Genomic DNA, 83,346 nt, shown 5'->3' with positions numbered 1-83,346 from the left:
AAGGTAGCTGGTGACACGAGTGTTGAGCCCACCCAACTAGGGTGACGGAAATTTCTGGGGTTCCGGCTTACATCCCCTGACAAGGGTTTGCGGGCGTTTTTGTGGCTTGTCAGGTTACCACCTGCGCCGGGGGCTTGAATTAAATTAGATAAATCTCTTATTGATAGACAAACACACTACACTTAATACCCATTATGTTAAGTTAATCAAAATTCTTAATGCACCAAAACCTAAAAATTTAAATGGAGTAAAAATGACTTTAAAGGGGTTAGATATTCAAGAAGATTGTATCAAAGCTATTTCTAATGAATCTTTAATATTTGATATTAAGAATAAAGAGTTTTTAGAGGATATAGAAAATCTTTTATTACAGTATTTTCAAAATTTTAGTAATGATTTAAATGGAATTGAGTTTGATAATTTTTCTGTGGAGTTTTGGTTCGATGCAGGACAATTGATTATTTATCCTGAAAAAGATTTATTAGATCGTAAACCCTTTGAATCTGAATATGATTTAGATAGATTAGACCCTTATTTTTATCTAGTTTGTGAAGAATATAGGATATATTTTGATGACTTAATATCTCGAAAAGTAAGCGATCAAGTATCTGAAAAAGAAGCTATTTCTAAAACTAATGACGTAATTGATTGTGTAAGCAAAGCTATAAAAAATATAAATGATGAAAACAATCTTTTAAAGATGTTAGGCAGGCCTAAATTAGAAATAAGATATTTCGGTGTAACGAAAGAAGAACTTTTAGCAAAAGAAATTCTCGTGAAATGAAGTAGATATTTTTGTCGTATTAAGGAAAACTAAAATTAACATAATGGGCGTTATACGAATTCCCAAGGCATGGCTTTTAGTCATGCTTTTTTTATCAAAAGACTATACCTGAATGATAGCGAGCCAAATCGCATACAATATCTATCATTAGACTTAATGCAATAATTAAATGATAGTATTATCATTAATCTAATAGAATTAAGATTAAATGATAGAAATGAATACACGTATTTATCTACGAGCTTCAACTAAAGATCAAGATGCAGAAAGGGCTTTGCAGATTCTTCAGGATCTAAACCAAAACTTGAATTTGGGTGAAACCATTGTGTACGTGGAAAACTATAGTGGTACGAAGTTAGACCGACCTGAATTGAATAAGCTACTGTCAGAAGCAAATCAAGGTGACACATTGTTAGTTGAAAGTATTGACCGCTTATCACGCCTAACCCAACGAGATTTTCAAGAGCTGAAGCGCAGGATCCAGGAGAAGGGACTTCGTTTAGTCGTAGCAGATCTTCCTACTACCTACCAAATGATTCAAACCAGTGACAGCATTACTCATTCAATCTTGGAACTCATCAACAATATGTTGATTGATCTTCTGGCAACAATGGCCCGCCTAGACAATGAGAAACGTATAGAACGTATTAAGCAGGGCCTGGCACGTTCGGGTTACAAACCAACAGGCAAGAAGGCAAATGAGGCTAAACATAAACGAATAAAAGAATTGCTAGTAGTTGGCAATATGACTAAGGAAGAAATTGCCAAAGCAGTGAATTGTGGAGTTGCAACTGTCTATCGAGTTGCTAAAGTTATCTAAAAGAGGCTTATCTCAACGCGCCCCCAATGGGGCACCGCTGCATTCAGGTTACTTCACATAAGAAATTTTATGTTAAATGATTGTTAGAAATGCCCCTTGATCGAGGCATTTTCTATAAAGAATACTAAAAACTAATTAAAGCCAACCAAGTTTCAAAACAAGGCAGTTCTCAGCAATCATATTTTTAAATTATATAACTCCCAACTGAGCTTTTGCTCCAACGATAAGGCTTTCATTTTGAGTTTCTAAGGCAAATAAACCATACATCAAAGGAGAGGCCGCTGCTCTTTCTAAAGTCTGTTCATATAGTTTATTCCAAACTTTACCCCCTAGTTTTTCATACTCGATGATTAGAGTTTTGAGGCTTTCTTCTCCAAACAAAGTTACATGCCCAGCAAAATCAATCGCTGGGTCATCTATATGGGCTGTTGACCAATCAATAACGCCTGAAACAGCTCCATCCTTTGAAGCTAGTACATGCCCAGCATATAAATCGCCATGTATAAATTGGGTGAAATCTGCCCATAGAACATCATTATCCAACCATTTTCTGTAGCGGGTTTCCAATTGCTCACTTATACCAATTTCAGATTTTACTAACTGCAAATTGTTTGCTATTTCAGGTCTTAAATCTGAAGGTTTCATAATTTTCAAATCATTTTCCCGAACTTCTTTTTCAGGAATACTATGGATTTCAAATAAGGTTTTTGCCAAAGATGTTATGTATTTCGGGCTATCTTTGTCCATATTCCAAATTATTTCATAGGTTTCAGCATCCAAATTTAAAACAGGATTATCTTTAAGTATGGGATAAGCCACTAATTCTGTAGATGAAATTCTCCAATCAGGAACCTCTACAGAAAGATGTTTTTTTACCAATTCTAAAATGCGTTTTTCTTTCTTGATTTGTTCCCTCATGCCATCACGACGAGGAATACGCAGCAACCATTGTTGCCCCTTTGTATCAAGAGCAAAAACGACCTTAAAATCAATGCCCATTTCATTGAAATTCATTTTGTCCGTAAGCAACAAGCCGTGTGCTTCAGCAAGTGATTGAATATCTTGAATTGTCATTTTTAATTTCCTTTAAAGAGTTCAATAATTAATGTTCGGATTAGATTGGCTATCATTAACAATCTCTCTCAAAAGTCTTGATGATTTTGTGGTCTTTGATCTCGTAGATAATGTCAGCAATATTATCGACCAATTGCTTGTCATGAGATACGAAGATAATAGTTCCTGCATAGGACTTCATCATTGTTTCTAATGCGGCAATACTTTTTAGGTCAAGATAGTTTCCTGGTTCATCCATAAGCAAAATATTATATTTTCCTAAAAGCATTTTGGATAAAAGCAGTTTGATGATTTCACCTCCCGATAAGTCGGATAAGTTTTTTTGAATATCATTCGCTCCGATCCCCATTGAAGCCAATACTGCACGAATTTCCGCAACTGTGTACTCGCACTCTTCCTGCATAAAGGAGAGCACAGATTTATGCGTGTTAAATTTATATCCTGTTTGTGTAAAGTAGCCAATTTCAGCTTTTGGAGATATGGTTAATCCATCAGCACGTTCTGATATCATTTTTAACAAGGACGTTTTCCCTGTTCCATTCGATCCAGTTATAGCGACTTTAGCGCCAAGCGGTATTATAAAGTTAGCGTCATCAAAGATAGTACGGCTACCAAATTTTAAGCTCAGACCATCTGCCGTAATCGGGAACTTATTGTGCAGTTCTAGGGCTGAACTTTGACGAAAACGAATAGAACGCAAATGCTCTGGTGCTTGAATATCTTCTAATGCAGCCAAACGCTTTTCCATACTCTTAGCTGCCTGATACAGTTTTCTTTGCTTGGTGCCAGTCATTTTTGCATGCCCAAGTCGTCCAGCACTTTCGGTAGAGTTTTTGGATTTTTCTCCTTTTTTCTTATTGTCTAATCGATTAGCTTGCTGGCGTTTTTCTTGCACAGCAGATTCTAATCGCTCCCGTTCCTTCATCATCAGCTCATATTCTACGGCTTGGTGTTGTCGCTCTTCTTCTTTTTGACGCAAGTAATCCGAGTAACCACCCCAATATTCCGTAATTTTACCGTCTTTTAACTCCCATATCTTGTCTACAACCATATCAAGAAAATATCGGTCATGACTGATAACAAGTAATGCTCCATCAAATGCTTTAAGTTGACCAATAAGTAGATCTATTCCATTGAGATCAAGGTGGCTGGTTGGTTCATCCGCTAGAATGCCATGTACTTGTTGGGAAAATGCGGCAGCAATTTTTGCACGAGTTTCCTCTCCGCCACTCATTGTGTCGTTTTGTACATTGGAAACACCAAGGCGAGATAACATTGCCCGGTCTTCGACCGTTTCTATTTCGATTCCGCCCAGTTGGCTGATATGTGCAAAATCACCAAAACGCTGTAATGTCGCTTCGGCTAAAACAATTTCGCCATTAAGTACTTTGAGTAAACTACTCTTTCCTGCTCCGTTATCACCCACAAGACCAATACGGTCATAAGAGTGAATTTCCAATTCATCAATATCCAAAACATCACGCCCAGCATAATCCAAGCGTATGTTTCTCGCTTTAATAATTAAACTCATTTTTATTTACTCCTGTTTAGCTCTTGAAATTTTTTATGCAGCAAACAGGATTTAGGTGAAAACAAAAGCTAGCATCACAGTGTCCTCCCAAAAAAAAAGCTATTCATCCACAGGGTGGACAAATAGGGGTCGTCTCAGAAAACGGAAAATAAAGCACGCTAAGGCGTAACTACCCTCGGCTACACCGCGTCGGCACCACGCGGCTCTTTCTCCCCTTGCAGCGAAGCAATCAGCGGGCAAGAAACGTTCCCTTGCCGCGCATGGCAGGCGAACACAAGTTCGGATAGCACGGTTTCCATGCGCGCCAGGTCGGTCATTTTTTCGCGCACGTCCTGAAGCTTGTGCTCGGCCAGGCTGCTGGCTTCCTCGCAGTGGGTGCCGTCATCCAGCCTCAGCAGCTCTGCGATCTCGTCGAGGCTGAATCCGAGCCGCTGGGCTGATTTCACGAAGCGCACCCGCGTCACATCCGCCTCGCCATAGCGGCGGATGCTGCCATAGGGCTTGTCCGGCTCCGGCAACAAGCCCTTGCGCTGATAGAACCGGATTGTTTCCACGTTGACCCCGGCCGCCTTGGCGAAAACGCCAATAGTCAGATTCTCCAAATTTTTTTCCATATCGCTTGACTCCGTACATTGGTACGGAAGTAAGCTTAAGCTATCCAATCCAGATTTGAAAGGACAAGCGTATGTCTGAACCTCAAAACGGGCGCGGGGCGCTCTTCACTGGCGGGCTAGCCGCCATCCTCGCCTCGGCTTGCTGCCTGGGGCCGCTGGTTCTGATCGCCCTGGGGTTCAGCGGCGCTTGGATCGGCAACTTGACGGTGTTGGAACCTTATCGCCCGATCTTCATCGGCGCGGCGTTGGTGGCGCTGTTTTTCGCCTGGCGGCGCATCTACCGACCGGCGCAAGCCTGCAAACCAGGGGATGTGTGTGCGATTCCCCAAGTGCGCGCTACTTACAAGCTCATTTTCTGGGTCGTGGCCGCGCTGGTTCTGGTCGCGCTCGGATTTCCCTACGTCATGCCATTTTTCTATTAATCACAGGAGTTCATCATGAAAAAACTGTTTGCCTCTCTCGCCATCGCTGCCGTTGTTGCCCCCGTGTGGGCCGCCACCCAGACCGTCACGCTGTCCGTACCGGGCATGACCTGCTCCGCTTGTCCGATCACCGTCAAGAAGGCGATTTCCAAGGTCGAAGGCGTCAGCAAAGTTAACGTGACCTTCGAGACACGCGAAGCGGTTGTCACCTTCGATGATGCCAAGACCAGCGTGCAGAAGCTGACCAAGGCCACCGAAGACGCAGGCTATCCGTCCAGCGTCAAGAAGTGAGGCACTGAAAACGGCAGCGCAGCACATCTGACGCCCTTGTCTGCTACCACAAACGAAAAAGGATCTGTCGCATGACCCATCTAAAAATCACCGGCATGACCTGCGACTCGTGCGCGGCGCACGTCAAGGAAGCGCTGGAAAAAGTACCCGGCGTCCAATCTGCCATAGTGTCCTATGCCAAGGGCGCGGCCCAGCTCGCCCTTGATCCAGGCACAGCGCCGGACGCACTGACCGCCGCCGTGGCTGGCCTGGGCTACAAAGCGATGCTCGCCGATGCCCCGCCGACCGACAACCGCACTGGGCTGTTCGACAAGGTGCGCGGCTGGATGGGTGCCGCCGACAAGGGCAGCGGCGGCGAGCGCCCGTTGCAAGTCGCCGTGATCGGCAGCGGTGGAGCCGCGATGGCGGCAGCACTGAAGGCCGTCGAGCAAGGCGCGCAGGTCACGCTGATTGAGCGCGGCACCATCGGCGGCACCTGCGTCAACGTCGGTTGTGTGCCGTCCAAGATCATGATCCGCGCCGCCCACATCGCCCATCTGCGCCGGGAAAGCCCATTCGACGGCGGCATGCCACCCACACCGCCGACGATCTTGCGCGAGCGGCTGCTGGCCCAGCAGCAGGCCCGTGTCGAAGAACTCCGTCATGCCAAGTACGAAGGCATCCTGGACGGCAATTCAGCCATCACCGTTCTGCACGGTGAAGCGCGTTTCAAGGACGACCAGAGCCTTATCGTTAGTTTGAACGAGGGTGGTGAGCGCGTCGTGATGTTCGACCGCTGCCTGGTCGCCACGGGTGCCAGTCCGGCCATGCCGCCGATTCCGGGCCTGAAAGAGTCACCCTACTGGACTTCGACCGAGGCCTTGGTCAGCGACACCATTCCCGAACGCCTGGCCGTCATCGGCTCGTCGGTGGTGGCGCTGGAACTGGCGCAAGCCTTCGCCCGGCTGGGTAGCCAGGTCACGATCCTTGCGCGCAGCACGCTGTTCTTCCGCGAAGACCCTGCCATCGGCGAGGCCGTCACAGCCGCCTTCCGTGCCGAAGGAATCAAGGTACTGGAACATACGCAAGCCAGCCAAGTCGCCCATGTGGACGGCGAATTCGTGCTGACCACTGGACAGGGCGAAGTGCGCGCCGACAAGCTGCTGGTCGCCACCGGCCGGACACCGAACACGCGCAGCCTGGCATTGGAAGCGGCGGGGGTAGCCGTCAATGCGCAGGGGGCCATCGTCATCGACAAGGGCATGCGCACCAGTAGCCCGAACATCTACGCGGCCGGCGACTGCACCGACCAGCCGCAGTTCGTCTATGTGGCGGCAGCGGCCGGCACTCGTGCGGCCATTAACATGACCGGCGGCGACGCCGCCATCAATCTGACCGCGATGCCGGCCGTGGTGTTCACCGACCCGCAAGTGGCGACCGTGGGCTACAGCGAGGCGGAAGCGCACCACGATGGCATCGAAACCGACAGCCGCACGCTGACGCTCGACAACGTGCCGCGTGCGCTCGCCAACTTCGATACCCGCGGCTTCATCAAGCTGGTCATCGAGGAAGGCAGCGGACGGCTGATTGGCGTACAGGTGGTGGCCCCGGAAGCGGGCGAACTGATCCAGACGGCTGTTCTCGCCATTCGCAACCGCATGACGGTGCAGGAACTAGCCGACCAGTTGTTCCCCTACCTAACGATGGTCGAGGGCTTGAAGCTCGCGGCGCAGACCTTCAGCAAGGACGTGAAGCAACTGTCCTGCTGCGCCGGATAAGGAAAAGGAGGTGTTCGATGAACGCCTACACAGTGTCCCGACTGGCCCTTGAGGCCGGGGTGAGCGTGCATATCGTGCGCGACTACCTGCTGCGCGGATTGCTGCGGCCAGTCGCCTGCACCACGGGCGGCTACGGCTTGTTCGATGACGCCGCCTTGCAGCGGCTGTGCTTTGTGCGGGCCGCTTTTGAGGCGGGCATCGGCCTGGACGCATTGGCGCGGTTGTGCCGGGCGCTGGATGCGGCGGACTGCGATGAAACAGCCGCACAGCTTGCCGTGCTGAGTCAGTTCGTCGAACGCCGACGCGAAGCGTTGGCCGATCTGGAAGTGCAGTTGGCCGCGATGCCGACCGCGCCGGCCCAGCAAGCGGAGAGTCTGCCATGAACAGCCCCGAGCGCTTGCCGACCGAGACACACAAGCCGTTCACCGGCTACCTGTGGGGTGCGCTGGCGGTGCTCACCTGTCCCTGTCATTTGCCGATTCTCGCCATTGTGCTGGCCGGCACGACGGCCGGCGCGTTCATCGGCGAGCACTGGGGTATTGCAGCCCTCACGCTGACCGGCTTGTTTGTCCTGTCTGTGACGCGGCTGCTGCGGGCCTTCAGAGGTCGATCATGAGCGCTTCCCATTGAGACAAACCACGCTGTCGCTACGTTGCCTCATGCCGGCATCAAATTCGGCTGAGTAGCTTCTCGCCATCTGGACGTAGCTCACCCTTGGGTGAAACATGCCGATACAGGGTCTGCCGCGTGACGCCAAGTTCCTGGCACAGGTCGCCGACCTTGGTCTCTGGCTGACCCATTGCCGCCATCGCCAGCCGCAGCTTGGCGGCGGTCATCTTGAACGGCCGGCCGCCTTTCCGCCCGCGCGCGCGGGCCGAGGCTAGGCCGGCAATCGTGCGCTCCGCGATCAACTCGCGCTCGAACTCGGCCAGGGCGGCGAAGATGCCAAAGACCAGCTTGCCGGCGGCGGTCGTGGTGTCGATGGCCGCGCCGTGCCCGGTTAATACCTTCAAGCCGATGCCGCGCCCAGTCAGGTCGTGCACGGTGTTGATGAGATGTCGCAGGTCGCGTCCGAGCCGATCCAGTTTCCACACGACCAGTGTGTCGCCAGTTCGCAACGCCTTCAGGCAGCTCGTCAAGCCGGGCCGATCCTCGCGCATGCCGGATGCCTGGTCCTCGTAAAGATGTACTGGATCGACCCCGGCGGCAATCAGCGCGTCGCGCTGCAAATCGGTAGCCTGGGAGCCGTCCGCCTTCGATACCCGCATGTAGCCTATCAGCATGTCGTACCTGTCACATATACGTTCGTTTTGTCGAACCATTGCATCGCCCTTTGTGATTGGCGTATAAACACACAAACACCTATTAGCGGAGAACGCTATGAATACCATTCGCTGGAATGTCGCCGTCTCGGCCGACACCGACCAGTCGCTTCGGATGTTTCTGGCCAGCCAGGGCGGCGGCCGTAAGGGCGACCTGTCGCGCTTCATCGAAGAAGCGGTACGGGCACACATCCTGGAGCTGAGCGCTGAGCAGGCCAAGGCCGCTAACGCCCATCTGAGTGAGGCAGAATTGACCAACGCGGTTGACGAAGCGCTCGACTGGGCACGTAAGCGCTGATGCGGGTCGTGTTGGATACCAACATCCTGTTCAGCGCCCTGATCTCGCCACATGGCGCGCCCGATGCGATCTACCGTGCCTGGCGGGCGGCGCGTTTCGAGGTGGTGACCTCGCGGATGCAACTCGATGAAATTCGTCGAGCCAGCCGCTATCCCAAGCTTCAGGCCATCCTACAGCCCGCCAAGGTGGGCGCCATGATCAATAACCTGCAACGGGCTGTGGTACTGGAGCGCCTGACCATCGAGGTCGAAGCCGATGATCCGGATGACTCGTTTTTGCTGGCCATGGCCTTGGCGGGCGATGCGGACTACCTGATAACCGGTGATCGCCGCGCCGGCCTGCTGCAACGCGGGCACATCGAACGCACGCGGATCGTCACGCCCGCCGTGTTCTGCGTCGAGGTGCTGTGATCAATGCCGGTCGGTTTTCTGACTCAAGAGCAACGCGACGGTTTTGGCCGCTATGTTGATTCGCCCAGCCGTGAAGAGCTGGAACGTTACTTCCACCTGAGCGATGAAGACCGTGAAGCCATCCAGGTGCTGCGGGGTAACCATAACCGTCTGGGTTATGCCGTTCTGCTGACCACCGTCCGCTTCGTTGGCGTTCTGCCGGACAAGCCCGCCGCCGTGCCGGTGGAAGTCCTGCAGGTGCTTTGCCGACAACTGGCGATTCCAGACCCCGACTGCCTCCAGCGCTATAGCGATCATCGCCGCTGGATACATGCCACCGATATTCAGAACCGCTTTGGCTATCGTCATTTCACCGATCCGGGCATCGGCTTTCGCTTGAGCCGCTGGCTGTATGCCCTCTGCTGGACGGGCACCGACCGGCCGGGAGTGCTGTTTGAGCGAGCCACCTCGTGGCTGTTCACACAGAAAGTCCTCCTGCCTGGTGTGTCTCAACTAGAGCGCTTTATCGCCCAGTTGCGCAGTCGGGTCGAAGAACGCCTCTGGTTTACGCTGGGCCGCAGCGTGACTGAGGAACAGCGATTGCAACTGCAAGACTTGCTGACGGTGGCCGAAGGCAACCACAGCTCCCGGCTGGATCAATTGCGCTCCGGCCCGGTCATGGTCAGTGGCCCCGCGTTGATTCGGGCACTGCGCCGGCTCGATGACGTGCGCGGCATCGGCATCACCTTGCCGGCGGCGGCGCACATCCCTCCCAGCCGTATCGCCGCCCTGGCCCGCTTCGCCAACACGGCCAAGGTCACCGCGATTAATCGGCTGCCGGCGTCGCGGCGGATGGCGACACTGGTGGCCTTCGCACTCTGCCTGGAGGCGACTGCGCACGACGACGCACTGGAAGTCCTGGAGGCCTTGCTGCGCGACCTGTTCAGCAACGCGGAGAAGGCCGACAAGAAAGCCCGCATGCGCAGCCTGAAAGACCTGGATCGGTCGGCCGCGACGCTCGCCGCCGCGTGCAAGGTCGTGCTGGACAGCTCGATCAGCGATGACAACGTGCGCGCCCGGCTGTTCAACGACCTGCCGAGGACCACCCTGGAAAAGGCCCTGGAAGAGGTCAACGCGCTGATCCGCCCGGTAGATGACGTCTATTTTCTTGCATTGGAAGCGCGCTACCGCAGCGTGCGCCGCTTCCTGCCCGACCTGCTCAAGCACATCCGCTTCGGCTTCAGCCCGGCCGGCAAGGGCGTGGCGGCTAGTCTGGAGTGGCTGCAACTGAACCTGCCGCGCCGGAAGCCAGAGGATGACGCGCCGCAGGAGATCGTGGCCAAGGCTTGGCAGAAGCACATCACCCGCGAAGATGGCTCCCTCGACATGGGTGCCTATGTGTTCTGCACGCTCGATGCGCTGCGCACGGCCCTGCGCCGCCGCGATGTCTTCGTCTCGCCCAGTTGGCGCTATGCCGACCCGCGCCTTGGCCTGCTCGACGGTGCCGAATGGCTGGCGGCGCGACCGATCATCTGCCGGTCACTGGGCCTGACCATCGACGCCAAAACCACCCTGGACGCCTTGTCCGTCGAGCTGGATGCAACCTGGCTGGCAGTAGCCGCGCGCCTGCCCGACAACCCGGCGATTCAACTGAGCGAGAACACCGAGGGCAAGACCGAACTGTCGCTCGGGGCGCTGGACAAGCTGGACGAGCCCTGCTCGTTGCTGCAACTGCGGGCGGCCGTGTCTGACCTGATGCCGCGTGTCGATCTGCCGGAAATCCTCTTGGAAATCGCCGCCCGCACTGGCTTTTCCGAGGCCTTCACCCATGTCTCCGAACGCAATGCACGCGCCGACAACCTGGTCACCAGCCTCTGCGCGGTGCTGTTGGGCGGGGCCTGCAACACCGGCCTGGAGCCCTTGATCCGCACCGACAACCCGGCGCTGCGCCGTGACCGGCTGTCCTGGGTCAGCCAGAATTATATCCGCGACGACACCCTGTCAGCGGCTAACGCCATCCTGGTCGGAGCGCAAAGCCAACTGGAACTGGCCCAAGTCTGGGGTGGCGGCGAGGTCGCCTCCGCCGATGGCATGCGCTTCGTCATACCGGTGCGCACCGTGCATGCCGGCCCCAATCCGAAGTATTTCGGCACCGGCCGGGGTGTCACCTGGTACAACCTGATTTCCGACCAATTCTCCGGCCTCAACGCCATCACCGTGCCCGGCACGCTGCGCGACAGCCTGGTGTTGCTGGCGGTCGTGCTGGAACAGCAGACCGAGTTGCAGCCGACGCAAATCATGACCGACACCGGGGCCTACAGCGATGTGGTGTTCGGGCTCTTCCGCCTACTTGGCTACCACTTCAGTCCGCGGCTGGCCGATGTCGGCGGTACCCGCTTCTGGCGCACGCGCCCGGACGCGGACTACGGCAAGCTCAACGGGCTGGCCCGCCAGTCGGTCAAACTCGACCTGATCGCCGAGCACTGGGACGACCTGCTGCGCCTGGCCGGCTCGCTCAAACTCGGCCGGGTGCCGGCGACTGGCATCATGCGCACGCTGCAAACGGGAGATAGACCCACCCGGCTGGCCCAGGCGCTGGCCGAATTCGGGCGGATCGAAAAGACTCTGCACACGTTGACCTATATCGACGACGAGTCCAAGCGCCGCGCCACCCTGACCCAGTTGAACCGAGGCGAAGGCCGGCACAGCCTGGCCCGCGCCGTGTTCCACGGCAAACGCGGCGAGCTCCGCCAGCGCTACCGCGAAGGCCAGGAAGACCAGCTCGGTGCTCTGGGCCTGGTGGTGAACATCATCGTGCTGTGGAACACCCTCTACATGACGGCGGCCGTGGAACGGCTCAAGCAGCACGGCTATCCAGTGCTGGAAGAGGATTTGGCCCGGCTATCGCCGCTGATCTACGAGCACATCAACATGCTCGGGCGGTATTCCTTTGCGGTACCGGAAGAAGTTGCGCGCGGCGAGCTGCGGCCACTGCGTAATCCAGACGACGACCTGTGATCCCCCTAAACGCTATGAGCAACACCCAAGCTGCTGCTGGATCGGCGGGCACTTCACCGAGCCGAACGAACAGAAAACGCAGCAATCCCCTGGGTTGGGGCGCAGCAGCGCCTTGCAGTTGCTGCACTCGTAATAGAACTGGCAGGCGTCCGTGGGCATGGTTTCCGGCTTGGCGAAGCCGCAGCGCGGGCAAGTCAGCACGGACTCAAGGACAATGGCGCTCATCGTGACCTCACTTCTGCACTGTGGAGGGGTATCCCGCGTTCGCGGTCGCCTCAGTCAGTGCCTCGGGCTGGGCCTTATCGGGATCGTAGGTGACGGTCGCCGTCTTCTGGTCGAAATTGACCTGGACGTCACTCACGCCGGACACCTTCTCCAGCGACTTCTTGACCGTGATCGGACAGAGTCCGCACGTCATGTTCTGCACGTCGAGCGTGACGGTTTTCGGGGGAGCCGCCAGCGCCACGAAGGGCAAGGCGAAAAGCACGGCGATCAGCAGTTTGCGCATGGTTAATCTCCTTCAGTAGAACAGCGGGGCGAGCCACGGCACGGCCAATAGGCCGAGCAGCAGCACGCTGACGATCCAGAACACGAGTCGCTGTCGCACGAGCGTGCGCGGATCGGCGCAGGGTGTACCTGGCGTACAAACCTGTGGCACCAGGTAGAGCTTGCGGAATGCCAATCCCAGGAACAGTAGAGTCAACCCGATGAAGAGGGGGCGTAGTGGCTCCATCATGGTCAGAGCGCCCACCCACGTACCGCCGACACCGAGTGCCAACAGCACCAGTGGCCCGACACAGCACACCGACGCACCGATGGCGGTCAGCGAACTCGCGACCAGCGAGCCTTTCCCGGTGAGTTGCATCCCCATTCCCATCTCCTGAGCCTGATTGCCTAGGTGCTATTCTAAACTCCGTACCAAAGTACGGAATCAAGGAGAAAGTGATGGCCACAGAGCTGACCATTGGCAAGCTGGCAGACGCCGCCGGGGTGAACGTCGAGACGATCCGCTACTACCAGCGACGCGGGCTGCTGGATGAACCAGCCAAACCCTTGGGTGGCCATCGGCGCTATCCGGTGGACATGGTGAAGCGACTGCGTTTCATCAAGCGGGCTCAGGCGCTGGGTTTCACGCTCTCGGAAGTCGGTGGACTGCTGACGCTGGATGAGTCGTGCGCCTGTGCCGAAACGCGAGCACGGGCTGCACGCAAGCTCGCGTTGATCGAGCAGAAGATGGCCGACTTGGTCGTCATGCAGCAACTGTTAGGCGAACTGGTGCAGCAATGTGATGCGGGAGACGGCGGAACGATCTGCCCGATCATCGAGGCACTGATCAGAGAGTAATGCCTGGCGGGTGAGCTGGAGATCGGAAAGCCCCTTTACGGTGGGATTCAGAGCTTACGTTGGTTTTTGGTTCCATTGCTCCCCAAACCCCAATTTTCGGCGGTTTGGGCTTACACCCCCCAATTACACGCAGGCCTTCACCCTGACCGTCCGTTACGGTGAGCACGACCGACTTTTGGCCAATGCCAACTGCCAGCCCCACGGTAGCGAGGGTATGACTGATCTACCTATGCGGTAGTTTCGACATGATCACCAATGCAATAGCATTCAGGAGACGGCTAATAGGTTTTTATCCTATTACAGTCTTTCTGCCGCAATGGCCTTCGCTTTCCATGGAGGACATCAGCGGATCGACGACAAATCGACCTCTATCCGCCTAAATCCAATGTTGTTTGCGGTGTTGGCCGCCGCGTCGATGCTCTTGAACACACGCCAGCCACCGCGTTGTCGTTCCAGGACAACGGTTTCGCTCTGTTTGCCGAACTGAACCAGGTGCAGGTGGTAGCCCTGACCCATCGGCGTCGGCACGATCATCGCCTTTGAGAACCCACCCTGCTCAAAGATCCATTTCGCTTTCAGCTCTTCCATGTCATATCTCACATTTGATGAATCAATTTGCGAATATGATAGCCTGTTGCGGTGTCCTTGGGTAGCGCCTCGGTACCGGTGCGCCTCCCCTACCCCATCAGCTGAGCCTCGGGGGCGTGAACTGGCCCAGTGAGAGAGAGACGAAGAGAGCGAAAAGAAGCGAAAGAGAATGATGCAGTGGGAAATAAACCCTCAGATGGTCGGGGTTGCAGCAGGAGGTGACAGTGAAGACCCCCGCAGGGTGACTCAAGCAAGATGGCATATTATTTCGATGTCCTTCGAGGACAACCGGGCTCGCTGTCCCTGATGAACGTTAAGCCGTTCTCAGTTTGCGAAGCCACCGATATTGCGCTGGATCAATCCGCAGCAGCTCCGCAACGACCGAATCGCGCCTCTCGGCAGTCATGCGGGTCAGCAGTGACCGGACATCGGCCTCTATGCTGTCACGGCTAGCGCCTCTGACTTCTGCCTTGCCGTACCACTCATGGCCTTCAACGATCATGCCCAGCTCCATACAGACCGCGCCAAGGAGTGTGCATGGCCTGAAATTCTTGGGTTGAAGGCGGTGTGCTTCCTCTCCCATGGCCATGGCATCAGTCCTATTGCCTTGGTCACGCAATGCGCCACCATGGGTAGTCAGAATGGCGGACTTGAGTTTGGGCTGTTCCTGGCGCTTGGCCGGGATGGCAGCGAGCAGAGTGATCGCCTCACCAGATGCAGCGCATTTGCGTAAATGGCCGCTGGCATTGACCGCACTCCAAGGGTTTTTGCTGTTACGGTATTCGGCAAGCCAATGGTCGGCTTCCAGCCGGTTGTGGGCGTGAACGACCGCCTTGGTCTCATACTTGCGCCCCGTACTCTTGAGCCAGATCGTCTCGGCCTCAAGTAACCTGGTGCCAGCATCCAGTTTGTCCAGGATGGCCATGAGTGGTTTGAAGTGGTCAGGTTCGACAAAGGCAAGGACGGCGTATTTCTCCCTGAGCGCCTGGTTCTTCACCCTAGCGATCTGCTCGGGGTCGTTCACACGCTTGACCCGCTCAACGTTCAGTCGCGCTTCAATGGCTTTCAGCGCCCCCTGAATACCCTTCTTAGCTGCGACGTTATGCGCTGGGAGCTTCCGCTGTTGTTCATGCAACAGCATCATCCTCTTCACCTGCTCCGACTCTCGCTGGGGCGCTGGAGGCATCGAGGTTGTTGGTCGGTAGGAATGCACAATCTTCCGCCCCTTATAAAAGCCTGTCGCTAAACTGCGCTGCGCCCGCTCCTCACCTGACATGCGTCTGAACTCAGTGAGAGTCATATTGCCTTCGGTAAAGCCTCTCAAGGCGCTGAGGCCGTGGCTGGCGAGAATGCCATAGCTGCTGGCAGACAGCGGCTCGTTCCTGAAAATGGCCTCAAGCAGACTATGGAGCGGATCGCCAATCGAGATCGCAGCGGGTATATCATCAACAAGGTAATGCTGAGCAAGATCCATGGGAGACAACGACATCAAGAACACTCCTTGTTCAAGGCAAAACGCCACGATACTCAATTTTCAATAGAGCCACAAAAGGTGACTGCTCCCCGCCCTAACGGCGAGGCTTCCCACTTCTTAGGCCGCTACCGTCGCTGTGACGGATTTACGCTGGCCTCCATGGGCTGAAACGACGAGTCCCGCCGCTTTTAATTCCAGAATGCCTTTCTGTCTGATGTTGAGCGCGGCATTGAGGTCGCGGTCATTGATAACCAGACAGGAAGGACACTGCCAACTCCGTTCACTGAGTTTCAACTCAGTCAGCTTGTGGCCGCAACAATGGCATGTTTTAGAGCTGGCGAACCACTGGTCAACTTTGACCAGATGCACTCCTGCTGCTGTGGCTTTGTATTCCAGCTTCATGATGAAACCATGCCAGCCTGCATCACCGATGGCGCGGGCCAGCTTATGGTTTTTCATCATGTTGGCTGATTTTAGGGTCTCCACGATGATCGCTTGGCTATCGCCAATCAAGGTGCGAGAGAGTTTGTGCTGAAAATCGGCGCGGGCATTGGCTACCCGCTCGTGCAGGGCTGCCAGTTGCCGCCTTGCTTTACTGCGGTTGGCACTACCCCATTTCTTGCGAGCCAACGCCTTTTGTTTGCGCCGCAAGTTCCGGCTGGCATTGAGCAGGTGGCGCGGGTTGGCAATCTTCTTGCCGCTGGACTGGATGAGGTAGTGGGATAGTCCCATATCGCAGCCGGTCACATTCGTGATGAACGTAGGCTTGGTCGGTGCCTCGCAGCCATCCTCGCAGAGGATGGAAGCATAATATTTGCCTGTCGGGCCGCGACTGACCGTAATGCTGGACACTACGCCAACAATGTCACGATGAATGACTGCCTTGATAGGCGTCATCTTCGGCAATTGGATGGCCTCAGCCAGCACTTTCCCGTTGGGGTGATAGCTTGATTGTCTGCCCCGCTTGCTCTTGAAGGTGGGCATTTGAGCCTTGAGCTTGGGATTGAAGAAGTTGGCGAATGCCTTATCCAGATTGATCACCGCCTGCTGCAAGGCTTGCGAATCGTACTCTTTCAGCCAGCCGTATTTGCGCGACCTTTTCGCTACTGCAAGCAGGGGTTTCAGGTCACGCTTTGGCGAAAGCGATACGCCATGACGTTGATACATGTGGCGTTTGAGTTGAAGGGCCTTGTTGTACGCGAACCGCACTGCGCCGAACTGGGCATTGAGGAATGCCGCTTGTTCGTCGGTGGGGTAGATGCGTACCTTAGGTGGAACCCATGATGAACAACATACTGATCATGTTCAGCTTCTTCAAAGATACCTTGTTCTTGTCACCTTGATAGCCAAAGCGGAGGATCAGGCCGTTCAACCCTTCCAGCGTCCCCAGGTAGTGGCCGAAGAAGGACTTGAAGATGGCAACCAGCGCAATAATGGACGCCGCATACTCCAGCGTGGTGGCAAACGCAGACTTGCTGCCAGTCATCGAGGAGAAGTGGTTGGCCAGATAGGAGAGCACAGGAATATTCTGGGCCTTGGCTTCCGCCATATTTTGCGGCGACAGGGTAAACAGACAGCTGAAGGCGAAAAACATCACCACGGCAACCATCAGCATGCTGGCACCAGAGATAATTTTGGAGCAGCGCTTCTCGGTAAAATCGCGACCAAACTCGTGCTCATACTCTTCCCGCTTGGAGACAATGAAAGAGGAGACAATTGGCGAGAAGTTGAAGGAGAAGACCATGATGGAGATGCCAAGCCAGACGGTAACCAGAATACCATCGTGACCGAACATGGATATTTCACTCAGGTTGACCTGATCAAATACTGCGCTGTTCCAGTAGGGCACCAGCGACAGGGAGATAACGATCAGGCTGGCGATAAAGGGAAACACCAGATAGCTCATCACCTTGACCATCAGATCCTTACCGAAGTAGATCACAAAGGCCATCAACAGCAGAAGTCCAAGAGCAACAACACCCCGATTGAGCGGAACCAGTTGCAGTTGATGTTCCCAGAACGCCATAAAGGTATTGGTAATGGTGACCCCATATATCCAGAGCAGGGGGCAGATGGCAAAGAAGTAGAGGAAGGTAATCACCACACCGCCCATCTTGCCGAAATGCTCTTCGACAGTTTCGGTGATATTGGCGGAAGGATTACTGCCGGAGAGGCATAATCTGGCAAGAGCCCGGTGACAATAAAATGCGATGGGATAGGCCAATATCATCATAATCAATATCGGGATCAGACCACCATATCCGGCCCGGATCGGGAAAAATAGTACTCCGGCACCAATTGCCGTACCGAACAGACCCAACCCCCAAGTGGTATCAGATTTACGCCAGGCACGCGTATTCTCTTTACTATTACTGGTCGCAACACTGTCTAATATCATGACTGCATTCCTTACAGGCTAAATTGACGAATATTGTTCTGTTCGATAATTTCAGCAATTCGGGTCAGATCGATGTTGCCACCAGAAATAATGCTGACGGTTTTTTTACCTGCTACGTAATGTTTCAGCTTGCCGCTGAGCAGCGCGGCAGAGGCAAGTGCGCCCGCCCCTTCCGTAATGATTTTATTGCGCTGGATCATGTCGACCATGCTGTGACGAATATCGTCCTCGGTAACCAGCACAATATCGTCCACCAATTGCTTGACGATTTCGAAGGTCAGCGAACCGGGTCTTGCCACATCACAACCATCTGCCAACGTGCTGCTGGTTCTGTGATTGGTCATGGTACCGGCATAGAAAGAGGCCGCCATGCCGTGCACATTCTCGGATTGCACACCGATGACCTTGATGGTCGGATTGATGGATTTGATAGCCATGGCAACACCAGCAATCAAACCACCGCCACCAATCGGTACTATGATGTTATCGACATCATATAAATCTTCGATAATTTCCAGACCAATCGTTCCCTGGCCAGCAATCACTTTTTCGTCATCGAAGGGAGGAATAAATACCCGACCTTCCATTTCAACTATTTCACTGACTTTAGCGATGGTATCGTTGAAGCTATTACCGTGGAGGATCACTTCCGCTGAATAATCGCTGGTTGCGGCAATTTTAGATTTGGGAGCGCAGCAGGGCATGACCACCTTGGCATCGATGCCAAGCATGGCACTGGAGAGCGATACACCTTGGGCATGGTTGCCAGCCGAGCAGGCGACAACACCTTTTTGCCGGTCTTCAAGACTTAATGAACTGAGTTTGTTGAAGGCACCACGGATTTTAAACGATCCGGTACGTTGCATGTTTTCCAGCTTGAGGTAAACCTCGCCATGACAACGTTCACTGATGTAATTTGAGGGTAGTTGCGCGGTCTTGTATATATGATTGGTCAGTCTTTTTTTGGCTTCAGTAATATCATGAAGACCAATGGGCAGATTGCTATACATCTTCATCGCAAATCTCTTTTTATTTATTAATTTGTAGGGTTTTATTTCACTAAGCGCAGCGATACTAGGTTTTATCATCTGCAATTAATGTGAGCATCAACACAAAAAAACATGCAAAGAGACTAGCTCATTGTGAAATTATCAAAAAATGTGACAACGGCAACACTCGAATCCCAATGGATTAGAAAATATAATCAATAATACTGAAATTATATAATTAACAACTACCAAACAAAGCATTAAAGGTTAGATTTATTAATGCAAAAACTGCTCTGTCATTCCGTCCCTATGAGCACAGATATCCTGCTCGCGATGTTTGCACCGATCGGGTAGCTGGCAAATAAAAAAGGGAGCCGCAATGGCTCCCTTTTCAGTGATGTGAACACCCGCTTATTCTGCGGCGGCGTCATCCTGCTTGTACTTGGCGGCAGTTTCCTTGATCAGGGTCTGCAACTCGCCAGCCTGGAACATCTCGATCATGATGTCACAGCCGCCGACCAGCTCACCCTCAACCCACAGCTGGGGGAAGGTCGGCCAGTTGGCGAATTTTGGCAATTCGGCGCGGATATCCGGATTTTGCAGGATATCAACGTATGCAAACGGCTCGCCGCAGGACATCAGAGCCTGGGAGGCCTGGGCAGAGAAGCCACAGCTGGGTAGCTTGGGGGAGCCCTTCATGTAGATGATGATGGGGTTATCAGCCAGCTGCTGCTTAATCTTTTCAATAGTTTCCATAGGTGCCTCACTAGAGCGATTTCGGCGGCCATTCTACTGCAATCTTGCCCGAGCACAAACTGACAAAGGGGTGACCCGGTTAGAATTGCGCAAAGAACCCACTCAGGCTTGATCACGATCATGGCGCCAATCAAGAGTTGTTAGGCCATCTTTGATACTGCTACAATCCCTTGGCTTTGGGCTACCCAGCCCCATCATTTTAAAAACAACTCTTTTCACATATAGAAAAGAGTACGCAATGTCTTGCAACCGTCGCCTTCGCACGGTCCAGCCAATGGAGAGTAGAAAATGGCATTCGAACTTCCCGCTCTGCCCTATGCAATCAACGCTCTGGAACCGCACATCTCCCAGGAAACTCTGGAATATCACCACGGCAAGCACCACAACACCTACGTGGTCAACCTGAACAATCTGGTGCCGGGTACCGAGTTTGAAGGCAAGTCTCTGGAAGAGATCATCAAGACCTCCAGCGGCGGCATCTTCAACAACGCCGCCCAGATCTGGAACCACACTTTCTACTGGCACTGCCTCTCCCCGAATGGCGGTGGCGAGCCGACTGGCGCACTGGCTGATGCCATCAACAAGGCATTCGGCTCCTTCGCCGAGTTCAAAGATGCCTTCACCAAATCTGCCATCGGCAACTTCGGTTCCAGCTGGACTTGGCTGGTGAAGAAAGCTGACGGCTCTCTGGCCATCGTCAACACCTCCAACGCCGGTTGCCCGCTGACTGAAGCCGGTACCACCCCGCTGCTGACCGTTGACCTGTGGGAGCATGCCTACTATATCGATTTCCGCAACCTGCGTCCGAAGTACATGGAAACCTTCTGGACCCTGGTGAACTGGGAATTCGTGGCCAAGAACCTGGCTGCCTAATCAGCCTCGCTTGCCAAAACGCCCCGCACTGCGGGGCGTTTTTTTATATCTGGATGGCTGCGGAAAGGAACAAGGCGCCCGCAGGCGCCTTGTCACATATCGGGATGGCCGCTTACTGGTCCAACTCGTCCATATATTCATCCAGATTGGCATCGTCGGCCTGCTCTTGCTGAGACGCTTTTAGCTCGGTCTGCTTGCCCGTCACCTTGCCCTGGCTGTACTGCAGATAAAAGTCCTTGGTCAGCGCATAGGGGTCGAGGGAGTTGTCGATGATCCGCTCCTGATCGATCAGCTTGGCGCGTGTGCCCAGTCCATCCAGCGCCCAGTGTGCGACCTTCATAGGGAAGGTCAACAAGGCATAGGGAAAGTAGAAGCTGTCAATCGCATCGCCAACCAGCTCACGGGTGGTGGTCGGGCCGTAAACAGGCACCATGATGTAGGCACCGTCACCGATATCGGCCCTGCCCAGTACGGTATCCATCTCCAGCTTGTTGCGATCGAGGCCAGCATGTTTGGCCACATCGAAGATACCCAGCAGACCGACCGTGCTGTTGAGGGTAAAGCGTCCCAGGTTGGTGCCTGCCCCTTTCAAATCACCGGTGATCAGATGGTTCACCATGCTGCTCGGTTCATCAAAGTTGGCAACAAAGTTGGCAATGCCATCCTTCACCCCCAGCGGAATGTAACGGGCATAAGCATGTACCACAGGACGTGCCACATAGGGCTCCAGCACATCATAGTTGACCGCCCACATGGCCCGGTTGGCCCCCTGGAAGGGGTCGCGCGGATCGGCCGCCGTACTGGTGGCACCCGGATTATTCATGCCGGGATTGAGATCCAGACTCTCTGGGCCAGGCTTGGGCGGGCCACCGGCACAGCCAGCCAGCAAGAGGGCTGCCAGTATGGCCCCTGAACGAAGATACATATGATTGTCCTGACGTTTTATTTTGATTTATCAGAAGTATAGATAACCCGGCCCCCATCCAGGGGCCGGGTTATCCAAAGGCATATTAGAGGGCGTGATCGATGCGGATGTCAATCGGAGCAGCAGGGATCTCGGCCGTCTTGACCGGCACGGATACTCCTTCGAAGGCTCCTTCCTTGTTCATCACATTGCCACCGCGCGAGAGACGCGCCTTGAACTGCAGCTCCGGATAGGCCGCCAGCTTGCTGCCTTCCATCATGGCATCGCCATCCCCGAGTGACAGGGTAACAGGCAGGGTTGGCCCGGCGATACGCTTCACGGCGATGGGCATGGGCGGCCCGTTGGGCACCACGGCAAAGACAAAGAGATGGGCATCTTCCGGCAGCTGAATGCCCGCCGCCAGCGTGACGTGGATGGGGAATTCCCCCTCCTTCACCGCGAGCGGTTGTCCCTCAACTGCGCCCGCTTTGGCTGCGCCTGAATTCGTCACCTCGATGCCGCGCTGCTTGAGCTGTGCACGGGCATACTCCATGGAGCGCTCGACCATCACGTAACGGGGGGTACCTTTCTCCATCAGGGGCAACATCGCCTGCCAGCGAGCCAGCGCGGTCTGGAAATCCTCTTTTTGCAGCGCCATAAAGGCGTAGACGGAGCGCGCTTCGATATTGTCCGGATCCTGAGCGATAGCCGCCTGCAACAGGGCATCCGCCTGCGCCTCATCCCCCGTCATCATCAGCGCCTGCGCGTAGGGCACCGCCACCAGCGATTTCTGGGGAGCAAGCGTGTAGGCCCGCTCCAGCGCCTCGCTGGCCATCTCGGGGTCATTGCCATCCAGCGCCAAACGTCCCAGAAGCAACCAGCCGCGGTAGTCGTTCGGTTCATCCTTTAGGCGGGTACGCAGTGCCAGCGTGAAGTCCAGCAGATCCTGCTCGGTCACCTGGGCGTCGCGTTCCACCAAAATGCGGTTGCTCAGCTCGCCAAGACGGCTGCTGGCATCTTGCCAGCGACTCACCTCTTGCCAAGAGCCCAACTTGTAGTAGAGCCCCAGACTCACCACCAACAGCACCAGCACACCCGGGATCCAGATCAGACTCTTGCCACTGCGGGCGGTCTGCTCCACATCAGGAATATCATCCAGCAGGCTTCGTTGTAGCTCGACCAGCGAATCGGACTCTTCGGCCAAGACACCCTGATCACGCTCTTCACCAATTTCCAGCAGCCGCTGGCGATAGAGCTGTTTGTTGAGCGCCGAGCGACTGATGCTCTGTTTGCCTTCACCACGCCACAGCGGCACGACGAGCGCCAGACTCACCAGCACCAGCAAGCCCGCAATCACTATCCAAAAAGCGGTCATTGTTTCTCTTCCTCTTTGAGCAGCTCGGCCAGTCGGCGCTGCTCCTCCTCGCTCAGGGCGTTATCCAGTTGTTTTTTCACCGCAGGAGTCCGGCGACTGCGCAGCACGACCACGGCGCCACCGATCAGGATCACCAGCAGCGGGCCGAGCCAGAGGATCAGGGTGGAGGCCATCAGGGGCGGGTTATAGAGGATAAAGTTGCCGTAGCGGGCCACCATGTAATCCACGATCTCCTCTTTATCCTTGCCCTCGCGCACCATCTGGTAGGTCTTGTCGCGCAAGTCCTTGGCCAACCCCGCATTGGAGTCGGCGATATCCTGATTCTGGCACTTGGGGCAGCGCAGCTCCTTGGTCAGTTCGCGAAAGACCTGCTCCTGATTGTCGTTGTCGAAGGTGTAGACATCGATAGCGGCCATGGCCGGCGCTTGCACCACCCATCCCAGCAACAGCAGCAGGGAAGCAATAAATACTCTCATCAGGACTCCCCTCACTTCATGGCATCAAAGATGGGTTTGAGGGTCGACGCCCAGTTCTCGGGGTTGATATCCCCCACATGGCGATAGCGGATGATCCCCTTGCTGTCGATAAAGAAGGTCTCCGGCGCGCCATATACCCCGAGATCCAGCCCCAGCATGCCGTCCGGATCATAGAGGTTGACCTGATAGGGGTTGCCCAGCTCCGCCAGCCACTTGATCGCCTTGTCGCGCTCATCCTTGTAGTTCATGCCGATGATGGGAATGCCCTGCCCCGCCAGCTGTTTGAGGTAGGTGTGCTCGCCATAGCAGGTCGGGCACCAGGTGGCCCAGACGTTGAGCAGCATGGGGCGACCGGTCAGGATGGTGCGATCATGCTGTTTGCCCAGATCATAAATGTCCTGCAGGGTGAACACCGGTACCTCTTTGCCCACCATCACGGATTCAAGTTTGGTGGGATCGGAGTAGAGCCCTTTGAACAGGAACACCGCCCCCAGCAAAAAGACGATAAAGGGGATTAAAAACAACCATGTCTTTTTGTTCATGCCTTGGCCTCCTCCTCACGACGGCCGAAACGGTAACGCTTGTCGAGCATCGCCAGCACGCCACCGATGGCCATAAAGACGCCGCCGAACCAGATCCAGCGCACGAACGGCTTGTAGTAAATCCGTACCGCCCAGGCTCCGTTGTCGAGCTGCTCCCCCAGCGCCGCATAGAGATCACGAGTGATACCGGCATCGATAGCCGCTTCGGTCATCGGCATCCGGGTCACCTTGTACATCCGCTTCTCGGGCTTGAGCAGGGCGACCTGCTTGCCATTCTTGTGCACTTCCAGCACGCCCTTGAAGCCATCATAGTTGGGGCCGTTCTTCTCTTTGATCCCGGCAAAGACGAACTCATAATCGGCAAAGTGCACCCGATCCCCCGCCTGCATCCGCAGATCCTTCTCGATGCTGTAGTTCTGGGTGCAGGCGATACCGATGATGCTGACAGCCAGACCCACATGGCCGAGGATCATGGCCCAGTGGCTATTACCCAGCTTGCGCACACCGACTGCAAAACTGTGCTTGTGGGTCGCTCGCGCCCAGGTCTCCTGCACACTGGTGACGATGATCCAGGCCCCCAGACCTATCCCTACCGCCGCCCACGGCTTGAAGGTTTCGGCAAAGGCCAGCGGCAACAGCACGGCAGCGGCCAGACTCAGCACCAGCGCCACGACCACCTTGCCTCTGAGTTCCCCCAGCTCCTGACGACGCCAGCGAAACAGCGGGCCAACTCCCAGCAGCAGGGCAAACGGGATGATCAGCCAGCTATAGATGTGGTTGAAGAAGGGAGTACCGATAGAGATGCTCCCCAGCCCCAGCTCCTTGTGCACCAGCGGCAGCAAGGTACCAAGCAGCACGGTCAGCAGGCCCGCAACCAGCATGATGTTGTTGCAAAGCAGCAGGGTCTCGCGACTCCACAGCTCGTGTTTGCCGTGGCTCTTCACCTGCGAGCCTTTAAAGGCAAACAGCAGCAAGGATGAACCGATCACCGCCAGCAGGAAGCCGAGAATAAACAGGCCGCGGGTCGGGTCGGAGGCAAACGCATGCACCGACACCAGCACGCCGGAGCGCACCAGGAAGGTACCGAGCAGGCTCAGCGAGAAGGCAGAGAGGGCCAGCAGCACGGTCCACGCCTTGAAGGTGGCGCGCTTCTCGCTCACCGCCAGTGAGTGCAGCAGAGCCGTACCCGCCAGCCAGGGCATAAAGGAGGCATTTTCTACCGGATCCCAGAACCACCAGCCGCCCCAACCGAGCTCGTAGTAGGCCCACCAGGAGCCGAGCACGATGCCGAGTGTCAGGAATACCCAGGCCGCCATGGTCCAGGGGCGCGACCAGCGGGCCCAAGTCGCATCGAGCCGACCGGTCATCAGCGAGGCAATGGCAAAGGCAAACGCCACCGAGAAGCCCACATAACCCATGTAGAGCATCGGCGGATGGAAGATGAGACCCGGATCCTGCAGTAGCGGATTGAGGTCACGGCCATCGACCGGAAAATAGGGCAAGGTGCGGGTGAAGGGATCGGAGGTAAACAGCACGAACGCGGTGAAGCCGACCGAGATCAGCCCCAGCACGCCGAGTACCCGCGCCACCGCATCGAGCGGCAGACGGCGGCTGAACATGGCCACCGCTGCAGTCCAGCCACCCAGGGTCAGTACCCACAGCAGCAGGGAACCTTCATGGGCCCCCCACACCGCCGAGATGCGATAGGCGAGCGGCAGCAGGCTGTTGGAGTTAGTGGCCACATACTGCACGGTGAAGTCGTTGTCGATAAAAGCCCAGGTCAGGCAGAGAAACGACAACAGCAGAAGCAAGAACTGGGCATAGGCGAGCGGACGGGCCGCCGACATCATGCCAAGGCGCCCCCAACTGGCGCCAAGCAGCGGGTAGCTACCCAGCAGCAGGGCGGTGGCAAAGGCCAGGATCAGCGCAAACTGACCTAATTCCGGGATCATGAAGGCATTCCTTTCAATTGAACGGTGACAACAGCCGCATCACGCACGGCAGGCAAAGCGAAAAAGGCAACCACCACAGGGATCACTGCTTGGCTCCCTTCAACTGCGCCTCGGAGTACTCCGGCTTGAAGTGCATGCCGTTGGTGGCATCGGCCACTTCCGGCGGCATGTAGTTCTCATCGTGCTTGGCCAGCACCTCGAACGCCTCTACGGTCGTGGCATCCTTGAGGGTGCCCTGGGCAACAATCCCCTGCCCTTCACGGAACAGGTCCGGCAGGATGCCGTCAAACTCGACCGTCACCAGATGGCCGCCGTTATCCACCAGCTTGAAGGCCACCTTGAGGCTCTGGGGATCCCGCTGCACCGATCCCGGCACCACCAATCCACCGATGCGCAGGCGCTGCCCCTCTTCCGGCTTGATCTTGTCCGGCCCCTTCCCTTCCACCAGCTCGCTCGGGGTATAGAAGAGGTCGATATTCTGACTGAGGGCGTAGAGCACCAGCCCGCTGACGGTCGCCAGACCCAGGGTGATGGCCAGAATGATGGTGAGGCGTTTTTTTCGTCTCGGGTTCATAGGGTGTTCTCCATCTGCCGGGCCGCCTTGCGACGGGCCTCACGCGCCTGTTTGCTGCGCAACTCACCGAGCAGGCTGCGGGTTTTCATGCGGGTAGAAATGATGATGCCGACCAGACACACCAGCGTCAGGCCAAATGAGAGCCAGACATAGAAGGCGTAACCGCCCATCGCCATAAAATCACTGAAAGAGGCAAAGTGCATGCTTACTTCTCCTGCTCTGCAATCTCTTTGACCCAGGGGCGATGCCACTCCCGCATCAGGAGTTCATTGCGAAAACGCATCAGGGTCAGGGCCCCGAGAAACGCGGCAAACGCCAGGATCATGATCAACAGCGGCCAGAGCATCTCGGGTGAAATGGACGGTTTGTCAAATTTGGTGATAGTGGCCCCCTGATGCAGGGTGTTCCACCACTCTACCGAGTAGTGAATGATGGGCAGATTGATCACCCCCACCAGCGCCAGAATGCCCGCAGCACGGCCAGCAACCACCTTGTCGCTGAAGGCGTTGTAGAGGGCAATCACGCCAAGGTAGAGAAACAGCAGGATCAGCTCGGAGGTGAGCCGCGCATCCCACACCCACCAGGTTCCCCACATGGGCTTGCCCCAGGCGGCACCAGTAAAGAGGGCGATAAAGGTAAAAACGGCGCCGACCGGTGCAATGGCTGCAACCGTCATGTCCGCCATCCGCAGTTGCCACACCAGGCCGATAAAGGCGGCTACCGCCATGGTGGAGTAGGCCCCCATGGAGAGAATGGCGGAAGGCACATGGATATAGATGATCCGGAACGAATCCCCCTGCTGGTAATCCGCCGGCGCAAACGCGAGGCCCCAGACAGTACCAATCACAAACGAGATCAGACTAATCACCGCAAACCAGGGCAACAAGGTGCCTGCCAGCTGATAGGCCCGCTCCGGTTTGGCATAAGGGTGCAACCATTTCCACATAGCTCACAAAACCTTTTTGTTATTAATCGTTTGGCGAGGCCTACCATACCGACCACGGGGCAGCATCAAATACCCCGAAAGCAATAAGCGGCGCTCTCCTTGATCCATCGCAACATTATTTTTTGCAAAAAGACTCCGTTCGGAGCCAAATCCGGTTCAGCACACAGCCATCAGTTGAGGCTGACCCGCAACGCCGCCGACACAGCCAGCGGCGTCAGCGTCAAAGCCCCCACCAGCATGGCGGCCAGAATCGCAAGCTGCCCGCCATAGGGCAAGCTCATCCCCGCGGCATCGATGGCTGAGGTGGCAAAAATCAGTACCGGAATATAGAGCGGCAGGATCAGCAGACTGAGCAATACCCCGCCTTTGCGCAGCCCCACCGTCAACGCGACCCCGACCGCGCCGAGCAGGCTCAATACAGGAGTGCCAAGTGCCAGCGTCGCGACGACGGCCAGATAGGTGTTCATATCCAGCGACAGCAAAATCGCCAGCAAGGGAGAGATCAGCAGCAGCGGCAAGCCGGTCAGCAGCCAGTGAGCGACCACTTTCGCCAGCGCCAGCAAACCCAGCGGGTGCGGCATCAGCATCATCTGCTCCAGCGCGCCATCGGCAAAATCGTCGCGAAACAGTCGCTCCAGCGACAGCATGGCTGCCAATAGCGCCGCCACCCAGATAATCCCCGGGGCAATACGGGCCAGCAGCTTGGGCTCCGGGCCAATCCCTAACGGAAACAGGGTGATGACAATGAGGAAAAACCAGAGCGGATTGAGAATATCGGAACGCTGGCGCAGGGCCATCAGCAGTTCACGGTGAATAAGGTGCATAACAGCGCGCAACATGGCGTTACTCCTGCAATGTCGAGGCTAAGGGGGTCAACGAGATACTCTTCAGCCGTCCCTGCATCAGGGTCAGATCCTGATGAGTGGTGAGGATCACCATGCCGCCCCGATCGGCGTGGGCCAGAAAGAGCTGCTCGAGCACCTTGACCCCCTGCTTGTCGATGGCCGTAAAGGGTTCATCGAGGATCCAGAGCGCCGGTTTCTGTGACAGCCAGAGTCTGGCCAGGGCCACGCGGCGTTGCTGGCCGGCAGAGAGTTGCCCGGTCGGGTTCTCTTCAAAACCGGCCAGCCCTACCCGGGCCAATATCTGCCACAAGTCAGTCTCTGTTTGCTGCGGGTGATGCAACTGCTGGTAGAACTTCAGGTTTTCAAAAGGGGTCAGCGCCGCTTTGACACCGGGCTGATGACCGAGATAGAGCAGATTGGCATGATACTCATCACGACAGTGACGAATATTCTCCCCATTCCAGCACACCTCACCGGCAAACGGCTGCGACAGTCCGGTCAACAATCGCAACAGACTGGTTTTGCCAACACCGTTGGGGCCTTCAATTTGCACCAGATCGCCGGGCGCAACAGAGAAAGAGAGGTGTTCAAACAGAGTGCGATCTTCGCGCACGCAGCTCAGATTGTTAACTTGAAGCAGCATGGGGATTTTTTCAGAGAAAATGAAGCGGTCTGCATCTTAACACAGTATTGGAATACGTCTTTTCAAAGATGCAACAATTGAACTGACTGGCGACCGGGATCACAAAGAAAATGCGGTAGAAACGACCCGTTCACCGCAGTTGGGGGACAAGCGGCTGCACGCCATAAAATTCAGGAAGGCAGTTGCCTTCCTGAATCATCAAGAACGACCTTTTCGCAACGATATCAAGAGCTCGGCCTCTGCCTTTGGCAACTCGCACTCACTCATGACTTCATCAAGATCGGCGCCCAGTTCGACCATCTTGGCCGCTCGGCTGTAGAGCCTGCGCTCGGGATCCTGCAGGGTTAGCTCTTGCTGGCGATCATTGACCTGCTGCATCGCCCCTTCCACCGACTGCAGACGCTGCCCCATGCCAATGGCACCGGTATGCAGCTCCATCATCTGCTTGCGCAAGCTTTCCAGCTGACCTTGCAGCGTTGCCACACTGGCCTCGGACTCCTGCTTGCTGCGCTTGCTCTTGAACCAGATATAAGAGGCAAACACCAAGGCAATCAGGGACAACCCCAAGGCAACCATCTCGATTATCAAAACATCACCTTACTTATCAGAGGGAACCGATATCTTCCCACTCTTCATCAGAGAGCAGCTTGTTCAAGTCAACCAGGATCAGCAGTTGACCATCACGGTTGCTCACCCCCTGAATAAACTTGGCGCTCTCTTCAGTGCCGACCGCTGGTGCTGCATCGATTTCGGAAGAACGCAGGTAAACCACTTCTGCCACGCTGTCGACCATGATGCCGATCACCTGCTTCTCGGCCTCGATGATCACAATGCGGGAGTTTTCACTCACATCACCGGAGGGCAGACCAAAACGGGAACGGGTATCGATGACAGTCACCACATTGCCGCGCAGGTTGATGATCCCCAGCACGTACTCAGGCGCACCCGGCACCGGCGCAATTTCGGTGTAGCGCAACACCTCCTGAACCTGCATCACATTGATGCCGTAGGTTTCGTTTTCCAGTTGGAAGGTTACCCATTGCAGCACTTCATCTTCGGCCAGATTCTGTGCAATATTGCGCTTTTCTGTCATGTTTTTATTCCTTTTATGAAAACGTCTACTGCTAAAACTAGCAATAAAACAGCTCGATTGCAGAAGTTATCAGCGACCTTCTATGTTCACCCCACGCTCCAGCAACAGGAGCAGTTCGCGAACATGTAACAGGGCACACATTTTTTCTTTGACCATGCCAGCCAACCAGGGGCGCTTGCCCTCCTGATGACGCCACTTCACCTGATCACGGTGTAACAATTCGGTCCCTTTCAGGTGATGACACGCCAGTCCCCAAGGGGATTCACCCAGCATAATCAGATACTTGTAATCATCCATCTCGAGATGCTGACCCGGCATGACCCATTGGGCCGTATCGACCACATTCATCTTCTGCTCGCGGGAGGTCATGATCCCCTTGTACCAGCCAGGCTGGCCAAACAGGGAGGTGATCTCGCCCAACTGGTGAATCCCGCCAAGCTCGGTCAACGGCACCGCAAACGTCACGCCCGCGACTTCAAAAAAGAGGGCCTGAAACTCTTTGCCGGTATCGATATTTTCCCAAGCGACGGGTGCACTGGCCTCTACCGGAGCAACCTCCAACGCCGTCTCGGTCAGGATAGTGGTATGAGGCTCTGCAACCTCGGGAGCAAGTACTTCAGCCGGCCATTCCGGCTCAACCGGCAACAGTGACTCTTCCGCGACAATCTCCAGCGGTGCGGTGAGTGTTGCTTCATGGGTGAAGGCGTCATTCTCGAACTGGACTTGTCCCACCTGCGCCAGCAACTCACCGAGCTGGGCAAGCCGTGGATCACTTTCGAGGTAAGGTGCAGCCACCACATCAGGAACGCTCTGGGGTTGACGTTGCAATTGCAGAACCGGGGCAGATTGAACCTCTTCCACCTCATCCAGCACCAGCGGCTCATCGAGCAGCAGGGAGTGGAAATAGTCATCCATCGCCCGGACTTGAATGGTATCTCTCATGGCGTCACCTCATGAACCCGTTGCCGCTCAAGGGCATCAAGATGGTTGAGCAGCGTTTCGTATGCATAGGTTCCGCGACTCCCGGGAGAATAGATAGACGGGGGGATATGCAGCAAGCTGGCATCCCGAAACTTGGTATCAATCGGGATCACTGCATTCCACACCGAATCACCGTATTGATCCTTGATCGATTTCAAGGTCATCAGAGAGGCACGGGTGCGCTTGTCGAACATGGTCGGGATCACGGTATAACGGAACTTGTCACGCTTGGAACGCTGCATGATCTCGAATGTTTTCATCATCCGCTCCAACCCCTTGAGGGCCAGAAACTCGGTCTGGACAGGCACCAGAATGCGATCGCAGGCAGCCAGCGCGTTGACCATCATCACCCCCAGCACCGGCGGGCAATCGATCAGCACGTAATCATATTGATCCTGAATGCGCAGCAGTGCCCGCTTCAGTACCAATCCCATTCCCTCACGATTACCCATTACCCGATCAAGGGTCGCAAGGGTAATTGAGGCAGGCAGCAAATGGATATTTTCAAACTTGGTTCTGAGCGTCAGTTTATTGACAAGCTCGGCGGTCGGTTTGACAGCCTGAAACAGCTCGTAGAGAGTGCCATCCAGGCGATCGGAATCAAAATCAAGATATGCAGTCAGCGAGGCATGGGGATCGGTGTCAATCAACAGCACCCGCTGGCCACGCTGGGCCAGGATCCCGGCAAGCGAGACCACTGTGGTGGTTTTACCCACTCCACCTTTCTGGTTGGCAACCGTCCAAACAATCACTGTATCAATCCTGCCTTGTTGTTATGCGTATGCCACCACCGGGCAAGGTGATCACCTTTATCTCTCCTGCATCCACCGCTTGCTGTACCGCTGGAACCGGCTCGGCAACCACAGTGGGCGTTGCAACCACAGGTGCCGGCGGCACCCAGGCAAATTTGGAGATAGCGACCACAACCTTGCGATTCTGCAGTCTGCCCTGCTCGCTGCCGTTGTCAGCAAAGGGGGAAAACTCGCCATATGCCTCGAACGCCAGACGCTGGGGCGCAATACCATCGGCGATCAAACCATTGAGTACCGCCTCGGCCCGAGCGGCAGAAAGCGCCCAGTTAGAACGATAAATTTCATTATTTATCTGCTGGTTATCGGTATAACCCCGAACTCTTACATAGTTATCGACCGGTTTGAGAATACTTGAAAGAGTATTAATGACCGGTGCTGCATTTGGCCCCATAAAGGCGCTGCCGCTGCCAAACAACAACCCGGAGCTGAGTTCAACCGTCAGCCAGTTCTCATCTTGTGTCAGTTTGACGATACCGGCATCCACCAGCGAGCCCATGCTCTGTTGCAACTGCATATCGAGTTGCGCAAGTGTCGTGCCATCTTGCAGCACTGGCACACCAGAAATGGGAGCAAGTGAAGGAGAAGGGGACGCAGGGCTTTCCAGCAACGAGGGGGATGCAGAGACCGCATTATCCAGCAGGGAATTGCCCTGCCCCTCAAGCAAACCATGGCTCCCGGGTTGCATGACACTGAACGCCTGACTCATGCCGTCGATCACCGCGCGGTACTTGTCCTTGTTCACTAGCGCAACGGAGTAGAGCACCACGAACAGAGCAAAGATCAGCGTCATATAATCGGCATAGGAGACCAGCCAACGGTCAAGATGCTCGCGACCCTGCAAGTGCAACCGATAGCGCTTGCGCATGGCTACTCTCCTTTCAAATAGGCCCTGAGCCGACGCTCAACCTGCACACCATTTTCACCATGGGCAATAGCCAGTAGCCCTTCCAGGGTCATCTCCTGAAAAAGTGCGTAATGATAGTGAAATGCACGCAACCGGTTGGCGATCGGCAGATAAATCAGGTTGGCAAAACCCACTCCATAGATGGTTGCCACAAATGCGACTGCGATACCCGCCCCCAGCGCTGACGGATCTTCGAGATGAAACATGGCCTGGATAAGGCCCAGCACGGCACCGATGATCCCGATGGTCGGACTGTATCCCCCCATGGCTTCAAAGACCCTGGCGGCATGTTCATTGCGCTCCTGCTCGATATCGATGTCCGCTTCCAGCAGCATACGGATATCCTCTGTGGATACCCCATCGACAATCATGCCAAGCCCTTGGCGGGTAAAGTTGTCCTCCTCCTGCTCGGCCTGATTTTCAAGGGCCAGCAGCCCTTGCTGGCGTGCAAAGACGGCCCACGACTGCAACCGTTCAGCCTGCGTCGAGAGATCTTGCCTGGGAGGGGTAAAAATCCATAACAGCTGGCGCAACGCCAGCAGAATGTACTTGGCAGGAGTCTGCAATGTAACGGCACCGATAGTACCGCCCAGCACGATCAGAAAAGCAGGCCCGTCCACCAGCGTCAACAGGGAGCCACCATGCCACAACTGGGCAATAGCAATAGCCCCCAATGCCAGGAGCAGACCGAGCAAGCCCATGATTAGCGCCCCAACTCAACCAGAATGCGCTGGGCCACCTTGTCCAGAGGAAGTGATTCGCTGGCAATCCCTGCTTTGGCAACCGCTTGGGGCATCCCATATACCACGCAGGAAGCTTCATCCTGAGCCCAGATGGTAGAGCCTTGCTCTTTCAGCAGTCTGGCACCATCACGCCCATCGGCGCCCATACCGGTCAACACAATTGCCAACACCTTGTCGGCATAGGTTTTGGCCGCCGAGGCGAAGGTAATATCTACGCAAGGCTTATAGTTCACCTTGTCGTTGCCATCAATGATACGGATGCGAGCACCTGCACCACGCCCTTCCAGCAGCATCTGTTTACCACCAGGCGCCAGATAGGCATGGCCCGGTTTGAGCACATCGCCATCCTCGGCCTCCTTGACGCCAATCTGGCACAAACCATTGAGACGGGCGGCAAATGCGGCGGTGAAGGTGGCAGGCATATGCTGAATAAGCAGGATGGGATGGGGAAAATCCCCCGGCAACTTGGTCAGCACGTTTTGCAGCGCAACCGGCCCACCGGTAGAAGTACCGATCGCCACCAACTGATAAGTCTTGCCACTGCGCTTGAATGAGGCGCTTGGCACAGTGCGTTGCAGGTCCGACTGACGCTCAAGCGTTCTGGGCGCAGTGCTGCCCAGTGGCGCACGAGCAACCGGTTCAGGTGATTTGGGGCGGGCTGCAGATGTCATCAGGAAGCGCTTGCGGGAGATCTCCTTCACCCGCTGTTGCAACAGCCTGACCGCTTCGTCCTTGTCTCTGGCAATGTCCTCAAACTTCTTGGGCAAAAAGTCGAGGGCTCCGGCGTCCAGTGCATCCAGCGTCGCCTTGGCCCCTTCATGGGTCAGGGAGGAGAACATCAGAATGGGAGTCGGACACTTGGCCATGATCTCGCGCACCGCACTGATGCCATCCATCACGGGCATCTCGATGTCCATGGTGATCACATCAGGGCGCAGCGACATCGCCTTGTCCACCGCTTCACGTCCATTCTGGGCCGTGTCGATCACCGTCAGCATGGGATCCTGATTGATGATTTCACTCACCCGACGGCGAAAGAAGCTCGAATCGTCGACAACTAATACCTTGACTGCCATTGTTATTTTTCTAACTCCTTGGGCCTGAGCTATTAATGTCTACGCGCATATGCTTTGAGCAGACTCGGCACATCCAAAATAAGAGCAATCCCGCCATCGCTGGTAATCGTCGCTCCGGCCATCCCCGGCGTACCTTGCAGCAGGTTATCGAGTGGCTTGATCACCACCTCTTCCTGACCAATCAGGCTGTCTACCACAAATCCGATTTGCTGAGTGCCAATCTGCACGATCACCACATGCCCGGTATCCTGACGCGAACGCTTGTTTGAACCACGGATCAACCATTTGTGCAGATAGAAGAGCGGTATCGCCTTCTCACGCACAATGATGGTGAGCTGGCCATCAACCATGTTGGCCTTTTTCAGATCCAGATGGAAAATCTCGTTCACGCAACCAAGGGGCAACGCGAAGGTCTGCTCACCCACTTCCACCATCAGGGTCGGCAGGATCGCCAGCGTCAACGGAACCTTGATTTCGAGACGGGTACCTTTCCCCCAGGTGGAGTCGATGTGCACCGAGCCATTAAGACTGACAATGCTGGTTTTAACCACGTCCATCCCGACGCCACGACCTGAGATGTCCGAGATCTCGGCCTTGGTCGAAAAGCCTGGGGCAAAGATCAGGTTATAGGCATCGTTGTCGCTCATGCGAGCGGCAGTATCTGCATCCAGAACACCGCGACTGATTGCGATGGACTTGAGCTTCTCAGGATCCATTCCTGCGCCATCGTCCTCGATGCAAAGCAGGATATGGTCACCTTGCTGGGAAGCGCTAAGGGTAATCGTCCCTTGCCGCGGTTTACCCGCTTTCTCCCGCACATCCGGCATTTCTACCCCGTGATCGCAGGAGTTGCGAACAAGGTGGACAAGAGGATCGGCAAGCGCCTCCACCAGGTTTTTATCAAGATCGGTCTCCTCCCCCACCATCACCAGCTCAATATCTTTCTTGAGGGTCCTGGCCAGGTCACGCACAACGCGAGGGAAACGACCAAACACTTTCTTGATGGGCTGCATGCGGGTTTTCATCACCGCACCTTGCAGGTCAGCCGTTACCACATCCAGATTGGCAACAGCCTTTGACATCTCTTCATCATTGCTGGCGATACCAAGGCTAACCAAGCGGTTACGTACCAGTACCAGCTCACCCACCATATTCATGATGACATCGAGGGTCTTGGTATCCACCCGAACGGTGGTATCGCTCTGTACCGCACTGCTTTCAGCTGGCGCTGGTGCGGCCTTGGCTGCGGGAGCGGGTGCCTTGGCTGCTTCTGCGGGTTTTGCCGGTGCTGCCGGTGCGGGTTTCGCTACAGGGGCTGCCGGTTTGGGCGGCGTCACTGCGGCAGGTGCGGCAGGTGCGGCAGGTGCGGCAGGTGCGGCAGGTGCCATCGTACTCTGCGGCCCCTGGCCGCGACCATGCAATTCATCAAGCAGACGCTCAAACTCATCATCATCGATAAGCTCGTCCACCTCTTTTTGCACGGACTTCAAGGGGTTAACCTCTGGCGCCCCCATGTGCTGGCCCTGACCATGAAGCTGATCCAGCAAGGCCTCAAACTCATCATCGGTAATATCACCAGAGCCGCCAATAACAGGAGGGGCTGTTGTCGTTTTGGTGGGTGTACCACCCACGCCATGAAGTTCATCCAGCAGACGCTCGAATTCATCCGCAGAAATCTCGTCGATCGATCCACCACCATTGACAGGTGCTGGCTCACTGCTGACGATGACGGGCTCGACAATTTCGGGGGCAACCTCGACGATCGGTGCAACAGGTTCCGGCTCGGCAGCACCAACAGAGCTGGTAGCAGTACGCAACTGCTCTTCACCTTCAGGCTTGCACAGCTCATGGAGGTCATGAAGCAAATCATCCGACGCAGGGCTAGGCGCTTCGCGATTTTGAACTTGGGTGAACATGACATTAATGGCATCCAGCGCTTGCAGGATCACATCCATCAGTTCGGCGGTCACGGTTCGCTTGCCATTGCGCAAGATGTCGAACACGTTTTCCGCACCGTGACATACATCAACCAGTTCACCGAGCGACAGGAAGCCGGCCCCCCCTTTCACGGTATGGAAACCACGAAAGATGGCATTCAACAGGTTCTTGTCATCGGGCCGCTTTTCCAAGTCGACCAGTTGTTCAGACAACTGTTCCAATATTTCGGATGCTTCGACCAGAAAGTCTTGCAGTATGTCTTCATCAACTTCGAAGGCCATGCGTCACTCCATTAAAATCCCAGGCTAGACAGCAGATCGTCCACATCATCCTGACCATTAACCACATCGGCGCGAGCCTCTGGGTTCATGATGGGGCCTTCTGCTTCAATCCCGTTAACAGGAAGAGTACGGGTTGAATGCTCAGCAGATGCCTCACCAAACATGGTCAGCATTTCTATTAATTTTGTTTCAACTTCCTGAACAAGCTTGATGACCTTGCGGATCATCTGCCCTGTCAAATCCTGAAAATCTTGCGCCATCAGGATTTCTGTCAGCAGCTGTCGTAATTTATCGGCGTCTAACTCTGAAGCCTTAATAAAATCATCAAGTTGGTGACACAAAGCTTTGAACTGTCCCACGCTCATGTCACGGGACATCAAGGCATTCCAGTTCGGCATCACCAGCTGGATATTGTCATTCAGGCGATCCGCTATCGGCAAACTGGCTTCCACTGCATCCATAGTGCGATTGGCCGCCTTGTCGGTCATATCGATAACGTAACTCAAGCGCTCCCGTGCATCGGGAATGTCATGAGTGGCCAAATCAGGAATGCGCGGGTCAAGACGAAATTCTTGCAGTGAATTATGCAGTTGCCGAGTCAGCTGACCTACTTTATCAAACAGATCGGCTGCGTTGGGGGCACATACTTCGGCAAGCAGTTCATCGGCCAGTTCAAATTCGCCCTGCTCCAGATGAGCTACAAGCATCCTTGCCTGGTCGAGCGAAATCATTGCTCTCGTTTTGGCCATCATCCCAGCAGCTCCTTAGCCAATTCGTTCGAAAATTTTATCGAGTTTTTCTTTAAGTGTTGCTGCGGTGAAAGGCTTGACGATGTAACCGTTGACGCCAGCTTGCGCGGCCTCGATGATCTGCTCACGCTTGGCTTCAGCCGTTACCATCAGTACCGGCAGATGCTTGAGCTTGTCATCGACGCGAATAGCTTTAAGCAGGTCGATACCTTGCATGCCAGGCATGTTCCAGTCGGTAACCACAAACTGAAAATCACCATTTTTCAGCATCGGCAGCGCTGTATTGCCGTCATCCGCCTCATGGGTATTGTTGAATCCCAAGTCGCGCAGCAAGTTCTTGATAATCCGGCGCATCGTTGAAAAATCGTCAACAATGAGGATTTTCATGTTCTTGTCCAAAATTCCCTCCTAAATAGCCACCAGAGTGGCTCACTTACATGATGCTAAAAACGGGTTGTGTCGTGCGAATTATGCCTTAGAGTTTCATCTCAGTGTAGCCAGTACAAACACTTATAGATGCCAATCTCTCAAACGAGCGCGTAATCTGTGCATCGCCTGACTATGGATCTGACTCACACGCGACTCGCTCACATTCAAAACTTCGCCAATTTCGCGCAAATTCAGCTCTTCATCGTAGTAAAGAGAGAGAACCAAAGCTTCTCTCTCTGGTAAACGACCAATTTGCTCAGATAATTGAATTTGAAATCGCTCGGCAGCCAATTCATCGAATCCGGAGCCTGACGGGGCATCATCGGGATTACCGATGACATCCTCACTGACACCCAAATCCTCGATGCCGATAATTTTGCCGCAAGAGACATCCTGCAACATAACGTGGTAGTCGGTGATGGAGACCCCCATCTGGGCGGCAACCTCGGTATCCCGCGCGTCACGCCCATGAGCCTGTTCAACATTCTCGATCGCTTCTGCGATAGCCCGGCTGTTGCGATGCACTGAGCGGGGCACCCAGTCACCACGCCGGATCTCATCCAGCATGGCGCCACGGATGCGGATCCCGGCATACGTCTCGAAGCTGGCACCCTTGCTACCGTCAAAGTTACGGGAGGCTTCAAGCAGCCCAATCATACCTGCCTGGATCAGGTCATCCAGCAAGACACTGCTGGGCAGGCGAGCCAACAAATGCTGGGCAATCCGCTTGACCAGGGGAGCATGACGCTCCACCAGCACGTAGGAATCCTGATGACGCAAGTACGCTTGGGCTTTATTCACGGGAACCTTCCTGTGTTGTGGCCGGTTTCTGCAACAAATTTTCCAGGAAAAACTCCAGATGGCCGCCTGGCTGGTTGGGAACCGGCCAGCTCGCAGCCTTGTTGGCAAGGGCCCGGAACGCCAGCGCGGCCGGCGACTTGGGAAACGCCTCGACAATCAATTTTTGCTTGCGCACGGCTGCACGCAGATTGGTGTCATAAGGTACACAGGCAACCAGTTCCAGCGAGGTATCGAGGAAACGATCCGTGACCCGGGTCAGCTTGGCAAAGAGCTCCTGCCCCTCGCGCAGGCTGCGCACCATATTGGCCACCACCTTGAAGCGGAACACGCCGTGATCCTTGGAGAGGATCTTGATGAGTGCGTAAGCATCTGTGATGGAGGTTGGCTCGTCACAGACCACCACCATGATGTCCTGAGCGGCACGGGTGAAGCTCAACACCATGTCGGAGATACCCGCCGCCGTATCCACCATCAGAATGTCGACCTGGGTCTTCATCTCGCTGAAGGCGCGGATAAGCTCGGCATGCTGCACCGGCGAAAGCTCGACCATCGACTGGGTGCCCGAGGTCGCAGGCACAATCATCATGCCGTAGGGACCCTCGACGATGATGTCGTCGATGGTGCATTCACCAGCCAGCACGTGAGAGAGGTTGCGATGAACCCGCAGCCCCAGCATGACGTCGACGTTCGCCAGACCCAGGTCGGCATCCAGTACCATCACCCGCTTGCCTTGGGCTGCCATGGCTCCGGCCACGTTCAGGGTCACGTTGGTTTTGCCCACGCCACCTTTGCCACCGGACACGGCGATTACTTTTACTCGATTGTTTTGACGCATTTTGCGCAGACCACTCGCCTGATCCATATACATGTTACTCATAAAACTCCGAATCTTCGGCCTCGCCAAAGCCTGCGCCCCAGAAATAGGGCTCATCTGTTTCTCGCTCCAGCGAGCCCATGGCCGCTCCGACGAGCTGCGCCGCATTGGCAACCTGAATATCTTCCGGAACCCTTTGCCCGTCAGTGATATAGCTGATGGGCAAAGCATTCTGGATACACACGTTAATCACTTCGCCCAGATTCAGACTTTCATCCAATTTGGTAAGTATGCAGCCGCTTAATGGAATACGCCGGAAATGGTCCACCGCCTCCTGCATCACCCGACGCTGGGAGGTTGCCGACATCACCAGATAGCTGCGGATCCGCACCTTGGCATTTTTGACTAGGGTATCGAGCTGCTCGGTCAGGCGGATATCCCGCTGACCCACCCCGGCCGTATCGATAAGTACCAGCCGACGGTGGCGGAACTGATAAAGCGCATTGGCCAGCTCTTCAGCATCACGCACCTGGCGTACCGGGCAACCCATGATGCGGCCATAGGTCTGCAGCTGTTCATGAGCACCGATCCGGTAGTTGTCGGTGGTGATCAGCGCCACCTGCTCGGCGCCATACTTCATGGCGAAACGGGCCGCGAGCTTGGCGATGGTGGTGGTTTTGCCCACCCCGGTCGGACCAAGCAGCGCAACCGCGCCGCCCTGACGCAAAATCTCGTCTTCGCTGATCTTGAGCTGGGCCGTCAGCACCTCGGCCAACTGGGCCATCGCCTGATGGATGGACATATCTTCGGGGATCAGTCCCGCCAGTTGATCGGCAAACGCATCGTCAAAGCCCAACTTCTTGAGCTCTTTGATCAGCAGGGCCCGCATCGGTTCGCGGCGCTCCACCTCTTGCCACATCAGACCGGAGATCTGGTGCTCCAGCAATTTGCGGATGCTGGCCATCTCCTTGCGCATCCCCTCCATCTCCTGATCCCGCTGGGCAGGTTGAGGAGCACGCTGACCGGAGGCAACCCGGGCCTTGGGCTTGGCAGGTTCCGGGGCTGCGCCCCACTGCCCCTGCTCGGCCAAGGTTCTGGGCGCTGCATTGGCAGCAGCCAGACCGGCCGATTGGGTGTTGCCCATTGGCGCCGCATTGCCCGGCTTGAGCTTCTGCTGGCGTGCCAGCAAGGCGGCCAGGGTATCGGCATAATGTTCGTTCTGCTCCTTCGCCGGCGTCGGCTCGGGGCGGATCATCTGCCGTGCGGCAGACGAAATATTGACGCTCTCATCGTTCAGCTGACGGCGAACCGGCGCATCTTTGGGCCCCGGAACCTGGGATTGATAATCGACTGCGGCGACTATCTCTACCCCTCCGGTGACTTTTTTGTTGGACATGATGACGGCGTCAGGCCCGAGAGTCTCCTTGACCTCGGCCAGAGCCGTTCGCATGTCCTTGGCAAAAAACCGCTTAATCTTCACCCGTCGTCTCCGCTAACTAGTTCTGCCCCACCGCACTGACGATGCGAATCTGCTTATCGTCGGGCACTTCCTGATAAGACAGAACGCGCAATCCAGGAATGGCATTCTTCACAAACTTGGCCAGGGTATTGCGCAAGATCCCCGATGTCAGCAGCACGGCAGGTTGACCTTCCAACTCTTGCCGCTGTGTGGCCTCCACCAGTGAGCGCTGCATCCGCTCCGCCAAGCCCGGTTCAATACCGGCACCATCACCGCCACCTGCCTGCAGGGATTGATGCAATATACGTTCCAATTCCGGCGCCAAGGTAATCACCGGCAACTCCGGATCCGGGCCTGCAATCTCCTGCACAATCAGGCGACGCAGGGCAATCCGGCAAGCGGCGGTGAGCACTTCCGGATCCGGACTGCGCGGCGCGTATTCAACCAGGGTCTGCAGGATAGTGCGCATATCGCGGATTGGCACGCCTTCATTGAGCAAATTCTGCAATACCTTCACCAGGTTACCCATGCTGATCACTTCCGGCACCAGCCCTTCGACCAGCTTGCTCTGATGTTTGCCAATCATGTCCAGCAGCTGTTGTACCTCGTCATGACCCAGCAACAGTGCAGCATGGTTGGTCAGGATCTGGCTCAGATGGGTAGCCACCACGGTCGCGGTATCCACCACCGTATAACCCAGTGTCTGTGCCTGAGAGACCATCTCCTTGGCAACCCAGACCGCTTCCAGCCCGAAGGCGGGATCGCGGGTGGCTATCCCCTGGATCTGGCCAAATACCTGCCCCGGATTGATAGCCATCTCTTTATCATGGTAGACATTGGCCTCGCCGGTACTGACCCCCATCAAGGTGATGCGATATTGGTTTGGCGCCAGATCCAGATTGTCGCGAATGTGCACGGCCGGGACCAGGAAGCCCAGCTCTTGCGAGAGTTTCTTGCGTACCCCTTTGATCCGGTTGAGCAGCTCACCACCCTGATTGCGATCTACCAGCGGGATCAGCTGATAGCCTACTTCAAGCCCGATGATGTCCACCGGCATCACATCGTCCCAACTCAGCTCTTTCTGCTCATGAGGCTGTTCGGCAGTGGCAGGCAACAGCTCGCCCTTGGCCGCTTTGGCGGCCGCCAGTTTCTCGCGGCGCAGCAGCCACCAGGCTCCGGCGGCCGAGAGAGCCCCCAAACTCAGGAAGGCAAAATGCGGCATCCCCGGCACCAGCCCCATCATCAGCAGAATGCCGGCAGAGATGATCAGCGCCTTGGGATTATCAAACAGCTGACCCAGTACCGCAGTCCCCATGTCCTGATCGGTATTCTGACGGGTCACTATGATGGCGGCGGCGATGGAGAGCAGCAGGGAGGGGATCTGCGCCACCAGACCGTCACCGATGGCCAGCAGGGTATAGATTTCGGCAGACTCGCTGAAGGTCAGCTGGTGCTGCATCATCCCGATGATGAAGCCACCAATGATGTTGATAAAGAGGATCATGATGCCCGCGATAGCATCCCCTTTGACAAACTTTGAGGCACCGTCCATGGAGCCGTAAAAGTCGGCTTCCTGGGTCACATCCTGGCGACGCTTCTTCGCCTCTTCCTGATTGATGAGGCCGGCGTTCAAATCGGCATCGATAGCCATCTGTTTGCCCGGCATCGCATCAAGGGTAAAACGGGCACTCACTTCCGCGATCCGCCCGGCACCCTTGGTGATCACCACAAAGTTGATGATCATCAGGATGGTAAAAACGATGATGCCGACCGCATAGTTGCCGCCGATCACCACGTTGCCGAACGCCTCGATCACATGGCCCGCAGCGGCAGTACCATTATGGCCTTCCAGCAACACCACCCGGGTCGAAGCGACGTTCAACGCCAATCGCAGCAAGGTAGCGAGCAACAGTACGGTCGGGAAGGCAGCAAATTCGAGGGGGCGCCGGGTATAGACGGCCACCAGCAGTATCACGATGGAGAGGGCAATGTTGAAGGAGAAGAGCACATCCAGCATCAACGGCGGGATGGGCAACACCACCATGCCGAGCGCAGCCAATACCAGCAGAGGGGTACCAAGGCCTTTGCCCAATACTCCACGGTACTCTTTGAACTGGCCCAATACTGCCTTGAATTCCATCGCGCTTCTCAATTTCAACCTGCTGGTGCCAGATTAAAGCAAACATCAAGCCAACAATACAAGACATTGAAATACAATGGATTTATTTTGACTACGTCAGAACTTTGTCATTTGCGATATTCGGTCGGGATGGGGAGATCCTTGGCCAGCGGCTGGGGACGACGCCCCTGACCACGGCGGAATTTCTTGAGCTGGAAGACATAAGCAAGCACCTGGGCAACTGCCGCAAACAGCCCTTCCGGGATCTCGTGGCCCAGCTCGGTTGAATGGAAGATAGCCCGGGTCAAGGCCGGTGACGGCATGATCGGGATCTCGTACTCTCTGGCTATCTCCCTGATCTTCATTGCAATTTCATCGGTGCCCTTGGCCACGACCTTGGGCGCGGCACCGGGTTTGCCCGCATCATACTTGAGCGCCACCGAGTAGTGGGTAGGGTTGGTGATCACCACATCGGCCTTGGGCACATCGCCCATCATCCGGCGCATCGCCATCTGCATCTGCAACTGGCGGATCTTGCCTTTTACCTCGGGCTTGCCTTCGCTGTCCCTGAACTCGTCCTTCACCTCCTGCTTGGTCATCTTGAGCTGACGCATGTGGTTCCACTGCTGGAACGGCACATCGATGGCCACGATGGGAAGCAGGGCGCAGCAGAGGATGATCAACATCCAGAGAAACAGCTCCAGCGCATCGATAATGCCGCCGGGAAATCCCTCCATGGAGAGGTTGAGCAGGTGATTGAACTGGCTGGATAACATCCACCAGGCAAACAGAGTGATGAACACCACCTTGGCGATGGACTTGACCAGCTCGATCAGCGACTGCACCCCGAACATCCGCTTGAGGCCACTGAGCGGACTCAACTTGCTCATCTTGGGCATCATGGCTTCGGTGGAGAAGTTCATCCCCCCCATCAGGGTGTTGCCGATAAAGGCGGCAATCGCCACCAGCGCAAACAACAACCCCAGCGGAAGCACCAGTTCCCCCAGCAGCGCCGGCACCATGGCGATCATGGCATTGGGATCGAAAGCCTGCTCCCGATCCAGGGTAAAGCCCATGGTGACAACCTTGATCATGGCGGTCGCCAGCGATCCCTTGAGCATCAACAGGCCAAATACCGCCGAGAGCAGAACGCTGGCGGTTCCCAACTCTTTTGAACGTGCTATCTGCCCTTTTTCACGGGCCTGTTGCAGTCGTTTGCCCGTGGGTTGTTCGGTACGTTCCTGGTCGGTATCAGCCATGAGCGCCCCCGAAGCACTGGGTGTTGATCAGCTCGCAGCTGACCTCCTGCACCCGCTCCCACATGATGTCGAAGTGGCCGAGGAACCCGCCGATAGTGAGCCAGAGGATCAGCAGACCCGACATCATGCTGACCGCAAAACCGATACTGAAAATGTTGAGCTGCGGCGCCGCCCGGGTCATGACGCCAAAAGCGAAGTTGATCAGCAGCAGGGCGACGATGGCAGAAAGGGCCATCACCAGTGAGGCCTGATACATCACTCCGAGAAAACCGATCAGGGTACGGATGGCCGGTAAAGTGAGTCCAGCGTCCGACACCGGCAAGGTTTCAAAGCTGAGGATCACCAGCCGCAGCATCACCAGATGGCCGTCCAGCGCCAGAAACACCAGGGTCGCCAGCATCAGATAGAATTGACCCACCACGGGGGCCGACTGGCCATTCATCGGATCCACCAAGGTGGCAAAGCCGAGGCTGGTTTGCATGGCGATGACCTGACCGGCCATCACGAAGCTCTCCATCAGAAACTGGGTCATCAGACCAAGGGCAATACCGATCAGTAGCTGCTGGCCCAATACCAGAAAACTGCCGGCAGAGAAGAGCTCGATAGGGGGCATTTTCGGAAGCAACGGGGCGATCAGAAAGGTGATGGCCAAAGCCAGCCCCATCCGTACCCGCGCAGGGGCGAGGCGGCTGCCAAACACCGCCATCACCATCAGCAGACTGCTCACCCGCGCCAGTGGCCAGAGGATCGAAGACAACCACTCCATGATCAGAGCGGTTGTGTAGGTCATCCCACCACCTCGGGGATTTGGTTGACCATCAGTACGAAGAAGTCCATCAGACTCTGCAAGCCCCAGTGAGCGCCCGCCCCCAGCGCAAACAGCGTCACGATGAGACGGGGCAGAAAGCTCAGGGTCTGTTCGTTGATGGAGGTCGCGGCCTGAAAGATGGCAACAACCAAGCCAATCATCAGGCTGGGCAGGATCACGGCGCACACCATGATGGTCACCAGCCAGAGCGCCTCGCGAAAGACGTCGACAAAGGTTTCAGGACTCATGTTCGGGCTCCTTGCGCTCGACCGGCTAACCGGCACCCAGTCCGAAACTGTTGGCCAGCGACCCCAGAATGAGGTTCCAGCCATCCACCATCACAAACAGCATCAGCTTGAAGGGCAGCGAGACGATCATCGGCGAGAGCATCATCATCCCCATCGCCATCAGAATACTGGCGACCACCAGATCGATGACCAGGAACGGCAAGAACAGCATAAAACCAATCTGGAAGGCGGTTTTCAGCTCGCTGGTGACAAAGGCAGGGATCAGCACCCGCAACGGCACATCAGCCGGTTTATCCACCTGTACGTTGGCGATCTCCATAAAGGTATTGAGATCCTTGATCCGGGTCTGAGCCAACATGAACTGGTGGATGGGCAACTCGGCCCGCTCCAGCGCCTCTTTTGCCTGAATGGTTTCGGCCAGATAGGGCTGCAGCGCCTCATCATTGATGCGATCCAGCACCGGCGACATGATGAAGAACGACATAAACAGGGCGATGCCGATCAACACCTGGTTGGAGGGGCTCTGTTGCAGACCGATCGCCTGACGCAAGATACCCAGCACCACTATGATGCGGGTAAACGAGGTCATCATGATCACCATGGCCGGCAAGAAGGAGAGCGCTGTCATCAGCGCCAGCACTTGCAGGGTCAGGCTGTACTCCTGAGAGCCATCCCCCATGGTTTTGACGGTCACCGCCGACATGGCGTCCTGTGCCAGCGCGGGCCAAGAGCAGAACAGGGGGAGCAGCAGGCCGACCAGCAGCCCTGTTTTCAGCAATAAGCCGTTAGCTTTTTTCATGCTTGCCCATCAATTTTCCAAGCTGCTGGGAAAACGCCTGCGGCTGATTTTCATCCAGCGGCTGTTCCAGTCGATAGAGGAAGTTGACCTGCTGCGGCGTTACGCCAACCAGCAACTGCTGTTCCCCTACCTTGACCACCAGCAGCTTCTCTTTGTAACCCACCGGCAACGAGGCGATGACCCGCATCTGGCCGCCACCCATAGCGGTCGCCAGCTTGCTCTTCTTGAGCAGAAAGCCCAGCACCAGAATGAGACCGATCACCATCAGACTGGAGAGCAACCAGGAGCTCAGACTGGGCGCATTGGCGGATGCCACTGTCTCGGCAAAGGCCGGAACAGGCAGCAATAACAACAGGAGGCGCGTCATTTGAGCTTCTTGATCCGTTCAATCTGGCTGATGACGTCGGTCAGGCGAATACCGAACTTGTCGTTCACCACCACCACCTCGCCGTGAGCGATCAGGGTGCCGTTGACCAATACGTCCAGCGGCTCGCCTGCAACGCGATCCAGCTCCACCACCGAACCCTGGTTCAGTTGCAGCAGGTTGCGAATGCTGATCTGGCTGCGGCCCACTTCCATGGCAATGGTGACCGGGATATCGAGAATAGTGTCGAGCTTGCGCCGCTCCTCGGCACTGATGGGGGCATCGTCGGTCAGCTCCTCAAGCAGGGCTGGCTTGGCTTCAGCAATCACCTGCTCTTCCAGCGCCGCAGCCCAGGCATCAGCCATCAAATCCTCTTCCTCAGTTCCGCTCATCTTGTTTCCTTATGCTACTTCGTGACCGTTTACCGCAATAAACCGTCGATTATCGCTGTTGATCTTCGATACTGCGCTCGAGCTCTTCCAGCTCGGCCTCGCCATCAATTCGTACCCCGCCGCGGGTCACCAGATGCATCTCTGTCTTGACCCCTTCCGGGCGCTTGAGCTTGTCGGTGATCTTGAGCGCCACATTGTCCTTGGTGCGGCCCATCTTGGCATGGAAAGTGGGCAAATCTTCCACATAGACCAGCAGATTTTCCGGCATCTCGACCGGGATGATATCGCCGGGTCGCAGCTCCATCAGTTCACGCAGGGTAAGTTCGGTCTCCAGCAGCTTGGCGCGCAGACCAACCTTGACGTCCATGATCTCGTCACGCAGCGCCTTGCTCCAGCGCACGTCGGTATCACCCTTGTCACTCTGCACACCGGCATCCAGCAGTTCGCGGATCGGTTCCAGCATGGAGTAGGGCATTGCGACGTGGAAGTCGCCGCCACCGCCATCGAGCTCGATGTGGAACGAGCTGACCACGATCACCTCGGTCGGGCTGACGATGTTGGCCATCGCCGGGTTCACTTCCGAGTCGAGATACTCGAAGCCCACGTCCATCACCGGCGCCCAGGCATCCTTGTAATCCTCGAACACCAGTTTGAGCAGCATCTGGATGATCCGCCGCTCGGTCGGGGTGAACTCGCGCCCTTCAATCTTGGCGTGATAACGGCCATCGCCACCGAAGAAGTTCTCCACCAGGATGAAGACCAGCCGGGCCTCCATGGTGATGAGCGCCGTCCCCTTGAGCGGACGGAAGCGCACCATGTTGAGACTGGTCGGTACAAACAGGGTATGGACATACTCGCCAAACTTGAGCATCTGCACGCCGTTGATGGAGACCTCGGCGGTGCGACGCATCATGTTGAACAGGCTGATCCGCATATGGCGAGCGAAACGTTCGTTCACCAGCTCCAGCGTCGGCATGCGACCACGGACGATGCGGTCCTGGGAGGAGAAGTCAAACTGGGCAACGCCGGGATCCCCCGCCGAGCCTATCTCTTCCTCTTCGACATCATCGACACCGTGCAAGAGGGCATCAATTTCGTCCTGACTTAACAGATCGCTCACGCTTCCACCTACTGCATCACAAAGCCGGTAAACAGCACTTGTTCGATAACGGGGGAAGAGACCAAGTCCTTGAGCACCCGACGGCACTCTTCCAGTGAATCCTTGCGCAGCTTCTCTTTACCTTCGAAGGTCATCAGCTGTTCGGCACTGGCTGCACTGAATACCCGCAGCAAGGTACCTTCAATCAGGGGGATATTCTGTTTGGCCAGCGTTTCGTCGGCAGCACCGCGCACCATCAGCTGGATCTTGATCTGCACCAGTCTATCCCGCTGGGCACCCGCGACGTTAAAGACAAAGGGTCGCGGCATCCCCACATACAGGGAGGGTTGAGGCGCTTCCACCTTGGGCTTGCCCTCTGCACCCTCCGCCGTTTCAGCGGGCGGTTTCTCCGAACCGGAGAGCATCAGGAAGGCACCAGCACCGCCACCGCCCAGCAAAATAACCGCCAGGGCAATGATAATGATCAGCTTCTTTTTCTTGCCCGCAGCCGGGTCTTTTAGCGTCAACTCGTTATCGTCAGCCATCCCTTGTCCACCCTAGTCTCAAACTTGTTCGATATCATAAACTTACTCGGGATTGCATCAAGCATAGAAATCAATTCCGGAACCGTTTGTCGATTCCACCAGCAAACTGAGGTTGGCAGTGGTGGGTTCACCCTCAACCAGCCCGTTACCGGCATGTGACTGACCGCCACTCTGACCCTGCTGCCCCTGCCCGCTAAAGGTAGGCTGACCCTGTTGTTGCTGTTGCTGCGACTGCTGTTGAACCTGCGTCTGGCCAAGCTGGATCCCCTGCCCTGCCAGCATGTCACGCAGCCGGGGCATCGCCTGCTCCAGCATCTCGCGGGTCTGTCCATGTTGTACCACGAAATGGACGTTGGCCTGGCTGTCGGCCCCAATCTGGATCTGGATCTTCATCTTGCCAAGGCCGAGGGGGTCGAGCTGAATTTCCGCCTGTTGCAGTTTTTCGGCCAGCATCACGTTGACCTTCTGGTGCAATTCGGCAGGCGCTTCCTGACTGGCCAGCTTCAAATGGGGTAAATTCTGCGGTTCACGGCGCAGCATGCCCTCGGTGGCGGGCGCCCGGCTGTCGGCCACCTGGGGTTGGGGCTGACTGTTCTGGCCATGCTGTACGGTCTGGCTCTGGCTGCTCTCGCTGCTCGATGTCGTAGCGACAAGACTCTTCTCCGCCTCACCGGCCTTCGGTTTCACCTCCATCTGTACCGCTTTGCGCACCTCGTCGGTGCCCGTCACTTCCATCTGCTTGATACCGGCTGCGATGCTCGACAGCGGCGCTTGCGGCCCCTGAGATTCGGCCTGCGCCAACATCTGCTGCGGCGCCACCATCACCGGGGCGGCAGCGCTATCAGTCTGAGTTGTAGCATTTGGCGTCACGCTGCTCTGGGCTGCGGCACTTTGCGCCGTCGTCACGGACGCCGAACCTTGATTGGCGGCTGTGGCTGGCGGCTGGCTTCCCTCGGCGTCACTCTTTTCTGCCCCCTTGCCAGCCATACCAGTGTTCTCTGCGGTGGTGGCAGTGGTTACGGTGCCCGCATCAGGTTGCTTGAGCCCCTCGCTGAATGCCTTGAGCGCAGCCCCCTGAGTCGCGGCTTGCGCCGTCTGTCCCTTGCCGGTCACGGCGCTGCTGGCTGCGGAGTCGGATTTACTGTCGTCCGTTTCTTTTGTTGCGAGTGACTCAGCGGGTTTGGTGGTACTGCCCGACTCATCGACCGGCAGCACCTTGGCCAGCTGGGCCATCCGCTCGGCCCCCGTGAGGGGCTTGGTGTGCTTGCCATCCGCGGGGGTGTCTCCCTTGGCAGAGGCTTTTTCCCCGGACTGCCCATCCGCAGTAGTGGCGGCATCTTCACCTTCAGAGGAGAGAACGGCAGAAGAGGCGTCGCCCTGCGCCACTACTCGCGCCGCAGAGGGCGATACGGTGGATTCAGGAGTCGATTGGGCGGTCGTGGCCAGCGGCGATTGCGCCCTGGTCTGACCGGCAAGTTGTTGGGCAATCCTGGCAGCGGCAGGGGCTGGCTCGCTTTCATCAAGCGCAATACCCTCCTGCTCACCCTCTTGCGGCAACGGATTGCCGTCTACCGCAGTGGTGCTCTGTTGGGCCGCCACAGCCAGCTGGGGTGTCACTAGCGAGGTATCGAGCTTGAGGGAGTCTTGCAGGCGCAGCAGAAAGTCGGTGGCGGGAACCTCCTCCACCTTGCTGTCGGCGTCAGGATCCTGCTCCTTGCTGGCCTCCTCTTTGGGAGAGGCGCTCTCGGTCGCCAAAGATTTGGCTGATCGGACATTGTTATCGCCCTGACTGGCCTCGGCGGCGCCCTGTTCGCAGTTCTGAGCCTTGACAATCAGGGTAGCGAAATCCCCCTTGCTGTCACTGCTGGTTCCCCCATCGATGCTTTTGCTCTCGACGGAACCGCTCAGAGGCGCTTTGTCCAACCCGTTGGCCGGAGCCGAAGGCGTTTGTGTCAACAGTGTCTGCATCATGATGGGATCCCTGAATTCTGGTGGCCCCCAAAGAGATGGCCGCCGACAATGTCCAGATCAAAGCAAGTTACAGGCCAGATTGATGAAAGCGCCGCAACATGGCGTACTCATCCAGCATCTTCTGCTCCTGACGCTGGGCTTTCTGCTGCTCGCGGCTCGCCTGCTTCTCCAGCAGCAGCTCTACCGCCTTGCGCCGCTGCTGGGCCGCCAGCCACTCTTCACGGCGCAGCTCAAGGGCCTGACGCACCTGCAACACCCCTTCGTACTGCTGGGTCGCCGCCTGTTCGAGCTTGTTGATAAAGGCGTGATACTGGCTGTTTTGCTGGGGCGAAATCCCCTGCAGGCCACGATCGGTCCACTGCTGGTGATAGATCTGGCGGTACTGGTTGAGGGCATTTTGCTGATCCATGAACAGCTTGAGATCCTGCTGCGCCTTCACCAGCGCCAGCGCACACTGTTGCTCCGCCTCCACCAACCGCTCGGCCAACAATACCAACCCTCTACTCATCGTCGACCTCTCTGTTACCGACCATCATCAGCGCATCAATGGCATCGCCACCATCTGCAAGGCTTGCAGGCCATCATCGTAGTGAATGACCTCACGCATACCCTGCTGCAAGAACTGATCCAGATAGGGTTTTTGAATGATGGCGCGGTCGATGCGCGGATCGGAGCCCTGACTGTAGGCACCGATGGTGATGAGATCACGGTTCTGCTGATAGAGGGAGTAGAACTGCTTGAGAGTGCGCGCCAGATCCATATGTTCCGGCGAAGTGACCATGGGCATGACCCGGCTGATGGACTTCTCGATATCGATGGCTGGATAGTGGCCCGCATCGGCCAGCTCGCGCGACAGCACGATATGGCCATCGAGGATCGCCCGCGCCGCATCGGCAATGGGGTCTTGCAGGTCATCCCCCTCGGTCAGCACGGTGAAGAAAGCGGTGATGGAGCCCTGACCATCACTGCCGTTACCCGCCCGCTCCACCAGCGCCGGTAATTTGGCAAATACCGACGGTGGATAGCCCTTGGTCGCTGGCGGCTCGCCCACCGCCAGCGCGATTTCACGCTGGGCCTGGGCGTAACGGGTCAGTGAATCCATCAAGAGCAACACGTTGAGCCCCTGATCGCGGAAATACTCGGCGATGGCCAGCGCCGTTTCACACCCCTTGAGCCGCATCAGCGGCGAGGCATCGGCGGGAGCCGCCACCACCACGGAGCGGGCACGCCCCTCCTCTCCCAGAATGTCTTCGATAAACTCTTTCACTTCCCGGCCCCGTTCACCGATGAGGCCGACCACCACCACATCTGCTACCGAGCCACGGGTCATCATGCCAAGCAGCACCGATTTACCGACACCGGAACCGGCGAACAGCCCCATCCGCTGGCCCTGACCGACCGTCAGCACGGCATTGATGGCGCGTACCCCCACGTCCATCGGCTGATGGATCGGGCGGCGAGAGAGCGGATTGATGCGGTGCTGGGCAAACTGCACGGTCTGGGAGGAGAGAATGGGGCCGAGGCCATCGAGTGGCTGGCCGATGCCGTCGATGACCCGACCAAGCAGGTTCATGCCAACCGGAATGCCGTGCTCTTCGGTGATGGGCACCACCCGGGCACCGGGGATCACCCCCTTGAGCTGTTCGCTCGGCATCAGAAACAGGCGATCGCCGGAGAAGCCCACGACTTCTGCTTCCAGCATGCCGTCCTGGGTATCGATGCGGCACAGCGCACCGATGGCGGCGCGGCAGCCGATGGCTTCGAGGGTCAGCCCCACCACCCGGGTCAATTTGCCGGCAACCGGCGGTTTGGGGGCGCTGTCGCGTACCTTGTACCCCTGCAACCGGTTCAGTAGCGAGCCGCTCATCTGGCCTCCTGGAAGCTAAAAAGTGCAGCCGGACGGCAACGTCCGGCATCGGTTATGGGCGTGAGTCCGGCGAAGCCGGGTTCTGCGACGCATTGTCCCGCAAGAAGTTGCGCAGCAGCTGATCGATGCGCCCGGAGAGGGTCAGATCGATGCTGGAGAGCTCGGTCGCCAGTTGCAGATCGCCGGGGGAGAGGGTGGGATCGCTCTGCAATCGCCAGTGGCGCTTGGCGCACTCTTCGGCGCCAAATGCCTGCTCGATGCGTGCGATATCGTCGGGATGCAGCATCAGGGTCACCCCCTGCTCGGCGGCGGGCAACAACGCCAGCCCCTCTTTAAGCGCCTCCAGCAGAATGCGGGGCGAGGTCTCTGCTTCGTGACGAATGAGCGCGCGGGCCAGTTGCATCACCAGCGAGACCAGCTGCTGCTCCACCGCCTGATCCAGCTCGTTAAGCGGATTGGCAAGGCGGGCGGCGAGCCCCTGCCAGTGGGCGATCTCCTGCTCCACCAGCTCGCGGCCCATGGCCAGCCCCTCCTCGCGCCCCTGTTCGAGACCGGCAGAGTGGCCCTGTTGCAATCCTTCCAGCTTGCCCTCTTCCATCCCCTTGGCATAACCGGACTCGCGTCCCTCGGCCATTCCCTCTTCCCAGGCGGCCTGACGGATCGCTTCGAGCTCTTCAGCGGTGATGCTGGGGGTCGGCTCCTGTTCGGGCTCCGGCTCCACCACCTCCTCTTCCTGCTGATACCAGTCAGGGGCCAGGCCGAGGGCATTGGTGGGCGCACCCGGCTCCACCTCGACGGCCATCTCGGGCCAGCCCCAGGTCTCTACCCGGGCATCATCGCCGTCGGGGCGCACATAACCACGCAGTTTGTTGTTCATGCTTTGCGCGGCTCCTCTGATGCGGGTTTGGCATCGCGATTCTGTTTATGGGCCATGGCTTAGAGGAACTCCTCACCACCACCGGCACCCAGCATGATCTCGCCAGCATCCGCCAGACGGCGGGCGATGGAGAGGATCTCTTTCTGGGCCGCTTCCACTTCGGAGACCCGGATAGGCCCCATGGCCTCCAGATCGTCCGCCAGCATCTCGGCCGCCCGTTTGGACATGTTCTTGAAGATCTTCTCGCGCATCTGATCGTCGGAGCCCTTGAGGGCGCGCTGCAGCAGATCCCCCGGTACTTCCCGCAGCATGGTCTGGATGCCGCGGTCGTCCACATCGATGAGGTTTTCGAACACGAACATCAAATCCTGGATCTGCTGGCTCATCTCTTCGTCCGACTCGCGGATGGAGTCCATCAGCTGGCCTTCGATATTGGTATCCAGGTAGTTCATGATGTTGGCCGCCGCCTTCAGGCCGCCCATCTTGGCTGCCTGAGCGCCGGCCGCACCGGCGAACTGTTTCTCCATGATGTCGTTCAACTCTTGCAGTGCCGCCGGTTGTACCTCTTCGAGGTTGGCGATACGCATCACCAGATCGAGGCGCACCTGCTCCGGGAACTGGCTCAGGATCTCGGCGGATTGCTCCGGTTCCAGATAGGAGAGCACTATGGTCTGGATCTGCGGGTGTTCGTTCTGGATGATGCTGGCCACCTGACGGGCATCCATCCACTTGAGCGAATCGAGGCCGCGGGCACCGGAACCGAGAATGATCTGGTCCACCAGATTGCTCGCCTTGTCCTCGCCAAGGGCCGCCACCAAGGCCTTGCGCACGAAGTCTTCGCTGCCGATACCGATGTTGGTGTACTTCTGGATATCGTCGATGAATTGACGGTGCACCGCCGCCACCCGATCGTGACTGAAGTCGGACATGGAGGCCATCGACATACCGAGCCGCTGCACCTGCTTGGGCTCGAGATGACGGAAGATCTGGGCGGCATCCTCTTCATTGAGGCTCAGCATCAGCACCGCAGCCATCTCCATCCCCGACATCTGGTCGAGGATCTGGCGCTGACTGTCGGTGATGTCATTGCCGGTAACCTGGCTCTTCTTTTCTTCAGGCATCTTTGTTCGTTACCCATTCTTTAATGACCTGAGCGGCCAGATCCGGCTCGTTCGCTACCAGCGCACGGACCGCCTTGAGCAAGTCTTCATCACGGTGCAGATCAGGCAGCTTGAGCTGACCGTCGCGTACACCGAATACCTGATCGTTCTCGACCTGGGCTGACAGCAGGCTCAACTCGTCGTCGCCACCCAGTACGGTGTGGTTGTCAAAATCCAGCTCCCCTTCCGGTTTGGCATCCGGATAGAGCAGTCGCTTGAGCATGGGGCGAATCACGGTGACGATCAAGACGATGATCACCAGTACCGAGGCGGCGATGCGCACCGCACGCCAGAACCAGGGCTGATCATAAATCGGCAAGTCGGCAACCGTTTCCAGCTCGGGACGATTGAACGGAATGGCGACCACCTCTAGGGTATCACCACGGGTCACATCAAAGCCAAGGCCACCGCTCAGCAGACGGCGCAAGGTATCGATCTCGGCCTGACTGCGCGCTTCGCGGGTCACGGCCCCATCGGCACCGGGCACTGATTTATAGTCTACCGCGACCGAGACGGTCATGCGGCGAATACCGCCCATCTGGCGACGGGTATGGCTGACGGTGGTATCCAGTTCAAAGTTGCGGGTCGCCTCTTTGCGGGAACGGCCGGAAGAAGCTGCCCCTGCGCCATCGCCACCGGTGGCCTGCTCGGGAATGTTGGACGCAGCAGGCGGCTGGTTGGAGAGGGCGCCGGGCACGCCACCGCTGCTGCCATTGGCGCTGTTCTCTTCCATGGTCATTTCGGAGCGCACCGCAGGCAGGTCGGGGTTGTAAGTTTTGCGAGTCTGCTCCTGCTGGGAGAAGTCGAGGGAGAGATCCACTTCCGCCGTATAGTTGTCGGCCCCCAGCACCGGGATCAGGATGGCGTCAATTTTTTGTTTGTACTCCAGCTCCTGTTTCTGCTGCATGGCAAACTCTTTGCGAGTCTGGGCAGAGACCGGGTCTTGCGAGCCAGAGTTGAGCAGGCGACCGTTCTGGTCGGTGACGGTCACGCGGGTCGGTTCGAGGCCATGAACGGCAGAGGCCACCATGTCGACGATGGAGTCCACCTCTCCCTGCCCCAGGGCCGCCCCTTTCAGGTTGAGCACCACGGTGGCACTGGGTTTGCGTTCGTTGCGGGCGAAGACGTTGTCTTTGGGAATGGCCAGCAGCACCTGAGCTTTGGCCACATTCTGGAACTGCTCGATGGCGCTCGCCAGCTGGCGCTCGCGGCTCAGCTTGAGGCGCTCACCCTCCATCCGCTGGCTGACCCCGAAACTGGAATCTTTCAGCAGAATATCTTCACCACCAATGCTGGTATCGGCGGCATTGGCGAGACCGGCACGGGTCAGAGCAAGCTGGATAGTGGCGTAATTTTCGGCGTTGACCAGTACGCTCTTGCCATCCACCTCGTAGGGGATCTTCTGCTGATCGAGGAAGTCGAGGGTCTTGACCAGCTCCTGGGTGGTGTAGGTGCCGAGGGGACGCATGTCCGGCTCCTTGCCCCACAGCAGGATAAACACCGCGATAGCCAGACAGATGGCAAGCCCCAGGATCAGGGTGATTTGTCGCAGTACATCGGTATTGGACAGGAATCCCAGCGCCGAACTCTTCTGCTCATTTTCATCGAGGGCGGCGGTGCCCTCATCGTTTATCAGCAGATCGCCGTTTTGGTCAGTAGCCACGATTTATGTCCTTATTGCTGACATGTTCATGATGTTCAGTAATCACTTATACCGGCATGTTCATGATGGTCTTGTAGGCATCGACCATCTTGTTGCGCACCTGTACCGTGGCTTCAAAGGCGATGGAAGATTTTTGGCCAGCGATCATGACCTCGGCCAGATCCACCGACTTGTCGCCCATATCGAAACGGGTGCGCAGATCATTGGCGGCGCCTTGCAGCTCGTTGACGTTGCCCAGCGCCTGTTGCAGCAGCTGACCAAAGTCGGATGTCACCGGACGACCGGGCTGTGCCAGCGGCGTTGCGCCTGCTTCAATCTTGAGCGCCTGCATCTCTTGCATCAGGCTGCTTGCACTTATTTCCATTTTCCATCCCCAGACAATTCATTGACGCTGACTGGCTTAAAGCAATAAAAGTGCCAATCAGGAAAAATACTTTCAAGCCAGGGGAATAGGGTATTCACAGACCACGGATGAGGAGCCCGCATCACTCACGGGCGCGGTACGCCATCCTCACCAAATAACAGCCTCAGATAGCTAAGATGCAGATCGTAATGTTCTCCGGCGGGTAGCTTGACCAGCACTTCGTCGTGAAGGTACACCGCACGACTCACTGCCCGCTCGGACGAGATCAATCCCTCCACCACCAGCCTGGCGATAATCGCCTGCGCCAGGGCCATCGTCGCCTCATCGGCCTGCCCCCAGCCAAAATGCCCCCGATATTCCGATCCTGCCGGGCCGGGTTCGAGGGGAAAGACCTGTTCCCCCTTGACCCAGAAGACCATGGGGATGCCATCCTGCAGACGCAGATAGATACTCTGCGTGTCCCACTCTCGACTCGGGATCATCGCCATCCCACCCGGTTCCGTTGCTTGTACCATGCCACTCTCCTTGTTCTGTTGATAAATATTGCTGGCGCCCACGTAAAAGAGGGCCAGTGGCCCTCTTTTACTGCAAGTTGTTGCGTTTAAACAGACAGCAACTCACTGTGAACAAAGAAAAACGTGCGATCGCTCAAAGCACGATCAATTACTGGGTCAGATCCTTGTCGATCCAGTATTTGGAGCCGGATATATTGGCATCAAACAACAGACCTTTCTCGCCAATCTGGTAGATCGCCATGCCGCCGTTGTATTTGGCTGTCAGCTCGGCACTCTCCTTGCCGGCCACCACCCCAACTTCGGAGGTGGCCTCCCAACCCTGCGCCACGAAGGCATCGAAGCGGGCCTTGTCTTCGAACAGGATCACCTGCTGATAGAACTTGCCGCCGATCCCGGCCGCCAGACCCGCGCCAAACATCTTCATATAGGTGTGCTTGCCGTTTTTGCGATTGACCGCCACCCCGGCGCCCTGATTGGTATGCAGCATCAGGGAGAACTTGCGCGAATCGAACACCGCATAGCCATAAGCCTTGTCAAACAGCAACTTGGCAGAGGGTTGCTCGTTGAACAGCCGCACCAGTGCGGTATCTGCCATGGTGTTGAGGGCCAGCCGTGCCTCTTGCGCCGTCTTGGGATTCAACATCTCGTCGAGCTTCTTGTCGGCGACTTTCAACCACTCCTTGCCGGTCGCGATGCTCTTGTCGGTCCAGACCCCGGCGGTGTTGAAAGCATCCTCACCCCAGGCGGAGATGGAGGCCCAGCTCTTCTTGGAAAAATCGCTGACATCCTGCCACACCTCCTTGCCGGTCTCGCTCACCGCCGTCCCGAGATCGGAGGCGGCGGCCTTGAGCTTGGCCCAGTCGGCATAACAGGGTGAGAAGGCCAGACTCAGTGACAAGGCCAGCAACCAGTTGCGATTGTTCATCTTCTTGCTCCCATTCCGTGTTACCCGTTTACCCGCCCTCTCACCCGGAGCTCGGGTGATGGCCAACATAAACAGGTTTGTCGTGCATGTCGTGCGAAGGTCATCCCGCATTATCGGGACGACGCGCCATTGAGGCAATCATTGAGTCCATCCTCACCTCACACTTGGCACACAAACCCTTGTGGCAACCAAAAAAAAAGCTGCTCGCCAATAGCGAACAGCTTTGATGACAGCACAGGCCGGGGTGCTTATTCGACCATCATCACCTTGCAGGTGTTGGTACTGCCCACGGTTTCCATCTTGTCACCGTGAGTCAGCAGCACCATGTCGCCGCTCTGCAGCAGGCCTTTGGCCTTGAGCACGTCCAGCGCGTCGCGACACACTTCGTAGACCGGCTTGGTCTCGTCACCGTCAAACATCACCGGGGTAACGCCACGGTAGAGGTTGGTCCAGGCCAGGGTCTTGTTGTGGGGAGACATGGCGAAGATCGGCAGACCGGAGCTGATACGGGACATCAGCAGCGGGGTGGTGCCGGATTCAGTCAGCGCCACGATCGCCTTGACCCCTTCCAGGTGGTTGGCGGCATACATGGTGGACATGGCCACCGCCTCTTCCACCGAGGTGAAGGTGTAGTTCATGCGATGGTTGGAGACGTTCAGGCTCGGGTGCTTCTCGGCACCGACACAGACGCTCGCCATGGAGGTCACGGTCTCGATGGGGAACTGACCAGCGGCGGTTTCGGCAGAGAGCATCACCGCATCGGTACCATCCAGCACGGCGTTGGCCACGTCCATCACTTCGGCACGGGTCGGCAGCGGCGCGTTGATCATCGACTCCATCATCTGGGTCGCGGTAATCACCACGCGGTTCAGACGACGGGAGTGACGGATCAGCTTCTTCTGCACGCCAACCAGCTCGGGGTCACCGATTTCGACACCGAGATCGCCACGGGCGACCATGACGGCATCGGAACCGAGGATGATGTCTTCCATCGCCTCATCGGTCGCGACGGTTTCGGCACGCTCGACCTTGGCCACGATCTTGGCGTTGGAGCCTGCTTCACGAGCCAGTTCACGGGCGTAGCGCAGATCATCGCCACAGCGCGGGAAGGAGACCGCCAGGTAGTCGACGTTCATCAGGGCCGCGGTCTTGATGTCTTCCTTGTCTTTCTCGGTCAGGGCCGGTGCGGAGAGACCGCCCCCTTTCTTGTTGATACCCTTGTTGTTGGAGAGCGGCCCGGCCACGGTCACCGTGGTGTGAATGCGGGTGCCTTCAACCTGCTCGACTTTCAGTTGCACACGGCCATCGTCCAGCAGCAGGATGTCGCCCGGTACCACATCGTTTGGCAGGCTCTTGTAGTCGATGCCGACCTGCTCCTGACAGCCTTCACCCTTGCCGAGTGCCGCGTCGAGAATGAACTTGTCACCGATGGCCAGATAGACTTTGCCATCCTTGAAAGTGGAAACACGGATTTTCGGGCCTTGCAGATCACCCATGATGGCGACGTGACGACCGAGCTTGGCAGCAATGTCACGCACCTGATTGGCGCGCAGGATATGGTCTTCAGCAGTGCCGTGAGAGAAGTTCATCCGCACCATGTCAGCCCCGGCGCGGATGATCCCTTCGAGGATCCCTTCGCGGTCGGTAGCCGGACCGAGTGTGGTTACAATCTTTGTACGTCTAGGCATGAAAGACTCCAATATGAAGTTGATATGACTTGAGATTCTGCCCCATCAAGCCCATGGCTCGATGCACCCGTTTGCAAACCATCTGGGTGGTTTTTGTTATTAAATTACAATACTACACCAAGGCGGGTGGCATAGACAGTCGGGGGCCGGAGCCCCCGACGGTTCAGGAAGAGTGCGGGGTTTCGAAGCGGGATTCGCGCAATCCCTCTTTCACTTTTTTCAGATTTTCGCGAAATTTCATCCCCCGGCGCAGGGTAAAACCGGTCGCCAGTACATCCACCAGCGCCAGCTGGGCAATGCGGGATGCCATCGGCATATAGACATCGGTATCTTCCGGCACATCCATGGAGAGCACCAGATTGCACTCACGCGCCAGCGGGGAATCCTTGGCCGTCATGCCGATCACGGTGGCATCGTTCTCGCGGGCCAGCGCGGCGATTTCGACCAGCGCCTTGGTGCGGCCAGTGTGGGAGATCAGCACCACCACATCCCCTTCGCTGCTGTTGATGCAGCTCATGCGCATCATGACGATGTCCTCAAAGCTCACCACCGGAATATTGAAGCGGAAGAATTTGTTCTGGGCATCGCGCGCAACGGCGGAGGAAGCACCCAGGCCAAAGAAGCTGATCTTCTTGGACTGGGTCAGGATATCGACACAACGGTTGATGGCGGAGATATCCAGACTGTTTTTGGCGGCATCCAGACAGGCCATGGTGGATTCGAAGATCTTGGCGGTGTAGGTATCCGGCCCGTCTTCCGCTTCCACGTGGCGATTTACGTAAGGGGTGCCATTGGTCAGGCTCTGGGCCAGATGAAGTTTGAAATCGGGAAAGCCTTTGGTATCGAGACGGCGGCAAAAGCGGTTGACGGTCGGTTCACTGACGTCGGCCATCTTGGCCAGGGCGGCGATGCTGGAGTGGATAGCGGTCTGGGGAGACGCCAGGATCACCTCGGCAACCTTGCGTTCTGATTTACTGAAACTTTCCAAGTTGTTCGTAATTTTATCAAGGGTATTCATCATCACCACCAGGCGTTTTTGTAATTTAGCTTCAGTGTCTTTGCACTCAATCTACGGCTAAGCAGGTTTCCAATCAAGCTAAGGACTATACAAGACAAGCGGTTATGGCAACTAACGCCTGCCATACAAAGTATGACTCATCTCTAATTATTTCGTACTTTTCGTTACAAAACGTCACCTTGCCGTGAAAGCGCTTACAAATGTTGCAAAGCAACAACACTGTGAGCAGGCGCACGTTTGTATCGATCCGGCGAGTGAGCGGGGCCCGGCTCGGATAGAATGGGCCGTCATAATCCAACAATAATCTCGGGACACTACGGTCGTCCCCATCCTGTAACGAAGGAGTTGTTATGCAGCATACCCATGCGCTGGTCGGCGATGTCGGCGGCACCAATGCGCGTCTGGCCCTGTGTGAGCTGGCCACCGGTACTATCTCTCAGGCAAAGACCTACTCAGGTCTGGCCCATCCCAGCCTTGAAACAGTGGTACGCCTCTATCTGGACGAACACAAAGTAGCGGTAGGTGAAGCCTGCATCGCCATCGCCTGCCCCATCAACGGTGACTGGGTCGCCATGACCAACCACAGCTGGGAGTTCTCCATCAGCGAGATGCAGAGCAATCTCGGGCTGGCTCGCCTGCAGGTGATCAACGACTTCACCGCCGTCTCGATGGCGGTGCCGGTACTGGCTGAATCGGATCGCATCCAGCTGGGTGGCGCGGCGCCGGTGGCTGGCAAACCCATCGCCATCTATGGTGCGGGCACCGGCCTTGGGGTAGCGCATCTGGTCAAGGCGGGCGAGCAGTGGCTGAGTCTGCCGGGTGAAGGGGGTCATGTGGATTTTGCCGCCAACACCGAAGAGGAAGATGCGGTGCTGCAGGTGATGCGAGGCGAACTGGGTCATGTCTCGGCCGAGCGTTTTCTCTCCGGCCCGGGTCTGGTCAATCTCTATCGCGGGCTGGTGAAATCCGATGGTCGTGAGCCCGAGCCATTCGCCCCCAAAGACATCACCGAGCGCGCACTGGCCGGGGAGTGTCTCGATTGCCGTCGCACCTTGAGCCTGTTCTGCGTGCTGATGGGCCGCTTTGCCGGCAATCTGGCGCTCAATATGGGTACCTACGGCGGCATCTATATCGCTGGCGGCATAGTGCCACGCTTTCAGGAGTTCTTTACCGGCTCCGGTTTCCGGGTCGCCTTTGAAGACAAGGGGCGCTTCAAGTCCTACCTCAAGGAGATCCCGGTATATCTGATCACCCACGAAGGGCCGGGGCTGCTCGGCGCGGGCGCTTACTTGCGCCAGTCGATGGGGATCAGCATCTGATTGAAGGGGGGCATGAGGCGGGATCATCCATGGTTCAGCCTCGATTCAGTGTGAATGGCATAAAGTAGCTGCACGTAACCAAGAGGGTTGTGCTTCACAAGGAGTGGAAAGCGACTCTCATCCGCTGGATACGTTTGTCACCTGACAAGCCTGAACTGTTTCAACCGGCCTTTTGGCCGGTTTTTTTTATGTCTGATATCCGGGATTACTGAGCCAGCGCCTTCAACTGCGCCTTGTCGGGCGGATTGTTCCAGTCGATGGGGCCGTGGGTAAAACGGTACTGCAACCGTGGCAGGCTGGTCTCCAGCCACTCTTCCCGAAAATAGGCATAACCCTGATCCCAATCCGGATCGTTGGCCCAACCGCTCTGCAGGAAGTAGAGGCGAGTACCCTGCCCTTCCGGCACAAAACGCAGGCACACCTGGGTTTTCTGCTGGCGGATATGTGGTAGGCTAGGTGGGAAATTCCAGCTGAAACTGAGCAGGTCATAGGGCATGACGGCCATGACCCGGCACCCTTCGCTGCCACGCTCACCCAAGGGAGCATCAGGCCTGAAGTAGATCTCGAAAGGGCCATTCGGTTCGGCCACCATCAAACACTCGGGAGCCAGAAAACTGCGCAGACCGCTCTCGGTGGTCCAGGCGTGCCAGACATCGTCTATGTGCGCCGGAACAAAAATGTTGCCTTCAATCTGTTTATTGTCCATAAATCAGCGATCCTCAAGCCATCCATACATGGGACTCCGGCAGTATAGCCCCATGGCAAATACAATGGACAGAGCTTAATCACACCCTTGTCATTTGCATCAGATTAAGCTGCCGCCACGCGGTTGCCTCAGCGAACAGAGACTTGACCCGGGAGGTCATCATGATCCGGCTCATGGAAGAACAAGACATTCCCCAACTGGCCCGGCTGTTTTTAAAGAGCCGCCGCCACACTTTTCACTGGGTCGATCCCGCCCGCTTCCAGCTCGAGGATTTCGAGGAACAGACCAAAGGTGAACAGGTGTGGGTGGCCGAACAGGGGGGCAATATCTGCGGCTTTATCGCCATCTGGCAGCCCGATCACTTCGTCCATCACCTCTATGTGTCAAGCGACTGGCACGGTCAGGGGATCGGGCGCGCCCTGCTTGAGCGGGGCCTCGCTGATTCGCCACGCGGCTCGCTCAAGGTGGCGACCCGCAACACGGCGGCATTAGCCTTCTACCATCGACTGGGCTGGCAAAACAGCGACGAGACCGGCCACTGCGAGGTCACCGGCCCCTGGTGCAAACTGCTCAGAAACTAGCGAGTCACTCCGCGCCTGCGCTTTGCGGCTGAACAGGCACCAGCGGTGCCGGGGGGAAGAACCAGCGGTAGAGATCGAACCAGCCATCTCTCTGGGCAATCACGACCTCGTGCACCGGGTCGCGCTGGAAGATCGCCACCTTGTTTTCGGTCAGCGGCACCCAGGCGTAATTGACCAGCGCATATTGCGACTGGATCAGGTTGTACTCGTTGAGATAGGAGTCATCGTCACCCGACTCGTGCAGCTGGGTACGACTGTCGATGAGGTAAACAAGCTGGTTGAAGAAGGTCAGTTGAAAACCGGTCACCCGCCACTTCTCCCTGGTTGCTTCCTCCTCTTCAATCACGGTGATTTTTCCCCAGCGACACACCCCGTGATAGTTGACCCCGTTGGCCGACATTTTCAGATCGTAATGGCAGCCCAGACTGTTGATAAACATCCCGACCACAAACAGCAGCACCAAAAGCAGTGGTAACAGCAGCAAGGTATTTTTCAGCGTTCGTTTCATCAGAGATCCCTTACAGCGTTTTTTCGAGCTCTTTATAGGAAAGCACGCGGACCTTGTGGCCGGAGACCAGCACCAGCGATGCCGGTTTGACTGGCGGCACGTCACTCCTGGCTTCCATCTGGCAAACAACGCCGGTCGGCGAGTCGGCACACTGCACATGGAGCCACTCGAAATGGAGATAACTGGCGGCAAACAGCACCAGCACAGCCAGTACCAGATTGACGTAAACCAGACTCCTGACCAGCATCGGCCGCCCGATACCGCTTAGAAAAGCGAGTTTGGCACGCTCAGAGAAGGAACTGGCCGCGGCAGAAACAGGCTCTCTGATAGCCTCATTCTCAGACCGTGGTGATGTCGACGATGACGGCTCAGCCACAGCGGGCGTGGGTTCGCTCACCGGCTCGGGCAAGGGTTCACTCTCTGTGGGCAGCGGCTTGCCGTAATCGCACTTCATCTTGCAGTTCAGATGAAGGGAATACCCTTTTTTCGGGGTGCTTCTGATATCCAGCGTCTGGGGGGATGACGCAAAGTGGCGGCGAATATTGGCGATGGCCACGTTCAGGGAGTTGGGGCTGATGGGGCGACCCAGCCAGCCGATATCGAGCAGCAGATCCTTGTCGCACACCTCGTCCTGATGATCGAGCAGATAGCTGAAAATAAGGCTCTCGGCCGATGACAAGCGCACCACTCTGGCACTTGCCACGTTGTCCTTGTCGGCACAGAAGATCAGCTCTCGCCTTTTGACATCAAAGACATAATCACCGAAGTGATAGGCCGATATGTTATTGCCTGGCGCAGCCCCCGTCATACCAACCACCTGTTATTTGCATTCATCATGAAGAAGATGGGATTCCACGCCCGATGAGGCCAGATGGCGACTCAGGATGTAGTGTAATGGCGCGAAATTTTAATGGGTCGGGATCAGCGGCACAATAGATGCAATCAGGCATAAGCGGGGAAAATGAAAATATGCGTCCAGCGCTGTCGGAGTGCGTATTGGCCAGAGCATGATGCTACGATGCCCACGCGTCGCAGCCATGCCAATCTCAACGGAACAGCGGCGTGAGCATGGCTAAAAGCTCCACGACCGGACAGGGGGCCCTGTCCCTCACAACATCTCGCCGCTCCGCACAATAAAGAGAACCGGCCCCGCAGGATGCAACGACATCATCGGCGGGGCAAAGGGGCAAAGGGGCAAAGTTGACTGACTAGACCCGAAACTGCTTGAGCAGGGTGTCGAGCTGGGCCGACAACTGGCGCAGATCGCTGCTGGCTTCGGCAACCTGTGCCACTCTGGCTGCACTCTCGCTGTTGAGCGTCGCAATGCGGTTGACGCTGTGACTGACCGCCTCCGCCACCGAGTGCTGCTCTTCCGATGCCTGGGCGATATACATATTCATCTCGCGGATCAGGCTGACCTGATTTTTTATCTTCTCCACCGAAGCCTGCACATCTGCCGCCTCGGCACCGGCCCGGGAGGCCTTCTCCTGGCTCTGTTGCATTCCGGCCCCGACATTCTGGGTCGCTTGCTGCAGCCGCTTGATGCTGGCACTGATCTCTTCCGTTGACTGGCGGGTACGGCCTGACAGGGTGCGCACTTCATCCGCCACCACCGCAAATCCGCGCCCCTGATCGCCCGCGCGGGCCGCCTCGATGGCGGCATTGAGGGCAAGTAAATTGGTCTGTTCGGCAATGCCGTTGATCACTTCTATGATGGTGCCGATGCTGCTGCTCTCGGTCGATAGGGTGCGCATCAGCGTAGCGACCCGCTCCACCTCACCCACCAGCTGATGGATCGCCTCATTGGCATGGCCCGCCAGATGGTAACCCTGCTCCACATAGTGATTGGCCTCATCGGTGGCGCCGGAGGTTTTCACCGCGTTGCCAGCCACCTCCTGCACCGCCTGACTCATTTCGGTAATGGCGGTGGCGACCTGATCCAGCTCGGACTGCTGGGCGTCACTGCCAATACGGGTATCTGCCGAGAGCGTGTCGCAGCGTTCGGCATTTTGCAGCACTCCGGCGGACAGCTCATTAATCTCCGCCACCATATCCTGCAGCTTGGCAATAAAGTGGTTGATGTTGGTGGCCAGCGTCCCCATCTCATCCTGACGGTTGATCTTGAGTCGCCGGGTCAGATCCCCCTCCCCTCTGGCCAAGTCAAATACCGCCTGATTCATCTGATGAAGTGGCCTCAGCACATTGCGGTGAATCAGCACCATCAGCAACGCGATGATGCAGAGATCGAGCACCAGGATCTGCCAGACGGTGGTAAGCAACTGCTGGCGCAAGTGGGCCTGAATGGCGGCATCACTGGTTTGCACCAGCAATCGGGCCACGGTGTTTTTCTGGCCGCTGTCGTCATAGACCAGATCATATCCCCCATAGGCAGAGATATCGGCAGGCATGGCCGTCACGGGGGTAATGGCGCCCGCCGTGTCACGGGCAAACCCGGCCACCAGCTTCTCCTTGTTGACCACCAGTAAAGCGCTGAGGATGTCGGCCGCCAGCTCGGACTTGAGCGATGCCTCGATGAAGGTCGATTCATAATTCCACAGCGGGCCGGGCAGGGAGAGCTGCAGCCGGCCGATGGCCTGTTCGACCAGCGCACTCTGTTTGCTATAGCTCTCCGCTCTGGCGGCGTTGTAGTTGTAGGCACCAAACAACACCAGCAGCAGACTCACCGACAGGGAGGTCAACACGGCAATCCTGAACGTCAGACTTTTCCAATCCATGGCTTCCTCCCGGTTTTTACGGCAGCCGGCGCAGTGCCCTTGCGTGACACTTGCTATTGGTACTGTTACTGGTACTTGGCATTGATCTTGTCGATGGTGCCATCCGCCTTCATGGCGGCCAGGATCTCGTTGAGCCTGGTGATGAGCTCATCGGGCGTATCCTTGTTAAACGCCAAGCTCATCTGGGTTTCCTTGAACACGAAGACCTGCTTGGGACTGGCGACTTTCTCCTTGTTGGCCAGATAGGGGGCCAGATACTGGCCGGTAGCCCAGAGATCGATGCGGCCTGCCTCCAGTTTCTTCACGTTGGCGGTGTCGTTGGCCGCCAGCTGCAACTTGGTGAATCCCTGCGCCTTGAGATACTCGGCCGCCGCATCGCCGTTATAGCCCCCCACCGAATACTGCTTGGCATCGTCCAGCGAAGAGACGGTGATATTGGCGGTCGAACTGGAGAAGAAGACCCAGTTGTTATTGACCAGTGGCCCGACCCACTTGAACAGCGCTTCCCGCTCCGGGGTACGGGTCGTGGAGTAGAGGGCGGTATTGGGGGTGCCCAGGGTATCTTCGTACGCCCGTTTCCATGGCATCAGGGTCAGCTTGTATTCGACCCCGGCACGCTTGAACAGCTCTTCGACCACCTCGGTCGACAGCCCGACAATCTTGCCCCCCTCCCCCTGCATGTTGAAAGGCGGGTAATCCTCGGTCATCACGTTCAATGGCGCCGCCTGAACCGCGCTCATCGCCATCATGGAAGAGACTGAAAAAATTGCACTTTTCCACAGCAGTTGATAGTTCATTGCAACCTCGCTTTGCTTGCCATTCATCCCTGAACATCCGCCGTTACCGATGGCGGTGCACGTCTGACCCGCCGGGGTCATGCCGGCTTTCACGGCTCGCCGCCCACCCATGTGCAGCAGCAAACAGATCCGGATTTGGCCAGCGCGCGATAAAACACCACTGGCGAGAGAGGCTCACAACACATCGAGGTGGAAAACATGCCAGAGCAGCATGAGAGAAGCGTGTGGACAGGGGCGGAAAAACCGGTGCCGTGCAACAGCGCCGTGGCAGAGAAGGGGCGCATCGTTCCATGACAGGGGTTTGGGAGAGAAATGATTGAAAACGCCAACATCCATTTTCTCATACAGCTCAAGGAGACCTCAGAGCCAAACCTGTCCTTTAGCTAAGGTCACGAAAAGAGATACGTCAAATGAGAGTGCTAACCTCCTCATCTGCTTCCAGATTACCTTCCTGATGGGCTCAGCCAAGCCGAAAACAGGCGCAAGAGACCCGAAAAACAGAAGGCCACCGCGAGGTGGCCTTCTCCAAATCAACGATGAACGTCTGGCGACACTCAATCCTTGGCAGCCTCCATCACACCCTCTTCGGAGTGTGCCGGCAGGATCAGGTTGAGCAGGATGGCGGCAACGGAGGCCAGACCAACACCGGCCAGCGCGAAGTCACCAATCTTCATCTCCAGCGCCCCGACACCCACGGTCAGGGTTACGGCGACGATGGCGATATTGCGTGACAGCCCCAGATCCACCTTGGATTCCACCAGCGTCTTGAGACCGATGGCGGCGATGGACCCGAACAGCAGCAGCATGATGCCGCCCATCACCGGCATCGGGATGGAGGTGAGCAGCGCATTGAACTTGCCGAAGAAGGCCAGAATGATGGCAAACACGGCAGCCCAGGTCATGGTGACCGGATTGAAGTTGCGGGTGATCATCACGGCACCGGTCACTTCGGCGTAGGTGGTCACGGGTGGGCCACCGATGAAACCGGCGAAGCAGACACCGATACCGTCACCGGCCAGCGTACGATGCAAACCCGGGTTCTTGGTGTAGTCCTGCCCGGTTACCCCACCGATGGCCAGCACACCACCGATATGCTCGATACAGGGGGCAATCGCTACCGGCAGCATAAACAGGGCGGCGGCCCAGTTTATCTCCGGCGTTTCGAAGTGAGGCAGCGCCAGCCAGGGAGTGTTGATCAGGCCGTCGAAGTTCACCTGGCCCATCAGCACGGCAGATACATAACCGGCAATCACACCGCACAGGATGGGGATCAACTTGATCCAGCCCTTGCAGAACACCGCTGCAATCAGGGTCACCGCCAGCGAGATACCGGCCAGCGTCAGCGCAGTTCCCGCAGGCACCACCTGCTCACCACCGGCACGGCCCATCGCCATGTTGCAGGCAACCTGCGCCACCGAGAGGCCGATCACCATGATCACCGGGCCAATCACCACGGGCGGCAGCAATTTGTGCACAAAGCCCATGCCCCGCACGCGAATGAGTGCGGCCAGGATGAAGTACATGAAACCGGCGGCAAACAGGCCAAACATGGTGGATGGCAATCCCCAGGTCTGGGTGGCGTAGATGATGGGGGCGATGAAGGCAAAGCTGGAACCGAGGAAAATCGGGACCTGGCGGCGGGTGCAGAGCTGGAACAACAGGGTGCCCACACCGGCGCCAAGCAGGGCCATGGAGGGGTTCAGTCCGGTGAGCAGGGGCACCAGAACCATGGCACCGAAGGCGACAAACAGGATTTGCAGCCCGGCGACACTTTGCTTGACTAAGGAAAACATGGATGTCCTTAATTTTTTGATAACTGATTGGGATATTTATCACTTTTCAGTTATCACAAGACTTTTTCAAGGCACAAAATGAACACAAACGCGTCACTTGTTACCTTTTACTGCTTGGGGAGGGCATGAAACTGGCTTTTTAGGCGGGATTCGTTGCTACAAGCATCGAGTATGCGATTTTACGCATTATTGTGGCGAACGCCAATCGTTTTTCTGCCCGGTTTATTGAGATTGAATTCAACAGGGTGATGTTGTGTACGCCAAGTGGAGAAAACCACGGGGACTTGACCCCGATGCTGACAAGCTCACTATCTGGCTACCCGCTCTGGCAACCAAAACCGGAACACTGCGGTAAAAAAGGGGGATGGCCATGCCATCCCCCTTTACTATCAATGTGTTAGTGAAATCCGTGTGCGACCTATACCCGACGATAGGGCAGATAAACCGGCTCCCACATGTGGTGGAGGATATGCTGCTGCAGATCCTGACCGATCAGCGAATGGGAGGGATCCCGGCGCACGATATCTTTTAGCACCGCGGTCGCCACATGCACCGAAATGCTGCGCAGCTCGCGAATTCGCGGATAGACGGAGCCCTGTGCCAAATCCTCCTCGCTCACGCATTCAGCCAGCGCAAAGGCGGCGGTGGTGAAGATATCCGGGGTGATCTCGCGGATCTGGCTAACAATCGCCGCCAGCCCCACACCGGGGAAGATAAAGACGTTGTTGCCCTGACCGATACGGTAATCCTTGCCCTCAAAAGCGACATCCTTGAACGGGCTACCGGTGGCGACGATAGCCTTGCCGTTGCTCCAGCGGTAGATATCCTCCGGCAGCGCTTCACAGTTGGCGGTCGGGTTGGAGAGCGGGAACACCATGGGGCGCTCGCAGTGCTTTTGCAGCAACTGGATATGCTCTTCCTTGAAGGCACCACCCGAGCCGCTGGTTCCCAGCAACACAGTGATGGGCACGTGGCGCAGCACATCGGCCAGATTGGCCTTGCCCGCCACCTCGGTATCCCAGCCCGCCAGCAGCAGACCCGGCTTGGCATAGCGGCGTTTGTATTCGTCGAGCCCTTCGCGGTTGTCACACACCAACCCCTGGGTATCCAGGATATAGATGCGATCACGGGCCGCCTGCGGATCCATCCCCTCGCGGATCATCCCCGCGCAGATCTGATCCGCAACCCCGACCCCGCCAGCACCGGCGCCATAGACCAGATAGTTCTGCTGACCGAGGGTTTCCCCCTTGACCTTGACCGCGCCGATGATACCGGCCAGCACCACGGCACCGGTGCCCTGAATGTCATCGTTGAACGACGGCAGCGCCTGCTGGTAGCGGGCCAGATTGTTGAAGGCGTTGGATTTGCTGAAGTCTTCCCACTGCAGTACGGCATTGGGGAAGTGACGCTTGACCCCCTGCACGAACTTGTCGATGAAATCTTCATATTCCTTGCCACGAATGCGCTTATGCGGGCGGCCCAGATACATGGGGTCATCGAGCAGTTTCTGGTTGTCGGTGCCCACATCCAGCGCGATGGGCATGCAGCAGGCAGGATGGATCCCGGCCCCCAGGGTATAGAGCGCCAGCTTGCCGATGGGGATCCCCATGCCGCCGACCCCCTGGTCGCCGATCCCCAGAATGCCCTGGCTGTCGGTCACGACGATAATGCGGATCGACTTGGCATCGAAGTGACGGGCCTGGATCCCCATGTCATCCACGTTGTCGGGAGTGATATAGAGACCACGCGGCTTCTGGAAGCGGTGGCTGAACTCCTGACAAGCCTTGCCGACGGTCGGGGTATAGATGTAGGGAGTCATCTCCTCCACATGGCGCGACAACAGAGCGTAGAAGAGGGTTTCGTTGCGATCCTGCAGCGCCCGCAGGTTCTGGTATTTTTCGATGTCGCTGCAGGCGCTCTTGAACCCTTCATAAACCCGTTCGAGCTGGGCTTCAAAGGTTTGCACCTGAGGGGGCAACAGGCCGTCAAGATCGAAATCGGCCCGCTCCTGTTCGGTGAAGGCAGTGCCCTTGTTGAGGTATCGATTGTTGAGCAGATCGGTGCCGGTCAGTGCTACGGGGCGAAAAGCCTGTCCCTGAGCATCTTTCCACAGCAGATATTGTCCGGTAGCCATAGTCATTCTCTTTGATTTACGTGAAATTGCCGTTCGGCAGGAGAGTAAGACTCATAATGAAATCAATCATATGACGTTTAATCGATCGGTTTTGTGAGCTTGGGCATACCCTGCGGCCAAAATAGGCGCCCGGCGCCCTCGGCGAGACAAATATCCACGGCAAGGAATGAGACTCATGTTAGCATTGCGGACAACCCAACCCCCTTAACCGCATTCCAGCCGGGAGTGACCCTGATGCCCTCGACTCTGCCAGCCTGCGCCCCCTTCTTGTTGCCATGCGCCTGATCCCGCTGCTTGCTCTGTGGTTGTGTCTGACCTGCCAGTCGGCTCTCGCCGCACCGGGGCGGGCGCTCAATATCATCGTCGGCGAGTGGCCCCCCTTTGTCTCGGAGCAGTCGAAACAGCACGGTCCGGTGGCCCATCTCATCCGCGATCTGTTCAAGGAGGCGGGCTATGAAGTGACGTTTCACTTCGCCCCCTGGGGTCGGGTCTATTCGCTGGCGGCCAACAGCCAGCTCTACGACGCCACCGCGGTCTGGATGTACAAGCCGGAGCGGGAACAGGATTTTCTGTTCAGCGAGGCGGTGCTGCAGGAGCAGTTTGTCTTCTTCTCCCTCAAATCACGGCAGCTGCAGGCCGAGCGCCTTGAGCAGATCATCGGCATGCGGTTGGGGGGCGATATTGCCTACAGCTACGGGCCCGAGCTGGACAAGATGGTGGCCGACGGCAAGGTAACCCAACAGAAAGTCACCGACGTGAAACAGAACTTCGGCAAGCTGCTGCGCGATCGGATCGACCTCTATCCGCAAGAGCTGCGGGTCGGTCTGGCCGAACTGCAGAGCCAGCTCGATCCCGCCAGCGCGGCACTCATCACCCACAGCCAGACCCCTTTTCTGCGCAACGACAGCTTCGTGATGTTCCCGCGCAAGATGCCGGATTCGACCAAATTGCGGGATCAGTTCAATCAGCAGTTGCAGCATGCCATCGCCAGCGGGCGCTATCAGCGCTATTTCGAGCGGCTGGCTCGGGGCGAATATTGACCTTGGCGAGGCAAAAACAGAGGGGATGAAACAATGGTGGCGGCCCTTTGTGGCCGCCACCGTCGTGATGCTTGTCAGCTGCTGGCATTAGCCGCTGATGCCCACCTCCAGCTTGAACGGCGTCTTGGCCTTGCTGCTCTCGGCCGCCCCCATCTGGTAGACCCGAATGGTATAAGTGCCCTTGGCGGGCAGGGTCGCCTCAAAGTTGTTCCCTTCCGTAGAGCCGATAAAGATCGCCTCCCCCTTGCTGCCTGGCGGCAGAATATTGAAGTAGGGCTTGCCGGTAAGGATCACCACCATACTCTGGCCCTTGTTGGCCGTCAGCTTGTAATCGAGGGTCTGGCTGCCCTGAATAGTGCCGTTGATGGTCGCCCCGGACTCCCCCTTCTTGAACTGCACCTGCTGGGTCTTGATCCCGTCAGCCGCCTGCGCCACGCCCGCAATACCACCGAAGAGCGCAGATGCACATACCGCTGCCAGCCATGCTTTTCTCATCATTTTTCATCCCTTGTGTGAATGGAACCCCTGTTACTGTTGCTCAAGGTGGCCCAAAAAACCATCGCCGTTTGCGGCATCGTTCAATCAATTTGCCATCACATTCGACCCGCCATCAAAAGGGGCGCCTCAGCGCCCCTTTCCTTTATGTGTTCCGTGCCAGACGGTCAGCTTGATTTGCCCGTCTTAGGCTCATCGAGGGTGTGTTTTACCTCTTCATACCAGAGGTCGTGGTGCTCCCTGGCCCAGGTCTCATCCACCTCACCGGTCACCATCCCCTCCAGTGCCCCTTCCAGCTGGAACAGGCCCATGTAGATATGGAAGATGAAACCGCAGATGAGGATCAAGGCGCCTACGATATGGATAAAGCTGGCCCACTCAATCTGGCGGCGCAGCTGGCCGAAGATGGGGAAATCGAGAAACAGCCCGGTCGCCACGACGATGCCGCCAAACCAGATCAGCAGCCAGAAGATCGCCTTCTCACCGCCGTTGGAGAAGCCCGCCGAGGGGTGACTCCCCTTGTGGGGGCCCAGCATGCCGCCTGCCTTCATAAACCACTGCACATCCACCATGTTGACGATGTTGTGGCGGAACCACTTGATGAGCACACCCATCAGGCAGAGGAAGAAGAGCGGCCCCACATAGTTGTGGAACACCTTGGCGAACCAGATCCAGTTCTCCCACACTCCGAGGCTCACCACCGGCTTGATGAAGTGCTTGCCGTAGATGATGGCCAGCCCCGACCCGGACAGGGTCAGGAACATGCCCGCCGTGGTCCAGTGCAGCGCCCGATCCAGCCTGCTCCAACGCTTGAGCTTGCGCCCGGTGCGCGGCTTGGAGAGCTTGGTCGGCCCCACTGCCCAGTACATCAGGCCGCACATGGCCAAGGACCCGAAGATGGCGATGGCACCGAGCGGCGACACCCACTTGGTCTTCACCTCGAACCAGAGCTGACCCGGCACCGAGATCAGCACCCCGTGCTCCGGTGAGCGGGAGGTGGTCACCCCCTCCTGCCCATCCTTCACCGCCCGCCAGTAGTCGGCGCCGGCAAAGCCGACCGCCTCTTTCTGCGCATCGGCGAAGCCGGGCGCGCTGAACAGCAACAAGGCCGTCAGCAGCGCTGTCAGCCAGTGTCTCATTGGCCATCCTCCTGCTTGCCAAGCTTGAGCCCCTTACCTCTGCCATCGTGAGGTTTGCTGGCGTCGCGATAGAACGCCTTATCATCCTCACCCCAGCCCGCATGAGGGGCGCCGCGATAGGCAACCCGCTCACGGAAGATGTCGGAGATAACCTGCGCATCCCCCGCCAGCAGCGCCTTGGTGGAGCAGAGCTCGGCACACATCGGCAGCTTGCCCTCGGCGATGCGGTTGGCACCGTACTTCTGGCGCTCCGCCTCGCTGTGATCCTCTTCCGGGCCACCGGCGCAGAAGGTGCACTTGTCCATCTTGCCCCGATCGCCGAAGGCGGCGGTCTTCGGGAACTGGGGCGCCCCGAACGGGCAGGCAAACAGGCAGTAGCCACAACCGATGCAGAGATCCTTGTTGTGCAGCACGATGCCGTCGTCGGTGTGATAGAAGCAGTCGGCCGGGCAGACCGCCATGCAGGGGGCGTCGGTGCAGTGCATGCAGGCGACCGAGATGGAGGTCTCCCCCGGCAGACCGTCGTTGAGGGTCACCACCCGGCGGCGCTGGATGCCCCACTCGAGGGCATCGTCGTTCTCGTTCTTGCACGCCGTCACACAGCCGTTGCACTCGATGCAGCGCTTGGTGTCACACATGAATTTCATTCTGGCCATGGGATCAGGCTCCTACTTTGCGAAAACGGCACAGGGTGACCTTGGTCTCCTGCATCTGGGTGACCGGGTCATAGCCATAGGTGGTGACTATGTTGACCGACTCCCCCAGCACATAGGGGTCAGACCCTTCCGGATATTTGGATCGCAGATCCTTGCCCTCGAAGTGACCGCCGAAGTGGAACGGCATAAAGGCGAGCCCCGGTTTGACTCGCGGGGTCACCAGCGCCTTCACCTTGACCCGGCCCCCTTCCGGCCCCTCCACCCACACATCCTGACCGTCGCGCACGCCGACGTCGTTGGCATCCGCCGGGTTCATCTCGACGAACATCTCCTGCTGCAATTCAGCCAGCCAGGGGTTGGAGCGGGTCTCGTCGCCGCCCCCCTCATACTCCACCAGACGGCCGGAGGTGAGGATGATCGGGAACTCCTTGCTGACATCCTTCTCCTGCACCGAGGCGTACTGGGTCGGCAGGCGCCACAGGCTCTTGGCATCGGGCCAGGTGGCGTAGTCTGCCAGCAAGTCGCGGCGCGGGGTGTAGAGCGGCTCGCGGTGCTTGGGCACCTGATCCGGGAAGGTCCACACCACGCAGCGCGCCTTGGCGTTGCCATACGGCACAAAGCCGTGCTTGATGGCGACCCGCTGGATACCGCCGGAGAGATCGATCTTCCAGTTCTTGCCCTCGGCCTCCTTCTTCTCGGCCTCGGTCAGTTCATCCCACCAGCCGAGCTGCTTCATCAGGTCGGCAGTGATCTCGGGATAACCGTCTTCTACTTCACTTCCCTTCGGCCAGGAGTCTTCGGCGAGCAGCGAGACGCCCTGATACTCGATGCCGAAGCGGGCGCGGAAACCGCCGCCCCCTTCCGACACCGGAATGCTGGTGTCGTAGAGGATGTGGCTGCCGGGGTGCTTCATCTCCGGGGTACCCCAGCAGGGCCAGGGCAGACCGTACACTTCGCCACTGACCGGGCCGCCCTCGGCCTTGAGGTTGGTCTTGTGGAAGGTGTGCCAGTTCTGCTGGTGCGCCTTGAGCCGCTCCGGGCTCTGGCCGGTGTAGCCCACGCTCCACATGCCGCGGTTGTATTCGCGGGTGATGTCTTCCAAGAGCGGCTGGTTGTTCTCCACCTTGATGTGCTTGAACAGCTGCTCGGCAAAGCCGAGCTTCTTGCTCAACAGATACATGATCTCGTGGTCGACCTTGGATTCGAACAAGGGTTCTATCACCTTGTCACGCCACTGCATGGAGCGGTTGGTGGCGGTGACGGAACCATAGGTTTCGAACTGGGTGGTAGCCGGCAGCAGGTAGACGCCGTCGGTGCGATCGTTCATCACCGAGGCGACGGTGGGATACGGGTCGACAATCACCATCATGTCGAGCTTTTGCATCGCCTTCTTCATCTCGGGGCCGCGAGTCTGGGAGTTGACCGCATGGCCCCAATAGAACATGGCGCGGATGTTGGAGCCCTGCTCGATGAGATCGGCGTTCTCCAGCACACCGTCCACCCAGCGGGAGACCGGAATGCCGTTGTTGTTCATCGGCAGCTTGCCGTTGTAAGCCTTGTTGTCGAAACGGGCCTTGATCCACTCGTAATCGACATCCCACACCCGGGCCCAGTGCTTCCAGGAGCCCTCTTCCAGGCCGTAGTAGCCGGGCAGGGAGTCGGAGGTGACGCCAAAGTCGGTGGCGCCCTGCACGTTGTCGTGACCACGGAAGATGTTGGTGCCCGCCCCGCTCTTGCCCACGTTGCCGAGGGCCAGTTCGAGGATGCAGTAAGCGCGGGTGTTGTTGTTGCCTGTGGTGTGCTGGGTGCCGCCCATGCACCAGACCACGCAGCCGGGGCGGTTGTCGGCCAGCAGTTTGGCGGCGCCATAGACCTGCTGTTCGTTGAGGCCGGTCACCCGCTCTACTTCGGCCGGAGTCCAGAGCGCCACCTCTTTTTGCACCTCGTCCATACCGTAGACGCGGGTGCGGATGAACTCCTTGTCTTCCCAGCCGTTCTTGAAGATGTGCCAGAGCATGCCCCAGATAAAGGCGACGTCGGTGCCCGGGCGCAGGGAGAGGTACATGTCCGCCTTGGCGGCAGTGCGGGTACGGCGCGGGTCGACCACCAGGATCTTGCAGCCGTTGCGCTCTTTCGCCAGCAGGATGTGCTGCATGGCGACCGGGTGGGCCTCCGCCGGGTTGGAGCCGATGAACATGATCGACTTGCTGTTGTGCATGTCGTTCAGGCTGTTGGTCATGGCGCCGTAGCCCCAAGTGTTGGCGACGCCAGCGACCGTGGTGGAGTGGCAGATCCGCGCCTGGTGATCCACGTTGTTGGTGCCCCAAAGCGACGCCATCTTGCGAAACAGGTAGGCCTGCTCGTTGGAGTGCTTGGCGGAGCCGAGCCAGTAGACGCTGTCGGGGCCGGACTCCTTGCGCAGGCGCAGCACCTCGTTGCCCACCTCTTCGATGGCCTGATCCCAGCTGATGCGCTGCCACTTGCCGCCCACCAGCTTCATCGGGTACTTGAGGCGACGCTCACCGTGGCCGTGCTCGCGCAGGGCCGCCCCCTTGGCGCAGTGACCGCCAAGGTTGAAGGGGTGATCAAAGGCTGGCTCCTGACCGGTCCAGACCCCGTTTTGCACCTCGGCATAGACGCCGCAACCCACCGAGCAGTGGGAACAGATGGTACGCTTCACCTCGACCGGTACCCCGGCCGCCACAGTTTTGGCTTCGGCCCGCTGCATCATGGCTGGGGCCAGCCAACCGGCGGCCACGGCGCCACCGGCCACCAGACCGGAGTTGACCATAAAGGCGCGACGGGTCAGCCCCTGACCGCGAATGGCCTTATTGCCCTGCTCGCCCACTTGGGGCTGCTCGGCACGTTTTGTCAGTTTCATGAGTTCTCCTTCACTGATCCGGCTCAGTCAGTGCCGCGCAGGGTGCGATAAAAGTCGTGAACATGGGGGGTCTCCCGATAGCCCTTGTCAGGCTCGGTGTCGTGGGTCAGCACCTCTTTGCCCACCACCCGACCGGTGGCACCGGCCAATACGCCTATGGTGGCGACCACGCCAACTCCCTTGATCAGATTGCGGCGGGACGGGTCTTTCAGCTTTTCATCGCTCATTCTTGTGACCTCTGTTGTTGTTCTTGCTGGCGCCTGCGGGCCAGCTTCGCGTCCAATGGGATATCTCGTCTGCTCGTTTGTTATGGGTGGATAAGGGCGATCAACCCGTCACCACGCAGGCGCCAAACGGCAGGCGCAATTCGTTTTCCAGCTTGAAGAAATCTTCGGCAAGGGCGCCGACCGCCCGGTAGAAGCTGCCCCCTTTCGCCTGTTGCTGATCGCGGCAGCAGGCGAGTACCCAGGGGGCAAGGTGGCGCTCATAGAAGCGGTTGCGATCCGGGTGTTGCTCACCAATCAGTACCGCCATCACCTCGCAGAGGGCGGCGAGATGATCTTCCGGCTCGCACACTCCGCTCTGGCGCTCAAAACCGAGGGACTGCAGATCTGCGCGCAGCACCGCCAGCGGCAGCTCCATCAAAGAGCCGGTGAGATACCAGGAGGCAAACGGCACAATCTCCCCGCGCCCCAGCCCGATAAAGAGATCCTGATACTCCTCGGCAAGCTCGTTTTCGTGGTGGCTACTGGCCGCCAGCTGCACCAGCCCCAGCCCTCTGGCAAAGGGGCCCGGCATAGCCTGCAACCCTTGCAGCCAGGCGAGCTGTTCGCCACGGGGGGCGGCGCGCCAGAGGCTTGCCAGCAGGGCGTAGAGATCGGCGCTGCTCTGTTCCAGTTCGGTCATGCTCAGTTCGCCAGCCTTTTCGTTATGTTGTTCACTCATCACTGGCCCTCACACCTTGAGCTGGGAGACGGGATCCGCCGCCAGCACCGCAAACACATCCTTGACCCGGCACTCCTCGCACATCAGCAGCCGCTGGGCGGCCTCGTTCTGGAAGTGGGAGTGACCGGCCAGTTTTTGCTGGATGCGGCGGATCATCGAGGCGGGCGCGAACGGTTTGGAGCAGCGAATGCAGCAGGCCGCCTCTTCGGCTTTCAGGCTCTGGACGGCGCGGCGCGCCTCGGGCACGGGTTGCAGACGGGGCACCAGCACGATGGCCTGCTCGGGGCACGCCTTTTCACACATGCCGCACTGGATGCAATCCTGCTCGATAAAGTTGAGGCCCGGCGCATGACCCACCGCATGCAGGGCGCGGCTCGGGCAGACCGCCACGCAGCCCATGCAGAGGGTGCAGTCAGATTCTTTCAGCTCCACACTGCCGTATGGGGCGCCATGAGGCACCGCCAGCGGCTCGCAGCTCCCTTCGTTGGCCCGCCAGAGGGCATCGAAGGCGGCAAACAGGTTCTCCCGTTTGTCCCCTTTCAGCGGCTTCTCCAGCAGGGCAATGGTTGGCTGGCCGGAAACAGGCTCACCAGCATCTGCGTCAACATCTGCGTCAAACAGAGCGATGCGATCGGCAGCGAGACCCGCGCCCGCCAGCAGCACGGCGGCGCTCGCCAGCTCCCGCTCAACCAATGCCCGCACGCTAGCAGGGGCATCCTCGCCCAGCACGATGCGCACCGCGCTGGCGCCATAGGCAAGGGCGGCGAACCAGCTCTCGATACCTAAACTCGCGCTCTCCTCCACCCAGACCGGCAGCCAGTTGGCGGGCAGGCGGATGAGATCGGCTTCCACCCATTCACGCTCGTTTTCACCGGCGATCAGCAGTCGAGGCACTTCGCCGCCCGCCTCCCGGTAGTGCTTGAGCAATCGGAACAGGTAGTCGCCGCTGGTGTTGGCATCGGGCTGGTGATAGGCAATCGCCCCGGTCGGACAGGCAGAGGCACAGCTGCCAAAGCCCTGACAGAGATGGGGATCGATCTGGATGCGACCATTGATGGGCTTGAGGGCATCGGTCGGGCAGACATCGAGACAGCGGCTGCAACCGGGCACGCCGCGGGCGGTAAAGGCGCAGGCCTCGGGGTCGAGGCGAAAATAGCGCGGCTTGTCGAAAATACCGGTCAGCGCACAAAGTTCTGCGAGCCGTTCGGCCAGCCCATCGTCATCAATGAGATGCAGATAGCCGACCGGCGGGCGCTCCAGCGCAAACAGCGGGGCGCGGCCCAGATCGGCCACCAGGTCAAAGCGCGGTTCGTTCCCCACCGTCGCTTGTTGTGGAAAACAGAGCGCCGCCAGATTAACCCGCTCGCCCTGCCCATTGAGGCCGGTAAGCTGGAACTGCCCCAGATACCCTGTCAGGCTCGGTTCGCGCAGGGTCAGGGCCGCGAGGGATGCGGTGGCATCGAAAATGGCTTCGAGATCTGCTGCCTCGGCATCGTGGACCGCTTCGCTCACCAGCAGAGTGGGCTTCACCCCGGCGGGCAGCAGGCTGGCGGCACGGCGAATGCGATCTTCCGGGCCGACCAGCAGCAGGCGCCCCTGACTCTGGTAAGAGACAGTGGCCGGGATCAGGTTGTCGGTCTTGACCGTATGCTGCAGGGCATAGGCGCGAGCGCGTGCGTTATGCTCGGCCGCCCCCGCCTCGCGGGCTAGATTTGGGGCCAGATTTGGGCTCAGATTTAGCAATGTTTGTTCAGTGCTCACATACACTCCTGCGCGCGCCACCTCATGGGATGGGCGCTTGTTGGTAAGCCGAGAGAGCAAGAGGCGAGCCAACTCCCCCGAAAAAAAAGTGACTGACAGGGAGTCAGGATCCTGAGGGTTCCATTCCCCCACCTTTGGTTGGGACATTTTGTCCACCAGAGGAAACCAAAATGTCCCGATCGTCGGTGTGGGTTTGAGAATGGTTATCAGCCAACTCGGGCGGCTCGGCGGCAGGTTCGCTGACAAGCGCCACCGGTTCAGCGGATCCGCTGGCCGGATTGGTCGATTCGCTCTCCGGGGCGGTTACCTGATCCACCAGCCAGTTGCGCAGCCCGGCGGTCAGGGCCGCAGGCAGCAATTCGGGCTGGCTGAAATCCTGGGTGTAGTCGTCGAGCCCATCCGGCTTGTGGCTGCGAAACATGGCCCGCAGCGCCTCCCTGTCGGGGAGTTTGGCCTTGCCCGGCTGGGCAGTTTTCAGAGGCGGTTCGCCACTCTCGGCCCCTTCAACGGCAAGGGGTTTACAGCTCCCCTTGTCAGTGCTGACTACGGGGCTATCCAGCGCAGTATCTGGAGTTTCAGCTTCGCCACTGCCTTCGATGGGGGCGGCAACCGCCTCGGGGCTAACCTCTTCCCTCGGCTGCAATACCTGATGCTTGCGCGCCTCACTCTTGCGAGACGACCAGCGCTTGAGGAACTCACTCATGGGCGCGATTTCCGCTGTCACTGCCACGCTCGCGACCATCGGGGCCGGTGGCTTTAACGGCGCCGCAGCTGGCTTGATCTACCGTATCGACACCAAGCTGATCCTGCGCCCGTCCCTTGCCCTTCTTGCCCTTGCGGCGGGCCTCCAGCAGCTCGCCGTGGCGGCCGATAAAGGCCTCCACCCAGGCTTGCAGCGCTTCGGGCAGCGGGCAGGAGAGCACCTGCCGCTCGCCATCCATATAGGCGGCAGCCACGGTCTGGCTCAGGGTGAGGCCATCGGCCACAAAGCCATTGTCCACGCGGCTTCCGGTGACAAAGAGGCGGGGCGAGCCGGAGCTCAAATTGAAGCGATAATCCCCCCGCTCATCGCGAAACAGGGTAAGGGGCAAGGCACCGGCGGCCTCGGGTTCGGCAGGATGGAGCGCCACAATCTCGAAACGGCGGCTCTGCCAGCAGCCAACCTGGCTGTCGATGGCCTTTAACTCCAGTTGCAGCCAGCGCTGCGGGGGCAAGGTATTGGTTGTCTCTTCCACTGTCACGGCTCCCATCAGAAGGTCTCTGCCGGGCCGCCTCCCCCGTGATCCACCCCGTTCGGGGCGGTTCAGAGCAGGAGATTCAGGGCGGCCACGGCCATCAATGGGATAAGACATAGCAAGAGTGGGGCCAAGGCCGGGTTTGCTGGCCGATGGGGGCTTTGCTGTAGGTTGGGGCCTTGTGCGGGACATGGGTTGGCGCGGGCGTAGGTTGGTGCAGAGCGCAGCGAAGCCCAACATGCGGCGTAAAACCAATCAGCCTGTGTATCTGATCGAGGGAATGGCAATAATCGAATAAGGCCAAATTATCCGCTTATTGCCTTTGGAAATTGCTCGCGGTAAACGTTGGGCTTCACTTCGTTCAGCACCAACCTACGATTTAGCAAAACATTCGAAATGATGTTACATAAAAAATTTCTGCACATCACTAAAAAACAATTCATCTATATTGACCCAATGACAAACCCATGGGTCTCTACATCCCTGAATTCTGTACAAGTAAATAACTTTGCATAATATTTTTGCTGTCAACTTAGTAATATCATCAAAGTATATTTCCCTAGCATCTTTCTCATAACCATATCTATCTACCATAAACGTGACTCTATTTTCTTCAATTACCAGCAGATCATTCTCGTCAAAAAGATAATCACGAATATATTCAGGAAGCGCATTTACTAAAATCATTAAATCATGAGCGTTTGCTTTATCAGGTAAAACATAACGTTTGAACTTATATGTTTCATTCAGTTGTCCATGATTACCTACCACATCAGAGTTAAAATTTTTTAAAATCATCTCAAGAGCTAACGCAGACATAACACATTTGATAGCAATTTTGTCATGAGAAGAGCGCGTAGCAACCATATAATAATCAAACGCACATTCTATCATCGGCGCTCTAAACTCTATTTTTTCAATATTACCTGCATTGCAAAACTCTATTTTTTTGCATTCTTTAATCATAAAAACCCTCAAAAATTTCTTTGTTTTAATTACTTGTATACATCATTTATATTTTCTGCCTTTTGAGTTTTTTCATCTAGTTGCAATAGAAGGTTTTTTAACTCCTTGGCATTATTGACATCTAAATAAAGCGCTTGTTCATCAAGACAAGTCCCTACAGCGCAGAATGATATAGATAAATAATGTTCAGCAGAATTTCCACTATGGAATTTGAACCTCAAAGATCCTGACGCTGTATTACCCCAAGAATTTGCCTCTCCAATTTCCTTGGTTATCAAATCACCTCTAGATCTTGCTAACTTCTCCCATTCGAAATACTTATCTATCAATTCTATATAGTTGGGAACATTTTCTTTAGAAAATCTTATTGGGCTAAAAGTGCTCCCATAATTATCTCTAAATACTGCAAGTACGATATTATCATCACTCATCTTCTCTATTGAAACGAAGGTGGGACGTTCCATATATTTCGAATATACCGAGTTGTATTCGTTAGTAACTAACCTTGTTGATATTCGAGTACTGTGTTGCACACTCGTACAGCCAGATAAAATAACAACCAACAAAATGGAAGTTAAAAATCTCATCAAAACTCCTTTTTAATCATTATCAAGCAGGGCATTTAATTTATATAAGAAAGCTTATAGTCATATGTTTATGATAATTTGTCCAGCAATGATAATAAACAAATCGGTAGCATCCCTATTGAATTTGCAATATACAACATGATGGTCTTCCTGTATTGCCATCAATCTGGAACAAAACTTGCTGTATCCCTCCCCTTAGATCCCGGCAACCGGTCGCGAGGGGCCCATGACCAGGGCGAGAGCGTGAACATATTGTTAAATTGACTTCAATTCAGCCAGCCCTGAATCCAATACCTTTTCCAGATATG

The 83,346-nt window shown here is 57.0% G+C and carries 88 protein-coding genes and 1 pseudogene; 15 read left to right on the top strand and 74 right to left on the bottom strand.

Going from position 1 to position 83,346, the window contains the following annotated elements; all coding sequences use genetic code 11:
- Positions 1-253 precede the first annotated feature (253 nt).
- Positions 254-784 carry a hypothetical protein gene (locus OKC27_RS12720; protein WP_000172759.1) on the top strand — a complete coding sequence of 177 codons (531 nt, stop codon included), beginning with the start codon at positions 254-256 and terminating at the stop codon, positions 782-784.
- Positions 785-1,001: 217 nt separating this feature from the next.
- Entirely contained in the window at positions 1,002-1,604 is a 603-nt protein-coding gene (locus OKC27_RS12715; RefSeq protein ID WP_012308657.1) for a recombinase family protein, read from the top strand.
- A gap of 189 nt (positions 1,605-1,793) precedes the next feature.
- Here the strand turns inward: OKC27_RS12715 and OKC27_RS12710 are convergent, their stop codons facing one another.
- The 3 genes from OKC27_RS12710 to OKC27_RS12700 form a co-directional block, all read right to left on the bottom strand.
- Positions 1,794-2,678 (bottom strand): Mph(E) family macrolide 2'-phosphotransferase, encoded by an 885-nt coding sequence (locus tag OKC27_RS12710; protein WP_000155092.1) that lies wholly within the window; start codon positions 2,676-2,678, stop codon positions 1,794-1,796.
- A gap of 55 nt (positions 2,679-2,733) precedes the next feature.
- Positions 2,734-4,209, bottom strand: a complete 1,476-nt coding sequence (gene msr(E), locus OKC27_RS12705) for an ABC-F type ribosomal protection protein Msr(E) (RefSeq protein ID WP_000052512.1) — start codon at positions 4,207-4,209, stop codon at positions 2,734-2,736.
- A 179-nt stretch (positions 4,210-4,388) separates the two neighbouring features.
- Positions 4,389-4,823, bottom strand: a complete 435-nt coding sequence (locus OKC27_RS12700) for a mercury resistance transcriptional regulator MerR (RefSeq protein WP_000414383.1) — start codon at positions 4,821-4,823, stop codon at positions 4,389-4,391.
- Between the two features lie 71 nt (positions 4,824-4,894).
- On the opposite strand from OKC27_RS12700, the gene OKC27_RS12695 reads away from it, so the two are divergent.
- From OKC27_RS12695 to merE, 5 genes are all read left to right on the top strand, one after another.
- Complete coding sequence (locus OKC27_RS12695) at positions 4,895-5,245, top strand: mercuric transport protein MerT (RefSeq protein ID WP_001294666.1); 351 nt, start codon at positions 4,895-4,897, stop codon at positions 5,243-5,245.
- Between the two features lie 15 nt (positions 5,246-5,260).
- The gene (gene merP / locus OKC27_RS12690) at positions 5,261-5,536 is read left to right on the top strand and encodes a mercury resistance system periplasmic binding protein MerP (RefSeq protein WP_000732290.1); all 276 of its coding nucleotides are present in this window, start codon (positions 5,261-5,263) and stop codon (positions 5,534-5,536) included.
- Positions 5,537-5,607: 71 nt separating this feature from the next.
- Positions 5,608-7,293 carry a mercury(II) reductase gene (merA, locus tag OKC27_RS12685; protein ID WP_003090700.1) on the top strand — a complete coding sequence of 562 codons (1,686 nt, stop codon included), beginning with the start codon at positions 5,608-5,610 and terminating at the stop codon, positions 7,291-7,293.
- 17 nt (positions 7,294-7,310) lie between these two features.
- Entirely contained in the window at positions 7,311-7,676 is a 366-nt protein-coding gene (gene merD / locus OKC27_RS12680) for a mercury resistance co-regulator MerD (protein WP_003090698.1), read from the top strand.
- Positions 7,673-7,909 (top strand): broad-spectrum mercury transporter MerE, encoded by a 237-nt coding sequence (gene merE / locus OKC27_RS12675; RefSeq protein ID WP_003090697.1) that lies wholly within the window; start codon positions 7,673-7,675, stop codon positions 7,907-7,909. The genes merD and merE overlap by 4 nt, the downstream gene beginning before the upstream one ends.
- A 52-nt stretch (positions 7,910-7,961) precedes the next feature.
- Here the strand turns inward: merE and OKC27_RS12670 are convergent, their stop codons facing one another.
- Positions 7,962-8,576, bottom strand: a complete 615-nt coding sequence (locus OKC27_RS12670) for a recombinase family protein (RefSeq protein ID WP_000904941.1) — start codon at positions 8,574-8,576, stop codon at positions 7,962-7,964.
- Positions 8,577-8,673: 97 nt separating this feature from the next.
- Between OKC27_RS12670 and OKC27_RS12665 the strand changes: the two genes are divergently transcribed.
- From OKC27_RS12665 to OKC27_RS12655, 3 genes are read left to right on the top strand one after another with little or no spacing between them, the layout of a single operon-like run.
- Positions 8,674-8,913, top strand: a complete 240-nt coding sequence (locus tag OKC27_RS12665) for a ribbon-helix-helix domain-containing protein (RefSeq protein WP_003089107.1) — start codon at positions 8,674-8,676, stop codon at positions 8,911-8,913.
- Positions 8,914-8,921: 8 nt separating this feature from the next.
- Positions 8,922-9,323: a putative toxin-antitoxin system toxin component, PIN family gene (locus OKC27_RS12660; protein ID WP_435829593.1), complete on the top strand. Its 402-nt coding sequence runs from the start codon at positions 8,922-8,924 to the stop codon at positions 9,321-9,323.
- 3 nt (positions 9,324-9,326) lie between these two features.
- Positions 9,327-12,320 (top strand): Tn3 family transposase, encoded by a 2,994-nt coding sequence (locus OKC27_RS12655; RefSeq protein WP_270694401.1) that lies wholly within the window; start codon positions 9,327-9,329, stop codon positions 12,318-12,320.
- 12 nt (positions 12,321-12,332) lie between these two features.
- Here the strand turns inward: OKC27_RS12655 and OKC27_RS12650 are convergent, their stop codons facing one another.
- Genes OKC27_RS12650 through OKC27_RS12640 form a run of 3 tightly spaced genes read right to left on the bottom strand, consistent with a single transcriptional unit; the run spans position 12,333 to position 13,191 of the window.
- Positions 12,333-12,545, bottom strand: coding sequence for a GDCCVxC domain-containing (seleno)protein (locus OKC27_RS12650; protein WP_003089113.1), 213 nt, complete (start codon positions 12,543-12,545; stop codon positions 12,333-12,335).
- 7 nt (positions 12,546-12,552) lie between these two features.
- Positions 12,553-12,828: a mercury resistance system periplasmic binding protein MerP gene (merP, locus tag OKC27_RS12645; RefSeq protein ID WP_003150552.1), complete on the bottom strand. Its 276-nt coding sequence runs from the start codon at positions 12,826-12,828 to the stop codon at positions 12,553-12,555.
- A 12-nt stretch (positions 12,829-12,840) separates the two neighbouring features.
- Positions 12,841-13,191, bottom strand: coding sequence for a mercuric transporter MerT family protein (locus tag OKC27_RS12640; RefSeq protein ID WP_003089115.1), 351 nt, complete (start codon positions 13,189-13,191; stop codon positions 12,841-12,843).
- A 74-nt stretch (positions 13,192-13,265) separates the two neighbouring features.
- Here OKC27_RS12640 and merR point away from each other — a divergent pair, with 74 nt between their 5' ends.
- Positions 13,266-13,664 (top strand): Hg(II)-responsive transcriptional regulator, encoded by a 399-nt coding sequence (gene merR, locus OKC27_RS12635; protein ID WP_003089120.1) that lies wholly within the window; start codon positions 13,266-13,268, stop codon positions 13,662-13,664.
- A gap of 342 nt (positions 13,665-14,006) precedes the next feature.
- Here the strand turns inward: merR and OKC27_RS12630 are convergent, their stop codons facing one another.
- The 6 genes from OKC27_RS12630 to OKC27_RS12605 all read right to left on the bottom strand — a co-directional run bounded on the left by OKC27_RS12630 (position 14,007) and on the right by OKC27_RS12605 (position 19,869).
- Positions 14,007-14,252, bottom strand: a complete 246-nt coding sequence (locus tag OKC27_RS12630) for a plasmid replication protein RepB (RefSeq protein WP_101618213.1) — start codon at positions 14,250-14,252, stop codon at positions 14,007-14,009.
- Positions 14,253-14,565: 313 nt separating this feature from the next.
- Complete coding sequence (locus OKC27_RS12625) at positions 14,566-15,741, bottom strand: hypothetical protein (RefSeq protein ID WP_101618215.1); 1,176 nt, start codon at positions 15,739-15,741, stop codon at positions 14,566-14,568.
- A gap of 102 nt (positions 15,742-15,843) precedes the next feature.
- The gene (locus OKC27_RS12620; RefSeq protein WP_270670403.1) at positions 15,844-16,986 is read right to left on the bottom strand and encodes an RNA-guided endonuclease TnpB family protein; all 1,143 of its coding nucleotides are present in this window, start codon (positions 16,984-16,986) and stop codon (positions 15,844-15,846) included.
- Positions 16,987-16,993: 7 nt separating this feature from the next.
- Positions 16,994-18,124 (bottom strand): threonine/serine transporter TdcC, encoded by a 1,131-nt coding sequence (gene tdcC, locus OKC27_RS12615; protein ID WP_270806350.1) that lies wholly within the window; start codon positions 18,122-18,124, stop codon positions 16,994-16,996.
- An 11-nt stretch (positions 18,125-18,135) separates the two neighbouring features.
- On the bottom strand, positions 18,136-19,140 hold the full coding sequence (gene tdcB / locus OKC27_RS12610; protein ID WP_182937945.1) for a bifunctional threonine ammonia-lyase/L-serine ammonia-lyase TdcB: 1,005 nt from the start codon (positions 19,138-19,140) through the stop codon (positions 18,136-18,138).
- Positions 19,141-19,524: 384 nt separating this feature from the next.
- A complete protein-coding gene (locus tag OKC27_RS12605; RefSeq protein WP_234603732.1) occupies positions 19,525-19,869 on the bottom strand; it encodes a Grx4 family monothiol glutaredoxin in 345 nt (114 codons plus the stop codon).
- Positions 19,870-20,157: 288 nt separating this feature from the next.
- Here OKC27_RS12605 and sodB point away from each other — a divergent pair, with 288 nt between their 5' ends.
- Positions 20,158-20,742 (top strand): superoxide dismutase [Fe], encoded by a 585-nt coding sequence (gene sodB / locus OKC27_RS12600; protein ID WP_058052856.1) that lies wholly within the window; start codon positions 20,158-20,160, stop codon positions 20,740-20,742.
- Between the two features lie 112 nt (positions 20,743-20,854).
- On the opposite strand, the gene OKC27_RS12595 is transcribed toward sodB, so the two are convergent.
- The 43 genes from OKC27_RS12595 to OKC27_RS12385 form a co-directional block, all read right to left on the bottom strand.
- Positions 20,855-21,667, bottom strand: coding sequence for an MlaA family lipoprotein (locus OKC27_RS12595; RefSeq protein ID WP_182969455.1), 813 nt, complete (start codon positions 21,665-21,667; stop codon positions 20,855-20,857).
- 85 nt (positions 21,668-21,752) lie between these two features.
- A complete protein-coding gene (gene ccmI, locus OKC27_RS12590; protein ID WP_270806349.1) occupies positions 21,753-23,021 on the bottom strand; it encodes a c-type cytochrome biogenesis protein CcmI in 1,269 nt (422 codons plus the stop codon).
- Positions 23,018-23,497, bottom strand: coding sequence for a cytochrome c-type biogenesis protein (locus OKC27_RS12585; RefSeq protein ID WP_270806348.1), 480 nt, complete (start codon positions 23,495-23,497; stop codon positions 23,018-23,020). Before OKC27_RS12585 ends, ccmI begins: the two co-directional genes overlap by 4 nt.
- Positions 23,498-23,508: 11 nt before the next feature.
- Positions 23,509-24,039 carry a DsbE family thiol:disulfide interchange protein gene (locus OKC27_RS12580; protein ID WP_108541339.1) on the bottom strand — a complete coding sequence of 177 codons (531 nt, stop codon included), beginning with the start codon at positions 24,037-24,039 and terminating at the stop codon, positions 23,509-23,511.
- The gene (locus tag OKC27_RS12575; protein WP_270806347.1) at positions 24,036-25,991 is read right to left on the bottom strand and encodes a heme lyase CcmF/NrfE family subunit; all 1,956 of its coding nucleotides are present in this window, start codon (positions 25,989-25,991) and stop codon (positions 24,036-24,038) included. The genes OKC27_RS12580 and OKC27_RS12575 overlap by 4 nt, the downstream gene beginning before the upstream one ends.
- 82 nt (positions 25,992-26,073) lie before the next feature.
- The gene (gene ccmE / locus OKC27_RS12570; protein ID WP_042658721.1) at positions 26,074-26,565 is read right to left on the bottom strand and encodes a cytochrome c maturation protein CcmE; all 492 of its coding nucleotides are present in this window, start codon (positions 26,563-26,565) and stop codon (positions 26,074-26,076) included.
- Positions 26,562-26,768 carry a heme exporter protein CcmD gene (ccmD, locus tag OKC27_RS12565; RefSeq protein WP_042658720.1) on the bottom strand — a complete coding sequence of 69 codons (207 nt, stop codon included), beginning with the start codon at positions 26,766-26,768 and terminating at the stop codon, positions 26,562-26,564. Before ccmD ends, ccmE begins: the two co-directional genes overlap by 4 nt.
- Positions 26,769-26,770: 2 nt before the next feature.
- Positions 26,771-27,511 (bottom strand): heme ABC transporter permease, encoded by a 741-nt coding sequence (locus OKC27_RS12560; RefSeq protein ID WP_234603705.1) that lies wholly within the window; start codon positions 27,509-27,511, stop codon positions 26,771-26,773.
- A 170-nt stretch (positions 27,512-27,681) separates the two neighbouring features.
- Complete coding sequence (gene ccmB, locus OKC27_RS12555) at positions 27,682-28,350, bottom strand: heme exporter protein CcmB (RefSeq protein ID WP_005353658.1); 669 nt, start codon at positions 28,348-28,350, stop codon at positions 27,682-27,684.
- Positions 28,351-28,354: 4 nt separating this feature from the next.
- The gene (ccmA, locus tag OKC27_RS12550) at positions 28,355-28,999 is read right to left on the bottom strand and encodes a cytochrome c biogenesis heme-transporting ATPase CcmA (protein ID WP_234603693.1); all 645 of its coding nucleotides are present in this window, start codon (positions 28,997-28,999) and stop codon (positions 28,355-28,357) included.
- 198 nt (positions 29,000-29,197) lie between these two features.
- On the bottom strand, positions 29,198-29,575 hold the full coding sequence (locus OKC27_RS12545; RefSeq protein ID WP_042011720.1) for a DUF2802 domain-containing protein: 378 nt from the start codon (positions 29,573-29,575) through the stop codon (positions 29,198-29,200).
- A gap of 28 nt (positions 29,576-29,603) precedes the next feature.
- Positions 29,604-30,092, bottom strand: coding sequence for a chemotaxis protein CheW (locus OKC27_RS12540; RefSeq protein WP_005298836.1), 489 nt, complete (start codon positions 30,090-30,092; stop codon positions 29,604-29,606).
- A gap of 69 nt (positions 30,093-30,161) precedes the next feature.
- Positions 30,162-31,034 carry a chemotaxis protein CheW gene (locus tag OKC27_RS12535; protein WP_270806346.1) on the bottom strand — a complete coding sequence of 291 codons (873 nt, stop codon included), beginning with the start codon at positions 31,032-31,034 and terminating at the stop codon, positions 30,162-30,164.
- Positions 31,031-31,825, bottom strand: a complete 795-nt coding sequence (locus tag OKC27_RS12530) for a ParA family protein (protein WP_042060512.1) — start codon at positions 31,823-31,825, stop codon at positions 31,031-31,033. The genes OKC27_RS12535 and OKC27_RS12530 overlap by 4 nt, the downstream gene beginning before the upstream one ends.
- 4 nt (positions 31,826-31,829) lie before the next feature.
- On the bottom strand, positions 31,830-32,750 hold the full coding sequence (locus tag OKC27_RS12525; RefSeq protein ID WP_270806345.1) for a flagellar motor protein MotB: 921 nt from the start codon (positions 32,748-32,750) through the stop codon (positions 31,830-31,832).
- A 2-nt stretch (positions 32,751-32,752) separates the two neighbouring features.
- A complete protein-coding gene (locus OKC27_RS12520; protein WP_234603677.1) occupies positions 32,753-33,490 on the bottom strand; it encodes a flagellar motor protein in 738 nt (245 codons plus the stop codon).
- A 2-nt stretch (positions 33,491-33,492) separates the two neighbouring features.
- Positions 33,493-34,608 carry a protein-glutamate methylesterase/protein-glutamine glutaminase gene (locus OKC27_RS12515; RefSeq protein ID WP_182937955.1) on the bottom strand — a complete coding sequence of 372 codons (1,116 nt, stop codon included), beginning with the start codon at positions 34,606-34,608 and terminating at the stop codon, positions 33,493-33,495.
- A 32-nt stretch (positions 34,609-34,640) separates the two neighbouring features.
- A complete protein-coding gene (locus OKC27_RS12510; protein ID WP_270806344.1) occupies positions 34,641-36,827 on the bottom strand; it encodes a chemotaxis protein CheA in 2,187 nt (728 codons plus the stop codon).
- An 11-nt stretch (positions 36,828-36,838) separates the two neighbouring features.
- Positions 36,839-37,579 (bottom strand): protein phosphatase CheZ, encoded by a 741-nt coding sequence (locus OKC27_RS12505; RefSeq protein ID WP_234603663.1) that lies wholly within the window; start codon positions 37,577-37,579, stop codon positions 36,839-36,841.
- 12 nt (positions 37,580-37,591) lie between these two features.
- Complete coding sequence (gene cheY / locus OKC27_RS12500; protein ID WP_005298814.1) at positions 37,592-37,963, bottom strand: chemotaxis response regulator CheY; 372 nt, start codon at positions 37,961-37,963, stop codon at positions 37,592-37,594.
- A 123-nt stretch (positions 37,964-38,086) separates the two neighbouring features.
- Positions 38,087-38,806, bottom strand: a complete 720-nt coding sequence (locus OKC27_RS12495; RefSeq protein WP_139408473.1) for an RNA polymerase sigma factor FliA — start codon at positions 38,804-38,806, stop codon at positions 38,087-38,089.
- Complete coding sequence (locus OKC27_RS12490; protein ID WP_042011658.1) at positions 38,799-39,674, bottom strand: MinD/ParA family protein; 876 nt, start codon at positions 39,672-39,674, stop codon at positions 38,799-38,801. Before OKC27_RS12490 ends, OKC27_RS12495 begins: the two co-directional genes overlap by 8 nt.
- Before the next feature lies 1 nt (position 39,675).
- Positions 39,676-41,100 carry a flagellar biosynthesis protein FlhF gene (gene flhF, locus OKC27_RS12485; RefSeq protein WP_111807805.1) on the bottom strand — a complete coding sequence of 475 codons (1,425 nt, stop codon included), beginning with the start codon at positions 41,098-41,100 and terminating at the stop codon, positions 39,676-39,678.
- 16 nt (positions 41,101-41,116) lie between these two features.
- Entirely contained in the window at positions 41,117-43,219 is a 2,103-nt protein-coding gene (flhA, locus tag OKC27_RS12480; protein ID WP_139708769.1) for a flagellar biosynthesis protein FlhA, read from the bottom strand.
- Between the two features lie 107 nt (positions 43,220-43,326).
- The gene (flhB, locus tag OKC27_RS12475) at positions 43,327-44,457 is read right to left on the bottom strand and encodes a flagellar biosynthesis protein FlhB (protein WP_270806343.1); all 1,131 of its coding nucleotides are present in this window, start codon (positions 44,455-44,457) and stop codon (positions 43,327-43,329) included.
- A complete protein-coding gene (gene fliR, locus OKC27_RS12470) occupies positions 44,450-45,247 on the bottom strand; it encodes a flagellar biosynthetic protein FliR (RefSeq protein WP_019444720.1) in 798 nt (265 codons plus the stop codon). Before fliR ends, flhB begins: the two co-directional genes overlap by 8 nt.
- Positions 45,244-45,513 (bottom strand): flagellar biosynthesis protein FliQ, encoded by a 270-nt coding sequence (gene fliQ, locus OKC27_RS12465; RefSeq protein ID WP_042011652.1) that lies wholly within the window; start codon positions 45,511-45,513, stop codon positions 45,244-45,246. The genes fliR and fliQ overlap by 4 nt, the downstream gene beginning before the upstream one ends.
- Positions 45,514-45,538: 25 nt before the next feature.
- Positions 45,539-46,312 (bottom strand): flagellar type III secretion system pore protein FliP, encoded by a 774-nt coding sequence (gene fliP / locus OKC27_RS12460; protein ID WP_270806342.1) that lies wholly within the window; start codon positions 46,310-46,312, stop codon positions 45,539-45,541.
- Positions 46,299-46,679 (bottom strand): flagellar biosynthetic protein FliO, encoded by a 381-nt coding sequence (fliO, locus tag OKC27_RS12455; protein ID WP_234603648.1) that lies wholly within the window; start codon positions 46,677-46,679, stop codon positions 46,299-46,301. Before fliO ends, fliP begins: the two co-directional genes overlap by 14 nt.
- Positions 46,676-47,068 (bottom strand): flagellar motor switch protein FliN, encoded by a 393-nt coding sequence (gene fliN / locus OKC27_RS12450; protein WP_270806341.1) that lies wholly within the window; start codon positions 47,066-47,068, stop codon positions 46,676-46,678. The genes fliO and fliN overlap by 4 nt, the downstream gene beginning before the upstream one ends.
- 49 nt (positions 47,069-47,117) lie before the next feature.
- Entirely contained in the window at positions 47,118-48,188 is a 1,071-nt protein-coding gene (gene fliM, locus OKC27_RS12445; protein WP_111807799.1) for a flagellar motor switch protein FliM, read from the bottom strand.
- Positions 48,189-48,196: 8 nt separating this feature from the next.
- Positions 48,197-48,712: a flagellar basal body-associated protein FliL gene (gene fliL / locus OKC27_RS12440; protein ID WP_234663191.1), complete on the bottom strand. Its 516-nt coding sequence runs from the start codon at positions 48,710-48,712 to the stop codon at positions 48,197-48,199.
- A gap of 57 nt (positions 48,713-48,769) precedes the next feature.
- On the bottom strand, positions 48,770-50,683 hold the full coding sequence (locus OKC27_RS12435) for a flagellar hook-length control protein FliK (protein ID WP_270806340.1): 1,914 nt from the start codon (positions 50,681-50,683) through the stop codon (positions 48,770-48,772).
- 67 nt (positions 50,684-50,750) lie between these two features.
- Positions 50,751-51,191, bottom strand: a complete 441-nt coding sequence (fliJ, locus tag OKC27_RS12430; RefSeq protein ID WP_042060546.1) for a flagellar export protein FliJ — start codon at positions 51,189-51,191, stop codon at positions 50,751-50,753.
- A gap of 27 nt (positions 51,192-51,218) precedes the next feature.
- Positions 51,219-52,550 carry a flagellar protein export ATPase FliI gene (gene fliI / locus OKC27_RS12425; protein ID WP_042060547.1) on the bottom strand — a complete coding sequence of 444 codons (1,332 nt, stop codon included), beginning with the start codon at positions 52,548-52,550 and terminating at the stop codon, positions 51,219-51,221.
- Positions 52,551-52,602: 52 nt separating this feature from the next.
- The gene (fliH, locus tag OKC27_RS12420) at positions 52,603-53,427 is read right to left on the bottom strand and encodes a flagellar assembly protein FliH (RefSeq protein ID WP_058052836.1); all 825 of its coding nucleotides are present in this window, start codon (positions 53,425-53,427) and stop codon (positions 52,603-52,605) included.
- Between the two features lie 59 nt (positions 53,428-53,486).
- Positions 53,487-54,548, bottom strand: a complete 1,062-nt coding sequence (gene fliG / locus OKC27_RS12415; protein ID WP_005334749.1) for a flagellar motor switch protein FliG — start codon at positions 54,546-54,548, stop codon at positions 53,487-53,489.
- Positions 54,541-56,250 (bottom strand): flagellar basal-body MS-ring/collar protein FliF, encoded by a 1,710-nt coding sequence (gene fliF / locus OKC27_RS12410; protein WP_213392393.1) that lies wholly within the window; start codon positions 56,248-56,250, stop codon positions 54,541-54,543. The genes fliG and fliF overlap by 8 nt, the downstream gene beginning before the upstream one ends.
- A 46-nt stretch (positions 56,251-56,296) precedes the next feature.
- Complete coding sequence (gene fliE, locus OKC27_RS12405; protein WP_033135920.1) at positions 56,297-56,614, bottom strand: flagellar hook-basal body complex protein FliE; 318 nt, start codon at positions 56,612-56,614, stop codon at positions 56,297-56,299.
- 125 nt (positions 56,615-56,739) lie between these two features.
- Entirely contained in the window at positions 56,740-57,129 is a 390-nt protein-coding gene (locus OKC27_RS12400; protein WP_270806339.1) for a hypothetical protein, read from the bottom strand.
- 148 nt (positions 57,130-57,277) lie between these two features.
- Positions 57,278-58,054: a beta cell expansion factor BefA gene (befA, locus tag OKC27_RS12395; RefSeq protein WP_058052834.1), complete on the bottom strand. Its 777-nt coding sequence runs from the start codon at positions 58,052-58,054 to the stop codon at positions 57,278-57,280.
- Positions 58,055-58,302: 248 nt separating this feature from the next.
- A complete protein-coding gene (gene pyk, locus OKC27_RS12390; protein WP_042658698.1) occupies positions 58,303-59,742 on the bottom strand; it encodes a pyruvate kinase in 1,440 nt (479 codons plus the stop codon).
- Between the two features lie 163 nt (positions 59,743-59,905).
- Positions 59,906-60,760: a MurR/RpiR family transcriptional regulator gene (locus OKC27_RS12385; protein ID WP_270806338.1), complete on the bottom strand. Its 855-nt coding sequence runs from the start codon at positions 60,758-60,760 to the stop codon at positions 59,906-59,908.
- A 347-nt stretch (positions 60,761-61,107) separates the two neighbouring features.
- On the opposite strand from OKC27_RS12385, the pseudogene glk reads away from it, so the two are divergent.
- A pseudogene (glk, locus tag OKC27_RS12380) lies at positions 61,108-62,079 on the top strand (glucokinase); the annotation flags it as partial.
- A 205-nt stretch (positions 62,080-62,284) separates the two neighbouring features.
- Here the strand turns inward: glk and OKC27_RS12375 are convergent.
- The gene (locus tag OKC27_RS12375) at positions 62,285-62,785 is read right to left on the bottom strand and encodes an SRPBCC family protein (protein ID WP_042060561.1); all 501 of its coding nucleotides are present in this window, start codon (positions 62,783-62,785) and stop codon (positions 62,285-62,287) included.
- 161 nt (positions 62,786-62,946) lie between these two features.
- On the opposite strand from OKC27_RS12375, the gene OKC27_RS12370 reads away from it, so the two are divergent.
- Positions 62,947-63,366 carry a GNAT family N-acetyltransferase gene (locus OKC27_RS12370; RefSeq protein WP_042060563.1) on the top strand — a complete coding sequence of 140 codons (420 nt, stop codon included), beginning with the start codon at positions 62,947-62,949 and terminating at the stop codon, positions 63,364-63,366.
- A gap of 4 nt (positions 63,367-63,370) precedes the next feature.
- Here OKC27_RS12370 and OKC27_RS12365 read toward each other — a convergent pair whose 3' ends face one another.
- The 6 genes from OKC27_RS12365 to OKC27_RS12340 all read right to left on the bottom strand — a co-directional run bounded on the left by OKC27_RS12365 (position 63,371) and on the right by OKC27_RS12340 (position 71,333).
- Positions 63,371-63,874, bottom strand: a complete 504-nt coding sequence (locus OKC27_RS12365; protein WP_270806337.1) for a hypothetical protein — start codon at positions 63,872-63,874, stop codon at positions 63,371-63,373.
- A gap of 10 nt (positions 63,875-63,884) precedes the next feature.
- Positions 63,885-64,682, bottom strand: coding sequence for a winged helix-turn-helix domain-containing protein (locus OKC27_RS12360; RefSeq protein WP_270806336.1), 798 nt, complete (start codon positions 64,680-64,682; stop codon positions 63,885-63,887).
- Positions 64,683-65,082: 400 nt separating this feature from the next.
- Entirely contained in the window at positions 65,083-66,609 is a 1,527-nt protein-coding gene (locus tag OKC27_RS12355; protein WP_270806335.1) for a methyl-accepting chemotaxis protein, read from the bottom strand.
- A 65-nt stretch (positions 66,610-66,674) separates the two neighbouring features.
- Entirely contained in the window at positions 66,675-67,406 is a 732-nt protein-coding gene (locus tag OKC27_RS12350; RefSeq protein ID WP_042060596.1) for a substrate-binding periplasmic protein, read from the bottom strand.
- Between the two features lie 554 nt (positions 67,407-67,960).
- Positions 67,961-69,199 carry a uracil-xanthine permease family protein gene (locus OKC27_RS12345; RefSeq protein WP_042658692.1) on the bottom strand — a complete coding sequence of 413 codons (1,239 nt, stop codon included), beginning with the start codon at positions 69,197-69,199 and terminating at the stop codon, positions 67,961-67,963.
- A 418-nt stretch (positions 69,200-69,617) separates the two neighbouring features.
- A complete protein-coding gene (locus tag OKC27_RS12340; RefSeq protein WP_042060575.1) occupies positions 69,618-71,333 on the bottom strand; it encodes an NAD-dependent malic enzyme in 1,716 nt (571 codons plus the stop codon).
- 275 nt (positions 71,334-71,608) lie between these two features.
- On the opposite strand from OKC27_RS12340, the gene OKC27_RS12335 reads away from it, so the two are divergent.
- Positions 71,609-72,373, top strand: coding sequence for a substrate-binding periplasmic protein (locus tag OKC27_RS12335; RefSeq protein ID WP_270806334.1), 765 nt, complete (start codon positions 71,609-71,611; stop codon positions 72,371-72,373).
- 87 nt (positions 72,374-72,460) lie between these two features.
- On the opposite strand, the gene OKC27_RS12330 is transcribed toward OKC27_RS12335, so the two are convergent.
- From OKC27_RS12330 to OKC27_RS12280, 11 genes are all read right to left on the bottom strand, one after another.
- Entirely contained in the window at positions 72,461-72,871 is a 411-nt protein-coding gene (locus OKC27_RS12330) for a DNA breaking-rejoining protein (RefSeq protein ID WP_235674998.1), read from the bottom strand.
- A 164-nt stretch (positions 72,872-73,035) separates the two neighbouring features.
- Positions 73,036-74,007, bottom strand: a complete 972-nt coding sequence (locus OKC27_RS12325) for a formate dehydrogenase subunit gamma (RefSeq protein WP_270806333.1) — start codon at positions 74,005-74,007, stop codon at positions 73,036-73,038.
- A complete protein-coding gene (gene fdh3B / locus OKC27_RS12320) occupies positions 74,004-74,663 on the bottom strand; it encodes a formate dehydrogenase FDH3 subunit beta (protein WP_270806332.1) in 660 nt (219 codons plus the stop codon). Before fdh3B ends, OKC27_RS12325 begins: the two co-directional genes overlap by 4 nt.
- A 4-nt stretch (positions 74,664-74,667) precedes the next feature.
- A complete protein-coding gene (locus tag OKC27_RS12315) occupies positions 74,668-77,544 on the bottom strand; it encodes a formate dehydrogenase subunit alpha (protein ID WP_270806331.1) in 2,877 nt (958 codons plus the stop codon).
- A 23-nt stretch (positions 77,545-77,567) separates the two neighbouring features.
- A complete protein-coding gene (locus OKC27_RS12310; protein WP_021229865.1) occupies positions 77,568-77,771 on the bottom strand; it encodes a transcriptional initiation protein Tat in 204 nt (67 codons plus the stop codon).
- 100 nt (positions 77,772-77,871) lie between these two features.
- Positions 77,872-78,489 carry a TorD/DmsD family molecular chaperone gene (locus tag OKC27_RS12305; protein ID WP_270806330.1) on the bottom strand — a complete coding sequence of 206 codons (618 nt, stop codon included), beginning with the start codon at positions 78,487-78,489 and terminating at the stop codon, positions 77,872-77,874.
- A 9-nt stretch (positions 78,490-78,498) separates the two neighbouring features.
- Positions 78,499-80,250 carry a 4Fe-4S binding protein gene (locus OKC27_RS12300; RefSeq protein WP_270806329.1) on the bottom strand — a complete coding sequence of 584 codons (1,752 nt, stop codon included), beginning with the start codon at positions 80,248-80,250 and terminating at the stop codon, positions 78,499-78,501.
- A 103-nt stretch (positions 80,251-80,353) separates the two neighbouring features.
- Entirely contained in the window at positions 80,354-80,953 is a 600-nt protein-coding gene (locus tag OKC27_RS12295; protein ID WP_270806328.1) for a DUF3306 domain-containing protein, read from the bottom strand.
- Positions 80,946-81,500 (bottom strand): DUF3305 domain-containing protein, encoded by a 555-nt coding sequence (locus OKC27_RS12290; protein ID WP_270806327.1) that lies wholly within the window; start codon positions 81,498-81,500, stop codon positions 80,946-80,948. The genes OKC27_RS12295 and OKC27_RS12290 overlap by 8 nt, the downstream gene beginning before the upstream one ends.
- Before the next feature lie 387 nt (positions 81,501-81,887).
- The gene (locus OKC27_RS12285; protein WP_270806326.1) at positions 81,888-82,451 is read right to left on the bottom strand and encodes a hypothetical protein; all 564 of its coding nucleotides are present in this window, start codon (positions 82,449-82,451) and stop codon (positions 81,888-81,890) included.
- 29 nt (positions 82,452-82,480) lie between these two features.
- Positions 82,481-83,038 carry a hypothetical protein gene (locus OKC27_RS12280; RefSeq protein ID WP_270806325.1) on the bottom strand — a complete coding sequence of 186 codons (558 nt, stop codon included), beginning with the start codon at positions 83,036-83,038 and terminating at the stop codon, positions 82,481-82,483.
- Between the last annotated feature and the right edge of the window lie 308 nt (positions 83,039-83,346).

This window comes from Aeromonas sp. QDB62 (assembly GCF_027705695.1).
GTDB classification, from domain to species: Bacteria; Pseudomonadota; Gammaproteobacteria; order Enterobacterales; family Aeromonadaceae; genus Aeromonas; species Aeromonas allosaccharophila.
This window is presented reverse-complemented; position numbering and strand designations above follow the sequence as displayed.

Bases quoted from the DNA above. Each gene is read 5' to 3' on its own strand.
- OKC27_RS12720 (WP_000172759.1), top strand. From the start codon at position 254: ATGACTTTAAAGGGGTTAGATATTCAAGAAGATTGTATCAAAGCTATT.
- OKC27_RS12715 (WP_012308657.1), top strand. From the start codon at position 1,002: ATGAATACACGTATTTATCTACGAGCTTCAACTAAAGATCAAGATGCA.
- OKC27_RS12710 (WP_000155092.1), bottom strand. From the start codon at position 2,678: ATGACAATTCAAGATATTCAATCACTTGCTGAAGCACACGGCTTGTTG.
- OKC27_RS12700 (WP_000414383.1), bottom strand. From the start codon at position 4,823: ATGGAAAAAAATTTGGAGAATCTGACTATTGGCGTTTTCGCCAAGGCG.
- OKC27_RS12695 (WP_001294666.1), top strand. From the start codon at position 4,895: ATGTCTGAACCTCAAAACGGGCGCGGGGCGCTCTTCACTGGCGGGCTA.
- merP (WP_000732290.1), top strand. From the start codon at position 5,261: ATGAAAAAACTGTTTGCCTCTCTCGCCATCGCTGCCGTTGTTGCCCCC.
- merA (WP_003090700.1), top strand. From the start codon at position 5,608: ATGACCCATCTAAAAATCACCGGCATGACCTGCGACTCGTGCGCGGCG.
- merD (WP_003090698.1), top strand. From the start codon at position 7,311: ATGAACGCCTACACAGTGTCCCGACTGGCCCTTGAGGCCGGGGTGAGC.
- merE (WP_003090697.1), top strand. From the start codon at position 7,673: ATGAACAGCCCCGAGCGCTTGCCGACCGAGACACACAAGCCGTTCACC.
- OKC27_RS12670 (WP_000904941.1), bottom strand. From the start codon at position 8,576: ATGCTGATAGGCTACATGCGGGTATCGAAGGCGGACGGCTCCCAGGCT.
- OKC27_RS12665 (WP_003089107.1), top strand. From the start codon at position 8,674: ATGAATACCATTCGCTGGAATGTCGCCGTCTCGGCCGACACCGACCAG.
- OKC27_RS12655 (WP_270694401.1), top strand. From the start codon at position 9,327: ATGCCGGTCGGTTTTCTGACTCAAGAGCAACGCGACGGTTTTGGCCGC.
- OKC27_RS12650 (WP_003089113.1), bottom strand. From the start codon at position 12,545: ATGAGCGCCATTGTCCTTGAGTCCGTGCTGACTTGCCCGCGCTGCGGC.
- merP (WP_003150552.1), bottom strand. From the start codon at position 12,828: ATGCGCAAACTGCTGATCGCCGTGCTTTTCGCCTTGCCCTTCGTGGCG.
- OKC27_RS12640 (WP_003089115.1), bottom strand. From the start codon at position 13,191: ATGGGGATGCAACTCACCGGGAAAGGCTCGCTGGTCGCGAGTTCGCTG.
- merR (WP_003089120.1), top strand. From the start codon at position 13,266: ATGGCCACAGAGCTGACCATTGGCAAGCTGGCAGACGCCGCCGGGGTG.
- OKC27_RS12630 (WP_101618213.1), bottom strand. From the start codon at position 14,252: ATGGAAGAGCTGAAAGCGAAATGGATCTTTGAGCAGGGTGGGTTCTCA.
- OKC27_RS12625 (WP_101618215.1), bottom strand. From the start codon at position 15,741: ATGTCGTTGTCTCCCATGGATCTTGCTCAGCATTACCTTGTTGATGAT.
- tdcC (WP_270806350.1), bottom strand. From the start codon at position 18,124: ATGATATTAGACAGTGTTGCGACCAGTAATAGTAAAGAGAATACGCGT.
- tdcB (WP_182937945.1), bottom strand. From the start codon at position 19,140: ATGAAGATGTATAGCAATCTGCCCATTGGTCTTCATGATATTACTGAA.
- OKC27_RS12605 (WP_234603732.1), bottom strand. From the start codon at position 19,869: ATGGAAACTATTGAAAAGATTAAGCAGCAGCTGGCTGATAACCCCATC.
- sodB (WP_058052856.1), top strand. From the start codon at position 20,158: ATGGCATTCGAACTTCCCGCTCTGCCCTATGCAATCAACGCTCTGGAA.
- OKC27_RS12595 (WP_182969455.1), bottom strand. From the start codon at position 21,667: ATGTATCTTCGTTCAGGGGCCATACTGGCAGCCCTCTTGCTGGCTGGC.
- ccmI (WP_270806349.1), bottom strand. From the start codon at position 23,021: ATGACCGCTTTTTGGATAGTGATTGCGGGCTTGCTGGTGCTGGTGAGT.
- OKC27_RS12585 (WP_270806348.1), bottom strand. From the start codon at position 23,497: ATGAGAGTATTTATTGCTTCCCTGCTGCTGTTGCTGGGATGGGTGGTG.
- OKC27_RS12580 (WP_108541339.1), bottom strand. From the start codon at position 24,039: ATGAACAAAAAGACATGGTTGTTTTTAATCCCCTTTATCGTCTTTTTG.
- OKC27_RS12575 (WP_270806347.1), bottom strand. From the start codon at position 25,991: ATGATCCCGGAATTAGGTCAGTTTGCGCTGATCCTGGCCTTTGCCACC.
- ccmE (WP_042658721.1), bottom strand. From the start codon at position 26,565: ATGAACCCGAGACGAAAAAAACGCCTCACCATCATTCTGGCCATCACC.
- ccmD (WP_042658720.1), bottom strand. From the start codon at position 26,768: ATGCACTTTGCCTCTTTCAGTGATTTTATGGCGATGGGCGGTTACGCC.
- OKC27_RS12560 (WP_234603705.1), bottom strand. From the start codon at position 27,511: ATGTGGAAATGGTTGCACCCTTATGCCAAACCGGAGCGGGCCTATCAG.
- ccmB (WP_005353658.1), bottom strand. From the start codon at position 28,350: ATGTTGCGCGCTGTTATGCACCTTATTCACCGTGAACTGCTGATGGCC.
- ccmA (WP_234603693.1), bottom strand. From the start codon at position 28,999: ATGCTGCTTCAAGTTAACAATCTGAGCTGCGTGCGCGAAGATCGCACT.
- OKC27_RS12545 (WP_042011720.1), bottom strand. From the start codon at position 29,575: ATGGTTGCCTTGGGGTTGTCCCTGATTGCCTTGGTGTTTGCCTCTTAT.
- OKC27_RS12540 (WP_005298836.1), bottom strand. From the start codon at position 30,092: ATGACAGAAAAGCGCAATATTGCACAGAATCTGGCCGAAGATGAAGTG.
- OKC27_RS12535 (WP_270806346.1), bottom strand. From the start codon at position 31,034: ATGAGAGATACCATTCAAGTCCGGGCGATGGATGACTATTTCCACTCC.
- OKC27_RS12525 (WP_270806345.1), bottom strand. From the start codon at position 32,750: ATGCGCAAGCGCTATCGGTTGCACTTGCAGGGTCGCGAGCATCTTGAC.
- OKC27_RS12520 (WP_234603677.1), bottom strand. From the start codon at position 33,490: ATGGGCTTGCTCGGTCTGCTCCTGGCATTGGGGGCTATTGCTATTGCC.
- OKC27_RS12515 (WP_182937955.1), bottom strand. From the start codon at position 34,608: ATGGCAGTCAAGGTATTAGTTGTCGACGATTCGAGCTTCTTTCGCCGT.
- OKC27_RS12510 (WP_270806344.1), bottom strand. From the start codon at position 36,827: ATGGCCTTCGAAGTTGATGAAGACATACTGCAAGACTTTCTGGTCGAA.
- OKC27_RS12505 (WP_234603663.1), bottom strand. From the start codon at position 37,579: ATGATGGCCAAAACGAGAGCAATGATTTCGCTCGACCAGGCAAGGATG.
- cheY (WP_005298814.1), bottom strand. From the start codon at position 37,963: ATGAAAATCCTCATTGTTGACGATTTTTCAACGATGCGCCGGATTATC.
- OKC27_RS12490 (WP_042011658.1), bottom strand. From the start codon at position 39,674: ATGTATATGGATCAGGCGAGTGGTCTGCGCAAAATGCGTCAAAACAAT.
- flhA (WP_139708769.1), bottom strand. From the start codon at position 43,219: ATGGAATTCAAGGCAGTATTGGGCCAGTTCAAAGAGTACCGTGGAGTA.
- flhB (WP_270806343.1), bottom strand. From the start codon at position 44,457: ATGGCTGATACCGACCAGGAACGTACCGAACAACCCACGGGCAAACGA.
- fliR (WP_019444720.1), bottom strand. From the start codon at position 45,247: ATGACCTACACAACCGCTCTGATCATGGAGTGGTTGTCTTCGATCCTC.
- fliQ (WP_042011652.1), bottom strand. From the start codon at position 45,513: ATGAGTCCTGAAACCTTTGTCGACGTCTTTCGCGAGGCGCTCTGGCTG.
- fliP (WP_270806342.1), bottom strand. From the start codon at position 46,312: ATGAAAAAAGCTAACGGCTTATTGCTGAAAACAGGGCTGCTGGTCGGC.
- fliO (WP_234603648.1), bottom strand. From the start codon at position 46,679: ATGACGCGCCTCCTGTTGTTATTGCTGCCTGTTCCGGCCTTTGCCGAG.
- fliN (WP_270806341.1), bottom strand. From the start codon at position 47,068: ATGAGCGGAACTGAGGAAGAGGATTTGATGGCTGATGCCTGGGCTGCG.
- fliL (WP_234663191.1), bottom strand. From the start codon at position 48,712: ATGGCTGACGATAACGAGTTGACGCTAAAAGACCCGGCTGCGGGCAAG.
- OKC27_RS12435 (WP_270806340.1), bottom strand. From the start codon at position 50,683: ATGATGCAGACACTGTTGACACAAACGCCTTCGGCTCCGGCCAACGGG.
- fliJ (WP_042060546.1), bottom strand. From the start codon at position 51,191: ATGAGTAGAGGGTTGGTATTGTTGGCCGAGCGGTTGGTGGAGGCGGAG.
- fliI (WP_042060547.1), bottom strand. From the start codon at position 52,550: ATGAGCGGCTCGCTACTGAACCGGTTGCAGGGGTACAAGGTACGCGAC.
- fliH (WP_058052836.1), bottom strand. From the start codon at position 53,427: ATGAACAACAAACTGCGTGGTTATGTGCGCCCCGACGGCGATGATGCC.
- fliG (WP_005334749.1), bottom strand. From the start codon at position 54,548: ATGCCTGAAGAAAAGAAGAGCCAGGTTACCGGCAATGACATCACCGAC.
- fliE (WP_033135920.1), bottom strand. From the start codon at position 56,614: ATGGAAATAAGTGCAAGCAGCCTGATGCAAGAGATGCAGGCGCTCAAG.
- OKC27_RS12400 (WP_270806339.1), bottom strand. From the start codon at position 57,129: ATGGTACAAGCAACGGAACCGGGTGGGATGGCGATGATCCCGAGTCGA.
- befA (WP_058052834.1), bottom strand. From the start codon at position 58,054: ATGAACAATCGCAACTGGTTGCTGGCCTTGTCACTGAGTCTGGCCTTC.
- pyk (WP_042658698.1), bottom strand. From the start codon at position 59,742: ATGCCTAGACGTACAAAGATTGTAACCACACTCGGTCCGGCTACCGAC.
- OKC27_RS12385 (WP_270806338.1), bottom strand. From the start codon at position 60,760: ATGAATACCCTTGATAAAATTACGAACAACTTGGAAAGTTTCAGTAAA.
- OKC27_RS12375 (WP_042060561.1), bottom strand. From the start codon at position 62,785: ATGGACAATAAACAGATTGAAGGCAACATTTTTGTTCCGGCGCACATA.
- OKC27_RS12370 (WP_042060563.1), top strand. From the start codon at position 62,947: ATGATCCGGCTCATGGAAGAACAAGACATTCCCCAACTGGCCCGGCTG.
- OKC27_RS12365 (WP_270806337.1), bottom strand. From the start codon at position 63,874: ATGAAACGAACGCTGAAAAATACCTTGCTGCTGTTACCACTGCTTTTG.
- OKC27_RS12360 (WP_270806336.1), bottom strand. From the start codon at position 64,682: ATGACGGGGGCTGCGCCAGGCAATAACATATCGGCCTATCACTTCGGT.
- OKC27_RS12355 (WP_270806335.1), bottom strand. From the start codon at position 66,609: ATGGATTGGAAAAGTCTGACGTTCAGGATTGCCGTGTTGACCTCCCTG.
- OKC27_RS12350 (WP_042060596.1), bottom strand. From the start codon at position 67,406: ATGAACTATCAACTGCTGTGGAAAAGTGCAATTTTTTCAGTCTCTTCC.
- OKC27_RS12345 (WP_042658692.1), bottom strand. From the start codon at position 69,199: ATGTTTTCCTTAGTCAAGCAAAGTGTCGCCGGGCTGCAAATCCTGTTT.
- OKC27_RS12340 (WP_042060575.1), bottom strand. From the start codon at position 71,333: ATGGCTACCGGACAATATCTGCTGTGGAAAGATGCTCAGGGACAGGCT.
- OKC27_RS12335 (WP_270806334.1), top strand. From the start codon at position 71,609: ATGCGCCTGATCCCGCTGCTTGCTCTGTGGTTGTGTCTGACCTGCCAG.
- OKC27_RS12330 (WP_235674998.1), bottom strand. From the start codon at position 72,871: ATGATGAGAAAAGCATGGCTGGCAGCGGTATGTGCATCTGCGCTCTTC.
- OKC27_RS12325 (WP_270806333.1), bottom strand. From the start codon at position 74,007: ATGAGACACTGGCTGACAGCGCTGCTGACGGCCTTGTTGCTGTTCAGC.
- fdh3B (WP_270806332.1), bottom strand. From the start codon at position 74,663: ATGGCCAGAATGAAATTCATGTGTGACACCAAGCGCTGCATCGAGTGC.
- OKC27_RS12315 (WP_270806331.1), bottom strand. From the start codon at position 77,544: ATGAAACTGACAAAACGTGCCGAGCAGCCCCAAGTGGGCGAGCAGGGC.
- OKC27_RS12310 (WP_021229865.1), bottom strand. From the start codon at position 77,771: ATGAGCGATGAAAAGCTGAAAGACCCGTCCCGCCGCAATCTGATCAAG.
- OKC27_RS12305 (WP_270806330.1), bottom strand. From the start codon at position 78,489: ATGAGTGAACAACATAACGAAAAGGCTGGCGAACTGAGCATGACCGAA.
- OKC27_RS12295 (WP_270806328.1), bottom strand. From the start codon at position 80,953: ATGAGTGAGTTCCTCAAGCGCTGGTCGTCTCGCAAGAGTGAGGCGCGC.
- OKC27_RS12290 (WP_270806327.1), bottom strand. From the start codon at position 81,500: ATGGGAGCCGTGACAGTGGAAGAGACAACCAATACCTTGCCCCCGCAG.
- OKC27_RS12285 (WP_270806326.1), bottom strand. From the start codon at position 82,451: ATGATTAAAGAATGCAAAAAAATAGAGTTTTGCAATGCAGGTAATATT.
- OKC27_RS12280 (WP_270806325.1), bottom strand. From the start codon at position 83,038: ATGAGATTTTTAACTTCCATTTTGTTGGTTGTTATTTTATCTGGCTGT.